Here is a 115,343-nt window from a genome sequence, read left to right on the forward strand (position 1 = left end):
CGACACCGACGCCAAGTTGAAGGAGGCGACAACGAGTTACCAGCGTTACGTCAACTCCCAGGCGGACAGCTTCCTCACCAGGACCATCGAGTTCACCGACGCGGTGAAGGCCGGGAAGATCGACGACGCCAAGGCACTGTTCCCGATCGCCCGCACGTACTGGGAGCGCATCGAGCCCGTCGCCGGCAGTTTCGGGGACCTGGACCCGAAGATCGACGGTCGAGAGGACGTGATCGCCGAGGGCGTGGAGTTCACCGGCTTCCACCGGCTGGAGAAGGACCTCTGGGTCTCCGGTGCCCAGGCTGACACGTCCCAGATGGCGGACCGGCTGCGCGCCGACGTGGAGGAGGTCGTGAAGCTCGCCAAGGGCGTGGAGCTCAAGCCACTCGACCTGGCCAACGGCGCCAAGGGCCTGCTCGACGAGGTCGCCACCGGCAAGATCACCGGCGAAGAGGACCGCTACTCGCACACGGACCTGTGGGACTTCCGCGGCAACGTCGACGGCTCCAAGGCCGCGATCGCCTCTCTTCGACCGGTGATCCAGGACAAGGACGCCGCGATGCTGTCCACACTGGACGACAAGTTCGCGGCGCTGGACAAGCTGTTGGAGTCACACCGAAAGGGTGACGGCTTCAAGCTGTACACGGAATTGAGCAAGGACGAGGTCAAGGCGCTCTCGGACGCCCTCGACGCACTCGGAGAGCCGGTCAGCAAGGTCGCGGAGATCGTCACGTCCTGAACGACACAGGCAGTTCGGGCACACTGAGCCCATGCGCCAACGAATCGTGACGCTGGCGGTGACGGCGGCAGTGCTGGCGATCGTGCTGTTCGGACTTCCACTCGCGGTCGGCGTGGCGAAGTACAACCTGAGCGACGAACGCGCCGAACTCGAACGGATCGCGGTGCGGGCCGCGCTGACGGTCACAGACGATCCGTCTGGGTCCACGCCTCCCGCGCCCGCCGACGCCACCATCGCGGTCTACTCGCCCGCCGGGGCGGTGCTCACCGGCACCGGCCCGGCGGGCGACGACGTGGTCGCCGAGGCGGTGCGGACCCGTGATGTCGTCGGCTCGACGTCCAGTGAGATCGTGGTCGCCGTGCCGATCGTCCGGTCCGGTCAGGTCACAGCCGTGGTCCGGGCGTCGACCACGCTGACCGAGGTCGTGGGGCTGACCCTGCTGGTGTGGCTCGCGATGGCGGCGGGCGCGACGGCGGCGGTGCTGATCACCTGGCGCGTCGCCCGGCGGATGGCCGCCCGGTTGACCAGACCCGTGGAGAACCTCGCCGACCTCGCCCGCGACCTCGGCGAGGGCGACTTCACCGTGCAGGCCGCACCGTGTGGCATCAAGGAGATCGACGGTGTCGCGGACGCACTGACCGCCACAGCACGCCGCCTCGGCGACACCCTCGAACGCGAGCGTGCGTTCACCGCACGTGCCTCGCACCAGCTTCGGACACCGTTGGCCGGGCTCCGCCTTCAACTGGAGGCGGCACTGGAGGCCCCGGCCGATCCACGCCCCGCCCTGGAGATCGGTGTGCAGGCGGCGGACCGGCTGGAGCGCACGATCGACGATCTGCTCACCCTGACCCGCGACTCACCGCGTCCCGCGCGGGCCACCGTCGAACTCGCCGCCGTGCTGGCGGACGCTCCGGATGGATGGCGCGCCCAGTTCGAGGTGAGAGGAAGGGTCCTGCGCGTCGACATCCGTGACGCACCACCCCTCGCCGCCTCCGAGGCGGCGGTCAGACAGATCCTGAACGTGCTGGTGGACAACGCGCTCGTGCACGGGCGAGGAACCGTCGCGGTCATCGCGAGAGAAGCAGCGGGCGCGTTCGCGGTCGATGTCGCCGACGAGGGCAGCACAGGCGAAGCCGACCTGTTCGCTCCCCGCCCGCGCGCGGCGACCGGGCACGGCATCGGCCTCGGCCTGGCACGCAGTCTGGCCGAGGCGGAGGGAGGGCGCCTCACGTTGACGGACCGCTCGCCCACCCGGTTCACGTTGCTGTTGCCGACGTCCACGACTGACTGATCCTTTCGCCTCACCGCCATACCCGCGCGGTATCGGCTCCGCCTGAACGGTATTGGACCGTTCAGGCCGGACCGAGTTTCGTGGGTGGGGACGAAAGGAGCCCTTTGTGGTTCGCGTACCCGAGAAGACGGCAGTGCGCCGGTGGCCTTTGGCGTTGTATCGAGTCACCTCTGCGGTTCTCGCGACTCTGGCGGTGGCTCAGCCGGTCCTGGCGGGCCAGTTGCTGGCCGGGGTGTACCCCTCCCTCCTTCTCCACAGCACCAACGCCAACGTCATCGCCGGCGCGGCGTTCGCCGTGCTCGTCTCGGCCGTGATCTTCCGGGTGGTGGGTGGCGGCCCGGGGTGGCCGATCACCGCCAGTGCCGTCGAGTTCGGCGTCATCACCCTTCAGGTCACCGCCGGTCACCTGCGCTGGATGGTTCTGCACGTTCCCCTGGGAGTCGCCTTCGTGGCGTTGAGCGTCGTGCTCGCGACCGTCGCGTGGCGCACGGCATGAACGGGATCAGCCGGCGCACGTTGCTCGGTGCGGGAATCACAGGACTGTTCGGTGTCGGTGTCGGGACCCCGTTGCTGCTGAAGGGAACCGGCACCGAGTCCACCGGCAGTCTCCTGCGCAGCGAGCGGCCCCCGCCCGTGCCGTTCGCCCGCCGGTTGACGATCCCCGAAGTCCTCAAGCCGTTCAGGTCTGATGTGGACGGTGATCACTACCGGATCGTCCACACCGCCGCGTCCGCGTCCATCCTGCCCGGCGTGAAGACCAGGATCTGGGGATACAACGGCATCTTCCCCGGGCCGACCATCGAGAGCCGTCGGGGGCGCCCGGTGATCGTCACACACGTGAACCAGCTGCCGGTGCCGACGGTCGTCCATCTGCACGGTGGCCACACCCCCGCCTCGAGCGACGGCTATCCCGTCGACTTCATCAACCCTCTCGGCATGGTGTCCCATGAAGGTCACCACGGGAGCGGTTCGATGATCGGGGATGTCACCCAAGGCTCCCGCGAGTACGTCTTCCCGCTTGATCAGCGAGCCGCCGCCCTCTGGTACCACGACCACCGGATGGACTTCACCGGGCCGAGCGTGTGGCGCGGTCTTGCCGGGTTCCACCTCCATCGCGATGATGAAGAGGACGCGCTGCGATTGCCATCCGGAGCACGCGAGCTGCCGCTGATGATCACTGATCGAAGTTTTGCCGCGGACGGCTCGTTCCTCTATCCGAGCATCGATCCGAGCCTGTTGAGCATCCCCGGCGTGACGGGCGACTACGTCGCCGGTGTTCTCGGCGACACGATGCTGGTCAATGGATCGCCGTGGCCTATAGCGGAAGTCGAGGCCGTTCAGTACCGGCTGCGGTTCCTGAACGCCTGCAACGCACGTCGGCTGTCGCTGCGGCTGGATCCCGCGCCAGCAGCCGGCTTCGCGCAGATCGGCACCGATGGAGGACTGCTGGAGTCACCGATCCACCATGATCACCTGGAACTGGCTCCAGCGCAACGAATGGACGTGATCGTCGACTTCTCCGCGTACTCGCCGGGTACCAAGGTGACCATCTTGAACGACTTCGACAGCGGGCCGATGTCACAGGTGATGCAGTTCGTCGTCGGACAGTCCACACGGGACGACTTCACCCTGCCTGCCAGGCTTTCGAGCATCGAGCGACTCACAGCGGCACAGGCCGTCACCACCAGGTCGTTCGCGTTCAGGGCCGGTGACGTGCACGGCGGGAACGGGTGGCTGATCGGCGAACGCGCCTTCTCGTCCGACCACATCGCCGCCGATCCCCTGCTCGGAACGGTCGAGGTGTGGCGGCTGCGCGCCGACTTCCACCACCCCGTGCACCTGCACCTGAATCCGTTCCAGGTGCTGTCGCGAGGTTCAGAAGCGCCAGGCCCGTTCGACGCGGGCTGGAAGGACACCGTCGACATCCGGCCGGCTGAGGAGGTGGCCATCGCCATCCGGTTCGACGGGTATCGCGGCAAGTACGTCTTCCACTGCCACAACCTCGAACACGAGGACATGGCGATGATGGCCAACTTCGAGGTCCGGTGACGCGCGGGATCAGTCGCTCGTCGCCGTCATCACGTCGACGAACCCGTGGACCAGCGGGTTGCGGTCACGCCGACGCCACGCGACGACGAGAGAGCTGGGCGGGACACCGTCGACGGGAACGACCGCGATGCCGGGCGCGCGGCTGATCGTCAACGGCGCGAGGCCGATCGCGTTAGTCCACAGCACAGCTTGGACGCACTCGCGGACGGTCCTCACGACGGTGCCGTCCACGGGCTCGTGGCCGCCGGTCCAGAAGCTCCTCCAGAGCTGGTCCGCGGTGTCCGGGAGGCAGAACCAGCGGCGGTCCACCAGGTCGTCCATCCGCACTCGCTCACGAACCGCGAGTGGATCGGTGTCCCGGACGACGACTCCGACGGGGTCCTTGCGGATCTCGGCGACGACGACGCCCGAAGCCGTGAACGGGCCGCGCGTGATCGCGACATCGGCTTCGCCGCGGTCGACACCCACGGCGGGGTCGGTGAGGTCGCCCTCGATGATGCGGATCTCGACTCCGGGGTACCGGGAGCGGAACGTGTCGATCAGAGTGCGTCCTGCCCGGTCCACGCTGTCGGCCAGGGTTCCGATGGTGATCGTGCGCGCATCGGCTGCCTGTGACAGGAGCGAAGGCAGAGATCCGACTCGGGCGAGCACCTCACGTGCTTCCGGCAGCAGCACGTGGCCGGCGGCCGTCAGCGTCATCCCACGAACGGAGCGCGTGAACAGCTCGGCGCCGAGTTCGGTCTCCAGCTGCTGGATCGCTCTGCTGAGCGGTGGCTGCGACATGTGCAATCGGGCCGCTGCCCGGCCCACGTTGAGTTCTTCGGCTACCGCGACGAAGTAGCCCAGAGAACGCAGATCCACCACCGCGCAACCATACCTTGTCGGTATTGCTCTGCCGGATCAGGTGTTGGCGCCCGGCCCGGCCGCCGGGGTGGAATCGAAGGGTGAGCAATGAGGATGAAGTGCTGAACGAGCGAAGAGAGCGCGGAATCGCGGTCTACGCCGAGACTTTCGGCGTTGGCGCGTCCGAGGTGCAAGGTCTATTCGCGGACCGGGTCGGGAGTCTGTTCGCCGAGGAGGCCGTTCTGGCCGCGGGAGGTCCGGCCTGGAACGACCCTTCGCTCGACGAGCGCAGTCGCAGCATCGTCATCCTCACCGCGCTGATCTGTGAGGGGGTCCGCGGGAACCGGCTCACCACACACCTGGAACGCGCCGTCCGCGCCGGGGTCGACCAGCCCGCGCTCGAAGTCCTCACCGTTCTGCTCGCGCTGTACGTGGGCCAGGCACGCACTGCCCTGGCAGCAGAGGAAATGCGCCTCTTCTTCACTGGAAGGCACGAAAACTCATGATCTTCGTCTCGGCCGCCGCGGTGATCGCGGTCATCATCGCCTCGCTCCTCGCGGTCAGGTCGTTCCGGCCCGCACCGCTGCCGGCTCCGGCGCCGTGGACCGGCCCGCTGCCAGAAGCATCCCCGCCTGCGGGGATGGCCATCTTCCAACTCCCGACCGGCACCTACGAGAACCGGGCCGCTCTGGCCTATCGCGGCGGATCGTTCGGCGACGTGCGCAAGTTCGCGGCGACCGCCGTCCTCGTTCATCATCCGTCCGGCGACCTGTTGATCGACGCCGGATTCGGCGCGAACGTGGAGGCCCACATCGCGACCATGCCGGCGTATCGCCGTTCACCGCACGAGCTCACCTCCACGGTGCACGACCAGTTGCGGATGAAGAACTACGACATGGCGAACCTGCGTGGTGTCGTGATCACCCACGCCCACTGGGACCACGTCAGCGGTCTGGCGGAGCTCGACACCCCGATCTGGATGAACGCGGCGGAGAGCCGCTACGTCGATCGCGCCAAGGACGCGGTGGTGTTCCGAGACGTGGCCCGTGACCATGAGATCCACCACTACACGTTCGACGGGCCGCCCTATCTCGGATTCCCGAGCAGCCACGACGTCCACGGAGACGGCTCGGTGGTCATCGTGGAGGCGGGCGGGCACACCGACGGTTCCGTCGTCGTCTTCGTCACCCTGCCCGACGAACATCGCTTCGCCTTCATCGGTGACCTGACCTGGCAGAAGGAAGGCGTGACCCTGCGAGCCGAGCGGCCGAAGATGCTGCAGTTGCTGGCGGACGTCCAGCCCGCCCAGGTGCGGGCGGGCCTTCTCAACGTCATCGCCGTGGCCGACCGGATCCACGTCGTACCCGCGCACGACGTCCGGGCCTACGACCCGATTCCGGAGTGGACGGCGGGCAGTCGCACCCTCAGCTGACGTCCGCTGGTCGCGGCGCGCGGCGGAACGGCGCGGCCAGGGTCGGCAGGACGTGCTCCCGGTTGCGGACCAGCGCCAGGATCGCCAGGACCAGGTAGATGCCGCACAGGACGTAACGGGCGGTCTGGCCGGGGAAGACGAACTGCACGGCGAACAGGCCGAGCAACGTCCAGGCCGCCCAGCGCGGGAAACGCAGCGCGAGCAACGCGGCGACACCGAGCAACGTCTGCGTGGCGGTGAGCAGGAACTCCTCGACCTGTCGCGCGTCGAGCACCAGCCCGCCCGCGCCACCACCTCCGGCGAGGTAGGCGATCGGAAGACTGCCCACCAGCAGCGTCCACTGGTTCACCTTGCTGGAGATGAGCGTGCCGATGGCATCGCCGGCGTTGCCGCGCACGGCGAAAAGGATCGCCACGATGAACTCCGGTGACTCCGACGCGAGCGGTGCGAGCCACTGCACCAGCAGGAACTCGTCAACACCCAGCTCCCGGCCCGTCGTGATGAGCGCCTGGGCGAATGGTTCGGCGCTGACCACGATCACCAAAGCCGCGAAGAGGAACAGCGCCACAACGAGTGTCCGCCTTGCCCTGCGGGGAAGCGCGCCGATGGTCGCGGCGGGCCCGACCAGGTGCGGTTCACCGACCTCGGCGCGTGACATCTTCCACAGGTAGAACACGAAGAAGCCGAGGAGGGCGAACCCGAGCAGCAGGGAGATCTGACCGGTGGCGGGAACGACGAACGCGACCAGCGAGGCTATCGCCAGGAACCCCAGCTCGACCCTGTATCCGGATTCGAGCACCAGCTCCCGCACCGTACGGCCGGTCCGTCGCCGGGCCAGCGCCAGCCCTACGAGCACGACCAACGACCAGCCCAGGCCCAGCAACAGGCGGTTCGAACCGGTCATGTTCGCCGCGGCGTAGGCGACATAGGTGGGATCAGACCCCGCCGTGTAGGCGAAGTAGAGATCAACCGCGTACTCCGGCAGCACGGCGATCACCGCGAGCACGGCGATCGCGAGTCCTCCCGAGATGTCGACCTGCGCGGCCTCCGCAGCCCAGGCGAGAACGAACGACGCGGCTACCACAGCGGCACCGAACATCAGCAACGCGACCAGGGCCTCCGGGTGCAGGCCCGCGGATCGTGCGATGAGTGCGGGCAAAGTGAGTGCCGCGCACAACGACAGTGGGCGGAGCAGTTTGGTGTACACGAGATCGGGTTCCTTCCGGACAAGCCCGGCCGGACCCCAGGGGAAGGCTCGGCCAGGCATGACTGCATGGCCGAAGGTCTCGTCCACCGATCGCGTGACCGGCCCCAGCGCCGGAGAACACGAGGTTCTCAGTGTGTCGACGTCTGGTGTTGTGGACTACTCCCCTTCGGAGTGCTCGAACCCTAACTAACATTTCGTTAGTTTCGCAAGTATGCAAGTGTGCTGATAGTGGGAGTCACGAGGATCGAATGGGAGGATGACGGCGCCATGACTTCCACGTCCGCGGTGAACCCGCCTCTGCCGCCAGAGCCGACCGCAGCACAGCTCCGGTCGGCCGCGGGCACGTTCTCGTTGCTGGCGAGCCCCGTCCGGTTGCACCTCGTGTGGCTGATCACCCACGGGTCCTACGACGTCGGCACGCTCGCCGAGCACGTCGGGATCGGCATCGCCACGGTTTCGCAGCACTTGGCGAAGCTCCGCCTCGCCGGAGTGATCACCGCTCAGCGCGATGGCCGGCGACAGCTGTACACAGTGGACGACCCACACGTGCTGGCGCTGGTGGACCAGATCTTCGAGCACATCGCCCCGGACGGCACACTCGCACCCGATCCGCCACGGACCTGAGTCAGCGCGCCTCCGACCGGATGAGCCGCGCCCGTCGCACACCAGCGACCACCCACGGCTCCATGAACACGCCGCACGCGCCGACCAACGCTCCCAACAGCAACCCTGCCAGCACGTCGTGCGGATAGTGCGCACCTACAAGAACCCTCGCCGCGGCCATCACGAAGGCGAACACGACCGCCACCGCGCCCCAGCGACGGTTCAGCAGGAACAGCGATACCGCGAAGGCCGCCGCGATTGTGGTGTGATTGCTGGGAAACGAGAAGTCGGTCGGCCCCTCGCAGGAAAGCAGTATCGGGGCATTGGCGATCGTGCGGCACGGCCTGGGCTCGGCGATGATGTTCTTCACCACGAGGCCGATCGTGGGCGCGACCGCCATGGACATCGGCACCCACAGAGCGCGTCCCACAAGCTCTGGCCGTCCGGTCCACGCCGACCAACCGAGCACCGCCAGCACAACGGCGCCCAAGAGAACCAGGCCGTACTCGTTGAAGAGGACCAGCGGACGTTGCAGCCACACCGCCTGCTGCACCCAGTCCCCCACCGCCACGAACCACTGCGCTTCTGTCACCTCACCGAAGCTATGCGGGACATGAACAACAACTCCCACTCGTTCGGTTAACGCGCAGTTTGCCTTCGTTTCCTGATGTTGTTGACGGGATAAGGTCGCGGACATGCAGAGGGTGCTGCTGGTCGAGGACGACAGGACCATCGGACAGGCACTGGAGTCGAGCCTCCGGTTGCACGGTTATGAGGTCGACTGGTCGTCCACGGGCGCGGCCGCACGTGCAGCGGAGCCCGTGGACCTCGTGCTGCTCGATCTCGGACTGCCCGATGTGGACGGTGTCGTCCTGTGCAGGGAGTTGCGCGCCCGGATGCCGCAAGCCGTGGTGGTGATCCTGACCGCGCGGGTTGACGAGATGGACATCGTGATGGGCCTCGAGGCGGGTGCCGACGACTACCTGACAAAGCCCGTGCGACTCGGAGAGCTGCACGCGCGCATCAAGGCGCACCTCAGGCGCGGCCCGGCGGCGCCCCCAGGTGAGCACGTGATCATCGTCGGCGGTTTGCGCATCGACACCTCCGCACGCCGTGTCACCGTGGACGGAACCGAGGTCTCGCTGCGCGCCAGGGAGTTCGATCTGCTCGCGCGCCTCGCCCAGGAACCAGGCACCGCGGTGAGCCGCGACGCGTTGATGACCGACGTGTGGGATGCGCACTGGTACGGCTCGACGAAGACGCTGGACGTGCACATCGCCGCGTTGCGCCGCAAGCTCGCCGAGCCGTCCGGCCGCGCCCCGGAGATCACCACGTTGCGCGGCCACGGCTACCGCCTGGAGATCACGCCCGCCGGGCTTTGAGCAGTTCCCGCAGCACCGGAATCGCCGACAGCACCACGATCACGCCGATGATCGGCAGCAGGTACGTGTCGATGTTCGGTATCCGGCTACCCAGCAGGTGACCCGCGACCGGCAGGCTCACCGCCCACAACAGGCCGCCCACGACCTGCCAAAGCGTGAAGACACCGACCGGCACCCGCAGCGCGCCCGCGAGGGGGTTGAGGACCGTGCGCACCAGCGGGATGAACCGCGCAAGCACCACCGCTTTGCCCACGCCGTACCGGGTCAGCGTCTCCTCCGCGCGTTGAGTCGCCCGTACGAGGCGCGGTCGATCAGGGCGGTTCAACAGACGTGGCCCGGCGGCGCGACCGAGGTAGTACCCGGTCTGCGCGCCAAGGATCGCTCCTGCGGCCGCCGCGATCACGACCAGGCCCAGTGACAGGTTCAGCGCCGTGGCGGAGAGCAGGCCCGCGGTGAAGAGCAAGGAGTCGCCGGGCAGGAAGAACCCGACCAGAAGACCTGTTTCGACGAACATCACCACGAACACGCCCACCGGGCCGAACGTGGCGAGAAGGCTGTGCGGATCGAGGATGTTCAGTGCGATGGCGTTCACGAACCCAGTGTGACGAGCCGAAGGTTAACGGACGGCAATCTACTTCTACAAGGCAGTAGATTGAACGATGTGCATGTTCTGATCGTCGACGACGAGGCTGCGGTGCGGGAAGCGCTGTCGCGCACCCTCAGATTCGAAGGCTACGAGGTCAGTGTCGCTGCCAACGGAGCGGAAGGGCTCGAAGCCATCCGCACCCGCAAGCCCGACGGCGTGATTCTGGACGTGATGATGCCCGTGCTCGGCGGCCTGGACGCATGCCGGGCGCTGCGAGCGAGCGGCGACACAACCCCAGTGCTCATGCTCACAGCGCGTGACAATGTCACAGACCGTGTCAACGGTCTGGACGCAGGGGCGGACGACTACCTCGCCAAGCCGTTCTCGCTGCTGGAGCTGCTCGCTCGAGTGCGGGCGCTGCTGCGGCGCGGCAGCGTTCAGAACGGCGTCGCCGGGGAAGAACTCCGGTTCGGTGACCTGGCGATGCGCCCCGACACGCGTGAAGTGCTTCGGGCAGGCCGTCCGCTCACGCTGACGAGGACGGAGTTCTGCATCCTGGAGACCTTTCTGCGCAACCCCAGGGTCGTGCTGACGCGGGCGGTGATGGCGGGCCACGTGTGGGGCTACGACTACGGCACCCCGTCCAACGGCGTGGACGTCTACGTCGGCTATCTGCGTCGCAAGCTCGAGGCCGAGGGGGAACCTCGCCTGCTCCACACCGTGCGCGGAGTCGGCTACGTGCTGCGGGAAGAGCCGCTGTGAACCGCCTGATGTCGTTGCGGGCCAGGTTCGGCATGCTCGCCGCCGGGGCCGCGGCCGTCGCCGTGATCATGGTCGCCGTCGCCTCCTGGCTCGTGGTGCGTGCCAAGCTCGATCGGCAGTTCGACGACCAGCTCCGCTCCTACACCCAGCTCGCCGCCACGGCTGGCAATCCCGCCGAGGCACTCGGCCTCATCCAACCCGCCGACCACGACGACGGTCCAGGCCACGGCGAGCTGATCGTGCAGTTCACCTCGGCCGGCGGCACGGTCGCCACGGCCGGCGCCAAGCACGGAGAGCACATCCCGGCCACACCCGCGGGCCAGGTGCGCAATGTCCACATCGGAGATGAGCAGTACCGGGTCTGGGCGGTCCCAGGTCGCGACGGCGTCGTCCAGGTCGCCCGGGACGCCGAAGGCATCGAGTCCACTTTGGCCGAACTCGGCCTGCTGCACGCGGCCGTCGGCTTCGTCGGAGTGCTTGCTGCCGCTGTGCTCGGCAGCAGCGTGGCGCGCACAGCACTCCGGCCGGTGGACGATCTCACCGCCGGCGCGGAGCGGGTCGCTCGCACCCAGGACCTGACGGCCAAGATCCCGCTCCGGGGACGCGGCGAGATCGCCCGTCTCGCGGAGGCGTTCAACGCGATGCTCACCGCGCTCGACGACTCCCGGACTTCTCAGCGCAGACTCGTCGAGGACGTCAGCCACGAGCTGCGCACACCGTTGACGAGCCTGCGCAACAACATCGAGTTGCTGGTGCACGCCGAAGCCCTCAACAGCGACCTCTCCCCCGCTGACCGCGCATCCCTGTTGCGTGATCTCGAAACCCAGATCGTCGAGCTGAGCACGCTCATCGGCGAACTGGTCGAACTGGGCAAAGGAGAAACCAGCCAGGAGCCCGCCACCAGGCTCGATCTCGCGGACGTCGCCGGCGCGGCGGTCGAACGCACCCGAGCACGCACACCGCACGTCAAGATCACGACCAAGCTCGCCTCCGTGTCGCTCATCGGCCGTCCTGCCGCTTTGGAACGCGCTGTCCTCAACCTGCTCGACAACGCGGCGAAATGGAGTCCACCGGAGAAGCCCGTTCACGTGACGCTGCGCGCCACGGGAGGCGTGGCACGGCTGTCGGTGACCGACCACGGGCCCGGCATTCCACCCGACGACCTGCCCCACGTGTTCGACCGCTTCTACCGAGCGGAAGCCGCGCGAGCGCTCCCCGGATCCGGACTGGGACTGGCGATAGTGGAACAGATCGTGTCCAGCCACGACGGCATCGTGCGCGCGGTCAACCGCGACGGCGGTGGCACACGACTCGAAGTGCTCTTGCCGATGCGCGCACAGACCCGGACAACGCTTCAGCACCAGGGAGAACGCTAGTGATCGACAACGCTCCGACCGGACAGCACAACGAGCCCGATCAGGGTGTTTCCCGGCGCAGGCTGCTCGGGTTCGCGGGCGCCGGTGTGGCGCTCGCGGGCGCGGGTGCCGCCGCCGGGGTGCTCGCGTCCCGCGAGTCGGCGGCCGTGGAGAACGTCGCGGCAGCCAAGGTGCCGTTCCGCGGCGAGATCCAGGCCGGCATCACCACTCCCGCGCAGGACCACATGCACTTCGTCGCGCTGGACGTGAAGACCAAGAGCCGTGACGAGCTGGTCGCGTTGCTCAAGGAGTGGACCGTTGCCGCGGAACGGATGACGGCCGGCCAGGAGGCGGCGGAGAACGGCGCGGTCGGCGGCAACGTCGAGGCGCCGCCCAAGGACACCGGTGAGGCGCTCGACCTGCCCGCGTCCGCGCTGACGATCACGATCGGCTTCGGGCCGTCGCTGTTCGACGACCGGTTCGGGCTCGCGTCGAAGCGCCCGGAACGGCTGATCGACCTGCCCCGGTTCCCGAAGGACGACCTCGACCCGGCGCGCAGCAACGGCGACATCTGCATCCAAGCCTGCGCGAACGACCCGCAGGTCGCCGTGCACGCCGTCCGCAACCTGGTGCGCATCGGGTTCGGCAAGGTCGCGGTCCGCTGGTCGCAGCTCGGCTTCGGCCGCACCTCCTCGACCACGCGCGACCAGGCGACGCCGCGCAACATGTTCGGGTTCAAGGACGGCACCCGCAACATCAAGGCCGAGGACACCGACCACCTGCGCGACCACGTGTGGGTCTCGGAGGAGGACGGCCCTGACTGGCTGGTCGGCGGCACGTACCTGGTCAGCCGCCGGATCCGCATGCACATCGAGATCTGGGACCGCACGTCGCTGGTCGAGCAGGAGCAGATCGTCGGCAGGAACAAGGGCGAGGGCGCGCCGCTCGGGCAGGCCAAGGAGTTCGACGAACCCGACCTGCACGTCAAGGGCGCGGGCGGGATCCCGTTGATCGGCGACATCGCGCACATCCGGCTCGCGTCACCGGAGTCGTTGAACGGCGCCAGGATCCTGCGCCGCGGCTACAACTTCACCGACGGCTCGGACGGTCTCGGCCACCTCGACGCGGGCCTGTTCTTCGTGGCGTTCAACCGGGACTCGCGCAGCCAGTTCGTGCCGATGCAGCAGGCGTTGTCCACAAAGGACGACATGATGGAGTACGTGGAGCACACCGGGTCCGGCCACTTCGCCGTACCGCCGGGCGTGCGCGAGGGCGGGTTCTGGGGAGACGGGCTCTTCCGCTAGTTCCCCAGGGCCAGCCCGGCCTATCTGTCCGAGCCAACGCTCCTGTGTCTTACTGCCGAGCTCAAGCGAGGGTGCGGTGGGACGGTTCAAGCTGCATGGCGGGCTCCCATAGTTCGACGAGCTCACGAGCCGAACGGTCGCATCCTCGAGTAGCAACTATTGATCGTGGCCCCGGCGTTGAGTCCGTGCACGGCACGCCCCGGAATCGCGGGCGTTTCACTCGTCTGGCAGAGTTCCGCCGATACACGACACGCGACAGCGCTGCACGAGACGACCGCACCCCACTCTACGGCGCCGCCGAACCAAGGTTCGCTGCCCGGCGAACTGCGGTCGATCTCAGACCCGGAAGGTTGCCCCAATGGCCGCACCCCTGGTTGCGCCGCGCAGCACAGCGCCATCGCACCAGCACAAGCACCTGATTGACGAAGGCCTCTGGAAGCGCCTTGTTGACCGAATGGTGCTGGAGAAGGTCCTGGAGCCGACGTACGCCGAACGGCTGCTCGACCAGGCACTTGGTTTTCTCCTCCTGTGCGCCCGGCAACCAGGCGACAGCTTCGCTCCGTCGGACGCCGTCGACATCGCCTGGCACACCTTCATAATCCACACTCGCGACTACGCGGCGTTCTGCGATCGCATCGCGGGCCGGTTCATTCATCATGACCCCGTCGACGAGAGCATGGGCTCTCACCACGGTCCCGAGGTCAACACCGCAGAAGCGATGCGCAGCCTCGGTATCCACGTCGATGATGAACTCTGGGCGAGTCAGGCCGACTGCGGCGGGAAGTCCTGCTACTCCTGCACTTCGAAATGACCCTCCTGCGTGAGCTGAGCTTTTTCGGCTGGCCAGCGCGGCTCGCGCAGGACTCATTCCAGAGGCTGCGCCTCCTGGTCGATCTCCTTGAAGAACGTCCAGCGAGGAATGCGGTAGGAGACCGAGTCCCCCACAGGCGTGGTCAGCGACAACTCAACCCAGTTCAGATCCACTACACGAGCCTCGTCAAACCACTGATCATGACGATCTGACGCGGCCAAGGATGCGCCATCACTGGCTGTCATCGGTCTTTCCCTCCATCATGAGGCTGACCAGACGCGCTACCAGTCGATTGCGCACGGCTAGCTTCCTCGATTACACGGAATTGGTGCAGGGCAAGGTGGAGCGCCTGCGAGAACGCTCCACCAAGCGCTACGTCGTACGTCGGGTGAAACGCACCCGTGTTCAGGGTGTCCACGCAGAGAAATCCGATGATCTCCCGCGACGATGAGCCCTCGAGGGCAGCAACCTCCGTACGCTCGATGGCCCACACTATGGTGGCCTTGTAGTCGAAGCTCTCGTCCTCAAAGGTTTTCGCATCCCAGTGCGAGTTGTGATACCCCTTGCTCAACTGCTTCGGAAGATCGTTGCAAAGAAAGTATGCTTTGGCCTCGGTGAATATTTGCTTGAAATCTGTGTTGTCGCCGATCCTGTCGACCTCATGCGGCGGGCGACTTGTGTCATCTCCGTCACGACACAGAGTTCGCACCCGGATGTCCAACTCGGAGTGCGCTGGCGTCAACGGAGCCTGGATGAGTTTGATCGATGCGCGACACTTGGCTCCCGTGATCAGCGTGAATGCCTCTGCGAAGTACCGAAGAGACTCCTGCAACCGAAGTCGAAACGCCTCTTGAGACGGATCGCCCTGGAAGAGATTCCACGACGCGCTGGCGACCGCCGTGAACGCCTTTCGCATCGGCATCGTCGCAGGCCCGTATCTCAGCTCCCGATGGTTGTTGTTCTCCATCCTGATCAACAGAACAACCAGAAAAGTCGTTAACGCACACACATATAGAGCCAGGATGACCGCAGGCGCCGAAATACTTCCCGTCACTATCGTCATGATGATAGTGAAGATCGGCGTCACGATGCCGAAGATGGCGCTCAATCGAACCAAGGCGAACCACATCTTCGAGTCCTGGCCTACCAGCCAGTTGGGCATCTTCGCCACGGCTCGCCCCTCTCCGGAACCCGGCCGCCATCCTACGGACAGACTGCCTGCAGTCGAGCACTAGATCGGCGCGGCGCGCAGATCAGTTACCGCCAACGCAACTTCACAAGGAAGTACATCGGAAGCGGCAGTGATTCCAATCGATCTTGGAATGTGCTCATTTGACACGACTGCCACGCGACCTCGATGATCATGCCACGCGAAACTGATCTTCCAACGCGGGCGATCTATCGGCACACAACAGCAACGGTGCCAACAACACTACGCCGATATGCGCCGAAATTCGCAATCAAGATCAGGACTTCGGCAGGCCCGGGTCCTGATTCACGGCTTCAACCTCCCCGCTGCGACGAGTTCGACAACGACGAGAGCCGCAACAGCCTCGACCGCCAGGAGGGCAATCAGAACGAGTACCTGGGTGGCTCCAGCTTGAAGGGGCGTAGCGCCGCCCAGCAACACTCCGACAAACGCACCAGGCAAGGTCACCAGCCCCACAGTTCGAGTCTGATCCAGCGCTGGGAGCAACGCGTCGCCGGCGCTCGGGCGGCAGATCAGCAAGACCGCGTCTCGCTGGCCGAAACCCAAAGCCCGCGCCGCCTCGTACTCTCCATGTCGCGTCTTCAGCACTTCAAGCGCACGTCGTCCTGTCAACGACGTGGCAGTCATCGCCCCGCCGATCAAGATGCCCGCGATCGGAACCAGCGCGATCGGGGCAACGGGAATCAACCTGGAGCCCACCAGCATCGCCAACACGGGCACCACCCCCGCCCCGAGGGCGGCCGACGTCCACGCGCAGTCACGCAGTTCGCCCACACGCCGGGCCGACGTCGCGGCGGCCACGCCGAACATCACGACGATGAACAACGCCGTCAACCACATGGACTGCAGCACCGCCGCGATCAGCAACGACACAACCCCGAGTTGAGCGATCGCGCGCGCAGAGGCAGTGACGGCCGCATGCCACTGGCCGATGCGGCCCAGCCACATCACCACCGCAGCGACCACCACGAGGGCCAGCAGCACTGCGGCCAGAACCGGACCTGGCGCGATGATCCCGTTGTTCACCCCTCGCTCCTGTCCCATGCCGCCGGTGACACGGAGTTCTCACTGTGGTTCGCTGCGCTTTCCGGTAACGGAGGTAGCCCAGGCGGTGAGGCGCTGGACCCGGTCACGGGTTGAAGTACGTGACGAAGCCGGCACGCTCAAAACGCTGTGAGGCCAGGTCCTCACGGCGGATCGCCCAGAACATGTCCGCGCCGCCGCTGGCCGGATGGTCGACGGTGATCTCTGCGAGAAGCACCCAGTCGTCGGCATCTGCGGCTCTGCCTTGCTGGGTCTCGTTGTCGTCCAACGCAGCGTTGGCTGCGTAATCAGTGGGGAGTTCGCCGTTGCAGTCGGTGCCGTAGCCGCCGAGAAGGAATGTCCTGCCGCTGTCATCCCAGTCTGCGGCACAGATCTCGGCCAGAGCTTCGGTCTCGCCGAAGAACGGCAGTGACAGGCGGGGGACGATCTTGAGGTCACCTCGCTGGTAGTCCTCATGGACTTCGTCGAAATACGGCTCCGACAGGATGCTTTCGTCGAGTTGCCGCTCCTCGACCGCGACACCTTCCGGCACGTACAGCACCTCGCCCAACCCGTCTTCCTCGGGATAGCCGAAGAACAGGAGTTGTCCGTCCGATGGCAACGCGATGTCGAGCGACTCCGAGGGCACTGCCGCACAGTTGATTGTCGCGACCAGCGGAAACAGTCGTTCCCCGGCGTCGGCGGGCACCATGATCGGCCCGCCGAAACGGCCAACGACAACTCCGTCCTCCCGGTGCACGCCACACGGCCTGACGAGCGCCATCCCTCGCTCGACTTCAGCATCCGACAAGCCACGGCTACGTGCCTCGGCACGTAGCCGCTCGAGAAGAAACACCGTGCTCCAACCTCCTCGACAGCCTTGAAGCCGTTCAGGTCAAATCTGCGCCCGCAGATCGCCGCACGGGCAAGCCGGACCAGAAGCGGCGTACAAGCCATAAGCCGATCGTCAGGATCCACTGGACCATACCGATCACGAACTGGTCAGCGGCACGTCGCAATCAAGCCCGCGAGACCAGGGGCCCGCCCATGTTCTTGAAGCACTCCTGCGCCTTCAGCTCTGCCTGTCGGCGGTACGAACCTGCTTGACCAGCAACGCCTTGCTCTCGCCTAGGTGCCGACGACGATCGTCACGCGGAATCGCTCCAGATCTTCTCGTACGCGCCCTCCCCTCGGGTGCGTCATCATCAGGACGACCTCGTGCTCAGATGCCCAAAGTGTCTGCAGGATGCGATGTCCTTGGGTCTGGAACCCGAACATGACCCTCATGGGGTGTCCTCCTTCTGTGCGATGGGATACGACTGAGGACTCCGCAGTGGGCGGCACTCGCAATCGACGTGTAGGACAGTGGATCAACAATCATGTGAGTCGCCGCGCTGCCGGTGGAGGTGCGGCGGGTCTCGTCGGTCAGTTCACGATTCGGCGGGGATCGTCCAGCCTCGCCAGGGGCACGATCAGCGGCGTGCCCACCTCCGGGTCCGGGATGATCCGGCACGGCAGGCCGAACACGTCGTTGACGAGTTCCTCGGTGACGATCTCGGTCGGCACCCCCTGCGCCACCACCTCGCCGCGGCACATCACGACTAGGTTCGTCGCGTAACGGCAAGCCTGGTTGATGTCGTGCAGCACAAGGACGAGGGTCTGGTCACCCTTCCGGTGCAGGTCCGCGCAGAGGTCGAGCACCTCGATCTGGTGCGCGATGTCCAGGAACGTCGTCGGCTCGTCCAGGAGCACGATCGGGGTCTGCTGGGCGAGGACCATGGCCAGCCACACGCGTTGTCGCTGGCCGCCGGACAGTTCGTCGACGAAGCGGTCCGACAGTTCCTCGACGCCGGTTCGCTTCATGGCCGAGAGCACGGCCTGTTCGTCCTCTGTGGACCATTGGCGCAGCATGCGCTGGTGTGGGTAGCGGCCGCGGGCGATCAGGTCGGCGACGATGATGCTGCCGGGGGCGATGGAGGTCTGCGGGAGAAGGCCGACCTCGCGAGCCAGGTGCTTGGTCGAATAGGCCGAGACGGCCTTACCGTCCAGGTGAACGGCGCCTCGCGTGGGGTTGATGATCCTGGCCAGCGCCTTGAGCAGGGTCGACTTACCGCAGGCGTTGGGTCCGATGATGACGGTGAACGAGCCGTCGGGGATCGTGATGCCCAGGTCCCTGGCCACTACTCGCTCGTCGTAGGCCAATGTGAGGTTCTCGGCTCGGAGCCTGCCCGGTGTCACCATTCCCTGCGCCATTCCCTTCCCAGCAGCCACACGAGGTACAGACCGCCGATCGCTCCGGTGCTCAGTCCCACCGGCAGTTGCAGCGGAAACAGCAGGCGCTGGCCGGCGAGGTCGGCTCCGACCAGCAGAGCGGCGCCGGTGAGCGCCGACAGCAGTGGACCTGCCGCCCCGACGCGCACCAGACGGTGTGCGACCTGGGGTGCGGCGAGGGCGACGAAGGCGATCGGGCCCGCGGCGGCCGTGGCCACGGCCGTCAGGGCCACTCCCGCGATCACGAGGGTCAGCCTCGTGCTCTCCACGGGCACGCCGCGGGCGGTCGCGGCCTCGTCACCCATCTCCAGCAACGACATGGGTCTCCCGAGCATCACGACCAGCGGAAGCAACACGGTCAAAGAGGCCCAGACCGTGCCGACGTCCGTCCACTCGCGACCGTTGAGGCTGCCCACGAGCCAGTGCTGTGCGTTCTGCGCGTCCTTGAGCGATGCCCGGCTGAGCAGGTAGGCGTTGACCGCGGCGAGCATCGCGCTCACGCCGATGCCGACGAGGATCAGCCGGAACCCCTGCACCCCGCGCCGATACGCCAGCGCGTACACGACCAGCGCCGACACCACACCGCCGAGCACGGCGCCCAGAGGAACCCCGAGGGCACTGTCCTGGAACAGGAGCAACACCAGCAGCGCTCCGGTCGCCGAACCTGTCGTGAAGCCGATGACATCCGGACTGCCCAACGGGTTCTTGGACACGCTCTGGAAGATCGCCCCTGCGGCACCGAGGGCGGCGCCCACACCGATACCGGTCAGCAGGCGGGGCAGGCGGAAGGTGTTGACGACGAGCTGCAGTCCGCGCGGGCCTTCTCCACCGATTGCGCGCAGGACATCCGGTACGGATGCCTTCAGGTCGCCTGTGGTCAGCATGAACAGGCTTAGCACGACGACGACTGCGGTGAGCAGCAAGCCGACGACGACGGCACGCGGGCGGACACGCAACGAGATGGCACCCGAGCGGGAGCGCAGGATCGTGCTCACAGCTGCGTGATCCGGCGGCGCCTGGCCAGTGCGATGAATACCGGCGCCCCGACGAAGGCCATCACGATTCCGACCTCCAGCTCTCCCGGCGCGGCCGCCACGCGCCCGACGACGTCCGCACCCAGCACCAGGACAGGTCCGAGCAGCGCCGAGTAAGGCAGCACCCACCTGTTGTCCGGGCCGGTGATCAGTCGCGCGACATGCGGAACTGCCAGCCCGACGAACCCGATCGGCCCCGCGGCCGCGGTCGCCGCGCCGCACAGCAACGTCACGGCCACGGCACCGCCCAGCCTGATGCGCTCGATCCTCACGCCGAGAGCACGGCCCGTCTCGTCGCCCAGCGCCAATGCGTTGAGGCTGCGACCGAGCAGGAGCGCGACGACCGCGCCCAGGACCATCAGCGGGCCGGTCTGCCACAGCACGTCGAAACCGCGGCCCGCCAGCGAGCCGATGATCCAGAACCGGTAGCGGTCGAACGTCTGGCCGTCGATCAGCAGGACGATGCCGACGAACGCGCCCAGCACCGCGGTGACGGCGGCGCCCGCGAGCACCATGCGTTCAGGGGTCGAGCCACGACCTCTGGAGCCGAGCAGGTAGACGACGATCGCGACCGTCGCGGCGCCGGCCAGGGCGAACCACACGTAGCCGCCGGGGGCGGTGACACCGAGCAGCGAGATGGCGACGACAACGGCCGTGGCGGCCCCGATCTCCACGCCGAGCAGGCCCGGATCGGCAAGCGGATTGCGGGTGAGCGACTGCATCAACGCACCCGCGAGACCGAGCGCGGCCCCGATGACGAGGGCGAGGAGCGTCCGGGGCAGGCGGAGCTCGCGGACGATGTACGCCAGGTCGGTGCCGTCATCGTGGTGTACCAGCGCCAACGCTTCGAGGACGCCCACGTCCTTGGACCCGACGATCAACGAACACACGGCCAGCCCTACCAGCACCGCGAACCCGGCCACGATTCCCCACACCAGGCCAGCCGGAGCCTTGCGAAGCCGCGGCTCGGCGCGCGGCGGGGTGTCAACCGCCATCGATGAAACCTCCAGCGGCTTCGTGATCGCCTGACCGGCGAGTGAGGTTAGGGTAGGCATACTTCTACACGAGTGTCTATCTAAGCGAGGGAGGCAGGGTGGGTCGCCCTGACGACGGCGGCGTGCTGCGCAAGTCCGTGCTCGCCCATCGGGGCAGGATCGCCGCCACCGCCGCGTTGTTCATCGCGCATCAGTCCGGCGAGGCGTTGGTGCCGTTGCTGATCGGTGTGGTTCTAGACCGGGCGGTGACCACCGGTGATCCCGGTGCGTTGGCGATTTGGTTAGCGGTGCTGGCGGCAGATTTCACGATGCTGTCGGCGGCCTACAGATTCGGCACGCGCGTGGGGCTGCTAGCCGGGGTAAGGGCCGATCGCGCTTTGCGGTTGCAGCTCGCGGCAAGGGTGCTGGACAACAGGGGTGGAGCGGACAACGGGCTGCCGCCAGGCGCACTGGTGAGTATCGCGACTGCGGATGCGCGCCGGACTGCGATGGTGAACTTCATGCTGCCGCACGGAATCGCGGCGGTCGTCGGAGTCGCAGTGGCCAGTTCAGCGTTGTTGCTCATGTCCGTCCCGTTAGGACTCTTGATCCTGCTCGGCACTCCCCCGGTGATGCTTCTGATGAAAGCGTTGACCGGTCCGCTGGAACGCCGCGCGTCGGATCAGCAGGAACAGGTCGCGCGCGCCGCCGCCGTGGGCACGGACCTCGTGCGCGGAGTGCGAGTGGTCAAAGGCCTGGGCGTCGAGGGGGCCGGTGTGGCGCGGTACCGGTCGGTGAGCAGGGCTTCATTGGCAGCAACGCTTCACACGAGCCGAGCCGAGGCTGGTTACTCAGGCGCGGTGCTCGCTGTGAACGGCGTGTTCCTGGCGATTGTGGCGCTGGTCGGCGGTGGGCTCGCGGCAGCGGGTGACATCAGCGTCGGTGAGCTGGTGTCCGCAGTGGGCTTGGCTCACTTCATGGCGGGTCCGATGGGGACCTTCGGAGAAATCATCGGCGCCGTCGCGGGAGGCAGGGCGTCGTCGGCGCGGATCGCGCGAGTGCTGAAGACTCCCCCCGCCGTGGCTGAAGGAGAACGTTGTCTCAGCGAGGTCGTCGGCGAAATCGAGTTCAGCGCGGTCGGCGGCGGGAAGCTGACAAAGCTGAACCTTTCGGTCAGGGCGGGCGAACTGGTGGGCGTCGTGACCGGAGATCCTGCGGAGGCTGCGGACATGAGGCGATTCCTCGGCAGGGAGGCTGATCCGGACAGCGGGAAGGTCACGCTGGACGGAACCCCGTTGCGGGACCTGGATCTTGACGCACTGCGCACATCCGTCCTGGTGCCACCCCACGACGCTGACCTCTTCGAGGGCACCGTCGTGGAGAACATCCTCGCCGGCACCATCGGGGAAATCGATCGCGCTGGCCGTGCGGCACAGGTCGAGCAGATGGCGGCTGTGCTTCCGGAAGGACTGGACACAGCGGTGACAGAGCGTGGGCGTTCTCTGTCAGGCGGTCAACGGCAACGGGTCGCGCTCGCCCGAGCTCTGCACGCTGATCCTCCAGTGTTGGTCCTACATGATCCGACCACAGCGGTGGATCCCGCCACCGAGGCCGCCATTGCTGTCGGCATCCGAGACATGCGCGCCGGACGCACGACGATCGTTTTGTGCAGCAGTCCTGCCTTGCTCGCAGTCGCCGACCGCGTCTTACTCGTGGAGGACGGCGCTGTCGCGGCAACCGGAACCCATGCTGATCTACTGGGCGCTCACGAGCGCTACCGGGAGCTGATCCTGTCGTGACCGGTCTCCTGCCGATCGCTGCCGCGAGCCGCACTCGTGCCGCGTTGTTCCGGCTGATCTCAGCTCATCGGCGGCTGGCTCTCATTGCGGCCACGTGCCTGCTCGCCGCGGCCGCCGTGTCGATGCTGACGGCCAGGCTGCTCGGCAGGGTCGTCGATCTCGTTGTCGTCGGCCAAGCCATCACGACACCGGTCGTCCAACTGGTCGTCGTGGCGTTAGCACAAGGCGGCCTCGCGTACATCGGTCTGAGGCTGACCTCGCGACTCGGCGAGCAGATCTTGGCGTCGCTCCGTGAGGACTTCGTCGAGCACGCGCTGGCATTGCCGTTGGCTCGCATCGAACAAGGCGGATCCGGTGACCTCACGTCGCGGATCACCGACGACGTCGCGATGATCAGCACGGCGGTCCGCGAGGCGTTCCCCGAGTTCATCCAGTCGGCGCTGATCATCGCGTTGACGGTCGTCGGGCTCACCGCGCTGGACTGGCGGTTCGGCGCCGCCGCCCTGTTGGCCGTGCCGATCCAGGCTTGGACATCGCGCTGGTACCTGGGCCGGTCAGCCCCGCTCTACGCCGCGCGCCGCCGCGCGGCGGGCACGGAACAACAGCAGCTGCTGGACTCGCTGGGCGGGGCGGCCACCGTTCGTGCGTTCCAGCTCGCCGACGATCACGTCGAACGGGTCGGCGCGCGAGTCGATCGCAGCATCGGCATGACAGTCGCCGTCACCCGGTTGCAGACCAGGTTCTTCGGCAGACTGAACGTCGCGGAGTTCGTCGGGCTCTGCGCCGTGCTCGTCACAGGTTTTCTGCTGGTGCGCGGCGAGATCGCCTCGATCGGCGCGGCCAGCGCGGCGGCCCTGTACTTCGCAAACCTGTTCACGCCGATCAACGGGGTGCTGTTCCTGCTCGACACTCTGCAGTCGGCTACCGCAAGCCTCGCCCGACTCGTCGGCGTCGCGGACCTGCCGCTCGACACTCGCACCGATCGGCGAGAACGCCCTGCCGACGGTTCAGTGAAGGCGGTCGACCTGCGGTACGCCTACCTGCCCGGACACGACGTACTGCACGGGATCGACCTGGAAATTCCGGCGGGAGCGACGGTGGCGCTCGTGGGCGCCAGCGGCGGCGGCAAGACAACGCTCGCCAAGCTCCTGGCAGGGGTGCACACACCATCTTCTGGGACCGTGCACATCGGTGGTGTGCCGCTGGAGAACGTCGAAGCCGTCGCCTTGGTGACGCAGGAGGTTCATGTGTTCGCCGGCACGCTTGCCGAGGACATGCGGCTCGCCAGGCCAGAAGCGACTGACGACGAACTCATCGAGGCGCTCGATGCCGTGGGAGCAGCGGAGTGGGCGGAAGCGTTACCGCAAGGCATCGACACGGTCGTCGGCGACGGCGGACACGATCTGACCGTCGTACAGGTACAACAACTTGCGCTGGCGCGATTGTTGTTGCTCAACCCGCCGGTGGCCATCCTGGACGAGGCGACGGCAGAGGCGGGGAGCAGTGGCTCACGGGTACTCGAGAAGGCTGCTCAACGGGTGCTGCGAGGCCGGACCGCAATCGTCGTGGCCCATCGGCTCACTCAAGCCGCCACGGCTGACCTCATCGTGGTCATCGACCGTGGGCGAATCGTGGAGCAGGGTGCGCACGATGAGCTCGTCGAGACTGGAGGGCAGTACGCGAAGCTGTGGTCCGCATGGACCGCAGGCCGGGTATGACCCCAACTCACCTGCTTCACGGGACGAGGGGCACCCACCAGCCGACCTACACGCTCGGCAGCCGAGAAGCCGTTCCTTGCGAAGCCAGTGCGCGACATCTGGTCGGCCAGTTCGCGAATCTCGCGATTGAGCACAACACACACCGGCTCCGGCCCGCAGACGTCGTCAGAATCTCCGCCGTCGATCTCAGCCACTCGACACGGGCCTGAACGTAATGGCTCTCGGCTCACCATGCTGCAGATCACCACCAGTGATCACGGTCTCGATTACTCCCGCAGGTTGACGTCGTCAACCTGCGGGAGTAAGGTTGACAACGTCAACCCACGGAAGGCATGTCGATGACAACCATCCTGATCACTGGCGGCCACTCAGGCATTGGCTTGGCCGCGTCCCGGAAACTCGCCGCACAGAAGGTGGACCTCGTCCTGGCCGGACGCAGTCCTGACCGCATGCGCGAGGTTGCCGACGAGCTTCGCTCTTCCTATGGCACATCCGTCAGGACAGTGGCACTGGAGCTGTCATCGCTCGAGTCGGTTCGCGCAGCGGCGGCCACCATCGAGTCGATGCTGGCCTCAGGCGAACTCACCTCGCTCGACGCGATCGTCTGCAACGCAGGAGGCCGCTTCGACGGCGCGATCTCGTTCAGCCCGGAGGGCTACGAGACCACGTTCGCGACGAACTACCTGGGTCACTTCCTGCTCGTCGAGCAGCTGCTCCCGAAGCTGAGCAGGAACGGACGCGTCGTGTACACGGCGAGCGGCACCCACGATCCGGACTCGATGGACGGGAAGATGGTCGGAGCGGCGGTCGAACCCGATGCGTTCGCACTCGCCGAGGTCGGCAAGAACGGCGACGCCGCACTGTCTGCGGGGAAACGCTACTCAAGCTCGAAACTCTGCGCCGTCATGTACGTCTACGAGTTGGACCGCCGCCTTCGCAAGGCGGGAAGCGCGGTCTCCGCGATCGCGTTCGACCCGGGGTCCATCCCGGAAACAGGATTCCTGCGCGGGATGCCCGCTCCGATGCGGCGCCTGTCCACCACTTCGGCCATGAAGTGGGTCTCCCAGCGTCTCGGGGTCACAACCTCGGATGTGGCCTTCTCCGGCGCTTCCCTGGCGGCTCTGGCCACTGAGAACGGCTACGTCGACGCGTCCGGCACGTACTTCCAAGCACACGAGGGAACCTTGACGGCAGTGCGGTCCGCCAAGGTCTCCTACGACCTGCGACGCGCAGCCAAGCTGTGGGAGGACACCGAGGAACTCGTCGGCCTTCGGATTCGCGGCGAAGCGACCCAGCCGCGATGAACACCGCTGACCGGCTTGTCGCGGCTGCCGCAGAACTGCTCGACTCGGGCGGCGAGGTGGCTGTCACCCTCCGGGCGGTCGCGGCTGCCACTGGGGTGTCGCACAACGCTCCTTACAAGCACTTCCCCAGTCGCGACGACCTGCTCGCCGCAGTCGCGGCTGCGGACTTCGACGCCATGGCGGCGGAGTGGGTACGGATCAGGACCTCGCCGTCCACGCCGGCGGAACGCCTGGCAAACGCGCTCGATGTGCTGGTCAAGTTCGGTCGCGAACATCCAGCACGCTACGGCCTGCTCTTCAACAGCCCCGAGTTGGCTGGTCGTGAGGGGCCATTGCGGTTCGCCGCCGAGGAGGCGCTCGACCAGTTCGCCGCCATCATCGAGGACCAGCAGAACACGGGAGATCTCCCAGCCGCGCCGGCTGATCATCTGGCCGTTCTTCTCGCCGCCACGGCGCACGGACTCATCAACGCCGATGCCGGCGGCAGACTGCGCCGCCGCACCAATTGGGCAGGCGTCGGCGACGGTTTGCAAACCTTGATCAAACTGCTGTCGAACCACTGACGCTGCACGTTCTGCTGGCTGGGCCGTGTGTGACAACGCGTTCAGGAAGGACGAGAAGTGCTCGAAACCCATGTGCCGACGTTGTCGATGGCAGAGCGCAACCGTCGTTGGGACCTGGCTCGAAGCTTCATGGCCCGCGAAGGGGTCGAAGCGCTGCTCGTCTTCGGCGAACACGAAGACGCCGGTCCAGCTGCTGTTGCCTACGACACCTGGTTCACCAACGACCGACCTGGCGCGACGGTGATCTTCCCTCGCGGCGGCGAACCGATCGCACTGCTGCCAGGCCCCATGTTCATCATGGATCACGTGGAGTCGACCCGCCGTGGCGAAGCCATGTGGATCTCTCCCCAAAACCTCCGCGGCGCGCGAACTTCCAGGACGATCATCGAAACGATCAACGCGCTCGGGCTCGCTGAAGCGGCCATCGGTGTCGTCGGACTGGGACCGCACATGCCCTGGAGTCCCGAAGGGATCATCCCCTACGGGATCTGGAGCAGCGTGTTGTCCAGTTTCCCCTCAGCCGGCTTTCGGCCTGTCGACCTGTCGTTCGGCCAGCTCGTCATGCGGTTGAGTCCTGAGGAGATCGCGCTGGTCCGGCACGCGGCCACGATCGGCGACAACATGGTGAGGGCGATGGTGGAGACCGCGGCGCCCGGAGTCGCAGAGAATCACGTGTACGCGGCGGGCATGGCGGCAGGGTACGGCCATGGATCGCTGCCCCCGGCCATGCACATGTGGTCGGGGCACGACATGGTCGCGGCCGGAATTCCCTCTTGGGCGTACCGCGCACAGGCACCGCGCGTTCTCTGCGACGGTGATGTCATCTACGCGGAGGTGTTCGCCACTCACGGTGGGCGCCAAGCACAGAACCAGGTCACGATCACCGTCGGAGACGTCCATCCGGACGTCTACCGCGCCGCACAGGTGGCTCGCGCCTCGTACGAGGCGGGCCTCGAAGTACTGCGCCCAGGCCGAACCTTCGGCGAGCTCGTAGACGCAATGCACCAGCCCATCGACGCTGCGAACGGGTGGCCGTTCCTGATCGCGGTGCACTCGCTGAACCCCGGCCTGTCCGTCGGCAAGGGCCGCGGGCTCTTCAGCCACGGTCCCGCCACCGAGGGATACCCACTGGTGTCCGACCACCCCACCTTCATGGCCGATATGGAACTGGTGCCGGGAATGAGCTTCGCTTTCGAACCCAACTACGCGTTCGGACGCCACTTGGTCCACCTAGGTGGAACCGTCATCGTCGGTGAGGACCAGCCGATCGAACTCAATCCCTACACCGCTCAACTGCTTCCTGCAGCAGGTGACCGCGTGGCGATCAGCCGGTCAGGCTCGTAGATCAGCCTGCGATCAGGTCACAGAGCCTCGCGCCACAATTCAACCGACCAGCAGCGCTGGGCCGGGGCACACGTGCCCCGGCCCAGCTGTCATCAGATCTCGTTCGACGCCTCGCCCATCGCCACCGCGATCTTGCGTGGGCCGGTGAACGGCTCGCGGCCGTGCGCGACCGACATGTTGTCGACCAGCAGCAGGTCGTCGCGCTTGTAGTCGAACCGGGTCGACGCGGCACGGAAGCACGCCCGCAGGTGACCCACCACGTCATCGGGGATGACGCTGCCGTCGCCGTAGTACGTGTTGTTCGGCAGGCTCTCCCGGCCGTAGACATCGAGGAGGCTCTCGCGGACGTCCTCGGCGAGGCTGCTCTCGTGGAACAGCACGATGTGGTTGAACCACACCGGCAGCCCCGTGAACGGGTGCTTGTGCACCGCGTCGCGGACCGCCCTGGTGCGCAGGCCGTTGTCGGGAAGCCACTCCGCGGTCAGGCCGCCGTCGCGGCACTGGCGTTCGACCTCCTCGCGGCTCTCCGTGCCGAAGACGGTCCACCAGCGCAGGCCGATGTCCTCGCCGTAGTTGCGCACGACGGACCACTGGCGGCGCTCGAACTCCTCGCGCACCGACGAGTCAATCGCCTCGTAGACCTCGCGGACGGACGCGAGCGGCGTGGCGCCCTGCGTAAGGGGCGGCTCCACGCAGTGGAAGTAGAGCGTCAGCGGCCACACGGCTTGGTAGGACATCTCGTTGTGCAGCGGGATCTCCTCCTGCTGCGGGTACGAGGTCGAGGTGTAGACCTTGTCCTTGATGACCTCGCGGGGCGACGACTGCTCGGTGTAGGTGAGCGGCTCGCCGGAGATCGCGCGCACCGCGTTGGCCAGGCCCTCCGCACCGCCGACCTCGAAGCCGCGCATCACCACGGCGCCCTGGTTGTGCAGCAGGTCGCGGATCGTGTCACGGTCGGCGCGCAGGCGTTCGACGACGAGGCCCTCGCCTTCAATGATCTTGGCCAGGGTCATCGGTGGTCCTTCCAGGTTGTCATGGGGTGGGTCACGCCTTGCCCGCTGCCTGCACGAGCTGCGGGATGATCTTGTCCAGGGCGTAGGGGATGCTCAGGGTCGACGGGAACGCGATCGACAGCGCGGTCTCGACATCGATCGGGATGTACGCGCCCTTCTTCACCGCCGGCAGGTTCTGGAACAGCCGGTCGCCCTCGACCTTCGCCTTCTCCTCCGCCGAACGGAACGAGAACAGCACGAGGTCGGCATCGAGCAGGTCGGTGTTCTCCTGCGCGACGGTCGCGCGCCCGGCCGGTCCGGCCTGCGGCAGGCTGGTGACCTTCTGCGACAGCGTGAGACCGAGCTGGGACAGGAATGCAGCCGATGCGTCGGTCGGCAGGATGATCGTTGCGATCGCGCCGTCGGAGTTGATCAGGCTGAACGTGAAGGTCTTGCCGCTGAGCAACTTCTCGTGCTGCTTCTTGGCGGCCTCGACCTTCGAGGTCACGTCCGCGACGATCTTCTTCGCCTCGTCGGCCCGGCCGAGCGCGCTGCCGATCCGGGTTGCGCGGGTCTGCCAGGTGTCTTCGGCGACGTCCTTCTCGTACGAGAGAGTGGGCGCGATGGCGCTCAGGTTCTTGTAGTCGTCGGCCAGGCTGTAGCTGTCCGTGGCGAGGATGAGGTCGGGGCCGAGCGAGGCGATCTTCTCGAACGGCAGGTTGTCCTCGTAGCTGAGCTGCTCGATCTTGGCGCCGCCGAGCTTCGCTTCGACCCACGGAGGGAGGCCGGAGTCGAAGTTCGTCGACGGCGTCGTGGCCACGGGGTTGACGCCGAGCGAGACCGCCTCGTCCAAGTCCCGCATGAAGCCGACCGAGATGACCTTGCCGGGCTTGGCGGGGATGACGGCCTCACCCTCGGCTCCGGGCACGGTGAGCGGGAAGCCATTGCCCGCCGGGGCCGATGCGGGCGACGTCCCGGACGAGCCGCTGCCGCAGGCGGACAGGGCAACGCCGAGCGCGCCCACGCCCGTCGCGGTCAGGAAGAGCCGCCGGGACAACCCTGTGGCGTTCCCGTTCTTCTGCACCATGTCGTGAAGTACCTCTCTTGCGATCTTGCTTGGCGGGTCAGGTGAGCGCGGCGGCCGTGATGGGGCCGACGTCGCGCAGTGCGGTGTCCGTCATGAGTTCCTCGTGTCGCCAGCCGACCTGCCGGATGACGACGCGGCCGTCGACGTACGGCGTCCAGTCGGGCGGCTCGTCTTCGGCAGCAGCGCGGACGTAGGTGACGTCACCGCGAAAGCGGCCGAGGGGTCCCGCGCGGTCCACCGCTGCAACGGCGCTCAGGCTCGCGGTGACATCGGCCGGAAGGTCGAACGGCAAGTCGTCGTCCTCCTCGCCGGGCGAAGTCCTGGGATAGCTGTCGAGCAGCACGAGCGCCTGGACCTCGCGCCCCGACTGCTCCAGCACGCCCGCGACGGCGTGGGCGATCACCCCGCCCATCGACCAACCGAGCAGGCACACCGGGCCGTCCGGAGCGATCGAGATGATCTCCTCGACGTAGCGACCGGCGACGGCCTCCAGATCCGGGCGCCCGGTGAAGCCTGTCGCCTGCAACGCGTACACCGGCCGGTCGGGCAGGTGCGGGAGAAGGCCTGCGTACGACCAGCCGAGCCCGGATGCCGGGTGCACGCAGAACAGCGGTGTCGCGTTCCCGTTGCGCCGCAGCGGGAGAAGTCGATCCAATGAGCGGTCAGGAGAAGCGAGCCGCTGCGCGATGGCCGTCGGTGTCTGTGCTTCGAGCACAGCCCGCACGCCGACGGACGCGCCGAGTTCGGATCTGATGCGGGAGGCCAGCCGTGCGGCCAGCAGTGAGTGTCCGCCCAGTGCGAGGAACGAGTCGTCCGGTCCGACCTCTGGCACTCCGAGTACATCCGCCATGAGCTCGCAGATGGCCTTCTCAGTGGCTGTCGCGGGTGAACGCGACGACGTTGCCGCGAAGTCCGGAGCAGGTAGGGACCGGCGGTCCAGCTTGCCGTTGGGCAAGATCGGAAACTCGTCCAGCACCACGACGGCGGCCGGCACCATGTGGTCGGGCAGCAGTTCGGTCAGCACGCTTCGCAGATCGCCGAGCGGTTCGTGCGCCACCACGTATGCGACCAGGCGTCCTGCCCGCGTGACCACTGCGGCGCGCTCGACGCCGGGAAGTCCACGGAGAACGGTCTCGACCTCTCCCGGTTCCACCCGGTGGCCGCGGATCTTCACCTGGTCGTCCGCACGCCCGAGGAAGTCGATCGTGCCGAGCGCGTTGAGCCGTACGAGGTCTCCGGTCCGGTACAACCTCCCGCCGGAGCCGAACGGGTCGGCGACGAACCGCGCCGCGGTCTCGCCGGGGCGCCCGAGATACCCGCGGGCCACCCCCTTTCCACCCAGGTACAGCTCCCCCGGGACACCCAGCGGCACCGGATTGAGGCTCGCATCGAGCACGTACGAGGTCGTGTTGCTCACCGGTAGGCCGATGTGCGGCGAGGTGCCCGGTTCGATGCGGGTCCACAACGCGTCCACCGTGCACTCGGTGGGGCCGTAGAAGTTCAGACCTACGCCCGCGAGGTTCTGCCACAGACCGGGTGAGACCGCTTCCGCTCCGGCGGCCACCACCGACGGGGCGTGCTCTCCTCGCAGCAGGCCTTCGTCCACGAGCAGTTCCAGCAGCGACGGCGGGCACTCCAGCACATCGATCCGATGGCTCCGGACGTAGTCGACGATCTCCGCCGGCTCGCCCATCAGCTCGTCTCGCAGGACGTGCATCTCATTGCCGGCGAACATCCAGGTCAGCGGGTCGAGTGACGCGTCGAAGGCGAACGACGTCGAGTTGAGCACCCTCACGGTCCGGCCGACGGGCTCGATGACGGAACGCCGGTGCGCCATGGCGAGGTTCGCCAGTCCTCCGTATGTGGCCACAACGCCCTTCGGGCGGCCGGAGGAGCCCGAGGTGAACAGCACGTAGGCCGCGGACTCCGGCCCCGCCGGACCGCACGGGGTTCCGGTGCCGGTCCACGAGGATGGATCGGGCGTCACTGTCGGCAGGTCGAGATCTGTCTGAAGGCCGATGACGGCGGCCGGTGCGGCGTCGGCGAGCACCGAGGCGATCCGGTGAGCCGGGTAGGCGGGATCGATCGGTACGACCACTCCCCCTGCCTTCCACACCGCCAGCATCGCGACCACGACATCCACGGAGCGAGGGAGCGCTACGGCGACCGGTACCTCAGGCCCGGCTCCCAGTGAGACCAGGTGCGCGGCGAGCTGGTCCGACCGGATGCCGAGCTCCCCGAACGTGAGCCGGACGTCACCGCACACCACGGCAGTCGCCTCGGCCGGACACGCCGCGACCAGCTCCGTCGCGAGCACGTCGGGGAACACGACCTCGTGGTCGTTCCACGCGATCTGCGCAGCCGGTGAGGTCGGGCCGATGCGCCCGACAGGCGTTCTGGGATCGGCCCGAAGCACCTCCGCCAGCAGATCGGCGATCTCCGTCGCGCGCTGCCGCGTCAGGAGGTCGGCCCGATAGGTCAGGGAAAGACCTTCCCCCGGTACCGCGGTCAAGGTCACGGCGTAGTGCGTGGCATCCACCGTGTCCACACCGGACACCTTCAGCGCCAAGGCATCGCGGACTCGGTCGATCTCGTCGTCGTTCACGGGATACGACTCGACGACCACGAGGGTGTCGAACAGTGCACCGACACCGGCGAGCGCCTGGACGTCGGCCAGCCCGAGGTGATGATGGTCGAGGGTCGTGGCCCATGCTTCGTGCTGGCGGTGCAGCAACGACTCGAACGTCTCAGAGGGCAGCAGGCGCACGCGCACCGGGATGGTGTTGATGAGGAGGCCCAGCATCTCCTCCGCCCCCGGCAGTTCGGCCGGCCGTCCTGACACGGTGGCACCGAGCACGACGTCGTTGCCGCCGGTGAGCCGCGCCAGCGTGATACCCCATGCCGCGTGCACCAGCGTGCTGAACGTGACGCCGAGCCGCCGGACCAGATCCGGCAGACCAGTGGCGTCACAAGGCACTGGGATCTGCTCGGCCCGTGGCGTCGTCGTCCCGGTGTGCGGTGCCAGCAGCGTCGGCTCGCTGACCCCGTCGAGCACGCCTCGCCACACGTCGAGAGAGGCGGCACGGTCTCGACGGCCCAGCCACGCGAGGAAATCCCGGAACGGACGCACCGCTGGCAGGGGCTGACCCGCGTAGAGGGCGAACAGGTCGCGCAGAAGCAGCGGTGAGGACCAACCATCGAGCAGGATGTGGTGCTTCGAGATCACCAGCCGGTGCTGCTCCGGGCCGGTTTTGATCAGCAGGAACCTGATGAGCGGTGGCTCGTCCATCGCGAACGGCTCCGCGCGGTCGGCGATCAGTGCGGCTTCGACCTCGGCCTCGGTCAACTCCGCTTCGGTCCACGGCACCCGTACCCGCCGCAGCACGACCTGCACGGCTTGGTCCTCGTCCAGGACGAACGCGGCACGGAGGTTGGCGTGCCGCCCAACCAGCGCTTCAGCGGCAGCACGCAGACGAGCGGAGTCGAGAGGTCCGGTGAGGTCGAGGACCGTCTGGACGGTGTAGACGTCCGCGCCGTCGAGCGTCGCGTGGAAGAGAAGGCCTTCCTGCAACGGTGCCAGAGGCAGCACCTCCTCGATGTTGCTCACAGCGCACCCCACTTGGACTCGAACGCGTCGATCTTGGACTGGTCGATCGACACCAGCGGCATGTCGGACGGCGTGTGCCCACCACCGGAGTCGTTCGCCAGCGCGGCCAACGCCTCCAGCCAGAGCGACGCAAGCTCGTCGATGTCGTCGAACACCCCTTCCGGGTAGGACCACGTGGCACGCAGGACCGGACCGTCCGCCGTGTCCTCGGTCAGGGCCGTGATCTCCAGCGCCGCCGCGACCGGCGCGTCCGGGTCGGAAACGCCTGCGAGATCAGCGAACTCCGCCGACTGCGTCCACGGCCCGGACTCGCCAGCGGAGCCGTATCGACCCAGGTAGTTGAAGAGGATCTCCGGTGCCGGACCGTCGAGCCGCACGTCCGGGTTCAGGTGGCGAAGCAGCCCGTAGCCGATGCCACGATCCGGAAGTGCACGCAACGACTCCTTGACCAGCTTCACCGCGTCGCCCGCCACATCCACAGTGGACAGATCGAGCAGCACCGGGTAGCGCGTGGTGAACCAGCCGACCGTCCGGGACAGGTCCGCGCCGGGCACGACGTGTTCCTCGCGACCGTGTCCCTCCAGGTCCACCGCCACGACGGACTTGCTGCGCCACGCCTTCACCGCGAGACCGAGCGCAGTCAGCAGAACGTCTTCCACTCCGGCGAAGTACGCCTCCGGCACTGACGTCAGAATGGCGTCGGACACGTCGGTCGGAGCCGCGACTCGAACCGAACGCACCGTGCGGGTGGTGTCCCGAGCCGGATCAACCGGCCGTGAAGCCAGCGGATCGACTTCGAACTGCCACAACGGAAGCTCATCACCTCGTCGTCGAGCAGCGGTCACCAAGCCGTGCGCCCAGTGACGGAACGGCGTCGAAGACTGTTCCAGCCGTCCGGTCCGGTACGCCTGGGCGAGATCGGGGACGAGGATCCGCCAGGAGACCCCGTCCACCACGAAGTGATGAACGACGATCAGGACCTGGTGGTCGAAGCAGACGACCTGGAGCACGACGCCGTTCTCCGGGTCGAGCCGTTCCGCCGCGGCGTCGAGTTCGGTGCGGACGTCACCGGTCGCGCGACGCACCAGGCCGGCGACCTCGGACGCCAGCGGAATCGTCATCCCGGAGGCCGTCACCTTGGCGCGCAACACGTCGTGCGTGCGCACCAGCACCTCGACCGCCTGCGTGAGCCGTTCGAAGTCGACGTCAGGCACGTCGAGCACGGCCGTCTGGGCGAATCGAGGCCGCAGCCCGTCGCGTTCAAGGACAGCACGCATCACCGGGGTGAAAGGCATATCTCCGTGTGCGGGCAGCTGCGTCGGTGCTTCCTCGACCACACGCGAGGACGTCAGGAGCGCCAACGCGGCAGGCGTTCGGTGCTCGAAGACGTCACGCGGCGACACCTGGAGCCCTGCCGCGCGGGCCTTGGACACGAGCTGGATGGACACGATGCTGTCCCCACCCAGTGCGAAGAACGAGTCGTCCGGCTCCGCGTCCCGGCCGAGCACCTCGGCGAACACCGCACAGAACGCCGCTTCGGCCGCGCTCGCCGGAGCCCGGGAAGGCGCCCCGGAAGCGAGGTCGGGCGCCGGCAACGAGCGACGTTCGACCTTGCCCGAGGGCATCAGGGGGAACGCGTCGAGGTAGGTGAACGTCGCCGGCACCATGTGGTCCGGCAACCGGGTCCCGAGCCATCCGGCGAGGTCTCCCGCCGGTTGGCCGACGTGGGTGACCACGTACCCAGCGAGGAGAGTCGCGCCGCCGGGAGCCCTCACGGTGGTGACCACCGCTTGGCGCACTGCGTCGTGCTCACCGAGAGCCGCCTCGATCTCCTGCAGCTCGACGCGCATGCCGCGGATCTTGACCTGGTGGTCGACGCGTCCGAGGAACTCGAGCGTGCCGTCCGGAGCCCACCGGGCGAGGTCGCCGGTGCGGTAGAGACGCTGGCCGGGAGTCCACGGGTCGGCGACGAACCGGGCCGCGGTCTGGCCGGGGTCACCGACGTAGCCGCGGCCGAGCGGCAGCCCACCGGTGTACAGCTCGCCCTGCACGCCGACGGGTACCGGGTTCAGGGCGGCGTCGAGCACGTGGATGCGGGTGTTCGGGTTGGGCCGGCCGATGCTGATGCCGTGCCGGTCTTCGCCGTCGCGGTAGAACTGGTGGCTGACGCCGATCGTCGCCTCGGCTGGGCCGTAGCCGTGGTACATGACCGCGTCGAGCTTGTCGCGGAAGCGGTCGAACAGCTCCGGGGTCAGCGCCTCACCGCCGCACCAGACGTGCTTGAGCGACTTGCGGACCTCGTCGATGCCCGGCAGTTGCAGCAGCATGTCGAGCATCGACGCCACGAGGTAGGTGAAGCTCACCCGGTGCCGCGTGATCAGGCCGAGCAGGTACTCGACGTCGCGCTCACCACCCGGTTCGGCGATGACCAGCGTGGCACCGGTGACGAGCGGCAGGAAGATCTCGTTGATCGAGATGTCGAATCCGAGCGGCGCCTTGAACAAGGCGGCGTCGCCCGGTCCGTACACGAGCATCTCCTGCTGCCACAACAACCTCGCGGCGATCGCCTGGTGGCAGATCATCGCGCCCTTGGGCGTGCCGGTGGAACCGGAGGTGTAGATGACGTACGCGAGCCCGTCGGAGTGCAACGCCGGTGTCGCTGCGGGCACACCCGGATCGGGCTGCTCACCGACCAGCACGGGAACGCCCAGTTCGGGCAGCCCTTCGCCGGTCGCGCTGAGCACGAGCCGCAGCTGTGCCGTGTCGTGGATGTCGGCGATGCGCTTGGCGGGCCACGCGGGTTCGAGCGGGACGAACGACGCACCGACTTGCTGGATACCGATCAACGCGGCGACCAGGTCCGCCGAGCGGTCGAGGTGCACGCCGACGACGTCCTCAGCACCGATGCCGCGAGCGGTGAGCACGCGGGCGATGTGGCCTGCCTTCTGCTCCAGCTCGGCGTAGGTCAGGCGGAGGTCGCCGTCCACCAACGCCAGCGCGTCCGGCGTGCGGGCGGCTTGTTCTGCGAACAGGCCGGGCACGGTGGCCTCGCGCACCGGGGTCGCGGTGTCGTTCCAGCCTTCGATCAGCTGGTACCGCTCGGCCGCGCTGAGCACGTCGATGGCGGACAGCCTGGTGTCGGGCGCGGACGCGAACGTCCGCAGAATCGTCACCAACCGTCGAGCCAGCACCTGCACGGACTTCTGGTCGAACAGGTCCGCGTCGTACTCCACCGAGCCGTCGAACGCACCGTCCGGCAGCGGGGTGAAGTTGACCGCGAGGTCGAACTTCGCCCCGGTCTCCTGGCTGCCGCTGACCGGAGTGGCGACAACGCCGGGCAGTCCAGCGTTACCGGTGTCGGCGGGCCGGAAGTCCACCATCGTCTGGAACAGCGGGTGCCTTCCAGCCACGCGCTCCGGGTTGACGGCCTCGACAACGCGGTCGAACGGTGCCTCCGCGTGTGCGTATGCCCCCAATGCTGTCTCCCTCACGCGTGTCAGCAACTCGCGCACGGTCGGGTTGCCGTCGAGGTTGTTGCGCAGCACCACGGTGTTCACGAAGAACCCGACCAGGTCGTGCAACGCCTCGTCGTCACGACCGGCGACCAGAGCGCCGAGCGGGATGTCCGTGCCCGCGCCGAGCTTGTGCAGCAACGTCGCGACCGCGGCTTGGACGAGCATGAAGTCCGTGACGCCGTGGAACATGCCCACGGCCCGCAAGCCCGTGACGACCTCGGCGGGCACGGAGAACCTGATCGCTCCTCCGCGTTCACCGGTGCTGGCCGAACGCGGCCGGTCGGTCGGAACTGAGAGCGCTTCGGGCATGCCGGCGAGCTCGCTCGCCCACCACCGCAGCCGCTGCGCCAGCAGGCTGTCCGCATCGGCGGCATCGCCGAGCTGATCGCGCTGCCAGAGCGTGAAGTCCGCGTACTGCACGGACAACGGCTTCCAGCTCGGCGCCTGCCCCTCCAGTCTCGCCGCGTACGCCTCGGCCAGGTCGCCCAGCAGCGGGCCGGTCGACCACTCGTCACCCGCGATGTGATGCACGACCAGTGCGAACACGTGGTCGTCAGGTCCCTCGGAGTACAGCGCCGCACGAATCGGCAGCTCTGTGTCGAGCGCGAACGGCCGGCCGGCGAACTCGGCGGGATCGCCTACCCCCACCTCCAACGGCACGGCCACGTCTTCCAGTACCTGCTGGTACGGCGTACCCGCGATGTCCGGGTAGATCGTGCGCAGAGCTTCGTGGCGTGTCACGACGTCCTGCAGTGCCGCTTGCAACGCCTCCACCGACAGCGGGCCGCGCAGCCGTGCGACGTAGGGGACGTTGTAGGTACCGGTGGGCCCGTCGAGCCTGTGCAAGAACCACAACCGCAGCTGCGCGGGCGAGAGCGGAATCCGCTCAGGCCGTTCCTGCCGGGTCAGGGCCGTCCGGACGACGACGTCGTCGTCCGCGTCGAGCTGTGCTGCCAGACCCTCGACCGTAGGGGCGTCGAACACCGACCGGATCGATATGTCTCCACCGGTTTCGGCGCGCAGCCGGGAGAGCAGCCGGGCCGCGAGCAGCGAGTGCCCGCCCAGTGCGAAGAACGAGTCCTCCACACCGACCCTGCCGACCCCGAGGACCTCGCTGAACAGGTCCGCCACGAGCCGTTCGGTCGCGGTGCGGGGTGCGGTGCCCGCGCCGGTGAACTCCGGCGCGGGCAGCGCTCGCCGGTCGAGCTTGCCGTTGGGAGTCCGGGGAAAGACGTCGAGCGGGAGGATCACAGCCGGCACGAGGTAGTCCGGTAGCGACTTCGCGAGTTGGTCGCGCAGGTGTGCCGGGTCCACGTCTCCTGTCACGTAGCCGACGAGGCGGGTGAGGCCGTTGTCCGTGCGCGCCGCGACCACGGCCTGGGTGACACCGGGGAACGCGGCCAGTGCCGCTTCAACCTCGCCGGGCTCGACTCGATAGCCCCGGATCTTGACCTGGTCGTCGACACGCCCGAGGAACTCCACCGTGCCGTCGGCGCGCCTGCGCACGAGGTCACCGGTCCGGTAGAGCCTGCCGCCGGTGTCGAACGGATCGGCGACGAACCGTGCCGCAGTCTCCCCGGGACGGTCCGCATATCCGCGCGCGAGTCCGGCACCGGACACGTACAGCTCCCCTGGCACGCCCACGGGAACCGGGGCCAACGCCTCGTCCAGCACGTACGCCCTGGTGTTGGCGACGGGACGACCGATGTGCGGCGTACCCGGTTCGATGCGGGTCCACAGCGCGTCGACGGTCGCCTCGGTCGGGCCGTAGAAGTTGAACGCGGTGACCTCGGCCAGCCGAGACCACAACGTGCCGCCCACGGCCTCGGCGCCTGTGGCGATCACCGCCGGCGGGCTGTCCATCAGTCCTTCGGCGACCATGAGCTCCAGCAACGACGGCGGCACGTCCACGAAGCCGATCTCGTGCTCGCGGATGTGGCCGACGATGGCCGCGGGGTCGCCCATGAGGTCGTCCGGGAGCACGTACATGGTGTTCCCGGCGAGCATCCACACGAGCGGGTCGATCGTGCCGTCGAACGCGAACGACAGCAGGTTGAGCACTCGAACCGGGCCCGCCGGGTCGATGACGGCACGGCGGTGCGCGAGCGCGAGGTTCACGACGCCCTCGTGCGTCGCGATGACGCCCTTCGGCCGTCCTGTCGAACCGGACGTGAAAACGATGTAGGCGGCTGACCCCGGCAACGACCCGGTCGGCTCCGTCCCCGCGACCTCGTGCTCCACGGTGGACAGCACCAGCGCGGGCGCAGCCTCGGCCAGCACCGTCGCGACCCGTTCCTCTGGATGGCGCGGGTCAACGAGCACCGCGACACCCCCTGCCTTCCAGACGGCCAGCAACGCCACTACGACGTCGACCGACCGGGGAAGCACGATCCCGACCCGGACCTCCGGCCCGACGCCCTGCGCGGCGAGGTGCCTGGCCAACGCGTCCGTACGGGCGTCGAGTTCGGCGAACGTCAACGACTCGTCGCCGCAGACCACCGCGACCGTGTCCGGCACGCGGGCCACCTGCTCGGCGAACAGGTCCACCAAGGTCAAACCGGACAGCGGCTCGGCCGGCTGGTTCCACCGCTCCAGCAGCTGCTGGCGTTCGCCGGGCTCCAGAACGTCCACTGCGGACAGCGGAAGGTCACGGGCCAGCGCCGCGAAGACCCGGCCGAGCCGGGCGAGCAACAACTCGGCCGTGACCTGGTCGAAGAGATCGGCGTCGTACTCCAACGAGGCCAGCAGGCCCCCGTCGGAGTCCGCGGTGAACGTGAAGCCGAGGTCGAACTTCGCGGCAGCGGCCGGATCGGCCTCGACGACCTCGGCGGTGACCCCGGCCAGCCCGGTGACGTCCGAGGCAGGGTTCCAGAAGTCGACGAGCGTCTGGAACAACGGGTGCCCCGCCGAACGGTCCGGGTTCACCGTCTCGACGACGCTGTCGAACGGCACGTCGGCATGGGCGTACGCGTCCAGCGCGACGGCCCGGACGCGACGCAGCAGCTCGCGCGGCGCCGGGTTGCCCGTCAGGTCGAGCCGCAGCACGACGGTGTTGACGAAGAACCCGACCAGTCGCTCCAACGCCGGATCCGAACGGCCTGAGACGAGCGCGCCGAGCGGGATGTCCGTGCCCGCGCCGAGCTTGTGCAGCAACGTGGCGACGGCGGCGTGAGCGAGCATGAGCTCACTCGCCCCGGTGTCGGCCAGCAACGCGCGCAGCGCCGTCACGGTCTCGGCCGGGATCTTCGCCCGAACCCGGCCGCCGGTACCCGAGGACTTAGCGGGGCGGGACCGGTCGGTGGGCAGGGCGATCGCGACCGGAACGTCGGCCAGCACCTCCGACCAGCGGGCGAGCTGGCGGGCCAGCAGATTGGAGCCGAGCAGGTCCTGGTGCCACAGCGTGTAGTCGGCGTACTGAACGGGCAACGGTTCCCAGCTCGGAGCCTTGCCGTCGCGCCGGGCAGCGTAGGCCTCGGAGAGGTCGCCCAGCAGCGGCCCGGTCGACCAGTCGTCACCCGCGATGTGGTGCAGCACAAGGGAAAGAATGTGCTCGTCCTCGGCCACTCGGAGCAGCGTGACCCGGATCGGGATCTCGGTCTCCAGGTCGAACGGCTGGGCCGCCGCGCGGTCCAGGTCGGACCGCGCGGTCGTCTCGGTGAACGGCGTGCCCACCCGAGCGAGCACCCGCTGCTCGGGCGTTCCGTCGACCTCCAGGAAGACCGTGCGGAGACTCTCGTGCCTGGCCACCAGGTCGCCGACCGCGGCCCGCAACGCGGAGACGTCCAACGGTCCGGACAGGCGAGCGGCGAACGGCAGGTGGTAGGTCGCGGACGGGCCGGCGAACCGGTGCAGGAACCACAACCGGCGCTGTGCCGCCGACAACGGCACGCGCACAGGTCGCGGTCCTGCGGCCAGCACCGGTGCCACGTCCTGCGTCCGCGCGTCGAAGTACGCGGCGAGTGAGGCGACGTCCGGGTGGTCGAACACGACCCGGATCGACGGCGTCCCACCGAACTCGGCTCGGATGCGCGAGATCAGCCTGGTGGCGAGCAGCGAGTGGCCACCCAGGGCGAAGAACGAGTCCTCGGCCCCGACCGACGGCAGGTCCAGCACCTCGGCGAACAAGGCGCACAAACGATGTTCGGTCGGCGTGGCCGCAGGGCGCGACACTCCCGTGAAGTCGGGTGCTGGCAGTGCCCGCCGGTCGAGCTTGCCGTTGGGCAGGCTCGGGAACGCCTCCAGCACGACGAACGCGGCGGGCACGAGGTGGTCGGGCAGCAGCCGACTGACATCCGCGCGGAGTCGCTCGGCGGAAGCCGACCCTGTCACGTAGGCCACGAGCTGACCGCTGCGGACCACGACCGCGACCTGGGCCACCCCGTCCAGTCCGCTGAGGACCGACTCCACCTCACCCGGCTCGACCCGGTGACCGCGGACCTTGACCTGGTCGTCCGCGCGGCCGAGGAAGTCGATGGTGCCGGAAGCGTTGAGCCGCACGAGGTCTCCGGTGCGGTAGAGCCTGCCGCCGGAGCCGAACGGGTCGGCGACGAACCGCGCCGCGGTCTCGCCGGGCATGCCGACGTAACCGCGCGCCACTCCCCTGCCGCCGAGGTACAGCTCGCCCGGCACACCCGGCGGCACCTGATTCAGCGCGCAGTCCAGCACGTGGGCGGTGGTGTTCTCGACCGGGCGGCCGATGTGCGGTGTCCCGGGCTCGATCCGCGTCCACAGCGCGTCGACCGTCGCTTCGGTCGGGCCGTAGAAGTTGAGAGCGTTCACCTCGGCCAGCGAGGTCCACAGCGCCGGTCCCACAGCTTCGGCACCCGTGGCGATCACTGCGGGCGGGTCGTCCAGCAGTCCGTCCGCGACCAGCAGTTCGAGCAGCGACGGCGGCACGTCGACGAAGTCGATGCGGTGCTCGCGGACGTAGGCGACGATGGCCTCCGAGTCGCCCATCAGCCGGTCCGGGAGCACGTGCATCTCGTGCCCTGCCAGCATCCACACCAACGGGTCCACCGACCCGTCGAAGGCGAACGACAGCGAGTTCAGCACGCGCAGCGTCCGGCCCAGCGGGTCCATCACGGCCTTGCGGTGCGCGGTCGCGAGGTTGACGACGCCGCTGTGCGTCGCCACGACACCCTTCGGCCGACCGGACGATCCGGAGGTGAAAACGATGTACGCAGCTGATTCCGGACCTGCCGGGCCGCGAGGATCACCAGTCCCGTGCCACGAGGCCGGAGCCGGCAGCACTGTCGGAACGCCGAGGTCCTCGCGAGTCGTGATCGCCACGGCCGGCGTGGCTTCAGTGAAGACGGCCGCGATGCGTTCGGCCGGGTACTTGGGGTCGACGGGAACCGTGACACCGCCCGCCTTCCACACCGCCACCATCGCGACGACCACGTCGACCGAGCGCGGCAAGACCACCGCGACCGGCACCTCGGGACCGACCCCCAGCGATACCAGGTGGCCAGCGAGCTTGTCCGACAACGAGTCCAGCTCGCCGAAACTCACCGCAATGCCTTCGCTGACCAGCGCGATCAGCTCGCGGTCGTGCTCGCGCAGCAGGTCCGTGATCAGCAGGCTCGACGGCCAGGCGACGGGCGCGTTCCAGCCGGACACCAGCTCACGTTCTGCCTGAGCCAGCAGGTCAAGCGATGCGACTGCGGCATCAGGCCGTTCCGCCAACGCGCTCAGGACGGTGAAGACCTTGTCGAGCGCGGTCCGCACGGTGGCCCGGTCGAACAGGTCGGTGCGGTATTCGAGCTTGATGCGCAGAACGTCCTCGTCGGGCATCAGCATGAGCGTCATCGGGTAGTGCGTGTAGCCGCGCGACCAGCCGACCTCTGCGGTGAGCCCACCGCTGCCAGCCGGGTCGAGCAGGTTTGCCTGATCCAGCGGGAACGTCTCGAACACCATCAGGGTGTCGAAGAGCCGTCCCGCGTCGACCTCGGTCAGCCGCTGCAGTTCGGTCAAGCCGAGGTGCTGGTGCTCCAGCACCTCGGTCCGGGCCGTCTGAAGCCGGGTGACGACGGTGCGGGCGGACTCGCCCGGCGACCAGTGCACGCGCACCGGCACGGTGTTGATGAACAGGCCGACCATGGACTCCACGCCGGTCAGCTCCGGCGGGCGCCCGGACACCGTGATGCCGAAGACGACGTCGGTGCGGCCCGTCAGGTGACCGAGCACCAGGCCCCAGGCCGTGCTGAGCAACGTGTTGAGGGTGACCCCGCAGTCGCGGGCCGTGGCGTGCAGCTTCGCGGCCAGCTCGGCCGAGACGACGTCCACGACCTCCTCCGGCAGAACCGCGCTTTCCGCGTTGCCGGAGCCCGCCAGCAGGGTCGCCTCGTCCACGCCGTCGAGCACGTTCGCCCACGCGGCCAACGACTCGTTCCGGTCGCGCCGGGCCAGCCAGGCGACGAAGTCGCGGTAGGGCCGGGGACGCTCGGGGGTCGTCGTGGCCTGGTAGAGGGTGAACAGGTCGCGGACGACGAGCGGCGTCGACCACCCGTCCAGGATCAGGTGGTGGTTCGTCACGACCAGCCGGTGATCGTCCGCCCCTAGCCGCGCCAACGTGAGCCGCAGCAGCGGAGGCGCGGCGAGGTCGAACCCGGCGCGGCGGTCGGCCTCGAGGAACTCCTCCAGCGCGGCACGATCCGCGACGGCGAGCGTCGTGATCACCGGCTGGGCCTCGGTCAGCACGATCTGGACGGGCTCGCCGCCGTCGTCGGTGAACGCGGTGCGCAACACCGGGTGCAGCGCCACCAGGTCCGCAGCCGCGCGGCGGAGCCGTTCGACGTCCAGCGGTCCCCGCAGGTCAACGACGAGCTGGACCGAGTAGAAGTCGACGGCGCCCTCGTCGTAGCGGGCGTGGAACAGCAGGCCGTCCTGCAGCGGCGACAGCGGCAGCACGTCGTGCAGTTCGGGGTAGCGGTGTTCCCAGCGTTCGATCTCGTCCTGGGTGACGTGGACCAGTGGCAGGTCCGTCGGGGTCCGGCCACCCTGCTCGACCGCACCGGCGATGTCGGTCAGTGCTTCGACCCACTGCCGTCCCAGTTCCGCCACGTCGTCGTCGGTGAACAACGCTTCGGGGAACCGCAGACCGATTGCCAGCTCGGCTTCCGGCGTGATGCCGACGTTGGCCATCAACGCGGCCGCGGCGGGCAGGTCGGGATCCGATGCCGGTGCGACGCCGCCGAACGAGATCTCGCCGAAGGCGTCCTGGGTGCGCGGCCCGATGTGACCGAGGTAGTTGACGAGGATCTGAGGCTCGGGAACGTCGGAGAGTTCGCCGTCGCGGAAGCGGAGCAGGCCGTAGCCGATGCCGCGATCGGGGATGCGGCGCAGGTGTTCCTTGACCCGCTTCACCACGGTGGCGGCCGGGCCAGAGGCATCCAGGCGCACGGGGTACTGGGTGTTGAACCAGCCGACCGTACGCGAGAGGTCGGCGCTGGGGACGAGGTGTTCCTCCCTGCCGTGCGCCTCGATCGCGACCACGGTCGAGGTGATCCCCCGCCACCGTGAGACCGCGAGACCGAGTGCTGCCAGGAGGATCTCATCCGGGCCTGCGTGGAACGCGGTGGTGATGGTGGCAAGGTCCGGAAGCGGGGCGGTGAGTGCGACTTCGCGGACCGTCGCCCTGGTGTCCTGTGCGTGGTCGATCCGGCGGATTCCCAGCACGGGGTCCTCGCCGGTGAGGATCTCCTGCCACAGGGAGAGCTCCGCTGTTCGGTCGATCTCGGCCAGGCTCTGGGTCCACGAGCGGAACGAGGTCCGCACCGCCGGTAGCGGCTCGCCGGCCAGGGCGGCCGCGAGATCTTCGGCCAGGACACGGCAGGACAGCCCGTCGGTCGCGAAGTGCTGGCAGGTGAGTAGAACGCCGTCGTCGAACAGCGTGGCTTGGACGAACACCCCAGCCGCACGGTCGAGCCGTGCGACCGCGGCCGCGTGCTCGTCCTTGAGCGGCAGGGTCGCGAGGGTCAGCACGTCCTCGGCGCGGACGGTCCCGATAGGACGGATCTCCAGCTCGGTGCCGGGCATCCGCAGGCGCAGGGTGTCGTGGTGATCGAGCAGTGTCTGGAGCGCTTCGGTCACGGCGGGCAGCTCGGCGTTCGTCGGGACGAAGACCGCTTGGGAGAAGCGTTCGAACGAGCCGCCACGCTCCAGGAACGCCTTCATGATCGGAGTCAGGCCGACGTCGCCGACAGAGTCAGCGGTGTCAGCTGCCAGCTCCTCGGCGGGCCTCGCCAGCGCCGCGAGTTCGGCCACGGTGCGCAGGTCGAAGACCTGGCGTGGTGAAAGATCGAGGCCGGCCGCGCGGGCACGGCCGACGAGCTGAATCGCGACGATGCTGTCGCCGCCGAGTTCGAAGAAGGATTCGTCGACACCGACGTCGTCACGCCGCAGCACCTGTCCGAACAGGTCGGCCAGCAGTCGTTCGGTCTCGTCTTGTGGAGCACGTCCTGCAGCGCGGGTGACGACGGGTGCGGGCAGCGCTCGCCGGTCGAGCTTTCCGTTGGCGGTCAACGGAAGTGCGTCCAGTGCGGTGATCACGGCCGGGATCATGTGTGCAGGCAGGTGAGAGGCTGCGTGGGCACGAGCGTCGTCCGGGTCGGCACCGACGACGTAGGCCGCGAGATACGGAGCCGGACCGTCGGTGCGCACGGTGACAGCCGCACCGGTGACCCCGGGAGCGCCGGCCAGTACAGACTCGATCTCACCGAGTTCGATCCTGAAGCCGCGGATCTTCACCTGGTCGTCGGCACGCCCCAGGTACTCCAGTTCACCGCTCGACGTGCGCCGGGCCAGGTCGCCGGAACGGTAGAGCCGCTCCCCAGGCGCGCCGAACGGGTCGGCGACGAAGCGGGTCGCGGTCAGACTCGGACGGCCGTGGTAGCCCCGCGCGAGCTGTGAGCCACCTACGTAAAGCTCACCGGGAACGCCTTCCGGCACCGGCCGCAGCGCGGTGTCCAGCAGATGCACCGAGAAGCCGGGCAGCCCATCGCCGATGACGCTGGCCGAGCCGCTGAACGCGGCATCGTCCAGAAGCCGGTGCGTGACGTGCACCGTGGTCTCGGTGATGCCGTACATGTTGACCAGCTCGGGTCCGCCCGGACGGCGCCAGGACGCCAGTCGCGCGGGGTCCAGGGCCTCGCCGCCGAACACGACCGTGCGCAGGGCGAGCTGGCGACCGGTGTCGGCGGCGATCAGTTGGTAGAACGCCGAGGGCGTCTGGTTGAGGACCGTGACCTTGTGGGTTTCCAGCAGGTTCAGGAAGTCCTCAGGCGAACGGGTGACGTCATGCGGGACGACGACGAGCGTGCCGCCATGCAGCAGCGGACCCCACATCTCCCACACGGAGAAGTCGAACGCGAACGAGTGGAACATCGTCCACACGTCGTCGGCTCCGAAGTCGAACCGTTCCTGGGCCGCGGCGAACAAGGCGACCACGGCGCGGTGCGGAACCACCGCCCCCTTCGGGGTTCCGGTCGAGCCGGAGGTGTAGATGACGTAGGCCGTGTCATCAAGACGTGCGCGACGACGTGGTCCGGAGCCGGTGTGCCCGTGCGGGCTCACGCGTAGCACGTCGGACACGAAGGCGTCGTTCGCGACCACCGCGACGGGCTTGGCGTCGTCGAGCACGAACCGCAGACGCTCGGCCGGGTAGTCCGGGTCGAGCGGAAGGTAGCCGGCGCCGGTCTTGAGCACCGCCAGCGTGGCGACGGCAAGCTCGGCCGACCTCGGCAACACGATCGCCACTAGGTCGCCGGGGCCCGCGTCGATCGCGCCGGCCAAGGCGGAGGCCCGCGCGTCCAGCTCGGCATAGGTCAGCGACTCGTCGCCCGACACCACCGCGACGGCTTCAGGCGTCCGCGCGGCCTGTTCCTCCAACAGGTCGAGCAGCGTCGAGGTCGGAAGCTCAAGCGGTGCGGCGCGGCCCATCAGCGCGCCACGTTCATCGGCGGACAGCGGGTCGATTGAGGCGAGCACGGCGTGCGGGTCCGCGACTACGGCGGACATCACCCGCTGCAGCCGAGCCAGCAGCTGCCGGGCCGAGGTCTCGTCGAGCACGTCCGGCCGGTACTTGAGCGTCACTTCCAGGCCACCTGCGGACGGCATCACCATCAGCGTCAGCGGGTAGTGCGTGGAGATGGGGCGAGCCGGTCGCGGCGCCCGCAGTCCGCACGCGGCGAGCGCAGCGTCGATCGCTCCCGAGTCGAACGGGAACGACTCGAACACCACCAGGCTGTCGAACAGCTCACCGCTGCCGGACCACGCGCTCGCGGCCTTCTGCGTGTCGACCAGGCCGACGTGCTGGTGGTCCAGCAGGTCCGCCTGCTCGTCCTGCAACCGGCGCGCCAGGTCGGCGATCGTGGCACCGGGGTTCAGCCGCACCCGCACCGGAATGGTGTTGATGAACAGGCCCACCATGTTCTCGACGCCGGACAGGTCGGCGGGCCGTCCGGACACGGTCGCGCCGAACACCACGTCGTCGCGCCCGGTGAGACGCGCGGCGAGCACCGCCCAGGCCAGCTGCACGACGGTGTTCACCGTGACGCCGAGCGCGCGGGCCGTGGCGGTGAGGGTGTCCGCGGACACCTCCTCAACGATCTCCGCGGGCAACAGCGCCGGCTTTCCGTGCGCTTCGGGCACCAGCAACGTCGATTCCTCGACTCCGTCGAGCGCCTTGCCCCACGCGTCCAGCGAGGCTTGTCGATCGCGACCGGCGAGCCACGACAGGTGGTCGCGGAACGGGCGGGCGACCGGCAACCCAGCGCTCGCGCCATCGGCGGCGTACAGCGCGAACAGGTCGCGCATCAGCAGCGGTGTCGACCAGCCGTCCATCACGAGGTGGTGGTTGGTCAGGACCAGCAGGTGGTGTTCCGGGCCGAGTCGCAACGCCATGGCCCGCAACAGCGGCGGCGTTCCCAGGTCGAAGCGCGTCTGCCGGTCCGTCTCGATCAGCGCGCGGGCGCGCTCGTCGTCCACGTCGTACTCGGTCCACGGCACGTCGACTTCGCGCAGCACGACCTGCACCGGGTCACCGACATCGCGGACGAACGCGCTGCGCAACGCCGTGTGCCGCTGGACGAGCGCGCCGACGGCACGGCGCATCCGGGCGGCGTCGAAAGGTCCATCGAGGTCCACCACAAGCTGGGCGAGGTAGACGTCGGTGCCGTCCTCGTCGAGGGTGGAGTGGAACAGGAGGCCCTGCTGCAACGGCGACAGCGGCAGGATGTCCTCGATCGCGCTCATGCACGCTTCCATTTCGCTTCGAGGGCGTCGAGCTGGTTCTGGTTCAGGGAGACCAGCGACACGTCGGACGGAGTGCGGCCACCGGCGTCCCCGCCGGAGGCGTGCCGAGCCAGGCCCTGCAACGCCTTGTGCCACAACGAGGACAGCGCGACGACCTCGGCCTCGTCGAACGCGCCGTCGGCGTACATCCAGTGCGAGACCAGCGCTGGACCTTCGGCCGTGTGCTCGGTGACGGCGTTGATCACGAGACCGGCGATCAGCGGCATGTCCGAGTCGTAGGCCGCGGACAGTCCACCGGCGGGCACGGTCCAGCCCGCCTCCCCCGCCGCGTCGAACCGACCGAGGTAGTTGAACCCGATGCGCGGCGCCGGGGCGCCCGCGAGGTCCACGTCGCCCTGCAGGTGTCGCAGCATTCCGAACCCGATGCCGTGGTCCGGCCACGACCGAAGATGCTCCTTGACCCGTTTGACGAGCGCCCCTGCCGCAGCACCGCCGTCGAGAGCCTCGGCGAGGTCGACGCCGGTGGTGTCGAGCCGGACGGGGTGCTGGCTGGTGAACCAGCCGATGGTCCTGGACAGGTCGGCGCCGGGGACGGCGGCTTCCTGGCGTCCGTGACCTTCCAGGAGGACGCTGAAGGACCGGGCATCGGCGTTCCACGTGCCTCCGGCGACAGCGAGCGCCGCGAGCAGCACGTCGTCGACTCCGGCGAAGAACAGCGCAGGCACCGTGGTCAACACGGCGTTGGTGGTCTCCGCGTCCAGTCGAACCGTCACGGTGCGGAGGTCGGACCAGGTCTGGTCCTTCAACGCTTTGTCCTGCAACGGGTCCGGACCGTCCAGCACCGCGCGCCAGGCTGGCAGTTCACTCGTCCTGTCCGCCACGCGAAGGCCCGTCGCCCAAGTCCGGAACGGCGTCGCCACCGGAGGAAGCGCGTTGCCGTTGTAGGCAGCGGCCAGGTCCTCCACGAACACGCGCCACGACACACCGTCCATGACGAGGTGGTGCACGACGACGAGCAATCGGGGCGTGCCGGGGAACCACACAGCCTGCACGACAACGCCTTCGGCCGGGGCCAGCCGTCCGGCCGCCGCGTCCAGCTCGGCGTCTACATCGGACTCCGCACGACGCAGCACCGCAGCCGCGCGAACCGAGCCGACCTGCTGGAACTCCAGCGACGGAAGTCCCTCACCTCGGGTCAGCCGAGCACGGAGAGCATCGTGACGGTCCAACACGGCCTGCAGTGCCGCGGTCAGCTTGGTTTCGTCAAGCTGACCGGGTCCTTCGAACACCAGGGACATTCGGTGTCCGTCGCCGAGCGGCCCCCGTTCGGCGAACGACCGCATGATCGGTGTGAGTTCGACCGGTCCGGTGCCGTCCGCCGCAACGGTCGTCGCCTCCTTGAGCACTGCGACCTTCGCGAGCGCTGCCGGGGTCCGGTGGGCGAACACGTCGCGGGGCTTGATCTTCAGCCCGGCTTTGCCCGCTCGGCCCACCAGCCGGATGGCCACGATGCTGTCGCCGCCGAGTTCGAAGAACGACTCGTCCACGCCGACCGACTCACGGCCGAGTGCCTGCGCGAACAACTCGGCCAGCCGTGGCGCCAGGTCGTCCTCGGCCGGCTTGCTCAGGCCGGGCAACGCGGCGAGGGCGGCAGGTGTGCGGTGCGCGAACACGTCGCGAGGTTTGATCTTCAGCCCGGCCTTGCCCGCACGGCCCACCAGCCGGATGGCCACGATGCTGTCGCCGCCGAGTTCGAAGAACGACTCGTCCACGCCGACCGACTCACGGCCGAGGACGTCGGCGAACAACGCGGCGATCCGCGTCTCGAGTTCATCGGCGGGACGGGTGCCGACAGCCGCGCCGAACGACGGCGCCGGGAGCGCGCGACGGTCGAGCTTGCCGGACGGTGACAACGGGATCTCCGCGATCTGCATGAACGCGGCGGGCACCATGTGGTCAGGAAGCGTCGCGGCGACGTGGGTGCGCAGCGCGTCGGCGTCGAACCAGTCGGCGACGACGTAGGCGGCCAGGTAGGTGCCGCCGGGGCCGTCGATTCGGGCGATCACGACCGCTCGGGAGACGGCCGGGTGCGTGCGCAGCACGGCCTCGATCTCACCGGGCTCGACCCGGAAGCCGCGGATCTTCACCTGGTCGTCGACCCGGCCGCGGAACTCCAACGCCGCGCCGGGCAACCAGCGCATCCGGTCGCCGGTGCGGTAGAGGCGGCCTTCACCGAATGGGTTGGCGACGAACCGTGACGCCGTCAGCCCAGGCCGATTCAGGTAGCCGCGCGCGGCCTGCTCGCCACCGATGTACAGCTCACCTTCGACACCGACCGGAACGAGCCTGAGCCGCTCGTCGAGCACGTGGCAGGTGAGGTTGGCGACCGGGGACCCTACCGGCACGGGACCGGCGGCCACCGCGCCGTCCACTGTGGACACCGGGTGCAACAGCGAACCGACAGTGGTCTCGGTCGGGCCGTACTCGTTGATCACGTCGATGCCGTCAGGCACCCGCCAGTCGTCGAGCATCTCGCCGCGCAGTGCCTCGCCGGCGATGAGCAGCGTGCGCGGCCCGTCGTTCGCGAAGCGCACTGACGGCAGCAACGGCAGGTGACTCGGCGTGATCTTGAGGAACGTCGCTTCGCCCACCGCGTCGGCGATCGCGTCCGGGGAGTCCTCGCACAGCTCGATCGAGCCGCCGCAGATGAGCGGGCCGAACAGCGGAGTGACGGTGAAGTCGAAGGAGATGGACGAGTGCACGAGCGCATGACCGGCCAGGCCCGGGAACCGGTCCAGCGACCAAGCGAGGTGGTTGCGGAGTGCGTCGTGCGAGATCATCACCCCCTTGGGCACACCGGTCGAGCCCGAGGTGTAGATGACGTAGGCGGGGTGTCCGGGCACCAGGTCGACCTCGGGATCACCCGGTTCCACCTCGGCGAGCCTGGCGGCGGTGTCCGGGGCGTCCAGCAGGATCGTCGGCAGGCCAGGCGTAATCGGCAGGCACGTGTTCGACGTGGTCAGCAGCACGCCGGGCCGTGAGTCGGTCAGCATGAACCGCACCCGGTCGGCCGGGTACTCGGGGTCGACCGGCACGTACGCGGCACCGGCCTTCACGACCGCGAGGACGGCGACCAGCATCTCGACCGACCGCGGAATCGCGATGGCGACGAGGGTTTCCGGCGTGACTCCGTCGGCGACGAGCAGCCGGGCGAGTGCGGTGGCACGACGGTCGAGTTCGCAGTAGCTCAGCTCCTGACCGGTGGCGAGGACCGCACGGGCGTCAGGCGTCGCCGCAACCTGCTTGGCGAACAGCTCCGGCAGCAGTGGCGCGGCGACCTCGGCGTCGGTGGAGTTCCAGGAGGTGAGCTCGGCGCGTTCGCCCTCGGTCAGGATGGGCAGGTCGGCCACGAGGGTGTCCGGAACTGCCAGCGCCACGTCGAGGATCAGGTCGAGGTGGCCGAGCAACCGTGAGATGAGCTCGACCGCGTGCGGTCCGTTGGGGTGGTTGGCCTCGACGGTCAGGTCCTCGCCATCGGTCTCGACGGCGAGGGTGAGGGAGAACCGGGCATCGGATCCGGGCACGTGCCGGCGGACCGCCGTGAACCCGGCGTTGCGGAACGGGCCCAGCACGGGAGTGCGCAGCGACAAGACGACGTCGAAGAGGCCGGCGTCGCCACGGGTGCGGCCGGGTTCGACCGCACGCGCGATGTCGTCGAGGTCGACGTCCTGATGTGCGTACGCCGCGAGGCACACGCTCTTGGCACGGGCCAGCAGGGTGGCGAACGTGTCTTCGTGCTCGACCCGCACGCGCAGCGGGATGGTGTTGCCGAGATAGCCGACGACCTCGTCGCCACCGGGCAGGTCGCGGTTGACCACCGGAGCGCCGATGACCAGGTCCCGGCTGCCGGTGTAGCGGTGCAGCAGTGCGGTGACGGCGGCCAGCAGCACCATGAACGTCGAGGCGCCGTCGGACTTGGCGAGGTCGCGGACGCGGCCCGCGATGCCGGGCCGGAAGTGGCGATGCTGGTCCACTCCGGACGTCGTGTCGCGGGACACGGGCAGTTGCAGCGGTTCCGGTGGAGCACCGAGTGCCTCACGCCAGAATTCCGCGCCGCCTTCGCGGCTCTCCAGCGACAGTTGGGCGAACTGAGGTGCGGGCGGGAGCACTGCGCCGGTGTAGGCGGACATGAGCTCGCCGTAGAAGATCGCCGAGGTGGCATCGTCCCAAGCGATGTGGTGTGCGACGACGAGAAGGGTCGCCGTGGTCTTGCCGGTGACGATCAGGCCGACGCGGACAGGCGAGTCGGCTGCGAGGTCGAAAGGCCGACTGCCCAGCTCCCGGCAGATGCGGTCGGTCTCGGTTTCGCGTTCGCCGACCGGCAGCACCCTCAGGTCGCGCACGTCGACCACCGGTGGCAAGTCCGGATGCGCGACCGGGCGGACCTCGCCGTCGTCAGCCATCGCATAGGTCGTGCGCAGGACGTCGTGTCGCTTGACCACGGCCCTGACCGCCGACCCCATCGCGACGACGTCGAGCTGGCCGCCGAGGTCGACGGCAATGCGCACGTTGTAGCCTGCCGAGGCCGGGTCGAGCTGTTGCAGCGACCACATCCGCCGTTGTGCCGGAGTCAGCGCGGCACCGCGCGTCGCCGACGCGGGCGCTTCACCGAGCTCCCGCTCGGCCAGCTTGCGCCGCACCAGATCCCGTCGCAGTGTGTCGAGGTCCGCTCGCCCGTCCTGGGTGGCCACGCTCGTGCCTTTCCTTTGCAGCGACCGGTTTCCGCGCACGGCGGAGCCAGCCTGTGGTCGTGAGGGGGTGTGGCTGAGTCAGCCGGACAAGCGCTCGACCAGCGTGCGTTTGCTGATCTTCCCGACTGCGGTCAGCGGGAACTCGTCGAGCACCACGAGGCGGTCAGGAAGCTTGTAGCGGGCGACGCCGAGCGCCGTCAGGTGTGCCTTGAGCGCCTTGAGCTTCGGCTGCGTCTCCTCGGCGGCGACGATCACGGCGCACACCTGTTCGCCGAGCAACTCGTCGGGCAACCCGATCACCGCAGCCTGCGCGACGGCCGGGTGGGCGAGCAGCAGGTCTTCGAGCTCGGTCGCCGGCACCTTCTCACCGCCGCGGTTGACCACGTCTTTGATACGGCCCTCCACGACGAGGTGCCCGGTGGGGAGCGCGCGGACCAGGTCACCGGTGCGGAAGAAGCCGTCCGGGGTGAAGACGGTGGCGTTGTACTGCTCAGCACGGAAGTAGCCGCGTGGCGTGTACGGGCCGCGGGTGAGCAACTCGCCGATCTCGCCCGGCGCGACGTCGTGGCCGTCCTCGTTGACGACGCGGACTTCGTCGTCAGGGCTCAGCGGGCGTCCCTGCGAGATCTCCAGGATCTCCGCCGAGTCGTCGTCGCGGGTGTAGTTCAGCAGCCCTTCGGCCATGCCGAACACCTGCTGCGCCTGGCAGCCGAGCACCTTTGGGATCTCCCTGGCCAGATCGGCGTCCATTTTGGACCCGCCGACCTGCACCATCCGCAGACTCGACCAGTCGGACTTCGCCCAGGCCGCGGCATCGACCCACATGCGTGCCATCGGCGGCACCAGCGCGGTCACCGTGATCCGCTCGCGTTCGACCAGCGGCAGAGCGACGTCCGGGCTCGGCGCGGGGGCCATCACCGCCGTACCGCCGACGCCCAGGATCCCCAGGAGGCCGGGGCAGGCCAACGGGAAGTTGTGCGCGACCGGCAGGCTGACGAGGTACCGGTCGGCCGACGACAGGCCGCAGACCTCCGCGCTGGCCCTGGCGTTGTAGGCGTAGTCGTCGTGGGTGCGGGTGATCAGCTTCGGCCTGCCCGTGGTGCCACCGGAGATCAGCAGCACCGCCACGTCGGACGCGTCCGGTGCGGGCAGGTCGATCGGTTCGGCCACGATCGAGTCGAAGGCGACGAACGGTCCGGGATCGCCTACTACCAGGACGTGCTGTGCGACTGAGGGAATCTCCGCCGCCAGGTCCCGGTGGTCGAATCCCTGGTGCGTGTCCGGGATGACGTAGCCGATCGCGCCCGCCAGCTCGGCGAGGTGTGCGATCTCCGTGCGCCGATGCGCGGGCAGCGCCATCACGGGCACCGCGCCGATCCTCGCCAGCGCGAACACCAGCACGACGAACTCGGCGACGTTCGGGAGCTGCACGATCAGCCGGTCACCCCGACTGATCCCGCGTGCGACCAGCCCTGCCGCAAGGACGTGGGCCTGGTGGTCCAGCTCGCGGTACGTGATCCGCTTGTCCCCGTCGACCACGGCGATCGCGTCGCCGGAGCGGGCGGCCCACTCGGTGAGCAGGCCGCCGAACGTGACGCCGCGCCAGTACCCCGCGGCCCGGTAGCGGTCGGCGGCCTCGTCAGGCCAGCCGACCGCACCTTCGAGCTGGCTCATGCGCTCTCCCCCGCCTGAGCCAGCACGTCCGCATCGCTCATGGACTCGATCTCCCACACCAGTTCGGCGACCGCCTCCAGGCGCCCCGGTGTCTGCTGGGTGCGAATCAGCTCAGCCGCGAACCCCGCGACGGTCGGAGCCGCGAACAGCGACCGCACCGACACCGCTCGCGTGTCGAGCAGTTCCCGCAGCCTCGACACGATCGACGTGGCCACCACGGAGTCGCCGCCGACGGCGAACAACTCCTCGTCCCGGCCGATCCGCTCCAGCCGGAGAACCTCCCGCCAGGCAAGGTCGACGACCTTCTCCAGCGGGGTCTCCGGCCCGGAGAGGTCGTCTCGGGACACCTCTCCGACCAGCGTGCGGACGGTCTTGCGGTCGACCTTCCCGTTAGCACTCAACGGAATCGCGTCGAGCACGCCGATCCTGTCCGGCACCATGTGCGCCGGCAGGACCGTCCGCAGCCGTTCGGCGACAGCCGTCGTGTCGGCCTCGTCGACCGGCACAACGCCCGCGACCAGGGTGGGACGAGTTCCGCCCGCCACCACGGCGACCGCCTCGCGCACAGCAGGATCGGTCAGTAGCGCGGCTTCCACTTCACCGAGTTCGACTCGGTAGCCCCGGATCTTCACCTGGTCGTCGCGACGTCCGAGGAACTCGATCGTGCCGTCGTCGTGGTAGCGCGCGACGTCACCCGTGCGGTACCAGCGCACTCCGTCGTGACCGACGAACCTGTCGGCGGTGCGTTCCGGGTCTCCCCGGTAGCCGTGCGCCACACCGTCGCCACCGATCCACAGCTCGCCAGGTACCCAGTCCGGACAGTCCCGGCCGACCGCGTCGACGACCCGGCAACGAACGCCCCGCAGGGGCGTGCCGTAGGGAACCGCGTGCCAGTGCTCGGGAACGGGGCCTGTCACCTCGCACACGGTCGAGTGGATCGCGGTCTCAGTGGTGCCGCCGAGGGCCACGAACCGGCATCCCGGCACGGCTTCCTCGAGCCGTTCAGGCAGATCCACACCGACCCAGTCACCGCCGAGCAGCACCAGCCGCAACGACTGCCCGAGCGGCTCGCCGGAGCTGAGCAGCATGTCCAGCAGCGCCGGTACGCAGTTGAGGACGGTGACACCGTGCTCGGCGACCAGCCCGGCCCAGGCGGCGGCGTCGCGCCGGTCCTGGGTCACGGTGACCACCGCACCGCCCACGGACAGCGGCGCGAACATGTCGAACACCGAGAGGTCGAAGTCCAACGCGGACAACGCGAGCGTGCGGTCGGCCGCGCCGAGTCCGAACCTGTCGATCAGGTCGTCGATCGTCGCCATCGCCGCTCGATGCGGCACCTCGACGCCCTTGGGCTCCCCGGTCGAACCCGATGTGAAGAGCACGTACGCCAGCTGCTCTTCATCGGACGAGACCGGTGTCACCAGCGGCTCGGTTCCACACGTCTCGGCGAGCTGCAGACCCCGTCCGCCGATCAGCACCCGGAAGCCCGCCAGCGTCGCAATGCGCTGAGCCCGTGCCTCCGGCTGCTCCACGCCGACCGGCACGTAGACGCCACCAGCAGCCAGCACACCAAGCACGGCGACGACCTGTTCCGGCCCCTTCGGCAACGTCACACCGACGGTGTCGCCAGGCCGAACGCCTCGGTCCACAAGCGTGGCGGCGACGCGCAGCGCACGATCGGCGAGTTCGCCGTAGGTGATCGTTTCGGCGCCGAGCAGCGCGGGCACGTCAGGGGTGCGAGCGGCCGTGGCGAAGAAAACTTCGTGCAGCAACCGTCCGCTGCGCGGACCGTCGGTCGCGTTGACCAGGGCGCGCCGTTCCCGTTGCGCGGCAGGCAAAAGGTCTGGGACCGGATTGGTCCAGGCGTCTGGGTCCGTGGCCAGTTCGTGCACGAGTCGTGCGAACGCGGCGAACATCGCGTCGACCACACCGTCGGCGAACTCCTCGTCACGGGAGTCCCAGTTGACCAGCAGGCCGCCGTCGAGCTCGGTCACCTGCGCGTCCAGCAGCACCTGCGGGCCTTGGGAGATGATCCACACCGCGTCGCCGAAGCTCCGCCGCACCCCCTGGTCGAACAGCTCACCCAGGCTCAGCGCGCTCGTGAACACGACCGGCGCCAGCACTTGCTCCCCGCGAAGACGTGTGAGGTCCCGCAGCACCTCGACACCCGTGTGGTCGGCGTGCGCGGCATCGGCGTGCATCCGCGACTGGGCTTGCCTCGCGCTCTCGGCGAACGTCGCCGGCCGCGCCAGGTCGACCTCCAGCAGCACGGAACTCGTGAAGTCGCCGACGATGTCGGCCACGTCCGGGTGCACCGGCTCGCGGTCGAACAGCGGCACGTTGATCAGGAAGCGCGGCTCGGCGCTCCACTGACCGATGGTCTCGGCGAAAGCGGTGGCGACTGCCATCGCGGGCGTGATGCCGTGCGCACGAGCACGTTCCGCCAGCGCACTGCGCTGTTCGGGAGTCAAAGTCGTCGCACGACGCGCGACCCGCGGGCTCGTTGACGCCGGAAGACGCAGCGCCGCGGGCAGATCGGGTGCACCCGGCAGATCTGGCAGCCGCTCGCGCCACCACTCAGCGGCCTCGCGGCCCGCTTCCTGCCGTGCGGCGGGACGGGCCGCGCGGTACTGGCGGTAGCTGTAGCCGGGCTCCGGCAGGGCGCCGGTCTGGCGGGCGTAGAGGTCGGCCAGGTCGGCGAGCATGATCCGGTAGCTGACGGCGTCGGCGGCGACCATGTCGACGTCGAGGTGCAGCCTCGTGCGGCCGTCGGGAAGCAGCGTCAGCTCGGTCGCGAAGACCTCGCCCTGCTCGATGTCGAGCATCCGGTGCGAGTTCGTGTCCCGGATCTGCTCGAGGCGCTCGGTTCGTTCGGCCTCGGACATCTCGCGCAGGTCGTGGACGACGAGACCGCGCCACCCTGACGTGGTGGCGATGCGTTGCCGGCCGTTGTCGGTGATGACGACGCGCAGCATCTCGTGCCGCACGATCAGCCTGCGGATCGCCGAGCGCAGGCGTTCGGGGTCGACGTCGACGCCGTCGAACTCGGAGTAGAGGTGGGCGGCGACGCCGCCGAGGCGATGGCCTGTGGTCCGGCCGACCCAATAGGCGTGCTGCAGGACCGCAAGGCTGAAGGTGTCGTCCGCGGGATCCTCGTCGGCGGGCGGCATCGCGAACGGCGACTCGGCCGAACGGCGTTCCGCGAGCAGCTTGGACCAGCCGTCGAGCGTCGGGTTGCCGGCGAGTTCGGCGAAGTTGACGTCGATGCCCGCCTGGCGCCAGGTGTTGACCAGTTTCATCAACGCGATGGACTCGAGGCCGAGCTCGAAGAGGTTGGTGTGGTTGTCGATCGCCGAGGGTTCTTCCTCGGTCAGGTCGGCGGCGACGTGACGCAGGCCCGTCAGGGTCAGGTCAGGTCCGTCCAGTGTGGACAATTCTGCCTCCGGTGCGGCGGCGGGGACGAGGAACCGCGAAGCACTGCGCAACTTCTCGCGTGTCTCCTCCAGTTCGCGGTCGGGTGTGGACATGCCGACGATTCCGGCCCCGGCGCGCAGCCACGTCTTGCCGTCCTGACTGAAGATCGTGCGGAGCACGAGCGCGGCGTCCAGGCCACCGTCGGCGTCGATGGCCAGCACAGCGCCGCTGTACAGGCCCCGCGGCTCTTCGTGGCGGGCGATCAGTTCGAACGCTTCAGGCTTGGGAATTCCGGACGCCGTGATGGCCGGGAACAGCGCGGCGAACGCGTCCCACGCTCCCTTGCCCTCGCTGAGCCGGCCGCTGACGCGCGAGGCCAGGTGCTGAACGCTGCCGCGTTCCTTGATCGTCATGAACTCGTCGACGGCGATCGACCCCTCGGCGCACAGCGGCAGCAGCTCGTCCTGCGCCAGACGCACCGAGATCGCGTGCTCGAAGACTTCCTTGGGATCGCTGAGCAGCTCCAGCCGTCCGGCCAGGTCGCGGGCGGCGTCGCCGTGCAGCCCACGCGTGCCTGCCAGAGGCTGGGTCGACACACGGCCGCCCGCGTCGACCTCGACCACCGTTTCGGGGCTGAACCCGGTGGCGCGCAGGCCACCCAGGTCGAGCAGGAACGACCGGGCCGGGGTGTTGCCACGCCGCCCGGCGACGTAGCTGGCCACCAGGTCGATGTCGGGCACCTGCACAACCCTGGAGAGGATCACCTTCTGCAGCTTCTCGGCGCGGATGTCCGCCACGGCCGCCGCGACGATCTCACGGTAGTGCGGGTCGTCGGCCTCGATCGGGTCGACGCCGGTGCGGGGTGCACCCCAGGTCCGGGCGGGAGCGTCCAGCGTTGCCCGCAGGCATTCCAGACTGCGTTCATCGGGGGCGACGAGCTCGGTTCCGTTCGCGGCGAACAGGACCTCTTCTGCCGGAACGAGGACGTGCAGCAATGTCCCGTCGCCGGCCTCGCCGGCGACGCCGTGCAGGAGGTGTGCCAGCTCGAAGCCCGCCCAGCCGTAGGCGCGCTGCCACGACACCGGCAGTTCCGCCAGCAGCGTGGACATCTGGTTCAACGGGTCACCGGTCAGCGCCACCGTCCGCACCAGGCCGCCGTGGGTCACGGTGATCTCGTGCCGCGTCATCCGCAGTTCGGCGACCGCGCCGGAGGCGAACGTCCAGGCTCCGTTGCGTTCGTAGACCACGAACGGTCCGTCCGCCTTCGCCGCGAGGGTCGCCGCGGCTGTGAGCGGATCCGCCACCTGGCCCTGATAGGCGCGACGCAGGGACGTCCGTGTCATGCCTGAACGCCGGAAGTCGCGTTCATCGCGGCCACGAGGCTGGCCGGACGCATGTCGGTCCAGTTGGTCTCGACGTAGTCCACGCAGGCTTTGCGGCTCTCGTTGGCGAGCACGACCGTCCACCCTTGCGGCACCTCGGCGAACACGGGCCACAGCGAGTGCTGCCCCTCGTCGTTGACCAGGACGTGGAACTCGCCGTGCGACTCGTCGAACGGGTTGCCGGACATCTGCGAGAACCTCCATTGGCACGCCTGTGGGCATGCGGGATCGACCGGCCACCAAGGGGTGACCGGCTCAGGACGTGGGAACGCAGCGGCCAACACAGCCGCCAGTTAGGTAAGGCTCAACTTGCTTCTACTAGACTGTAGAAGGTGAGCCTAACCTGTCAAGAGGGAGAGTTTGTGGCGCACGCCTCGATCATGCGAAGTGCCGCAGGCGCAAGGAGAACCACTACCTGACGGTGGCGAGGACCAGCAGTTCGTAGAGGTCGTAGACGCATTCACCGGTCCAGAAGACGGTGCCGGCCGCGATCAGCATCGGCACCAAACCAGGCCAGCGGCGACGTGCACCGGGCGCCATGAGTGCGGTGACCCTCAGGGGAACGACTCCAGGAGCGTCGCCCAGCGCGGCGAGGGCGTACTGGGCCCGCCGACCACTGCCCAGGTGCGATGCCGCCAAGGCCGCGACGGCGATGGCCTTCGCGACGTCCCTCCGATCGCCACCGAGTTCGTCCGCCGCCGCTTCGTCCGCCGCACGCTCGGCCACGTAGGCCATCTTCCGGGCTACCGGCCACAGAACGGGGTGCGCGATCGCGGCAAGCCGGGACACCCACAGCAGCCAGGCATGATCGCCATCCAGATGTGCGCGTTCATGAGCGATGACGGCCGCGGTCTGCCGTTCGTCGAGCACGTCGAGAATTCCGGTCGTGACGACGATCCTGCCGGAACGCCCCGATTCGCCGGGCAGCGCGAAGGCGTCCACCCGTTCGTCATCGACGGTCACCACGTCACCGTGCGGCTCGAGCCAGTCCACTTCGGATCGGATGGCGCGCAACGCCGAGCGCCGCCGCACCCAGGCGGCCGCCACACCGGCGACGATCACGAAAGACCAGGCGAACGACAACCAAGACACCCACGGGACGTGAGCCGTGTCGGCCACCACGATCTCGTGCGACCACCCGCCGACGCGGGCGATCGCGGGTACCTCCGCCAGCGCCTTCACTCCGAACGCGACGACGTTGACGGTGCCCGCCGCCGCGGCCACACCCGCGGCGCCGACGAACACCCGCAGCGCGACGTCGGGACGCAGCCGATCCGCCAGCAGCCACGTGCCAACCAGCACGAGAGCTGGCGTGACCAGCACAGACCACGCGAAATGGTCGAACATGCGCATCCCTCCCCGCTCGGCGCACAGTGTCACACGGGCCACCTCGCCTGCCAGAGCCTCGCCCGTCTGTACCATTCGTCGCGTGACCGACGACAGGCCGGAACCAGCAGGCCAGCAGCCCGCTCGCCGCCTGCCCGGCACACTCGCGGCCCAGGTCCTGCAAGCACTCGTGGACGCTGGATCGCCTCTGACACCAGGCGAGGTCCGCGACCTCCTCGATACCACCGGCGCGCTCTCGTACAGCACCGTCGTGACGACGCTCACGCGGCTGCACGAGAAGGAAGTCGTCACCCGCGAACGCGACGGCCGCGCGTTCCGGTACTCGGCCGTCGCAGACCCGCCCGCACTCACCGCGTGGCGGATGGGCCGCTTGCTGGAAAGCGAAGAGGACCACGGGCCGGTACTGGCTCGTTTCGTCGACTCACTGAGCGCCAAGGACGAACAACTCCTGCGGCAGCTGCTGGGCGAGCTCGACAAGTAGGCACGCGCACCTCCTTGACATCACGGCACCAGTTACTTCTACAGTCTTGTAGTAGTTACTGGCCGCACGAGTCGGCCGTCCTCGACCTGAAGGACCGGGCCGCATGTCACCAAAGCGGTCTCGCTGCGACGACGCCGTCGAGTGGATGAGACACCAGATAGAGAACGATCAATGGCCGCTGAACTCCCAGATTCCCACCCAGGCACAACTCGTGCGGGAGAGCGGCTTCACCCTCCCAGTGGTCCGACAGGCCATCAGCGTGCTGATCAACAACGGACTGCTCGAGTCCGCACGAGGCCGCGGCACCTACGTTCGCGAACTCTCCGCACTGAGCACAGTCCTTCTCGACCACCTGTCGACACAACCTCCACAGTGGACGCTCTCACTCCGACGCGCGATAGAAGTCGAAGCAGCGGGCCTGGCCGCGTCCAATCGCACCGACGAGCAACTCGAAGCGCTACGCGCGTCTCTCACGACGCCCGCGCAAAGCTGCTGGACATCAACGTTCGACGCCGCCACGGGCCGGACCTTGGTGAACCCCGACTCGTTCCACGCGGCGGTGTTCGCGGCGTCCGGCAATCCCTTGATCGCCGACATCCACCGGTCGGCGATCACCTCATTGCGCCGCGCCGGCATGACCCCCGCCCCTGGCCAGAGGCGTGACATCGTGCACCTGGAGATCTTCAAGGCCATCGAGCGCGGTGATGCGACAGCCGCCCAACAGGCCGCCGGCCGCCACGCAGGCAGGGATCTCCCTCGCACCTGATCCGGCGAAACGGACAGAAAGTGTGACCAGAACGAGTCTGGACATTAGCTAAGGCTAAGCTACCTTCTACAGCGACGTAGATGACCGTTTTGTCTGTTCGTGTCGTGAGGAGCTCGTCATGCGACGTGTCTTGCGTGGTCCGTACACCGCCCTGATGACAGCCCTTCTGGCTGCTTCCGTGGCGGCCTGCGGTGATTCTGGTGATGTGCCCGCAGGCGCCTCGGGTACCGCGGCGCCGTCCGACAAGAAGATCACCGTCTACAGCGGACGCAGCGAGAACCTGGTGAAGCCGCTGCTCGAGACGTTCTCCCAGCAGACCGGGATCACCGTCGAGACCAGATACGCGGGCACCTCGGCCATGGCGACCCAACTCCTCGAAGAGGGAGACAAGTCCCCTGCCGACGTGTTCTTCGCCCAGGACGCCGGCGCGCTCGGCGCCGTCGCCAAGGCGGGGTTGTTCGCCCCGCAGCCCTCCGAGGTGACCGGCAAGGTCCCGGACGCCTATCGAGCCAAGAGCGGCGAGTGGGTCGGCGTGACCGCGCGAGCCCGCGTGCTCGTCCACAACCCCGAGACCACACCGCAAGCGGACCTGCCGAAGTCGGTCTTCGAGCTCACCGACGCGAAGTGGAAGGGCAAGGTCGGAGTCGCTCCGACCAACGCCTCCTTCCAGGCGTTCGTCACGGCGGTGACCGTGCAACACGGAGCAGCCAGAGCGCAGGAGTTCCTGAAGGGCCTGGCCGCGAACGACCCCCAGATCCGCGATGGCAACGCGAAGATCATGGAAGAGGTCGAGTCCGGCAAGATCGCCGTCGGCCTCATCAACCACTACTACCTCGGCGAACTGGCCAAGGAGCAGGGCAAGTCCCCCGAGGCGCTCAAGTCGCGCCTGCACTTCTTCCCCGGCGGTGACAGCGGCGCGTTGGTCAACATCGCGGGCGTGGGCGTGCTCAAGCGCGCAGCCCAGGACGCCGACGTGCGGACGTTCGTCGACTACCTCCTCGGCGCGGAAGGCCAGAAGTACTTCGTCGAGAAGACCTTCGAGTATCCCGTCGTCGCCGGCGTTCCCGCACCATCGTTCGTTCCCGCGCTCGACAGCCTGAACGTGCCGAAGGTCGACCTCAACGACATCGACGACCTGGCCGCGACGGTCAAGCTGATCAAGGACTCGGGCCTCGTTCCTTGATCCCAGCGCACCGCTCGCCGTTGGCGTGGAGCGCGATCGCCGCAGTCGCGGTCGCGCTCATCCCGCTCGCCTATCTCGTAATCCGCACCGCCGAGGCAGGATGGGACCGCATCGCCTCGGAACTGTTCACCCCCAGAGTCGCTGAACTCGCACTGCGCAGCCTCGCACTCGCCGGCGTTGTGACGGCGGCTTGTCTGATCCTGGGCACCGCGACCGCCGTTGCGGTGGTGCGCACCGATCTCCCGTTCCGGCGGATGTTCGCCGTACTGGCCGCATTGCCCTTGGCGGTCCCGTCCTACGTCGCCGCGTTCGCCTGGACGTCGACCGTGGACGGCTTCGAGGGCTTTGGCGCCGCGGCCCTGGTGCTGACGCTCGGCTCCTACCCGTACGTCTTCCTGCCAGTCGCCGCCGCGCTCCGCACAGCGGACACCGCGCAGGAGGAAGTCGCCCGCTCCCTGGGACTTTCTCCGTGGCGGACGTTCTTCACGGTCACGGTGAGGCAGATCAGGCCGTCGATCGCGGGCGGCGCCCTGCTCGTGGCCCTCTACGTCCTGTCCGACTTCGGCGCGGTGGCCGTGCTGCGCGCCGACACGTTCACCCGCGCCATCTTCGTGGCGTTCGACCTCGGCTTCGATCGCACCGGCGCTTTGGTCCTCTCGTGCGTCCTGCTGGTGCTGACGTTGCTCATCCTCACCGCAGAAACGACCACCCGACGTCGAGGCGCTCGTTATTCCGCGCTCGGTGGAGCGCGCCGCCTGCCGGACAAGCTGTCCTTGGGCGCTTGGAACCTGCCGACGGCACTGGCCTTGCTCGCGGTCGCCGCGTTGGCGTTGGGCGTAGTGGCGGCGAGCCTCGGCATGCGCATGGCGTCGGGTGTGTCCAAGCCCGGCGCGTGGACTGAGATCGCGGCCGCCGCAACTTCTTCCTTGATGCTTTCGTCGGCCGGCGTGGCACTCACGGTGCTTCTGGCTCTGCCACTGGGACTTTTCGCGGCACGGTCGACGAGCTTCGCAGCGATCGCGCTCGAACGCCTGGGCTACCTCACGCACGCGTTGCCAGGCCTGGTCGTCGGGCTATCCGTCGTGTTCCTGGGCATCAACGTCGTACAGCCGCTATACCAGACGTCCTGGCTGTTGGCGCTCGCCTATGCCGCCCTGTACCTGCCTTTGGCGATGGCTTCGGTCGCAGGGGCCGCAGCGCACGCGCCGCCCGTGCTGGAGGAAGTCGCTCGCTCGCTGGGGCGAAGCCCGGTTCGTGTTCTCCTGACCGTCACCCTCCCGCTGATCCTGCCCGGCATCGGAGCGGGAACCGCTTTGGTGTTCCTCAACGCGATGAAAGAACTACCGGCCACACTGCTACTGCGACCGACCGGCGTGGACACACTCGCCACCGAACTGTGGACCCATACCGCCGTCGCCGCCTACGCCGCCGCCACGCCCTACGCGGCGCTTCTAGTCGTGCTGTCCGCCGTCCCGGCCTACGCGCTCGTCGCCCGTACCGGAATCCTGGCAAGGGAACCTCGCTCATGACCGCGCTGCGCCTGGTCGGCCTCACCAAGTCCTACGGCCACATAGCCGCGTTGCGGAACGTCGATCTCGACATTCCAGCCGGAACGCTGACGGCGATCCTCGGCCCGTCCGGTTGCGGGAAAACCACGCTCCTGCGGTGCGTCGCCGGTCTCGAACGACCGGACCGCGGCGAGGTCCACGTGGCTGGCGACGCGGTGACCCGCGTTCCCGCGCACCGCCGGCGAATCGCGATCGTCCCGCAGGAAGGCGGCCTGTTCCCGCACCTGACCGTCGCTGCCAACGTCGCGTTCGGGCTGGATCGCGCAACCCGTTCCGGCGATCGAGTCGACGAGGTCCTCGCGTTGGTGGGCCTCGCGGACCACGGGGCCCGCTGGCCACATCAACTCTCCGGCGGGCAACAACAGCGGGTCGCGGTCGCCAGGGCGCTCGCCCCGCGCCCACCGCTGATCTTGCTCGACGAGCCCTTCAGCGCGCTCGACGCAACCCTTCGCGCGGACCTGCGCCGTGACGTCCGGGAGGCACTGCTCGCTGACGGGGCGACCGCACTCCTCGTCACCCACGACCAGGACGAGGCGTTGTCCATGGCTGATCTGGTGGCGGTGATGCGCGACGGCTCCGTGGTGCAAGCCGGCCCACCAGCGGACATCTACCAGTCCCCGCTGACACCATGGGTAGCGCGTTTCGTCGGAGACGCCGTCTCGCTGTCCGCAGAGCGCACGCCCGAGGGCTTCACCACGCCGCTCGGGAAGGTCGCGGTCGCCGACCCGCCGGCCGGCGACCGCTTCACCGTCCTGGTCCGCCCGGAACAAATCCGCTTCTCCCCCAACGGTCACGGAATCACGGCGACGATCCTCAATATCGAATACCACGGCCACGACTTGCTGGTCTCGCTCCAGCTTCCTGACACGTCGACTGTTGTCGCCAGGGTCCCGGGCACTACCGCAGCAGAGCGCGGCGGGACGGTTCGACTGGTGGTCGATGGTGCCGCGCTCCTCCACACGACCTAACAGCTACCTGGCAACCGAGAGCGCGACGGGTTCCTCTTCGACCGCAGGTTCGGCTCGTTCCGGCGTCGCGGAACGCTCTGCGGAGGCCGGATCGGCGAGGACGGCCCTGGCACGGTCGAGATCGAGGTTGTGGTCCCACTTGGCGATCACCAGCGTCGCGACCGCGTTGCCGTAGAAGTTCACCAGGGCACGGCATTCCGACATGAACTTGTCGATGCCGAAGATCAGCATGATGCCGGCGGCGGGCACGGTTCCGATCGTGGACAGGGTGGCGGTGAGGGCGATGAAGCCGCCGCCCGCCACACCCGCGGCGCCCTTGGAGGTCAGCAGCATGACGGCGAGCAGGCCCAGCTGCTGCGGAATGGTCAGCTCGGTGTTGGTGGCCTGGGCGATGTAGAGCGCGGCCAGCGAGAGGTAGATCGCCGCGCCGTCGAGGTTGAAGCTGTAGCCGGTGGGCACGACCAGGCCGACGGTGGTGCGGTCGGCGCCCATGTACGTCATCTTGCGCATGAGGCCCGGCAGCGCCGGTTCCGCGGTGGAGGTGCCTAGGACGAGGAAGAACTCCTCCTTGAGGTAGCGGAAGAGCTGGAAGATGTTGAGGCGGACGTACAGGGCGAGCAGACCGCCGAGTGCCACGACCACGAACAGGATCGAGGTCGCGTAGAACAACGCGATGAGCGAGCCGAGACTGGTCAAAGTGGACAGTCCGAACGCGCCCACCGCGTAGGCCATCGCCCCGAACGCGCCGAGCGGGGCGGCTTTCATCACGAAGCTCAGCACCTTGAACACGACGTCGGTCAGGCGTTTGACGCTGGCGGCGATGGGGTCGCCGATGGGGCCTACGGCCTTGATCGCGATGCCGAAGATCACGGCCAGGAAGATGATCTGCAGGATGTCGCCCTCGACGAACGCGCTGAAGAAGCTCTTCGGGATCAGGTGGGTGAAGAACTCCCACCAGTGCTGCGTCTCCCCCGTCTTGATGTACTGCTCGGCGTTGCCGGTGGGGTGGATCTTCGCGGGGTCCGCGTCGACCCCGTCGCCCAGGCGGAAGACGTTGATCGCGACCAGGCCGGCGTACGAGAGCGGATGTGATGACCGGAGTGGCTAGGGTTGGCGCATGTCTGAAGTGCCTCCACCTGCGCGCGTCCGGTGGGCGTTGATCGCGGCATGCTTCGCATCGGGCGGAGTGCTCGTCAGCATGGCGTGGTGGGTAGAAGCGATGTGGGCTTGGGGTGGAGTTACACCATCGGTGCTCGTCAACGTCGGCACAGCACTCGGACTCACCGGTGTGCTGTTCCTCATCGAGCGGGCGTTCACGACGACGGTGGCTAAGGCCAACACGAGCGCCATCACCAAGGCCACGACGAAGATCGAAGATGCGTTGCGCGAGCGCACTGACAGCCTGGCATCACGGGTGGACGAACTGGCGACACTGTTGAGACAGCAACAGCAACACCGAGACATCAAGCTGGGCGCGGTGCTGGCCCGGCTCGACAGCGAACCCAGCTTTGCCGCTGTCAGCGAGGCGCTGACCGAGGCCAACAAGCTCGGCGTCATCCACATGGCCGGAATCGGCATCACCCCTGAGCTCGACGAACTGAACTCCTTGCTGGTGTTTCGCTGGGGCCTCTCGTCCGGCGCACACTCAACCCCCCGCCTGGTCGTCGAGTGCCAGGTCGGGGATGACCGCATCTCAGTCGAGTGGAGTCAGGACGAGTCGGCCGCAGAGATGTTCGAACGCCTGCTGACCAAAGTCTTGCGGTCGAATGGGACGCTCCAGATCGACCAGCAGCACGTCTTCCGTCACTTGGCCGCAGCAGTCCGGCTGGCGATCGACACCCGCGGCGGCGCCGGATCGCCGAAGTTGCGCGGCGCTCTGATGGCCTACCTCGGTGATGACTGGGTGCTAACCACGGGCGGTCTGGTCAACACCTCGCACGAGTACGTGTTGCCCCACAACAACTTCCCCGACGACTCCACGAGAGACACGAAGAGAGTTCAAGGTTTGGCGTGGCCACCCCCTCCACCTCAGTGGGTCACCCTCAAAAGATGGATTGCGTTGGTCAAGCATGGCGAACGAGTGTTTCCTCGCGGACTGTCGAATCGCGTTGCCGAAACGGGCTCTGGCTGGGAGCCGTGGATTGGCGGGTAAAGCGAGATCACAGCGCTACGTAGAGCGGAGTTGCCAGCGTGACGGTGTGTCCGTCGTCCGAATCAAATCCGGTCGGCACTCCGCCGCGGGAGTAAAGGACGTGTGCGAGGAACCGCACGCGCTGCTCTGGACACCTTGCAAGAGCGGTGATGTAGGCGACATCCCGCAACGCCGCTCCAACGGGATCTCGCCAGTCTTCGACGTTCCCCATCGAAAGTTCGTCGCGCCCCCATGATGGCACAACAATCTCACGATGCTCGTGCAGCGCTTTCACGATCGCGGGCAGACTCGAATACGACCAATAGCCGGTTCCACGCTGAAACCCCACAATGTGGTCACTGGAGCCGGCCAAGCCGACCACGCTGTCACCTCTTTTGCCCAGGAACCACACCATCATCCCACTGTTGCTCATGGTGTCCAGGGGACCCCATTGCATGGACAGCTCACCCTCGAACCAATCCGTGCCAGGGTGCTCGACGGTCCCGAGCGGCGCAGAGCGCAGAACGTGCTCCACAACCGCAAGTTTCGCGTAATCACCTTGTGTAGCCGAAACACCGGTCGCAACACGTGCAGAGGCGACGGTGTCCGGATCCAACTGCTCGAAGTGCATGTTGACCTTGGACCAGGAAATGTAGACGTAGTGACGGCTGTTTCGTGACACGTGATCCCCTCCCGCTCACCGCTTACATCGGATCGGGGACGCTACTTGTGACAACCGGTCGCCTCGAGATCTTCTCCTGGGTGATCTGGTCAAGCAGCGACTTCGGCATCCCCATGTCCTCTCGTTCCCAGGTACATGGTTGACATCGGCTGCTGACCCGACCGCTACTTGCTGTGCCGGGCGAGCCTCTCATTTCCGGCAACCACCATGGAGTCGACCAGCGTCTGCCACTCAGCCAGTCGACCAAGCTCCTCCGCCGGGCGGCGTATCTCCTCAAGCCACTCGTTCGACAGGATCGACTGCTTGACCGCGACGACGCCGCCCTGGATACACAGGTCCGACACCCAGGGCACGCCGCGGCGGACCTGCACGGTCGCCGGGAGCCTGCGCAGAGTGCCGATAAGCGCGTCGACCCCCTTGCGTTTGCCGCGAGCGGCGGGCAGCCATCCATCGATCAACTCGACGAGGTCTTCAGCCACAACCCAGTCGATCGGCAGGCCGACGATTTCGTTGTACAAGCCTCGCGCCCACGTCAACGGTTCCGGCAAAAGCGCAGCGGCAGCCCAATCACCCCAGTGACGATCCTCGTAGGGACTTGATACATCACCGAGATAGCCGATGGCGTGCCGCAGTAGCGAAGGCCAGATGCCCCGAGCAGCTCCAGCAAGCCGCTCGTTCTCGGCGCCCGCTGCAGCAAGGCCGTGCAGGAAGTTCGCCATCAAGCCTGCGTCCGCTCGCAGGACGTCGAGGTGTTGGAGGAGTGGGGAGGTGTCACCGCTCTTCGCGAAGCCCGTCAGCAGGGCTCGTGCGGCGACCAGCGTGTGTGTCCCCCGGTCGTCTGCTGACCACTCCAATGCCTCTTGATCGACCATGGCGCGACGTTGAACATCGAGAAACACGGCCAGCAGTGTGCCGGTATCGCTGCTGCAGCAGTGATCGGCGGCCGCGGCGGCCCCGAGCCCGCGGATAGCGGGATCGAGTGCGTCGATGTCGACCAGTTCCGTGTCCAGCTCCTGCAGCCGTCGAGCAAGGTCACCTTCGATCGTCACCTCTGGACGTACTTGGTCGTACTCACCCCACGGCGCGAGCTCCGCAGCACGGGCAGTCTCGATCAACCAGTTCAAGGCAATGCGGTGATTGCAAGGCTCCCTGTGGCACGGCGATGCCCAGACGACATCGCATCCGCGTGCCAGGTACAGCCGCGTTTCCGGCGATCCCCTGCCTGCCATCGCAAGGCCCGCCATGTCGACGTCCTCGTTTGTGGCGCCCACATTCTCCACGAGGGGGGTCATCGTTGGTGTGATGAACGCGGGTAGGGCTTCGGCCACTGCCCGGTCTGCACCATGGTCGAAGTACTGCGCGTCGTGGCGCTGGTCCTCGGCATCCCGGAACGACAAGGCTGTTTCGAGCACAAACTCTGTTGCAAACCGTCCCTCGTCTCCCAGCGCTTCCATGTCGCCAGCCGCGGCTCGTTGGACAGCCTCGCGGACAACTTGTGCCACCCCGTTCAACGGTCTGATCCAAGGCGATTCGCCATCACTCTCGATCAATGACCGGCCGACCTTCAGGTCCGCGGCGATCTCAGCGGGCGACGGTGGCACGTAGTCGACATCGAACTTGGCCGCACCCCAGTACCGGTTCTGGAGTCGCAGGACCGTTTGCACAACAGCCTGTTCAGCTCGCCGAGCATCGCGCAGGGCTTCGAGTTCGGGGGGTAGCACGACTTCGAGGTACTGCTGCTGGCCGTGGTTCACGAGTTGGTAGCGAGAGTGGTCCAAGCCAGTGGCCCAGCTCCTCGTGTCTTCTGGGCTGATCCCGAGCCGATCGCCGTTCTGTACGAGCTTGTCGGCGACCTCCTTCAACGCTTCGGCACGAGGTTGTCCGCCGCGAAGTGCGAGCTGTGCCGCAACATGGTGCGGTGTCCACGCCCTCCGATCCAGATTCGCAAGGCCCTCGGTGGATGCGCGAAGCCCGGAGTGTTCATGCGTTACACGGGCGAACTCCAGCTCCCACACGACCGGATCCGCGAAGAAGACGTCTAGCTCGTCGTCGACGTTCTCAAGGTGGCGCACTAGCAAACCGAACAGCATCCCAGGGGTCGCGAGGTTGTCGCAGCCCTCCAGAAGCACCTCGACAATGCGCCTGAGTGGAACACCGTGGGCCAGCAAGTCGTCGGCAAAGCGTTCCATTGCTTGAAGCGCACTCATCGCCGGGTACGGGCCCACGGTCGTTCCGCGATACCAACACCAAACGTGCGTGTCGCCTGCATACAGGCGCGCGGTGCCGTCGAGATTCATAACGGCACCTCTCGCATCCTCCGCGTTGCCCGCTCCACCATCCAGATCACCGAGGAAACCGAGCGAGTGGCGCCGCGACCCTCGCTGGACTCTGGCATGTGCCCCGCGATTCAGGATGTTGTTCAGCACGCGCGCCGAGGTTGTAAACAGCGCGGTCTGGAACAGCGCCCAGAACCCACCGAACCAGTGCTGGGCGAACGGCGGCCATGCACTGTGCCAACGACCTTGATGCCTGCGCACGCCCTCATCGCGGTATCCATGGCGTCCGTTGTCGATGTAGTAGGCCTCCATCAACTCCGCCAGGAGTTCTGGGCTCCTCTGCGTCAGAGCACGAGAGCTCCACGGCGAGTCCGCGGCCGGAGCCAAGGAGGCCGGGGCATCGTCGGCAACGGCTCTCAGACAGACCTCAACGGCGTCATCGATATCCGGTCCGAGCAGTGCCAAAGTCTCGACGAACTTCGCGTTGGTGAGGTGCTGGTCCAGCTTCCGCAAGTGTCGATGCTGCCCAGGTATTCCCTTGGAGCCAGCGCCGCCGCTCGTGTCGCGCGGCGGAAACGCCTCCCAGCAGGCGAGGAGTCGCTCCCTCAACCTGATCCGCAGCTCGTTCCCCGCCGGAGTGGCGGCCATCACCAAGGCGAGCATCCAGTCCGTGAGCAACTCGAACGACGCATTCGACACCTTCCATGGCTCAGCGTCGGCGAGAAGGATCCGCACAACCGGAGCAGACACCACGGGATCGATCAGTGCCTTGACCTTGTGCCTCTGCTGAACCACCCGAACGACGTCACCGAGGACCAGCCCTGCGGAGTGATCGTCAAGCGCAACCTCAAGACAGTCGTAGGCGAACGGCATCTCCAGTACCGCCTCGACGGGGACGTCAGCCCACCTCGAACCATGCGCCGCCGAGAATGGCACGAACTGCGAAAGCAACTGGACGAAACAGTCCGCAGGTCTCACGTCCGGTGCCTTCAGCAAGCCCTTGCACGCGAGCGTGCCGGCTGACAACGCCCACCTCGGCACACCGGCCGCCTCCAGCAGTTCCGTCGGCCTTCGGCTGCGGACCAAGAGAATAGCCGTCGCGTACCTCCGGACTTCATCGTGCGCAAACTCCGGAAATTCCTGGTAGGGGCTCGCAGGGGCGAGCAGGTGGTCCCGGCGCAGTGCGTCGACCGCGGCTGCGTCGATACCGCCGACGGGCCGCCAGTTCGCGGGCAGTCGCATCACAGAGGCAGCCACGGCGAGCAGCGTCTGCTGACGCGCCTCAGCTGAGCCGACGCCTGGGCGCCCGTCTCCGCACACCACCTTCGACCACACCAGCTGCAGGCAGTCCCACTCTCCCAGCGAGCTTTCCGGTACGGCCCCGGTTCGTGCCAAGAGGTCCAGCACGACGGGCCGCCGGAACAGCGAGTTCGCCGGTAGATCGCGCAAGACCGCTCTCAGCAGCGGGAGGCCGTCCGAGACGACGGAGATCTCCTCGTCAGTCAGCGGCTCCATCGTGAACGATCTCGCGGGCTTTCCGAGGATCGATTGAAGTTGTTCGCTCACGAAGCCGGACGCCGAGTCCGCCGTGACGGCGGCGACACCCACACCCGCGTTGGCCGCTGCCCGCACGAGGTCGTTGAAAAGAGCGGCGGAGTGCTCCAGTACCGCGTCGGCGGCGTCGATCACCAATACCCGGCGCAGTGCGGAAAGCTCGGCGAGCACCTCTTCCATCGGTTTGCCGAACGCGGTGCTGAGCTCCAGGCTCGTCTGCGGCAGGCGACGAAGGTTCACCACCAGCGCCTCGAACCCCGTCGGTTCGGCCTGCTCAAGCGCGGCGATGGCCGACAGCATCAATGCGCTCTTGCCAACGCCAGACTCGCCGACGATCACCAGCGCAGCCTCGGAGGTGCCCACTATTGAAAGTTCTAGGGCAAGCCGCCGGCGGCGCTCTGCGAACGGGATCGTCACCGCCTCACCGGACGACTCCTCGCCGATGGTCGTTCGGACGCTGGCCACGGCCAGCTTGCGGTGCTCGTCAACCACCGCCCACACGCGCCGGTTCCGCGTCGAGGTAGCGTCCAGCAACTGGTGAAGGTCTCGACGCAGGAGGCCGAGATCCACAACGGCGCCGGTCATGTCGTACCGGGTCGCCTCCACCTCGATCCTGTTCCGGATCGCGACCCCGTCGGTGTCCGCCGAGGCAACTCCGTCCAGCGAAGTCGCCACCCTCGTCCGGTCTGCCTGGTCCGGACTCTGCACGGCGAATCCGAGAAGATGCAAACGCCTGAGAAGGCCCCAAGCTAGCCCGAGCGTCTCCGAGGACTCGGTTCCCGTCCCAGCAGACTTCGCGATCATCTTCTTCAACTGGGTCAGCCGATCCCGTACCTTCGCCGACCAACGTTGATCGACGTTCATCGCCGCCTGGAACGCCCCAGAGTCAGCGTGAGCTCGCGCGACATCGCACAAAGTCGCCAGCTGCCCCCACTGGTTGTTCCAACCAGCAACCGCGACCACCACTTGCAAGGTGTCTTCAGCGAACTTCGCGACCTCGGCGAGCAGCGACCCGACCAGCTTCACCGTGTCCTTGTGGCTCTCCACGAAGTTCGGCGTTGCTCGACAAGCCACGGCGAGCCTGACCTCGGCCGACTCGTCCCCACATTCAACGAGCAGGTCGTCGACCGGATGGGCCGGGCCGGTCTGGAACGACACCTTGCGCACCGGAAGCTCGGACGCCTCCGGGCGCCGGGCTCCGACCAGCATGTCGGCCAGGTAGACCGTCGCGACCCGATGCGCGAACGAAACCCCTCCACCACCGGTCGCGTATGTGCTAGACCCACGATCGCCCTCGGCGGGAACGTCTGGTGCGGCAGGCTCGTTCATGTGCTCCTCTGACGCCATCGCGACGATCGGTGGCAGATCAACAGACTTTATGCGCTGTCCTGCGGATCTTCACCTGAGGTGCAGGACGATGCAGGCCAGGATGATCTCGGCTCGGCGGTAAGCGGCTCGTTTGGCGAACCTGCTGGCCAGGCCGCGGAATTGCACTTTCGACTTCGGACAGGGCAGCACGGCATCATCGTCAACAGCGACACCGGCGCGATCGCGTTCAGCCTCGTTGACGCACCGCCTCGGCCTACGCCTCCGGTGCCGCCAAGATCATCGCCATCAACGGCGTCGGTCTTCCGGCCACGCGCCGACGAACGCCAAGAAAGGCTGCTAGCGGACGATTCACCGACCATTCACGGACGGACGTTCTTCTCTCCGATCCTGAGTGCCTGAATCAGCCGGTTCAGGGTGAAACGGGCGATCCCGACCTGTACGGCCGCGGCAAGCTTGTGCTCCTGCGCGATTTCGTTCCCAGCGAATGCACAGCGGCCGTCGTCAGAACGGCTTCCAGCTCGTGGACGTTACCCGAAACGCCATTCTGACCAGAGCGCGGGCGGTACCTGCGAGCAGCTGCGGCGTGGCGCCTGCAGCCTGGGACGAAACGGTGATATGTACGGTCGAGCGTATCGGCCAGACAGGCCGAATCTAGTAGATCCCTAGGTTGGATGGTTGTCATGGGCGAGCGTGGAGCAATCAGCAGATACGCGTACTGGTCGGACCGACGCGTCCGCGACATAGCCTCAGCCAACGACGTCCTGCTCGAGCGGCGCGCGAGCTGGAAGGCAAAGACAGCCGCGATTCCGTTCATCGGCTCGTTCGAGTTCGCACAGGAAGCGCGAACGCTAACTCGAGCTGAGGTGGCCCGCAGAATCGAGGCGGCGATCGGAGACCTCGCGGTCGAAGACTTCGTGACGCCGCCCCCGGCTGCGTTCGCCAAAGGTCTAGGCACCGTCGAAGTTGCGCAACTAGCCGGCGTGGGTGGCGGTAGGCAGGGTGTCGTCATGCACACGACCACTTGTACCAGCGCTGGCGAGCGGGTCGACCTATGCCTGTTCGGCAGTCTGGAGAACACGGCTGACTACATCGGCGGCGCCGATCAGCCTCCATCCGGTTGGTCCTCGTCAGCGGCTCCAGCCATCGCGAGGTTCATCGAAAGCCGTGGCACCGTCAACAACTCTCAATGGGATGATCCGCAGTCTCTCGCCGTCGAAGCCCTGAAGATCGCCGTCGAGCAAGGAATCACTGGTAGGTGGGCCGAACACGCGGACAAGCCGTGGACGCGTGGGTTCACTCTCGGGCAGGCACGTGAGTCGGAGTGGTTCGCGGAGATCTACAGCGACGTAGTGCTTGATCAGGAACGATGGAGCTTCCGTGCGGATGATGGCATCAGCCCGGAGGTCTCACGCATTCTCGTAGGCGCTCCTCTGTGGCTCCGCACCCCCGGCGTTCAAGCTGCCACCCGTTACCGCGACGTCCGCCGGGCGTTGAACGGGAGATAAGTCACCCGGACGTTGCCGCCCGACGGACGCTCGCTGAAATGTCCTTTGCCAGCTCCTCCAACATCTCAGCGACGCGCTCGGACGGATGCTCGATGTCACACAATACGGCCGCGACGATATTTCTCACCCGAGTACCCGGATCACGAATGCTACACAGCAGTGCTTCATAGAGAATTTCATTGTCACGCGCGTCACTGAAAAGCTTAGCAACACACGATGCTGCACCCTCACGAACCACGACCTGAGCGTCGTGAACAAGTACTACCAGAACCCCAGTCGCCATCGCGGATGGAAGACCTAGGGTCAGCAATGGCACCCAAGCACGGTTTTCCGGCGCACTTGACAGTGCACGACTAAGCAGGGATGCCGACGTTCGCTCGTCGACCCCACCCCGCACGGCCAGCGCTGCGGCCATACCCAGGCGGTCCGGTCGTCGCTCGATCCGATCAACCTCAAGTATCGGGTGGTCGATCATCTCCTGTGCGATTACCGCAAGGCGAGCACGAACAACATCAGGAAGCGTATCTGCATGGCGCACAAGCCGACTACATGCCCCGTTTTTATCAGCAGGTGACACACCAGGTTCTTCCAGCAGCGTAAAAATCGAGTCCCAGCGAGCCAGGGTGGGAAACTTGATATTCAAGGTCGCCAGGATCCGGGCATAGTTGTAGAAATGCATTATCCGGCGACCTTGCTTTGCGTCAGCTGCGATTTTCTTGACCTGAGCGTCTACCTGGTCGATGGCCAACGCCGCAACATCGGCAGGAAGTCGTCCATAGGGGGCGAACGCCGCCAGCGCACGATCTGATCCTTGGCGGATCCCCTGGAGGAGCTCTTCCGTGGCAGCAGGATGCTGATGGTCGGCTGCGATACCGAGGGCTATAGATCGGATCCGCTCATGGTGATGCGCTGTCGCCGTAAACAGCATCTCGATCAACGGGGCGTCCCAGGAGCCCTCGGGCACTGCGGCCAACAAGCGTGCCCAAGGTCGAGCTTCGATGTCGTCAACCACGTAGGGCTGCTGCAGGAAGAAGTCGACTATGGCGCGACCTTCACTCACGGAAGCCGCACCTGCGACTCCTGCGAGCACATCGACGAGTTCGGACGTCACGCTCGACGACGCCTGGGCGCGCGTGACGAAGTCGGCGGGGTCCGACAACGTTGCGAGCAGCCAGGAGATAGCGGCGCTAGCGGTCTCAGTGTCAAGTACGTCTCCGCCTTGCCGCAGCAGTGCGAGGTTCGTTCTGCCGGTCGTGCGTGTCCAGTTCGAGAAGTCGATCTCTGCCATGCACCTGGACACCGCGATTGCTGGACCGTCGGTGACGATGCGTTCCACGGCAAGCCCTAGGGCCTTGGCGTCTCCACTGGTCCGGAGATCGTTCAGCAGCGCCTGGACGTCGTCTGGCGGGCTCGTCCGATCGATCAGGAGCAGCGCCTGTTTGGCGTTCAAGCTGGTGAGCGCTCGCCACTTGTCGTGGTCTCCGACAAGGCTTGCGAGCAAGGCAGCGGTGTAGAGCCTGTTGTTCGCCTCGTCCTCGACGGAGAACCTGATCACCCTGTCCTGAATCCAGGTCGTGAACTCGCGCTCGATCACCGCCGTCGCGCCGGCGGACTCGCGCTGGGAACGCCACCACGCCGCCATGTTGTCCAGGCTCGCGAGAACCTGGCCCAGTTCGCCGACGTCCCACTCTTCGCTGCTGAACATCACCGCGGCACCCGCGCCGGCGATCGCGGTGGCGGTGAGGTCGTGCGCATGGTGGCGTCCCGCGACCAGCGCACGCGCGGCGTCAGCGCTCGCGTCCTTGAGCCTGCCGACTTCCAGACACGCTCTAGCCCGCTGAACGCACAACCACGCGTAGTCAACCGGACCGCAGTCGTCGGCTGCGAGCACGGCGCCTATCAGCTCGATCGCTTCGTCGGCCCTTGAGAGCTCGATCAGACTCGCGGCGGCGACAGCCGTTGCCGTAGCACGCTCTTCTGGCGTCGAACCAGTGTCTGCGACGGCTAGAAGCTGTTCCACGCTTCCTGTGGTCAACCGCTCGTTGAACGCGCCTATGAATCGCCACATCCAGTCTCCGGATGCAGATGCCTCCTCACGCGTGAGGAACCCGGGAACGATCTTGGCGAGGCGATCGACATCGCGAAGGCGTGCCTCCACGAGCAACGCCAGGACCTGTTCGACCGAGACGGACTCGGCGAGCCCTGCATTGCGATGGGGAGCGACGAGGCGGGGTACGAGCACCGCATGCCGCAGCAGGTCACGCGGCGGTATTCGCGTCAGGTCGGACCAGACACTTCCTTCCCATTCAGCCGCGGGACGGACTGTCGCGGCCACGTTGGTCAGCTCGGCGCGGTGCTCGCGATCGAGGAGATTGCTCCGCGGCACAAGGATCTTCGCGCCTTTCCCAGTCGACTCAACCGAGCCGCGAGTGACGTGAGCCCAGTAGGAGCTGCCGGTCCTATCGTCGTGCAGGACCACCAAATGAGGAACCACGTGCTCAAGCCAGTCGTCGACGTGTGCGCGGGCCGAGTCGACGAACCACCAACCGTCAACTTCCCCCGCTTCGTCTCTGTGTTCTGTCTGGAAGTAGCTGGGGCCCGTCTTGACCTGTACAACCAGCATCAGGTTCAGGTCGAACCGCCTGTTGTCCCGCACCAGCGCGAACAGATCCCGTCCGAGATCGTGCTCCCTGGGGACCATGACGACTCCCCAGCCGAGATTCTCGAACTCCAGCTTGACCGCTGACTCCCCGCGCGTACCGAGCTGAACCGACTCTGGTTGGCGTCCCACACGGCCAGTGAAACACCGGAGATGGTTTGGCCGCGGAAGACACGCGGTGCCTACTAGGTGGACATCTGCAGCCCGCCGAACTGTCCCCAGCAGCGAGTGACGAGGGCAACTGTCGCCACCTGGACAGCGTCTACTTCATCAAGTCGCTGTTCGTTGTGTCGACGCCGGGCAGGCTCGCGCGCTTGCTGGCGCGGAAGTCCTTGTGAGCGGTCAGGTTCGCAACCTCGACCTCTGGAGCTGACTGGATCGCAGAAGACGACTGCCAGGCACTCCTGGACACCGGGTTCACCCCGGAGAACCCTTACAGCACCCGTCGTTTAAGTAGTCGATACCCGCCCAGACGGCCTGCGTCGTTGTCGTGGTCGCGGCAACGCCCACTCACCGTCTTTGACTGACGTCCAGTCACACCAAAGCACGGGCGCAGCTCCTCGCAACGATCACGCTTCTGGCATCGTGTCAGGTGGTTGCGGGCCGAACTCAGCCTTCAGTACGGGTGGATCGACTCGCATCCCCAAGGCGCTTTCAGCCCGGTCGATCGCATCGTCGAAGGGGTTGTCGGCGAGCAGGCGGTTGATGGTCTTCATGGTCTGGACCAGACACGCGGCCGTGGCGATAAGCCCGGCGAAGCTCTCCCGGACCGGCGCCGAGTTCAGTCGGAGCTCGTCGTCGAAGTACGCGGTCGCACCCGCGACAGACGGGTGGACAGTGCCCGAGAGCAGGCAGAACACCACGTAGGCGGATTGAGCGTCGTAAGCGGCGCACAGGGCGGCAAAGTTCTTCACCATCGGCAGCAGGCGATGAGAACCGCCGGCCGCCCGCGGTTCGGAGTCACCGTCGTCTCCCGGGAACGACCAGCCTGCGCGCTTTGCGTGTCCCAGCATCCTGTCGCGCTCGTTCTCGCCGTGCTCGGTAATCGCATCGAGCGCTTCGTCTCCGACATCAACCACCCACTGGAGCGTCAAGGCGTGCTGAACGATCGACCGGACGATCGGTTCCGCTTCACGGTCCAACCCGTTGTCGTGCAGCAGCACAACAGCTTTGCTGCTGCGCACGATGCCAACCCACCAGCCGTACATCGCTTTGAACACATGGCTTGTTTCCACCTGGACTGCGATCTCCTCCGCCTCGACCATTGCGTCGAACGCATCGGTGAGGTGCAGGATTGCGCTTCTGGCCTTCGCGCCACCCTCTTGGTCGTCGCTGGCCGTCGTCGGTGGTTGAGCAGGATGACTGCTGGTCACTATGCACTCCCTCGGCGACACCAACTGAATTTAGTCTACACTGAAGCCTTTGGATCTATAGGGCTGAGGTTCACAGGTCTTGATGCCCTACCTCGCGACCCGTTGCGCAGTTCGTGCCCAGCGGCGCCGCGACCACAAGGTGAAGCAGGCCCCTTGGCCGACGACGTCGGGCCATGACGCCGCCTAGCAGTCGATGGCTACACCGCCACCGCCGTGCTGTCGTCGCTCATCGGCACCTGTCGGCGTACCGCGTTGTTGCTCAGTTGTGTACAGGTGAAGGACATGCCCAGCATCGTCATTCCAACAATCACCCTTCGGGCGACGCCCTGTGAGCAAATGCCGCCAGTGTCTCCTCATGGCTCCCCTCTATGTCAAGAGGCGGGAACTTGACGGCTCGGCTGTCGAGGCAGCGCGGATCTTGGCGTCGGTGACGAGTCGCTTGTAGACAGTGTCGGAGAGGCGTCGTTTGAGGCAGCGGATGGCTTCGCGTGGCGACTTGCCGTCGGCGAGCTTGCGGCGGTAGTAGGCCCGGCCCGGAGTGTCGTTGCGGAGCTGGACTATCGCCATGATGTGCAGAACCCGGTTGATGCGCCGGTTGCCCGCACGGGACAGTCGATGGCGTTGGTGCTCACCGCTGGAGGCGTCGATGGGTGCGGTGCCGTTCCAGCTGGCGAACCGTCCGCGGTCCGGGAAGCGACCTATGTCGCCGACATCACCCAGGATCCTGGCCGCGCTGGACGGACCGATCCCGTAGAGAGTGCGCAGACCGGTCCCGGTCGCGTCCAGGAGCTCGGTCAGCTGTGTGTCGGCCGCGGTCATCTTGCGATCGATCGTCGCCAGTTCCGTGATCAACTCCGCGGCGAGCCGCCGGCGGGTCCGGCCCACGACATCGCGTGGGCGCACCGCGGCGAGTAGAGCACGTGCCTGGGTGGCGGACAGGAACTTCTTGGCACCGCCGGGAATCAGCTCGGTGAGCAGCTTGTGCAGCCGGTTGACGGTGTCGGTGCGGGCCCGGCCGAGTTCGTCGCGGCGGTCGACCAGCAGCCGTAGAGCCACGGTGTGATCGTCAGGACTCACGCGGTGCAGTCCGGTGGTGCGCAGCGCGACCACGGCTACCGAGCGAGCGTCGGCGGCGTCGGTCTTGCGACCATGACCGGTGTCGAACACCCTCGCCCTGGCCGCGAGCTTGGCCGGGACGTCGAGAACCGGTTCACCGTCGGCGACCAGGCGTTGCGCGAGGTGCTTGCCCACGCCGTTGCAACCTTCGACCGCCCACAGCCGGTCGGGTCGGCGCCGGCCCTGCTCGAGCATCCGCCGGTAGCCGTCGTTGTCGGTACCGAAACGTCCTTGGCCGAGGCTGCGTTCCCGACCGTCGACGATCTCGATCGTGACAGACCGCTTGTGCGGATCGACACCGATGATCACTGGGCTCATGTCGTCTCCTCGCCAGCCGGGAACGGAAGGCGAGGAGGGCAACGCTACTTCGAGCTGAGCAAACCCCTCTCCCCGCCGCGGTCCACGACGGGACGCACACCATGAGTGAGCCACACCCTGGATCACTGGTGGACAGCCGATGAGAGAGCGTCCCGTCGAACACCTCGACCGAGCCTGGCCGGGCATCGATCGTGCCACCAGTCAACAAGTAGCCGATGAGCGGACGTTGTGGTGCTGGCGGAGTTGCGGTGTGGACCGACTGTCACGGGTCGGCCATCTTCGCCACACAGGGGTTGGAATTCGAGGCAGCGCCCAAGGCGGGAAGCCGCGGCCGGTGTTCGTGTTGGACGACGAATCGGAACAACCGGAGCCGTAGTTCCAGGCTCCGCAGTTCAGGGACCGACAGGGGTGTTTCGGCGGCGGCTGCTACTCGACAGCAGCCTCACAGTGAAGATCGTGGAATCGGTGTGCCACACATCACCGTGGCCGCAGTTCGGAATCAGGTGAAGGGCGCCGAGGTTCCGGATGACATGACGACGATTGGCATCATCGGCAGTGGCAACATCGGAAGCACCGTCGCGCGGCTGGCGGTGGCCGCCGGACACGACGTGGTGTTGAGCAACTCGCGTGGCCCGCACACCCTTCAGGACCTCGTGTCCGAGCTGGGGCCGAAGGCGCACGCCGCGACTCCCGCAGAAGCCGCCGCGGCCGGCGACGTCGTGGTGGTGACGGTGCCGCTGCGGGCGTACCGGGACGTTCCGGTCGAGCCGCTGGCCGGCAAGGTGGTCATCGACACCAACAACTACTACCCGGACCGCGACGGCGTCTTCGACGAGCTGGAGAACGGCTCCAGCACCACCGGTGAGCTGCTGCAGAAGCACCTGCCACAAGCGCAGGTCGTGAAAGGCTTCAACAACATCTGGGCCGGACACCTGGGTGACCTGGCGCGTCCAGCGAGGAGCGCGAACCGGTCGGCGCTCCCCATCGCCGGTGACAACGAGGCCGCCAAACAGGCGGTCACCGAGCTCTTCGACAGCCTCGGCTACGACACCGTGGACGCCGGACCGCTCGCCGAGAACTGGCGCACCCAACGGGACACCCCGGTATACGTGACTCCCTACGGCGTTTACGGGGAACTCCCCGGCACCCAGGCGAGCACGCAGGTCGTCCGTGAGGCGCTCGCCGCGGCGAAGTAGGGGTCTGCGGGTCGCTGCGGGATATCGATCCGGCGACGACTCGCTTCTTCCCATCGGACACTCACCGCCTCCTCCAGGTGATCGAGGTGCGGGAATCTTGGTGATTCCCGCACCTCGAGAGGATGACGATCAGCCGAGCCTCAAATAAGGACATGGAAAACTTCGCTTCAAGCCCATGACCGTCTGAGAAGCGGCTCAAGTGCTCGTCCTACTCTGGCCGTTCGCCCCGATCACAACTTTGACAGTCGACCTCCGCAAGTTCGTTGCGCCCGGCGCACAACCGGCAAGACCAGTGGGTCGCCGCCGGCCCAACATCGGCTTCTTCCGAAGGCATCCGTGCTGCAACCCGAACGGACAAGTCGTTGTCCAGCCATAGTTCCGCGCGCAACGCGAGCGCTTCCTCGGTCGGATCGATCATGATCCCGATACAAGTGGCAACGCCAACGCGCACTGCAGGGTCGGCGCCAGCTATCGATTCGCGTGCTGCGGCTACAGGGGCGTCAGCGGCACAGGTGGCCAGAAGGGCGGCCTTGAACCTGCGTTGCGGCGAGAACCTCGGCAGCACCTCAAGCAGTCGCTCCTGTGTGGACTTGGGGTGAAACTGCCACAGCAGACCAAAAGCACTGCTCGAAATCAGGTCGGAAACACTGCCGACCGCCTGTGCGAGAGTAGCCGTGTCCTGATCGGACAAGCCGTCCACGACTACCGGCGCGGTATCAGGCGGTTGCGTAACGGACAGAAGGCGGATGACTCCCGACAGTCCGTCCTGTTCGCGGTTGTCAAGGGCGACCCTTGCCTGCGCCGCGATCCGATGGGGATCAAGACCGGCCGCTCGTGTCACCACCCGCGCCCACTCGTCGCGCAGCAGAAGGTCATCCTCGTTCACGTCGGCGAGTGCTTGCACGTTCGTCTTGCGCAGCTCGATCACGCCGCACAACCAACCGAGATCAGGCAGTCTCCACCGCTCCGCCACCGACATTCCGGCGTCGTTATCGGAAAGACGGGCGAAACTGGCCAAGAACGCGAGCCGATCTACGGCCTTGCTGGTGCCCTCGATGGTCGCCAGGGACGCGACCAGGTCCTGCACCAGCGTCGAGGGGAACCGGTGACCGCGCTCGGCCAGCACGCTGGAGGCGAGGAGGTGGCTGCCTGGCGTTCCAAAGCGTGCGGTGTCATGTATCCGGCGAGCTGTCTCGGCATCCAGCTCTGCCAGATGCCGAGCGGCAGACAGCGCGACCTCCACACGGCCTTCTCTGAGCCTCTCACCGGTCTCCAGCGCGTACTTGCGCCGGGACAGTTTTCGGATCGATACCTCGTGCTCAGGCAACGGGAGGGCAAGCACCGCCCTCACCGAGGTCTCGTCGCTCGGGTCGACGAACCGGCCATCGCCTTCGGCGTTCGCCAACACCTCACACGCGACAGCAATCATCCGCTCTTCAGGCCCGAGGTCCAGAGCAGCGATCAGGTCCGACCGCCGCTGACGGAGCGCTACGGGCAATCGAATAGCCGCCAATTCCAGCACGGCTGCCCAACCGCCCTTGTGCACAGCGGAGATGAGCATCTCGAACAGCACCGACGCCTCGTTGCCGCCCAGTTCGAGACCTTCGCCTAGACCATTCACCGCCACAGCGCGGCGTTCATCCGCAAAAGGCGCGTCAGCAGTCCGCAGCAGCTCGGCGATCACCCGCTCGTCGAGCTGAATCGCGAGCGACAAGGCGGAGTGCCCGTCGCGTTCGGACAAGCACCGCGTGACCCACTCCGCCAGGTCTGCCCCAGACAGATGCCGCGCTCGCATCGCCGCACCGATCTCGCTGAAGACCCGGCTGCGCGCGGTCAACGTCCCGTGATCATCACTAATGAACACACCTACATCACTGTCCCAGAAGGTGAGGATCCGCCGGGTGGCCTCCTCTGCGGGCCCCGGCTTCATCCCCCACCGCTCGCCCAGCATGCGTGCCACGTGTCGAGCCGCGTCGTCGACCGATGCCTCGGGCGACACGGAGAGCAGATGGCCCAGTACGGCGTACCCGTCGAGCAACTGGTCCGAGGTCGGAGCCGACGCTGTCCTGCGCTGCTCCCAGCGATCGACGCTGTGCCGGACAGCGTCCGCGAGCAAACGCGTGCGGTTCCGTGGCGACGACGTCTCGACCGAGTCGGCCACGATCAGTCCGAGCAAGGTGGCGAGCAGCGGCACTGCGGCGAGATCGCGGTGTTCTGCCCGCATCTCATCGTTCCGCCGACGCCGCGCCTCGATCCAGGAGGGCCGCCTATCCGCGTCGCCGACGCGCCAGGTCGCACAGTGCTCAAGAAGCTTGTGCATGACCGAGTCTAGGTTCTGCGGCGGCACCAGCCGGGCGACCGGGAGGGACAACCGTCGCGCAGCCGCGACGCCGCTCGACCTCGTCGACAGCACCACGCCGGTGTCCTCAGGAACAACCTCAGCGAGGAGTCGCCGCACTCCTTCAGCCACCAACGCCGAGCGCTCGAGGCATTCGTCGAGACCGTCCAGCAGCAGAACGGCCTCGCCACCCAGACAGGCTTCTCGCACCGCGGCCACCAGCACAGGCCGGTCGCCCACGGACGCGTTCTCAGCAGCGATCTCGCAAAGCAGGTCAAGCGTCACAGCGCTCGACGACTCACACCGCCTCGCAACCGAACGCAGGGCAACGAGTACAGGCAAAACCGCGCGTTCGTCCGCGGCCCACCGTGCCGCGAGCTGCCTCAGCGCGAGGCTCTTCCCCATCCCCGGCAGACCAACCAACAGCATCCGCGGCCATCGTCGCGCCAGAAGGAGAAACTCGTCGGACCCCGCCTCATCGTCCTCACTGACCGCGGCCCTCAACCCGTTCGCGAGGTCGGGCACCACGAGGGACGGGAGATCATCGGCGAGCAGGGACAGATCGACCACCCCCTCCTGCTCTCGTAGGCGGCCGCGGTACGCCCCGAGTGCCAGCTGCCGAGCCCGTGCCGCCGCACCAGCGACGCCGCTTCCATCCGAATAGACCTCGACGCCCGCGTCGACCAGAACTCCCACCCAGACGTCGAGGTCAGACGCCGACGCCTCCCCAGCGGTCGTGTGCAGAGACTGACTCAGTGCCTGCACGGCTCGCACACCCTCGCCTACGGGAACCAGCGCGGCGTCCAGCATCGCCGCCACGATGTCGAACTGGTTCGCACCAGGCTTCCTCGCGTCGACCTCGATCACACAAGCGGCGCCGAGAACCTGACGCCTGACAGAATCAGGCTCGCCTCCGATCAGGTCCACCAGCGCCTTCATGGCAGCCTGCTCGTCCGAGGAATAGCCGGCTGCGTGCGAGCGGTACTTCTCTAACGCGGTACCTAGATTCCTCACCGGTCCCCGAGGTTCCGCGACGGCCAACACCAGTCGGTCGCCACCCGCGAGAGCCGGTGCTTGAGCGACCCATTGCTCGACGGTGCTCCTCAGATGCACATCCATACCGCAGGTGCGTTTCGCGGACAGGTAGACGCGCGTGCCGTCTGACATCAGACAGTTGATGTCGTCGGTCGGCTGGTCGGTTTCGAACTCGAGCCTTGCCGGCCACGCCGAACTCGAGGTACCCGGCACCGCCCTGCTCAGCAGTCCGTGCACGACCAAGTACGCAGCCACACCCCTTCGATGCACGCTTCCGGCCTCGTTCGCCAGCCCCGCAGCACTCGCCCGTCTCACGCCGCTCCCCACCTCGCGCAGGACCACCAGAGTAGGCGTTTCCTGCCCATTGCCCCGTTGCCCGCTCTGCGGGTCCAGGCCTCTGTCACGCCTCGGCGGAGTGCATCGACCTCCTTGACGTCCCAGTCTTGCTGGAGCAATCGTGTCGTTGAGTTGAAATATGGTCAGCGTCTGGATGCGGCGGGGAAGAAGGATCCGATCAAGTAGAAAGGGCAAGTCTCCGCTGTTCTGGTGGCCGCCTGGCCGGAGTTCTGGCACCCCATAGGGGCCTCGTCCTCCCGCGCGCGGGTCTAACGACAGCACCGGCAGACGCACGAATCCACGACGGACCGGTCAAGGAACGCCATCAAGCCCTTCTGCGGGTTTCGGCTTGTCAGCCTGCAGCGAAGGTCCGGCTTCATCGATAGTTGACTCGGCGGGCGGATCGGCTGCGGTAGATGACGTAAGTTCCTGCCGCGATGCTCCGGTGAGGATCTCAAGCACGCGGCAAGCCCGATCCCCGGCTTCCTTGTCACTGGCACTCAGCGCCGCGCGAGTGGCATCGCGTTCGTTGTCTGCGCGACGGCGTTCAGGCGCCGACTGCACCCACTGCTGAAGCGATTGCAGGAGGCTGAGCCAGATGGACTTGCTCAGCCATAGGGCCGCGCACCCAAGGGCGGACTTGACGTATCCAGAACTGAAGACGATCGACCAGAAGTCCTGCAAGTCGGCTCCAACCGAAAAGGCGGGAGCCAGCCACCGCGACTCAGGCGGCGCAGTCGAGCAACTCTCCGCGAATGACTGGGAGGGGAGTCACTCGGGAGAGATCGGGACCACGAGGCGTGCAACCAGACGAAACAACAAGATCACCGGGCGATCGCAGCTCGGTCGAGGCATCTCTTGACCGGCCATTGCGCCTGGACAGCTGGTTCTTCGACTGCCTGGACGGATCGCATTTGCGACCCAAGGTGATCATCCTGAGCGGGACGCGCAACAACACTTCAAGGGGTGTGATCGCCGCAAACCGCAGTGGCTTCGTCGGCTCCTCGCGCCGAGCGACGCCCAACAGCACCCGCCTGCGTCCGCACACGCTCATAACGGTGGAGCTCTGCTCACTGAACAAGCGAAGCGGGGGTGAACTCATCGAGGACGCGGGTTGAACGCCACGGCGAACCGCCTTGGCGACACGAACCCACGCCTGGACCTCAAGCGGATCGGTGACATCACACGCCGCCAAGACCTCGACGAGGAGTTCGTGGGCAACGTTGGCAACCTCACGACGCCCCATACCGGACGCTGCCGCCGACTCGTTGATCAGCGCTGCATAGGACGCCATCGAACCGTGGTCACCGATAACCACGTCGGCGGTTGTGAAGGCGCTTAGCCAGTCTTGGTCACCGCGTGAGTCAACCACGCGAAGCGGCGTCGACCGGCTGAATGAGCCCGTGAGCAGGGACGCAGGCGAATCGGAGGCCGGTGTGTTAAACACCAGCCGCAGATCGTCGCTCATCGCCACATGACCAGTATGCCAGCTGTCGACCTCGACCACGGTCTGTGCAGTAGTAGCTGGCAAGTTCACCGATCAACCTGCACAGCTTCACCACCGTCTCGCAGCACCTCGCAAACTCCGCCTCGCCGCTCTCGCGCCAGCAGCCTCAGACGTCGAGCAGTCACCGATCCTGCTCTTCTTCCTCCCAAACCTGCAGGATGTCTCCTCGTAGAACACCGCGGCCGGTGATCCTGAACCTGTGTCCAGTCAACACAAACAGTCGACCCGGACGTCCGGTGGCCGAGATTGAACAGCTCACCGTGGATACGCCAGCAACCCCAGCCGGCGTTCTCCCGCGCCAAACGCTCGTTCAACGCCACTACGGCCACGTCGACCCGCGGGCGACCACGCCGATTCGGGTAGGTCCACTTCTTGGCGACCAAGCGCCGATGCCACCGCAACACCGAGCCCGGCGACACCAACCGGTGCTCCCGGAGCCAGCGAGGTAGTCGCCGCACCAACGCGGCCAGCACAGCGCGGTCAGCCCAATCCAACCGCGGACGACCACGAGTACGGCGCAACACCGCGACCCCATGCCGCAACACCAACAAACTCCACGTCCTTCGCCGCCGACGACCGGCCGAGCAGGATCAGCCAGCCACCCAATTGGGCAAAGACGAGGTACAGCAGTCGCAGCGCCACACCCACGATCATGCCGAACGAACAGGGCAGACCACCGCAGCTCAACGCATGTGTACAGAGTTCTGGCACCCCACAGGCGCTGCCATCGCGGCGAAGGTAGAGGCACAGGGCGTAGAAGGCCTCCCGAGTACGACTCCGTGCTGGGCTGATCGGCGTACCACGGACAGGTGTTACCGGGCCCGGCCAAACGCGGAAGACCTGCTGCACCAGTTCTACTGGACGAAGCCGCACCGACGGGCGGAGTCCGGCCTCCCGTTCAGCGCAACAACACACCTCCCCTCGAACCTCAGGATCGAAGGCCGGCGAGCAGCTCGTCCGCCATCAGGTCGTGCCGCTCATTCACCGACAGCCACCTGGTGCTGCTCGTCCTGGGCGACTTCTCCACCACAAGGATGTTCTCGAAGTTGACCGCCACGTCACGCATGTGGCTGATCACCGCCACCAACCGACCATCGCCCGCGTTGCGTTGGAGCTCGTCCAACGCACCCTCCAGCGCGTTCGAGTCGAGCGTGCCGAACCCCTCGTCGAGGAACAGGGCTTCGACGCGTCCCGCGCCCCGAGAGGTGATCTCGACCTACGCCAGCGCGAGGCTGGCGAGGAACCTCTCGCCTCCGGACAACGTCTTCACGTCCCGCGCCTGTGCGGTGCTCGTGTCGATGATCCGGAAGTCCTCGGCGAAGCCGAACTGGTCGTCCGTCATCCGCCCGAGGATCGTGTTCGCCACCAGGAGCACCCGGCGTTGACGCCTGCGCACCACGCTGTTGACGAACTTGCCGTCCGAGAGCTGCGCAGCCAGCTCGCGGAGCGCGTCGACCACCGGGCGCGCGGCGTCGAGCCGCTCATCCAGCTCGCGACACCGCGGCAACGCCCGCTCTGCGGGCCGGTCATCCCGCTTAGCCAGCGCGAGCGCGACGTCATTGGCGCGGATCGACGTCGGGAGTGCTTCGCCGTCGGCCACGGCCGCCTCGATGTAGGCGGCGGCGATGCCCTTCTCGGCTTCGACGATCTGGCCATCAAGCGCGTCCGCCTGATCAGCACATGCCCGCAGTGCCGACTGCGCTGCCGAAACGACGTCACCAGCCCAATGCACGTCATCGCTGAGGGCCGGGTTTCGCGGACGGGCCGGAACCTCACCCTGCAGCACCAATGCGATCGCCGCCGAGGCCCGTTCGGCAAGTACGTGCAGCTGCTGGACCAGGAACTGGCGTGGAGCCTCCACTTCGTCGCGATGCCTCTGTTCCAACGTGTTCAGCTCGCGCCGCTGCGCCTCGACGTGCGCGACCGCGTTCTTGATCGCGGCGACGGACAATTCTGCGCCTCGGTGGAAGCCCACGGGAAGATCACGGAAAGTCGCCTCGGCGACGCGTAGCCGGCCGGTCAGGGTATCGCTCTGGGCCGCTGTGGCCTTCTCCCTGCGTTCGAGCTCCTCTTCAGCGGTCTCGATGCGGTGGATCAGCTTGTCGTAAGCGCGTCGGGCCTGCTCAGCCTCCGCCTTCGCGGTGGCCGCGGCCTCGGTGAGCTCGGCGGCCGTCGTCTCCAGAGCCAGGAGCAGCACGTCGTCGGGGCAGCGAGGTCCACCTCTCCGAGCCGCTCCCGCAGCTCCCCAGAGCGATGTCCCGCTGACGAGCCAAGTCCTTGGTCTTCCCGGTCTCGGCGCTCGGTTCCCCGTCCGCCCGGCTCTTCGACTGGTCTGCCGCGCGCACGGCCTTCTCCGCCGCGGCAAGAGTCTTCTTCGCGTCGGCCACGGTCTTCTCCGCATCCGCAAGGACGGAAGTCTCGCAAGGTACGAACGACTCGGGCAACGTCCTCGTGCACACCGGGCACGGATCCCCCGGCGCGCTGGCCGCTGACGCATGCGCGGCCGAGTTGGCCCGCTGAACCGCCGCCAAGCCTTCCTGCGCCGCGTCCACGGACTCCTGAGCCGTCTCTGCATCTCCCCTGGCCTCGGCGAGGACGACGCCGAGTTCCTCCAGCTTGTCCTTCAGCGTCCCAAGGCGCCGCTCGGCGTCACCGACCGCGGCGGAACGATCACGGGCGACACGAAGCGCGGTCCGGCTGTGTTTGACCTTCTCCTGGGCTGCTTCGGCATCGGCCTTAGCGGCACACTCCTTCTTCCAGTGCTCTAGCCAGCCCGCCCTTCGCCTTTGCCTCGATCGCGGCGGTGTTGCGCGCTTCGCCGAGGGCGAAGCGTTCCGCGTCGAGTGCGGCCTGGTTCTGCTGCCAATCAGCCCGCCTGCTGGCGAGCCCGTCCAGGAGCGTGAGCGCGGACGATGTCACGGTGACGCCAACACCTTCACGATCCGCGTCCCTCAGCTTCTCCGCGAGCGCCTCCGCCTCGTATCCCATCGCCTCGGCTCGCACGGCGCCGGACCGACCAGTCAGCCACTCGTCGAGGGCGACCAGTTCGCTGAAATCTGCGACCAGACCCTCGCCGCTCTTCTCCCGCAGCCGCATCGCGGTGTGAGTGCCGAAAATTACGTCCGCACAGGTCAAGCGGCATGCCGATACTCGTGAAGGACTCCACCGAGACGGTCCCGTCGGAGTACCGCAAGGCGTTCGATCCGGTCAGGTCCAAGGGGCCCTGACTTGGCTCAAATTTGTGCGCGCCGCGGTCGTGGATGCGGGTGAGGGCATCGCGGAGGTCGTCGGGTAGTGGGTCGACGGCGGTGAGGGTGTGCTCGCCGGCCTGGATGTTGATGGTGCGGTAGCGGCGGGTGGTGCGCACGAACTTCTTGATCGACCAGCCGGTGCCTGCTCGATGCACCTGCTGACGGCCAGGGCGGCGAACACGACCGTCAGGTGCGCGTCGATCGACTCGCGCTTGTGGTGGTAGATCGGCCACGCACGTAGGTCGGGTTTAGACATTCGGAACGGCTTCTCGATGTGGAACAGTCGGTGGTAGGCGTCGATCACGAGCCGATGTGCTCGATGTCCCGCGACCCGCGACGCGAGGAGTGCACGATCTGCACCGCCCTGCCCCCGACGCCGTCTTCACCGTGCGCACATACGCCACGAGAGACAGCCCAGAACCGGCCGCTCAGTGCGCAGATTTTCGCCGTTCGCACGACGAAACCGCAGCTCAACAGCCAGCACTCAACCCAAGATCAGCGATCTTGAGCCAAAGTCACTAAGGTGACGGAATGGTCATGCGGGTGGCGGTTCCCGTGCTGCCGTGCCGAGATGTGCAGGCAGCGCGGTCGTACTTCACGGACACGCTCGGATTCGACACCATATTCACCTGGGAGACCCCGCCTAGCTACGCGGCCGTGATCCGCGACACCGCCGAGTTCCACCTGTATGCCGAAAGCAGCGTCGGCCCGGCCAGGGTGACGGTTGTCGTCGACGACGTCGATTCCTGCCACGACGAGCTGCGCGCCCGCGGCGCCGACATCGTCGAGCCGCTGGCTGACCGGCCCTACGGGATGCGCGACTTCAACGTACGGACACCCGATGGGCACTTGTTGATCTTTAGTCAGCCGCTTACCGAGTACGGGTGACCATCAGCGGACCAGCCGGAAGAATGACCGGACCTCGTCGACGAACAACGCCGGCTGCTCGAACGCCGCGAAGTGGCCGCCCTTGCCGGGCTCGTTCCAGTACCGGATGTTCGGGAACCGGCGCTCCGCTCACCGCCGAGACGGGCGCTGCAGCTCTTTGGGGAAGACCGGACAGCCGGTGGGTACGGTCACCGGCGCGCCTGCCGACCCGGAGATCCATTCGTTGACCTGCCGGAGGCTTTCCCAGTACAGCCGGGCGTATGAGGCACCGGTGCCGGGCAGCCGGTAGAGCATCAGGTTGTCGAGCAGCTCATCCCGGGTAATAACCCGATGCAGGTCGCCACCGGAGTCGGTCCACGACCAGAACTTCTCGACGATCCAGGCGCAGAGGGCGGTCGGCGAGTCGACCAGCCCGTAGCGACCGTCTGCGGCCGGGTCGACTGCTGCGCCGAGTATCCGGAGCCCCATTCGTCCGCCTCTCGCAGTGTCGCGGGCGCCGCCCACTCGGCACCGGTGAGGTCGTCCAACGTGGCCGGATCGGGCGGTGCGAGCGGCGGCATGAGATGGATGCCGGCGCCCGATCGGGTTGCCGTTGACCGATGCTCGTGGCGATGCTGGTGCCCCAGTCGCTGCCCTGGGCGCCGAACCTGTGCCGCTCGGAAGTGGTCACTGCAGCTCAAGCTGCATATCCGCGCTCGTTGATCACCCCACCGAGGATCCACGTGCGGACGGGTCGACGGCAGAGCTAACACTCAGCGCAGAACCACGGCACCGATCGAGTGAACAGACACCACGACCCTCTCAGCATCCCCAATCCGATGTGACGCGCCGTGCGATTCAGTGCTGTGGCCGCCTGCAGACCACCACCTGTTAGGGGTCCTGATTCAGCTGGTGACGTTCTCTACGCTCGTCTGCAAGGTGACTCTCCAACTAGGGGGTGGGTCCATGGCACGTGCGGGACAGGGCTCATCGAGCGGACGTCCGACCGCGGCGCAACTCGCTCGGGAGGCACAGCGCAGGCGTGCCGAAGTCGAACGCCAACGCGTCGCAAAGGAGAAGGAACAAAAGCGCCTGCAGGCTGAACGAGGCACCCAGAAAGCGGAGCGCAAGACGGCGAAGCTGGAGCGCAGGGTCGAAGAACTAGGCCAAGTCCTCACCAACGGACTAGCCAGGTCGGCGGTACTGGACTGGAACGCGTATCGCATGACGGCCGATGTTCCGCCCCTCGATCTCGGTGAGCTCGCGACACCCGTTCGAGAACCACAGTGGCACCACTACGCGCCGCGTGAGCCTGGGTTGCTGTCCCAGGTCTTCGGCGGTCAAGGCCGACATCAACGGCGGCTCAGCGCGGCCACGCTCCGCTTCGAAGAGGACACCGCCCTCCGCCGCGATCAAGAAGCCGAACGACAGCGGCACGTAGTCGAAGCCAGGAAACAACACGCAAACAAGGTCCACCAGGCGGAGCGTGAGGCACGAGACCACAACAATCGGTTGGACGCGGTCAGGCGCGGAGTCCAGGCGCGTCAACAGACCGCGGTCGAGCAACACCTGTCCAGAGTCCTCGCCTCCGTACCGTTGCCGCGAGACTTCCCGCGCCACTTCGATCTGACGTACAACCCTCACTCAGAACAGGTCGTCGTCCGACTCGAACTGCCACCCCGCCACGTCGTTCCGAGCACGGCGTCCTACCGGTACCTGCCCACCAAGGACGAGGAACGCCCGACGCCCCGCAAGCCCCAGGAAGTCGGTGCGATCTACCGCAGTCTCGTCAGCCAGGTCGCGTTGCTGTGCCTGAGGGATCTGTTCAGCGCGGACCCAGCATTGTCGAGCATCGGATTCAACGGTCACGTCCACGCAGTCAATCCGGCGACCGGCGAGCAGGAGTTCCCGTGCCTCGTGAGCCTCGACGTCGTGCGCGACAGTTTCCCGAAGGACGACAACCTTCGCCGCATCACGCCTGAAGCATGCATCCGCCACCTGAACGCCATCGTCTCCAATCACCCTTACGAACTTGAGCCGATCGAACCTATCCTCGACTTCGACCTGAGCAAGTACTCCTTCGTCGAAGGACTGGATGCAGTCTCCACATTGGACTCCCGTCCAGACCTGATGGAGATGTCGCCGAGCAACTTCGAACACCTGGTGCGTCAGATCTTCGAAGCGCGCGGCGCGGAAGGCTGGACAACCGAACAGAGCAAGGACGATGGCGTCGACGCGGTCATCGCCCGCCGAACCCCGCTCTTCGGAGGGCTGAGCATCGTGCAGGCCAAGCGGTACAGCCGGGTCGTCGGGGTGAACCACATCCGTGAGCTGGCGGGTGCCATGGAAGAGAAGAAAGCCGGCTGGGGTGTGCTGGTGACGACCTCCTGGTTCGCGTCTGGATGCCGTAAGAAGGCCCTGGAGCACGGCCGCATGGAGCTGATCGATGGGCCCGAACTGGTCCACCTGATCAAGCAACACCTGGGGAAGGATGTGCTGATCAACATCCCGAACCGTCCGAATCCGCAGGCGAAGCACGGGCGCTCCGCCAAACCGTGACTATTGAGCGGCGTCGGCGCGGCTCGACTCGGCACGCGGGCAGTGGACAGTGCTGCGCCCAGTACCCCGACCAACCAGGGCACGAACTCCGCCGGACAGCCGCCTAGCCACACGATCAGGGCGCTACCCGCCCCGGCGCGATTGCGGCGCTCCAGCCGCTACGTCCGCGACCTCACCCGCATCGAGATCTACCGGTTCGGCGCGCATCCCCGTCGACCACAGCAACTTGTCCCCAATGGACACCAACGGCGCCCGCGGCCTCAATCGAATCAGACTTTACGCGAGGCGCTTCAGTCCACGGGGACTAGCTCTCCGGGGATCTCCACCACGACGTTGGTGGCCTTGATGGAGGCGACCATGACGATGCAACACTCCTTGACGCGCGGCATGAAGCAGCAAAGTCAGCGCCTGTACATCCAATGTGGAATATCAAACATTCGGGGTCACAGGCCATTTCGATGTTGACGGCCCGCTAGTCACCTTCGACCGTTCAGCGGCCCCAAACGACCTGTTATCGCGTTCGCTTCACTCCGGCAACCGCCGGTGGCACGAGACTCGAACGGTGCCGAAGAACTACAGCATCTCCGACGCCGTCAAACTGCTCGGAAAACGCGAGAACGCCCTGGTCGACGCGTTGGACAAGCTGACGGGAACGGCTTTGCTCGGCGGCGTCGCCTGGGGTGTCGCCGATCTGCTCGGCTGGTTCGACGCCAAGATCGAGTTCGTCCGGCTCTGCCACCAACTGCTGGTGAAAGCCGGGGAGAAGCGATCGGGCCTGAGTCGATACAGCGCCTCAGAACGCCTCCATGCCGCACACACCGTGATCGTCATCGTGGCGCTGTTCGACGCGCTCAAAGAGGTCGATCTGCCCTTCAAGCTCAAGAAGGTCCGCCTCGACAAGGACGGCCAACGCGCGTTAGTCGGTCTCACCGGCATCTTTGACGGCAACAGCGTGCTGCCATGCCCCAGCCGACCCTACGAGCTCAACCTCAAAGCTCTCAAAGACCAGTACGAGCAAGCGTCTCGCGAGTTCCTCGAACTCCTGCACGACGATGCGATCTGGACCAGGTTGTCCTCTGAGCAACAGAAAGAGACGGATGCAGTTCTGTCCCGGTTGCACGGTCGCGCCCTGCGTCGTTACGAAGAGTTGATCCGCCAGCTCACCGTGCAGTACCCGGAGCTGGCGTTCTGGTTGCAGTCAGAGCACAACGCCCACGTCACCGCAGGCTTGCAACGTCTCGAAGAGACGCTCAAGGCAACGCAAGTCGGCGCGAAACCGGACGAGCGCAGACGCGAACTGTCCAACCACTACCGGTCGGCCCTCAACCAGCCGATTATCAACATCGACCAGGTGCCCGCCGGCCTCGAGATCCCGCTGACCTGCGATGCGTACGTCGATCCCGAGTACCAGGTCTGTCCGATGACCGAAGGTGCCCGCCCTGCACTACTGGCGTCATGGTTCGACATCCCAGCGCGATCCGACCTCCACCACTACCTCGCCGGTTACCTGACCTCACCGAAAGCCGTTACTCACCCGCTGGTGGTGCTCGGCGATCCCGGCTCGGGCAAATCCCTGCTGACGAAAGTTCTCGCCGCCCGGCTGCCTGCCAGTGACTACTTCGCCGTGCGGATCGAGTTGCGGACGGCCGCGGCGGAGGCGGATCTCCACCGGCAGATCGACTACGGCTTGAGTAGGGCGCTGCAGGAGAACGTCACGTTCGCCGAGATGTCCCGCATGGCGGGCGACGCGCTGCCGGTCGTACTGCTGGACGGGTTCGACGAGCTGCTCCAGGCAACGGGCGTGCGCCAAACCGACTTCCTGCATCGAGTACAGGCGTTCCAGCGAGAACGCGCGGATCTAGGCAAGCCCGTAGCGGTAGTGGTCACGAGCCGGATTAGCGTGTCCGGCGGCATGCAAATCCCGATGAATTCCGATGTGCTGCGACTAGTCCCGTTCACCGACGCGAACATCAAGGCGTGGCTAGACGTGTGGAACGCCCCCAACGCGGACTACTTCGCCGAACACGGCTTGGCGCCGCTGCCGCACGAGGTGGTGCTCGACCACCGCGGCCTGGCCGCGCAGCCGCTACTGCTTTTGATGCTGGCGTTGTATGACGCGGTCGACAACGCCCTGCAACGCCACCACGACAGTCTCGGCCGAGTAGTGCTGTACGAGAAGTTGCTGAGCCGATTCGCCCGCCGGGAGGTGGACAAGGACACTCGTCAGGGCACGGCCGACCAGGACATCAGCGTCGAGTACGAGTTAGCTCGGTTGTCCGTCGTGGCCTTTGCCATGTTCCAGCGGGGCGTGCAGTGGGTCTCGGACACCGCGATCAACGAGGACATGGCGGCGTTACTCAGTTCTGGTGTCGCCCCATCCACTCACGGCATCCGCACCCCGTTGAGCGACGGCGACAAGGTGGTTGGCCGTTTCTTCTTCGTACAGTGCGCGCGGGCCACCCGTGACGAGACCAGGCTGCACACTTACGAGTTTCTCCATGCGACGTTCGGCGAGTTCCTAGTAGCGCGCTTCACTTGGTACGTCCTCAACGACCTGCATAAGCGCGAGTCATCGGGCCCCCGCATCATCGATGGCCTTCCCGACGACAACCTGCTGTGCGCGCTTCTGTCGTTCGCGCCGCTGACGGCGAGCACGCCAGTCATCGACTTCCTATCGGAGCTGGCATGTGGCTCCACCAACCGCCAGCAACTGAAATCGCTGGTGAAGCGCCTCTTGGCGTTGTCTCAAGTCCAACGCGCTCGGTCGCTCGACACCTACCAGCCGGTAAATCGGGCCGCGCCGGCCAGGTATGCGATCTACAGCCTCAACCTGGTCTTGCTGCACGTCGTGCTCACGCGGGTGTGTGAGTCCAGTGACATCGGCATCGAGGACTGGTCGAAGCTGACGATGTTCTGGAAGGGCCAGCTGTCGAGCGCGGAGTGGCGCACCCTGATCGAATCCCTCTACGTGCGCTGGGAAAACCCTCCCCACGTCACGCTCGCGATCGGCACCCAACTAACCGAAACAGCCGCGGCAGATCGATTGGCCAAGCGCGTCTCATTGCGCGAAGCCGCGGTGGACGCACGCTTCACCGGTGACGCGGCGGCGAACGAGTTCAAGTACGCCTTCGAAGCGTTGCCTGAGAGCCGGTACGACGTGGAGTACGCGACGGCGCTGATCCAGCTCACGTCGTCCCCTATGCCCCCGGCAGAACGCGCCGAACACTACCTGCGCTGGTGTGATCGCTACCCCGATCTCGTGCTGCAGTGCCTGCACCGCGACGTCAACGTACGTCCGGAGACGTTGCGGCGGCTGGCCAAATCCGAACTCGGCGTGAGCAGCCAGTTCATCATCCAGCTCTGCGAACGCATTGGAAGAGGCGGACCGGACGAGGCTCTGCTCGACGTGTTCGACGACCTGCAGATCTCCCATATCAACGGCGGCTTCGCCCCTCAGTCACGCGCCGGATTCGAAGCACCACTGCTGGACGCGTGGCTGCGCTTGTACGAGGCTGGCTACCGGCACCCGGATCATCGCCATCTGGATCTGCGAACAGTCCTGACCTCTGTCGACTACAACCGAGTCGCCGAGTTCCGGCCCGACCTTCTGTTCCGCGCCGGTACGGTCGCTCACGAGATCGGACTGTTTCGACCGGTCGACGATCGCTGACAGCACGCGTTCTGTACGCCTGCACCTCCGAAAAATTACGTCCGCACAGGTCAAGCGGCATGCCGATACTCGTGGAGGACTCCGCCGAGACGGTCTCGTCGGAGTACCGCGAGGCGTTCGATCTGGTCAGGGCCAAGGGGTTGTGGTCGGTTTCGCAAGGGTGCCGCAGCGGCGAGGAATCGGTGGGTGCGGTGCTGGTTGCGAGTTGGGAGCGGCCTGGCTGGTCGCCGCCGGCACGTCCAGGCCGCCGAGGACGTGCCGGAACCCAACGACGAGCACGGCGATCAGACCGACGATGCGGAGCCCCAGGATCGCCCTCGGCTCGCCGCACGCTGTGCGTGCCGAAAACTACATCTGCGCAGGTTAAGCGGCATGGCGATACTCGTGGATGACCCCGCCGAGACGGTCCTGCCGCTCCGCGTTGAGGTGTTCGATCTGGCCGGGTTGAAGATGCTGGGTCGATCTCGCAGGGGTGCTGCGGCGGCGAGTGACCGGTGGGTTCGGCGCTCGTTGTAGTGCCGCTCGTACTCACGCAGCGCGTGCCGCAGGTGGATGTGGTTCCAGATCAGCGTGCGGTCCAGCAGTTCGGCGCGAAGCGTCTTCACCCAGCGTTCGACGATGGATTTCATGCGGAGCATCCGGACACCTCGAAGCGGACCATCACGGCCGCGATCATGCCCGATGACGACCGCTACCCACTGACGCCTACTGACCTGCACGGACGTATTTCTCGGCACGCACAACGCCGGAGGTTCTCGACGAGCGCCCGGACGGCGTTCTCGGGGTCAGCAGGCAACGCCTTCCTCAGGCCGGCAACGGTCCCGGCAACCTGGCCTGGCACATGTTGCAGACGAGCGGGCGAGAGTCGCCGTCGACGACGTTCCGGCTGATGGTCATCCAGTCCGACGGATAGACCGGAACGTTTCGGCGAACATCCCGGACGTGGAATTCCAGTACATCGGCTCCCAGCTGACGATCGCGTCTGAACTGACCGCGTGGCGCCATCCCGTGGCGGGCTCGGTGCGGTAGGCAGACGGGCACGCGTGTGGAAGCCCGGTCTGGGGAACGACTCACGTGATGCAGGGCGTTACCGCCGATGCAGATGAGGAGAGCCGAGGATGGGCTGGTGGTCGTCCGCGATGCGGACTCGCTCGACACAGTGGACGTACCTGTACATACCGCGCGGCACGGAATCCGCGGAGGTCGAACCTGAGACGTCCTACCTGAGCGTCTTCCTGCGCACCGCGTACGTCGTGGACGTGCGGCGCGGTCTTCGCCGGTACTACGGGGCGGTCAACAGCTCGATCGCGCTGCCGGCCCGATCCGGGACGACCGCTCAGTTCATCTCCAGCCACTCACCGAGCGCCCTGCAGGACGTGACGCCGGGCTCGGAAGATCGCTTCCTCCAGGTGAATCGCCGCCTGGCAGGGCCGGTTCCGTTCGTCGGTGGCGATGTCGAGGCCGAAGTCGGCTTGTTCTCGGTGGCGTCGAGCGAGCTCGCCGGCCCATACCTGAAGTTACTGGAGAGCTTGTCGAAGGTGCCTGCGCTGGCGTTCGTCGGGGCGGCGCTTCCGTTCCTGGAACCGGCCAAGCAGGGCATCCAGCTCCTTGCCGGAGACGCGGAAGGCACGGCGCTGGAGATCGGTTTCGCGGCGCTGTGGAGACCGTTGCGCACCGGGTGGGTCGTGGCCGCCAGGGTGCCGCAGGACGGGCGGCGTTTTCGCGTCGACCCGGCTGACGGCCGTCTGCTCGATGCGGCGGGACAGCCGGTCGAGGGATACCCGTACCTCGTGCTCGAGGTGAACGCGGCGCACACGCGCGACGACTGGTTCCTCATTCCCGAGATAGCCGCTTCGTACGAGGAACTGCGACGTGAAGCCCGGCGTGGCCGTCCCGCGGACGTGGAGGAGGCGCTCGTCGCGTTCCGGCGCGCCGCCCTCACGAGCGACGACCTGTTGTTCGACGACGCGATCAAACTCGCTGACGACGTGCGGAAGAAGTTCACCGAGGCTGGTCTGGCCGGGCCTGAGGTCCGGTCGTCGGCGCGGCGTGAGGCACTCCCGGATCTCGGCACCTTCTCTCCGTTCGAGGCTTGAGAGGAGGCCGTCTTGCCCGAGTCCTCGTTCAACTACCTCTACTCGCAGGCGTTGAGCCTGTCGTACGCCGGACGCGAGGACGAGGCGCTGGCAGCATTCCGGGCTCTCGCGGATCGGTATCCCGACAACTTCGGACCGTGGCAGAACCTGGCGCTCCTGCTCGACCGCCGGGGCGCCGAGGAGGCGTATCCGGCGTTCGCGCAGTTCGTCCGCACAGCCCCGGATCACGAGGACCCGTTCGTCAGGTTCGCGGTGCGGCGGCTGCAGGAGGCCGGACATCCCGTACCGGACGTGAAAACGACTGTGCGGACGCCGTTTCCGACGGAGCATCTGATCGTCACCTCCGACGACAAACGCGTCATGCTCACCGTGGAGAACGACACCGGCCGGCCGGCGAACGACGTCCTCGAAGCGCTACGCCGCTTCCTCGACCACGAGGACTGGCTCAGTGCGTACCTGTCCTTCGAAGAACATCCTGAGCTGAGCAGCAGGATGGTCAAGACTCTGTTGGAGTACAAGGCGAACCAAACGGGCTCCATGGACGGATACCGGGCCCAGGTGAATCTCACGATGCTGCAACGAGCGAGCGAGATCGGAGCACTCGCCGCGTTCGCCGAAGGCGACCAGTCACCGGTGGACGAGTTCCGGCAACTGGTCCGCGCCAAGCGGACCATCGAGCCGGTGCTGAGGCTGGCGAACGGGCTCGGCATCGAGGAGATCCCCTCCTTCCTCGATGAGCACGCCTGGTTGTCGCGGGACGACGCCACCTACGTTCTACTCGCCCGAGAGGCCGAAAGTGCGACGGACGAGCACCGGCAGGAACTGGCCGTCTTTCGCACCTTGCTGGAACGGCACGCCGCCGGCACACCGGTGCTGGAGGGTCCGGATCTGGACTACGGCCCGGCCACGGCGTTGGTGGACGATCTCGTCACCCAGTCACAGGTGAGGCCTGACGAACAACTGGCGGCCGTCGCGCGCGCCGGCGAGGAGATCCTTGCCGCGCCCGACGATGTTCCGCTCACGGCCGCCGGACGGTTCGCGGTGGCTATGGTGACCGTCGAATCCCTGATGAGGTACGGGAAGGCGATGAGATCCGTCGCCGCGCTCAACCGAGCCGCGCTGGTGCTGGCCGACGCGTCAACTCCTGTCTCACCGACAGGAAACCAGGACGACTGGCGGCCCGCGGTGATCGCGGGGAACCTCGCCATCGCGACCTACGAGGAAACCGGCGAGATGGAGGTTCTCGACAGAGCCGCCGCATCGATCGCCGAGGCGCTGCTTCGCGTCCGGCGCTTTCGCTCTGGCGAGGCACCGCTGATGCGGGTCCTCGCCAACATCCACCAACTACAGGCCAAGGTCACGAGGTCGGTCGAGCACCTCCGGGAAAGCGTGAGGTTGTTCGAGGAGGCGGCACGCACCACCGACCGGACGACCGAGGCGTGGCTGGTCAACCAGGCGGGGCAGATCAGTGCTCTGCTCGCATTGGCGGAGCAGGGCGAAGGTGACGGGTTGACCAGTGCCGAGAAACATGTGCAGGATCTGCTGTACAGGTTCGGTTCGGCGCCCGGTACCGGGGCCCGCCTGTGGGACCTCGGCGGGCAGGTGAGCAGCGGCAGCTACGACTGGTCCGCCGCTCCGAAGGATCTCGACGTGACGATTCACCGCTATCGCACCGCAGGGGAACGTCCCGACCTCGGCGTGAGCCAGGTTCCGCACACGGCCAACAACCTGTGCCGTGCGCTGATCCGCCGGTACCGTCGCACCTCCGACGCCGGTGACCTCCAGGAGGCGCTGCTCGCGGGAGAGACGGCGGTCCGCACCCTGTCGCCGGCCTCACCGGCAGCGGTCCTCGCCCGGCGCAACCTGGTCCAGGCGCTGATGGCGGCGCACGCACTTCAGCCGGACGAGACCGGCCAGGTCGAGCGAGCCGTCGCGCTGGTCCGCGACAACCTCAGGTTCCTGTCCGCCGGCCCTGACCAGACGCTCGACCTGCTGAACCTGGCGGAGCTGCTGATGACGGGCGACGGCGAACGCTGGCGAGAGGGCGCCGCGGCCTTTGCCACGGCCCTGGCCGAATTCGACCCCGCCGACGACCCGCTGATCGCGATCGATCTCGGCGAGAAGCTCGGCGACCGGTTGGCGGGACATGGCGACTGGCTCCGCGCGACCGAGGCTTACCTGGTCGCTGAAGCCGGGATCTCGGTGCTCGTCGAACGGACCGCCGCCGGTAGGTGGCGGGAGGCGATGGGCAGTCGCCCGCACGACATCGTGCAGAAAGCCGCGTACAGCTTCGGCAGGAGCGGAGCGGCTGAAGAGGCCGTGGTTCTCCTGGAACGTCATCACGCGCGGAACCTGCGACGCGCGCTTCAGCTGGAGAGCGCCGAGTTGTCAGCGGTCGCCGCCGCTGGCAGACCGGATCTGGCGGAAGCCTTCCGCGCCAGGGCCTCGGAACTGGTGGCCATGGGGTCGCAGATCGACGCCGGCAGCCACACGTTCTCCGGTCAGCGCGTGCAACGGCTTCAAGCACAGCTCCGCGAAGTCACCAAGCTGATCCAGTCAGTGCCGGGGTTCGCCCGGTTCGGCATGGAACCGGACATCTCCGACATCTACGCCGCCGCAACGGATGGCCCGGTCGTCTACTGGAGCGCCGCGGGGGACGGTGGGATGGCCTTCGTCGTGAACGGCATACTCCGGCGGACCACCTGCGTCGAGCTGCCCTTCACCGAGGAAGCGTTGCGAGAACACACCTTCCGGTATCGGACGGCGCTCGCCGAGTACCAGGCGTCGAACATCATCGCCGACTGGTCGGCCACGATCGACACGGTGGGACGGTGGCTCTGGACGGCGTTCGCCGGCCCTCTCGGGCGGGCACTGCCGGCGGGTGGCCCGGTGACCGTGGTGGTCGCCGGAAGACTGGCGTTGCTGCCGATCACCGCGGCGGTGGACCCCGAGACCGGACAAGCGGCGATCGAACTGTTCGACTGGCGGTTCGTGCCGAGTTCGACAGCGCTCGCGGCGACGTCGAGCGCGGCATCCCGGTCCCACAACTCCGACGCGCTCGCGATCATCGACCCGCAGCCGGTGGATGCCGTCCCCCTGCGCTGGGCACGCGCCGAGGGTGCCGCCGTCGCGGCCCGAGCCGGCCGAGTCACCGCCCTCGAAGGCGCGGAGGCCACCCTGCCGGCAGTCGTGTGGGCGATCTCCCAGCAGTCGGTTCTGCACTTCGCCTGTCACGGCATGGCAGCGCCGCAAGAACCGCTGAACAGCTATCTCCTGCTCGCGGACGACGAGCAACTCACGATCGACAACCTGGTGACGAACACCCGCCTCTCCTCGGTGCGGCTGGTGGTGCTGTCGGCCTGCGACACCGCGGTGGCCGGCGAGGTCGTACCGCAGGAGGTCGTCGCGATGCCCAGCGCGCTCATCCAACTCGGCGCGGCCGGCGTGGTGGCCGCGCAATGGCCCGTCGCCGACACCACGGCCGCCGTCCTCGCCCTGCGCTTCTACGAACTGTGGGACGGCGAGACCGAACCGGCCGACGCCTTCGCCGCAACCCAGCGCTGGCTTCGAACCGCACCACGAAGCGCGGTCTCCGCCCTGTTGCGCCGACGCGCACCCGATCTCGACGACCTGCCCGGCCTGATCGCCGAGCTCCCGCTCAGCCGGATCCCGTTCAGCTCGCCGGTGGACTGGGCCGCCTTCTCCTACTCAGGCTCCTGACTGCGGTCCGAGCGGTTCGAGCCGCGCCGGCACGTGCTTGTGCCACGGTGTGCCGGCCCACTCGTCCCGGTCTTCGGCGGCGGTGAGCTCGTTCGGCGCGACACCCGTGCGCTCCTGCACCGTGAGCCCCAGGCCGTTGGGCAGCGAGATGTGACCAGGGCGCATGGTGTCCGTGGTGTCCACGGACACCTCCGCGCCGCCGCGCCGGGTGGTCAGCCTGACCCAGTCGCCGGTCGTGACGCCCAGCCGCGTCGCGTCGGTGAGGCTGATGCGCAGCCGGCCGTCCGGGTCGCGGCGGCGCCAGCTGGGGTCGCGCATGATCGTGTTGGCGGTGAACGCTCGTCGTTCTCCCGCGGACAGCACGAACGGCCAGTCCCGGTCCTGTTGAGGCAAAGGCCCGTCGCCCAAGGCTTTCACCGCGGCAAGCAGTTCCGGCACGTCCAGATTGATTCGGCCGGGCAGGCGCTGCCAGGACGCGTCGTAGTCGTCGTGGATGATGTGCACGCCGTGCTTGCCGTTGACGATCGCCTCGAAGAGCCGCTCCCCCGCCGCGAGACCGGAGCCGTAGCCCTGTGGGTGCCGAAAATTACGTCCACGCAGGTCAAGGAGCATGAAGATACTTGTGGTGCCGCACCAGCGAGTGATCGTCATGTGGCGCACTCGTTGTAGTGTCGCTCGTACTCGCGTAGCGCTTGCCGCAGATGGGCCTGACTCCGAGATCAGCGGGCGATCCAACACGTCGCCGCGAAATTTCCTGACCCAGTTGATAGAATTCGGCGGCGTAAGATTGAATTGCATCGACTGGCCCTCTATGCTGGATTCGAGCTATCCAATAGCGCATGAACACACGGACTGCGCAAGCTTGCTACGTATGGGAACTCAAGTCCCCTTTGAACCGCGGATCTGCAGCACGGATGCTCTAACTGGTCAGACGAGGACAGACCGTGGACCACGAAGCCCTCACCCATCGAGCCTCCACGAAACCCGCTGGTAGGGCGGGGGTGTAGTGGCCAACTCCGGCCTCGGACACTGGTTTATCCCTACCAACAGGGCGGACGCTCCTATCGAGCGTCCGCCCTGTTGCGTTGTAGACGATCTCCACGTTCAGCCGCTCGTAGTGCCGTTCCAGCTCCTCCGGGTCGCCGAGCCGCGTCACCTTCTTCACGTCTATCACCCTGTTGCCGCCCACTGATCTCCGCAGGATGGCCCAACGGCTTCTCGGATACTCTTTGCGCGGCGCCGACTTATGTGAGGAAGCCGCGGAAATCATCACAGCACTCGTCGTCGAGCAGCCGAGCGATCTGCATAGGTAGCCCGGAGGCGCTCTAGCGACACCGGCGTTGTGCGCCAGGACGAGCGACTTCATCGCTTCGGTCCATTGCCGTCGTGTCTTGAACAAGCCGTCTGTCCCCGAGCATCTTCTTTCTCGGAGTTAAGGGGTGCTACCGACGCCCTCTTCATCGACGAGAGCGTCCCGCACGAAGGGGCGTGCCCATGACGTTGTCAGTCCAGTTCTCATCTCCGGAGTCGCCTGCACCTGCGACCACACCCACAGGCAGTGCGCAGACTGCCAACGACGGGGCCCGCCCACCGGCGGGCGCGCCCATGGACGAAACGGTTCAGGTCCTGTTCACGCCCGGCCAGGCTGCGAGGCTATTGCAAGTGCGTGAGTCCTGGTTGCGCCGCCGTGCCGCCCGACGCGCAATCCCGTGCTCCTTCCTCGGTAAGCATCTGCGCTTCTCTCAAAACGACATCGAGCAAATTGCCGCAGCGGCCGCGCAGTACATGAAGTCGACTTATCCCGACATCTACACCTCGCGCACCCCAAACCGCAGGCATTCTGGTCGCCGCGAACACACTTAGATTGCCCTTTTCCTTGAAACGAGCGTCCATGTAGACACACCAGATATCCCCACATCCGACACCGTAACAAGGAGAACCGATGGCCTGGGCAGAAAAACATGGCTGCGGCTGGCGTGTCCGCTACCGGCTTGACGACGGAACTGTTTACTCAGAGAACGGGTACCCGACGAAGGCAGCCGCAGAGCAGCGGGCGCTGGATGTGGAGTCCGACCAGCGGCGGAAGCGATTCGCCGATCCGCGGTTGGCCAAGACCACGATCGACGAGTGGATCCGGCAGTGGTCGGATGCTCAAAACGTGAAGTTGAAGACATGGGAGACCTATGACTCTCAGCTGCGCAATCACATTCTGCCGTTCTGGTCCGGCACAGCACTTGGCGACATCCAGCGGATCAGAGTGAAGGGGTGGGTGAACAAGACCCTGCGGGCGAAGCTAGCCGACACCAGCGCGCGGCTCGTTGTCGTGCTCTTCTCCCAAATCATTGGTGAAGCTGTCGACGAAGGTCTGATCGGATCGAATCCATGTCGCAAGCTGCGAATCACCTATGCGGACTCCCAGGAGCGACCTCACGCCACCACGGACGAGGTCGACGCCTTGGCGGGCAGGATGCATCCCGACGACGGGCTGTTGACGATCACAGCCGCTTACACCGGCTTGCGCTGGGGCGAGTTGGCCGGGCTACAGTGGACCAGAACCTATCTGGACGCCAATCCCCGCATTGTAGTGGACCCGGTGTTCGGTGCGCTGCATGACGTATCTGGACAAGCGCTCTTCCTTGGCTCACCGAAGACGCCAGCCAGTGCCCGCGAGGTTCACCTGCCACCATTTCTCGTGAACGAACTGCTAGCACATCGCGAGCGCAATCCGGAGTCAAGGTTCGTTTTCGCCTCGGCGCGTGGCGCTTTCCGTCGGCGGGGAAACTTCCGCGCGCGCGTTTGGTTGCCCGCGCTCGCGGGCGACGAGGCGCTCGGGTGGGCACCGATCAAGGAGGGAATGCACTTCCATGACCTGCGTCATACGCATGAGACCTGGCTCATCGAGGAGGGCGTGCCGCACGTGCTTCGGCTTGAGCGCCTGGGGCACAAGCGCAAAGAAGTTCACGACCGGTACTCGCACGTCACGGATGCCATGATCAGCAGGATGCTGGAGCAGTTGCAGCACCGCTGGGAAGAGGACGGCGGATGGTCTTGGACCATCGAAGGTCTGGACGAAGTCCGGTGAACACCTTTGGAACCGCGAATGTGTTCATGACCCCTGCTCCCGATTTGCTCCCAATCAACGTGAATATGCCCCTGACCTAGCCGACCGGCAGGCCATGTGAACAGGCAAAACACGGTATGAACGGCATCACGCTCACCCTGATGAACACACAGGGTTCAACAAGGTGATCACCGCGGTGATCCTCGTCAACGCGGTCACGCTGGGTGCGGAGACGTCCCCCGAGCTGATGGCGTCGTTCGGTGACGCCCTGCACGTGGTCGACCGGCTGGTGCTGGCCCTGTTCGTGGTCGAGCTCGCGCTGCGGTTCGGCGCCTACGGCCGCGCCTTCTTCCGCGATCCGTGGAACTGGTTCGACACCGTGGTCGTGGCGATCACCCTGCTGCCGACCGCTTCCGGGGCGTTCTCGGTGCTGCGCGCCCTGCGGGTGCTCCGGGTCCTGCGGCTCGTGTCCGTGGTGCCGAGCATGCGGCGGGTCGTGGCAGCGTTGCTGACCGCGTTGCCAGGCATGGCGTCCATCACCGCGTTGCTGTCGCTGGTGCTGTACGTGTCGGCGGTGATCGCCACGAAGCTGTTCAGCACCGTCGCGCCGGAGTACTTCGGGGATCTCGGCGACTCGCTGTTCACGCTGTTCCAGGTCATGACCGGCGAGGCGTGGTCGGAGGTCGCGCGGCAGGTCATGGAGGAGAAGCCGTTCGCCTGGGTGTTCTTCGTCGGCTATCTCGTCGTCACGACGTTCACGGTGCTCAACCTGTTCATCGCGGTGGCGGTGAGCGCAATGCAGACCCAGATGACCGAGGAGCACGCGGAGCACGACCGCGAGGAGATGGCGGCGACGATGGAGATCCTCGCGGAGGTCCGGAAAATTCGCGCTGACGTGGAAGAACTACGCGGCAGAGCGTCCGTCTGAGCTGAGGTCACCCGGCCAGGGCGAGCGGTCCTGCTCAGGGCGACGGGACCTACTCAGGGTGCCGGTTCCGCACGTGCTTGCACCCGCAACAGGTGGTTTACGAATTCAGATCCTTTCCTCGTCTCGGGCTGGGTACCAAACCTTCAGCCCTTCCAGACGAGGAGGAACGAAATGCTTGAGAAAACAGGCAAAATACGAAAACTTTTCCTGCCCCTGACGGTTCTGCTGGCCACCGTCGTCACGCCCGCGGCCCAGGCGGAGGTCGCCCCGGTGGGACGCACGCAGTCGTTCTGGCTGCACCTCAACAGCACGCCGGTGTCCGACGAGACGATCGCCGTTGAAGCCAAACGCCGTGCTCACGTCGTGCTCAACGCCTGGGAGGGTGACCTCCTGCGCAAGCTCAAGGCCGCGAACCCGGCGGTCAAGGTCTACGTCTACAAGGACCTGTCCTCCACCCGGTCGTACGCCTGCAAGAACGGCAAGGACGACGCCCACCTGCCCACCGGACTGGGCTACTGCGAGGTGCGGGCGAACAACCCCGGCTGGTTCCTGAAGGGGAAGAACGGGCAGGAGCTGGAGTACGCCGGGTACGACGGCCACAAGCAGATGGACGTCGGTAATGCCGATTACCGCAAAGCGTGGGTGAACAGCGTCGTCGAAACCTCGAAGGCCACCGGATTCGACGGGGTTTTCCTCGACAACGCCCTCTACACGTGCGACGCGTACCACCCCGGCGAGTGCCCGCCGAAGTACCCGGACAACGGCGCGTTCCAGGAGGCCTACAAGGGCATGCTGGCCGCGGTGAAGAGCGGGTTCAAGGCCGCTGGGCTGCTCTCGGTCGGCAACCTGACCAACGCCCGGATGCACGCCGGCGGATGGGAGGCCTACAGCGCCTACCTCGACGGCGGGTTCGACGAGTGGTGGCTGGCGTTCTCCAGCGCCCGGCTGCTCGAGGACTACCAGGAGGGCTGGAGCCGGCAGGTCGCCGAGATCGCCTCCAACGAGACGCAGGGCAAGATGACCTGGGTGCAGCCGCACTTCGACGTGGGTGACACGCGGGCGTTCCGGTACGCGCTGGCCAGCCTGTTCATGACGACCACCGGCAAGGCCGCGATCGCCGAGGTCGCGAAGACCGACGGCTACGCGGACCCGACGGCCTGGCACCCCGAGTACGACTGGTACCTCGGGCACCCCGCCGGCGCCTACCGCGCGGTCGCGGACAAGGTCTACCGCAGGGACTTCACGTGCGGCGTGGCGCTCGTCAACGCCAACCCGACCGGGACTGCCCCGGTCAAGGTCGACGTCCAGCGCACGTACACCGACCACGACGGCAAGGCCGTCAACTCGGTCAGCCTGCCCGGCACCTCCGGCGTGCTGCTGCGCGCGAACTGCTGAGGCGTCACGCGGACGCGATCACCGCGAGCAGCATGCGCAGTTCGGCCTCGGCCCCGTGTCCCCCGTCGGTCTCGACGAACACGGACCTGGCCAGAGCGGTCCCGATCAGCACCAGTGCGAGCACGTCGAGCTGCGCGCTGTCGGTTCGCCTGGCCAGCTCCCCCCGCACAACGGCTTGTGCGACAAGCGACCCGAGCTCCTCGCGGACGGCGAGGTAGACGTCGTCGCGCAGGATCTGCCGCAACGCCGGGTCGTGCGCGGCCTGCCCCATCAGCGAGAGCAACGCGGGCCCCGTGGCCGCTTCGAGGATCCGCCGCTTGCGCGTGAGGAGCTCGCGAACGTCACCCTCCAGCGAGCCGGTGCTGATGCCGCGCAGTTCGGCGTGGGTGATGTGCCGCGCCACGGCTCCGGCCAGCGCCTGCTTGGACGGCCAGCGCCGGTAGAGCGACGCGGTGGACGCGCCCGCTCGTTTCGCGACGGCCGTCGTGGTGAACGACGCCCAGCCCGACTCGTTCAGGACCTCGATCGCCGCGGTGATCAGCGCTTCGTCCACTCGCGGGTCCTTGGGGCGCCCGGCCTCCGCCTTCTCAGTCATCACCGGCCACTCTACCCGGCACAAGAAACGAAAAGAACCTGTTTCGTATTGGTGTACGGTGACGGCATGACCATCCCTGCCGTCGTGTCCGATGTGCGCAAGGTCTTCGACTCCGGCGCCACCCGGTCCCCCGCCGCCCGTGCCGCCAGCCTGCGGGCGTTGCGCGCGATGATCACCGAGAACGAGGCCGCGATCGAGGCCGCCCTGTGGAGCGACCTGCACAAGGGCTCGGGCGAGGCGCAGCTGACCGAGATCAGCGTCGTGCTGGCGGAGATCAGCCACGCGCTGCGCCACCTGCGGAGGTGGTCACGGCCCCGGCGCGGCCCGGTCCCCCTGGCGTTGTGGCCCGCGCGGGCCAGGCTCGTGCCCGAGCCGCTCGGCGTGGTGCTGGTGATCGCGCCGTGGAACTACCCGCTGCAGCTCCTGCTCGACCCGCTGGCCGGGGTGCTGGCCGCCGGGAACACCGCGGTCCTCAAGCCGAGCGAGCTCGCACCGGAGACGTCGGCCCTGGTCGCGAGGCTCGTGCCCGACTACTTCCCCGACGGCACCGTGCGCGTCGTCGAGGGCGGTGTCCCGGAGACCACCGAACTGCTGGCCGAGCGGTTCGACCACATCGTGTTCACGGGCAGCGGCACGGTCGGCCGGGTCGTCATGCGGGCGGCGGCCGAGCACCTCACGCCGGTGACGCTGGAGCTGGGCGGCAAGTCGCCCGCCTGGGTCGACGACGACGCCCACCTCGACCAGGCCGCGCGCCGCCTGGTGTGGGCGAAGTTCACCAACGCGGGCCAGACCTGCGTCGCCCCCGACTACGTGATGACCACCCCGGACCGGGTGCCCGCGCTCGTCGAGGCGCTGCGCGGGGCGATCTCCGACCTGTGGGGCGACGACCCGCGGACGAGCCGCGACTACGGCCGCATCGTGAACGAACGGCAGTTCGACCGGCTCGTCGCGCTGCTGGACGGCACGAACGTCGTGGTCGGTGGCGAGCACGACCGCGCGGAGCGGTACATCGCGCCCACCGTCGTCGTGAGCGACGGGCGCTCGGTCGGACCGGACGCGACTCATCCGGTGCTGCGGGACGAGATCTTCGGCCCCGTCCTGCCGATCATCGCCGTCGACTCGGCGGAGCAGGCGGTCGACGTCGTCACCAGCTGGGACAAGCCCCTCGCGCTGTACGTCTTCACCTCGTCAGCCCGCACGCGCCGCCTGTTCGAGCAGCGGACGTCGTCCGGCGCGGTGGTGCACGACGCGGGCCTGATCCACGTCGCGGCGGCCGGGCTGCCGTTCGGCGGTGTCGGGGCCAGCGGGATGGGCGCGTACCACGGCTCCTACTCGTGGCGGACCTTCTCGCACCTCAAGCCCGTGCTGCGCAAGCCACTCGCGCTCGACACGCTCCGGCTGGCCCAGCCGCCGTTCACCGGCTTCGGAGCACGTCTCGCCCAGCGGTTGACGCGCCGCGGCTGAGCGCTCCCGCCAGCTCGCGGGTCCTGGTCTGGGTGGCGGCGTCGAGGTCGTGGTGGGCGGTCAGCACGACCTCGGTGGCCCCTGCCTCGACGTACGCGCGCACGCCGTCCGCCACGGTGTCCTCGTCGCCGATCAGCGCGAGGTCCACGGGGTTCTCGGTGCCGTTGAGGGCGAGAACACGCCGGTAGGACTCGAACTGGGTGTAGAACGCCAGGCCGTCGGCCATCGTGCGGCGCGCCTGCTCGCTCGTGGTGACGGCCGCCGGCACCAGGGCGACGATGCGCGGCGCGGGCCGTCCGGCCTCGGCGGCCGCGGCGGTGATGGCGGGGATGATGTGCTCGCCCAGCGCGCGGGGACCAGCGAGGTACGGGACGGTGCCGTCCGCGAGGTGCCCGGCGATCCGCAACGCCTTCGGTGCCATCGCGGCGACGAGGACCGGGGTCCTGGTCGCTCCCGGCACGTGGGTGGGCAGCATCGAGCGGGCGGTGATCAGCTCGCCCTCGTGCTCGACGGGTTCGCCGCGCAGCAACGGTCCCAGCGCGGTGAGGAACTCGCGCAGCCGCGCCACCGGTCGTTCCCACGGCAGGCCGAACGCCCGCTCGACGATCGGAGGCGCGCCCAGGGCGACGGCGAGGTGGAACCGGCCTCCAGTGGCCGCCTGCGCGGTCTGGGCCTGGCTCGCCACCAGGATCGGGTGCCGGGCGAACACCGGCACCGCCGACACGCCCACCTCGATGCCGGGAACCCGTGAGCCGACGAGACCGGCCAGGCCGATGGCGTCGTAGTCCAGCCGCTGCCCCGTCCACACCACGTCCACGCCGAACGCGGCTGCCTCGCGGGCCTCCTCGACGGCGGCCTCGACCAGGTTGGGGCCGCCGGTGCCCGCCAGGGTGACGCCGTACCGGACCGGATGCGAAGTGATCGACATGCGTCCATGTCACCCGCCGCGCGTCCCGGTCGTAGCGGTGATGCCCGTCAACCGGCCTTGTGATGCTTGCGAGGCATCAGGCGGGCAAGGCGCTTCGCGGTGCCGGGGCAGTGCGCCCTCGTCACGTCGAGGAACGCGCCGAGCGCGGGCGAGACGTCGGCGCCGCGGAACGACATGGTGAGGTCGGGCAGGCGCACCGGCGGGTCCACCTCGACCATGACGGTCTCCGCCCTGCCGAGCCGGCGCACGCTCGTCGGCACCAGCCCCACGCCGATCCCGCACGCGGCCAGCCCGATCACCGTGTGCACATCACGGGCGTGCGTGATCCCGCTCGCTGCCTCGACCAACGGCGCCAGCACGCGGGTGGCGGCGGGTTCGTCGGCGGCGGGCGCGACGATCAGCGGCTGGCCGCGCAGCTGCTCGGGTGAGATCGCGGGCTGCCCGGCGAACGGATGACCGCGATGGCACACGACGACGAGGTGGTCACCGGCCACGGGCACCGAGGTCAGCCGCTCCGCGCCCTCCCCCGCCGGCGCGCCGCGGCTGATCGCCAGGTCGACGTCCCCCGCGAGCAGTGCCGCACCGCACTGGGCCGTCGACAGCTCGCGGCACTCCAGCACCACGCCGGGGTGCGCCGACCCGAACCGCGCCAGCAGCGACGGCAGCAGCTCGACCAGCGCCTCGCCGACGAAGCCCAGCCGCAGCGACCCGGCCTGCCCCCGCGCCGCCCGCTGGGCCTCCGTCGCCCCGGCCTCCACCTGCTCCAGCACCCGCCGCGCGTGCACGACGTAGACCGCGCCCGCGGCCGTCGGCACCACGCCGCGGCCCGTCCGTTCGAACAGCGCCGTGCCCAGCTCGCGTTCGACCGCCCCCACCTGCCGCGACAGGGACGGCTGGGTCATGCCGAGCGCCTGGGCCGCACGCCGGAAGTGGCGGTGCTCGGCCACCGCCACCACGTACCGCAGTTGCCTGAGTTCCACGCGCCCAGCCAACCACCTCGATGCCCTGCGGGCATCACGTCAGAGCGCGGAGAAGTGGCCCGCGTCGCCGACGATCGTCGTGCTGGCCACGCCGTCCACGCTCACCGGCACGTCACCGGCGATCGTGATCCGGTTCAGGCGGCGCCGCTGGTCGTCGTAGTCGGCGACGCCGTAGTGCTGCGTCGCCCGGTTGTCCCAGATCGCCACGTCTCCCTCGGACCACTGCCACCGCACGGTGTTCTCCAGCCGCGTCACGCGGTTCTGCAGCAGTTCGAAGATCGCCTTCGACTCGGCGGGGCTCACCCCCACGATCCGCTTCACGAAGTGACCGAGCAGCAACGCGCGTTCGCCGGTCTCGGGGTGAACCCGCACCAAGGGGTGCTCGGTCTCGTAGCGGTCGGAGACGAACTCCTCGCGGTACGCCTTCTCCTTCACGTCCACTCCCCCGATGCGCTGGGAGTCGACGGCGCCCGCGTAGTCGTAGAGGTTGGTGTGCACGGCCCAAAGCCTGTCCACCAGCGCCTTCAACGGCTCAGGCAGCTCGTCATAGGCCCGTGCGGTGTTGGCCCACACCGTGTTGCCGCCGTAGGGCGGGAGCTCGATCGCGCGCAGGATGCTGATGGCGGGCACCCGGTCGACGAAGGTGACGTCGGTGTGCCAGCTGTTCGCCTTGCCGTGCTGGGAGTCGATCGCGAGGACGTTGGCGTGCTGCCGCCCCTTCACCGTGGGGTGGGCGAGGGTCGGTTCGCCGAGCAGGCGGGCGAACGCGAGCTGACCGGCGTCGTCGAGGTGGTCCTGGCCGGAGAGGAACACCACCTTGTGCGCCAGCAGCGCCGTCCGGATCTCGGTCACGACCTCTTCGGGCAGATCGCCGCCGAGCCGGACGCCGTCGATCCGCGCACCGATGCCCGCACCCAGCCTGTGGACGGTGACGGAGAGCTGTGCGGTCATCGCGAACTTCCTTTCGTGGTGGACGTTTCCGCCCTCCACCGTGCTGAAGCCGCCGCGCCGGGACTACATTCCACACCCGGAAATTAAGTCTTCCCAACGGGTGGACGGAGGTCGCGCAGCCGCGCGTGCTGGTGCATGTCGTGCCAGCCGTCCGCGTGCCGCGCCGAGCCCCGCAGCGTGCCCTCGACGGCGAACCCGAGCCTGGTCGCGACCCGGCACGACGCCGTGTTCGCCGTCGAGTGCTCCAGCGACACCCGGTGCAGGCCGAGCACGTCGAACGTCCAGTCCGTCAGTGTCCGCGCGGCGCAGGCTGCGATGCCCGCGCCGCGGAAGTCGGGCAGTACCCAGTACGACAGGGCCGCCGAGCCCTCGAACAGCGAGACGTGGCGCAGCCCGGTCTGGCCGATCGGCTCGTCGTCGCGGGTGATCGCCCAGCTGGCGTCCGTCTCGTCGCGCCAGCGCCGCGTCCAGCCCGCGATCCACTCCAGGGCCTCGGCGCGCGTGTCCATGCGACGCACGTGCCACCGTTGGATCTCGGGGCACTCGAAGGCTTTCACGACGGTCTCGGCGTCGGTGTCGCGCCACGGCCGCAGAGTGATGCGGTCGCCGGCGCTCAGGTGCGGCTGGGCGAGGACGTTGAGGGAACCGGCGGGCAGGCAGGGCTCGACGAGGAGGGGCACGTGCCGATCATCGCCCGTCCGCGCGCCGTTCGCGGAACGCGATCATGTTCATCCGGTTGCCGCACCGCACGCCGCAGAACCGCTTGAGGCCGTTGCGGGACAGGTCGAGCAGCAGTCCCTCGCAGTCGTCGGCCGCGCACACCCGCAGCCGGCCCATCTCGTTCATGCGGATCACGTCGATGAGCGCGAGCGCCGCCTCGACCCGCATGCGCTCGGCGAGCGGCGAGGTGGGTTCGGTGGCGTGCATGTGCCAGTCGAGGTCGTCGTGCCTCACCAGGTGCGGCAACGCCTTGGCGTCGCGCAGCATCTTGTTGACGGCCTCCACCGCGTCGTCGCGGGCGAACGACCACACGCTCCTGAGCAGCGCGCGAGTGCGATGGACGTCCCGCAGTTCCGCTTCGTCGCCGTCGATGCGGCCCGTGTAGTGGAACCGGCCGAGCAGGGCGTGGAGCTGGTCGACCGTGGCCAGTTCGTCGTCGCCGCCGCGGGACGCCGACGGGTCGGTGTTGCACAGCGCCACGACGAACTCGAGCGACTCCTCAGTGTCAGGGGCAAAACGCAAATTGACTCCTTACCGAGACCGGCCTAGCGTCAGGGGTGTCGGCCAGGTTAGGCCATGACATCGTTCGGGACCGGGAGGCGCGCGAGCATGGGGATTTCGAAGTCGGCCGGACTGATCGCCGCGGCGATCTCGTTCATCTCGTTCGGCACCTCCGGCGCGTTCGTGAAACCGCTGCTGGAGGCCGGCTGGTCGCCCGCCGCCGCGGTGACGGCCCGCGCGCTCACCGCAGGGCTGGTGCTGCTCCCGCTGGTGGTCGTGGTGATGCGCGGGCGGTGGGGGTTGCTGAGAGAGGCCCGGTGGCCGGTGCTGGGCATGGGGGTGGTCGGCGTCGCGGTCACGCAGGTGCTCTACTTCGCCGCCATCCAGCGGATCCCGGTGGCGACGGCGCTGCTGATCGAGTTCCTCGCCCCGCTCATCCTGGTCGGCTTCACCTGGGCGGTCAGCCGCCGCACACCCGCACCGGTCGTGCTGATCGGCTCGGTGCTCGCGGTGGGCGGGCTCGTGCTGGTGATCGGGCCCGGCGCCATCCAGGCCGTCGACCTGATCGGTCTCGCGGCGGCGTTCGGCGCGGCCATCGGCTGCTCGGTGTACTTCGTGATCGCCGCGCGTCCCAACAACGGCCTGCCGCCGGTCGCGCTCGCGGGCGCGGGACTGCTGCTCGCCGTGCCCGTGCTGGCCCTGGTGGGACT

General features: G+C 67.3%; 79 protein-coding genes and 1 pseudogene (2 of these 80 only partly in view). 36 read left to right on the forward strand and 44 right to left on the reverse strand.

Going from position 1 to position 115,343, the window contains the following annotated elements; all coding sequences use genetic code 11:
* The 4 genes from efeO to ACFWN2_RS06405 form a co-directional block, all read left to right on the forward strand.
* A protein-coding gene (efeO, locus tag ACFWN2_RS06390) for an iron uptake system protein EfeO (protein ID WP_382425234.1) crosses the window boundary here: on the forward strand, window positions 1-739 show its 3' portion. Its footprint begins 383 nt before the window's first position; only the last 739 of its 1,122 coding nucleotides appear in the window; the start codon falls outside the window, past its left edge; the stop codon is at window positions 737-739.
* Between the two features lie 31 nt (window positions 740-770).
* Complete coding sequence (locus tag ACFWN2_RS06395) at window positions 771-2,030, forward strand: histidine kinase dimerization/phospho-acceptor domain-containing protein (protein WP_382425236.1); 1,260 nt, start codon at window positions 771-773, stop codon at window positions 2,028-2,030.
* Window positions 2,031-2,223: 193 nt separating this feature from the next.
* Complete coding sequence (locus ACFWN2_RS06400; RefSeq protein ID WP_382425237.1) at window positions 2,224-2,526, forward strand: hypothetical protein; 303 nt, start codon at window positions 2,224-2,226, stop codon at window positions 2,524-2,526.
* A complete protein-coding gene (locus tag ACFWN2_RS06405) occupies window positions 2,523-4,079 on the forward strand; it encodes a multicopper oxidase family protein (protein ID WP_382425238.1) in 1,557 nt (518 codons plus the stop codon). Before ACFWN2_RS06400 ends, ACFWN2_RS06405 begins: the two co-directional genes overlap by 4 nt.
* Window positions 4,080-4,088: 9 nt before the next feature.
* Here the strand turns inward: ACFWN2_RS06405 and ACFWN2_RS06410 are convergent, their stop codons facing one another.
* Window positions 4,089-4,943: a LysR family transcriptional regulator gene (locus ACFWN2_RS06410; RefSeq protein WP_382425239.1), complete on the reverse strand. Its 855-nt coding sequence runs from the start codon at window positions 4,941-4,943 to the stop codon at window positions 4,089-4,091.
* A gap of 80 nt (window positions 4,944-5,023) precedes the next feature.
* On the opposite strand from ACFWN2_RS06410, the gene ACFWN2_RS06415 reads away from it, so the two are divergent.
* Together ACFWN2_RS06415 and ACFWN2_RS06420 are read left to right on the forward strand one after the other, a co-directional pair.
* Window positions 5,024-5,428, forward strand: a complete 405-nt coding sequence (locus ACFWN2_RS06415; RefSeq protein WP_382425240.1) for a carboxymuconolactone decarboxylase family protein — start codon at window positions 5,024-5,026, stop codon at window positions 5,426-5,428.
* Window positions 5,425-6,354, forward strand: a complete 930-nt coding sequence (locus tag ACFWN2_RS06420) for an MBL fold metallo-hydrolase (RefSeq protein WP_382425241.1) — start codon at window positions 5,425-5,427, stop codon at window positions 6,352-6,354. The genes ACFWN2_RS06415 and ACFWN2_RS06420 overlap by 4 nt, the downstream gene beginning before the upstream one ends.
* Here the strand turns inward: ACFWN2_RS06420 and ACFWN2_RS06425 are convergent.
* Complete coding sequence (locus tag ACFWN2_RS06425; protein WP_382425242.1) at window positions 6,347-7,561, reverse strand: sodium:proton exchanger; 1,215 nt, start codon at window positions 7,559-7,561, stop codon at window positions 6,347-6,349. The two genes, ACFWN2_RS06420 and ACFWN2_RS06425, sit on opposite strands and share 8 nt — an antisense overlap.
* A gap of 267 nt (window positions 7,562-7,828) precedes the next feature.
* Here ACFWN2_RS06425 and ACFWN2_RS06430 point away from each other — a divergent pair, with 267 nt between their 5' ends.
* Window positions 7,829-8,185, forward strand: a complete 357-nt coding sequence (locus tag ACFWN2_RS06430; protein WP_382425244.1) for an ArsR/SmtB family transcription factor — start codon at window positions 7,829-7,831, stop codon at window positions 8,183-8,185.
* Window position 8,186: 1 nt separating this feature from the next.
* Here ACFWN2_RS06430 and ACFWN2_RS06435 read toward each other — a convergent pair whose 3' ends face one another.
* A complete protein-coding gene (locus ACFWN2_RS06435; RefSeq protein ID WP_382425246.1) occupies window positions 8,187-8,756 on the reverse strand; it encodes a phosphatase PAP2 family protein in 570 nt (189 codons plus the stop codon).
* Window positions 8,757-8,859: 103 nt separating this feature from the next.
* Here ACFWN2_RS06435 and ACFWN2_RS06440 point away from each other — a divergent pair, with 103 nt between their 5' ends.
* Entirely contained in the window at window positions 8,860-9,546 is a 687-nt protein-coding gene (locus ACFWN2_RS06440; protein WP_382425248.1) for a response regulator transcription factor, read from the forward strand.
* On the opposite strand, the gene ACFWN2_RS06445 is transcribed toward ACFWN2_RS06440, so the two are convergent.
* Window positions 9,527-10,138, reverse strand: a complete 612-nt coding sequence (locus tag ACFWN2_RS06445) for a DedA family protein (RefSeq protein WP_382425249.1) — start codon at window positions 10,136-10,138, stop codon at window positions 9,527-9,529. The two genes, ACFWN2_RS06440 and ACFWN2_RS06445, sit on opposite strands and share 20 nt — an antisense overlap.
* Before the next feature lie 69 nt (window positions 10,139-10,207).
* On the opposite strand from ACFWN2_RS06445, the gene ACFWN2_RS06450 reads away from it, so the two are divergent.
* The 4 genes from ACFWN2_RS06450 to ACFWN2_RS06465 all read left to right on the forward strand — a co-directional run bounded on the left by ACFWN2_RS06450 (window position 10,208) and on the right by ACFWN2_RS06465 (window position 14,364).
* A complete protein-coding gene (locus ACFWN2_RS06450) occupies window positions 10,208-10,894 on the forward strand; it encodes a response regulator transcription factor (protein ID WP_382425251.1) in 687 nt (228 codons plus the stop codon).
* Complete coding sequence (locus ACFWN2_RS06455) at window positions 10,891-12,270, forward strand: ATP-binding protein (RefSeq protein WP_382425253.1); 1,380 nt, start codon at window positions 10,891-10,893, stop codon at window positions 12,268-12,270. Before ACFWN2_RS06450 ends, ACFWN2_RS06455 begins: the two co-directional genes overlap by 4 nt.
* Window positions 12,270-13,553: an iron uptake transporter deferrochelatase/peroxidase subunit gene (gene efeB / locus ACFWN2_RS06460; protein ID WP_382425254.1), complete on the forward strand. Its 1,284-nt coding sequence runs from the start codon at window positions 12,270-12,272 to the stop codon at window positions 13,551-13,553. The genes ACFWN2_RS06455 and efeB overlap by 1 nt, the downstream gene beginning before the upstream one ends.
* Before the next feature lie 358 nt (window positions 13,554-13,911).
* Window positions 13,912-14,364 carry a glycine-rich domain-containing protein gene (locus ACFWN2_RS06465; protein ID WP_382425255.1) on the forward strand — a complete coding sequence of 151 codons (453 nt, stop codon included), beginning with the start codon at window positions 13,912-13,914 and terminating at the stop codon, window positions 14,362-14,364.
* Between the two features lie 53 nt (window positions 14,365-14,417).
* On the opposite strand, the gene ACFWN2_RS06470 is transcribed toward ACFWN2_RS06465, so the two are convergent.
* From ACFWN2_RS06470 to ACFWN2_RS06500, 7 genes are all read right to left on the reverse strand, one after another.
* Complete coding sequence (locus tag ACFWN2_RS06470; protein WP_382425256.1) at window positions 14,418-14,609, reverse strand: hypothetical protein; 192 nt, start codon at window positions 14,607-14,609, stop codon at window positions 14,418-14,420.
* Window positions 14,606-15,535, reverse strand: a complete 930-nt coding sequence (locus ACFWN2_RS06475) for a hypothetical protein (RefSeq protein WP_382425257.1) — start codon at window positions 15,533-15,535, stop codon at window positions 14,606-14,608. The genes ACFWN2_RS06470 and ACFWN2_RS06475 overlap by 4 nt, the downstream gene beginning before the upstream one ends.
* Window positions 15,536-15,859: 324 nt before the next feature.
* Complete coding sequence (locus ACFWN2_RS06480) at window positions 15,860-16,600, reverse strand: ABC transporter permease (RefSeq protein WP_382425258.1); 741 nt, start codon at window positions 16,598-16,600, stop codon at window positions 15,860-15,862.
* Window positions 16,601-16,703: 103 nt separating this feature from the next.
* Window positions 16,704-17,453 carry a DUF1963 domain-containing protein gene (locus tag ACFWN2_RS06485; RefSeq protein ID WP_382425260.1) on the reverse strand — a complete coding sequence of 250 codons (750 nt, stop codon included), beginning with the start codon at window positions 17,451-17,453 and terminating at the stop codon, window positions 16,704-16,706.
* Between the two features lie 569 nt (window positions 17,454-18,022).
* Window positions 18,023-18,850, reverse strand: coding sequence for an ABC transporter ATP-binding protein (locus tag ACFWN2_RS06490; protein ID WP_382425262.1), 828 nt, complete (start codon window positions 18,848-18,850; stop codon window positions 18,023-18,025).
* Complete coding sequence (locus ACFWN2_RS06495) at window positions 18,832-19,863, reverse strand: FecCD family ABC transporter permease (RefSeq protein ID WP_382425263.1); 1,032 nt, start codon at window positions 19,861-19,863, stop codon at window positions 18,832-18,834. The genes ACFWN2_RS06490 and ACFWN2_RS06495 overlap by 19 nt, the downstream gene beginning before the upstream one ends.
* Complete coding sequence (locus ACFWN2_RS06500) at window positions 19,860-20,897, reverse strand: FecCD family ABC transporter permease (RefSeq protein WP_382425264.1); 1,038 nt, start codon at window positions 20,895-20,897, stop codon at window positions 19,860-19,862. Before ACFWN2_RS06500 ends, ACFWN2_RS06495 begins: the two co-directional genes overlap by 4 nt.
* A 98-nt stretch (window positions 20,898-20,995) precedes the next feature.
* Here ACFWN2_RS06500 and ACFWN2_RS06505 point away from each other — a divergent pair, with 98 nt between their 5' ends.
* The 5 genes from ACFWN2_RS06505 to ACFWN2_RS06525 all read left to right on the forward strand — a co-directional run bounded on the left by ACFWN2_RS06505 (window position 20,996) and on the right by ACFWN2_RS06525 (window position 27,604).
* Complete coding sequence (locus ACFWN2_RS06505; RefSeq protein ID WP_382425265.1) at window positions 20,996-22,675, forward strand: ABC transporter ATP-binding protein; 1,680 nt, start codon at window positions 20,996-20,998, stop codon at window positions 22,673-22,675.
* Window positions 22,676-22,719: 44 nt separating this feature from the next.
* Window positions 22,720-24,393: an ABC transporter ATP-binding protein gene (locus tag ACFWN2_RS06510; RefSeq protein WP_382425266.1), complete on the forward strand. Its 1,674-nt coding sequence runs from the start codon at window positions 22,720-22,722 to the stop codon at window positions 24,391-24,393.
* A 338-nt stretch (window positions 24,394-24,731) separates the two neighbouring features.
* The gene (locus ACFWN2_RS06515) at window positions 24,732-25,697 is read left to right on the forward strand and encodes an SDR family NAD(P)-dependent oxidoreductase (RefSeq protein ID WP_382425268.1); all 966 of its coding nucleotides are present in this window, start codon (window positions 24,732-24,734) and stop codon (window positions 25,695-25,697) included.
* Complete coding sequence (locus ACFWN2_RS06520) at window positions 25,694-26,260, forward strand: TetR/AcrR family transcriptional regulator (protein ID WP_382425269.1); 567 nt, start codon at window positions 25,694-25,696, stop codon at window positions 26,258-26,260. Before ACFWN2_RS06515 ends, ACFWN2_RS06520 begins: the two co-directional genes overlap by 4 nt.
* A gap of 57 nt (window positions 26,261-26,317) precedes the next feature.
* The gene (locus tag ACFWN2_RS06525) at window positions 26,318-27,604 is read left to right on the forward strand and encodes a M24 family metallopeptidase (protein ID WP_382425270.1); all 1,287 of its coding nucleotides are present in this window, start codon (window positions 26,318-26,320) and stop codon (window positions 27,602-27,604) included.
* A gap of 92 nt (window positions 27,605-27,696) precedes the next feature.
* Here the strand turns inward: ACFWN2_RS06525 and ACFWN2_RS06530 are convergent, their stop codons facing one another.
* From ACFWN2_RS06530 to ACFWN2_RS06570, 9 genes are all read right to left on the reverse strand, one after another.
* Entirely contained in the window at window positions 27,697-28,617 is a 921-nt protein-coding gene (locus ACFWN2_RS06530) for a TauD/TfdA family dioxygenase (protein WP_382425271.1), read from the reverse strand.
* Window positions 28,618-28,648: 31 nt separating this feature from the next.
* The gene (locus tag ACFWN2_RS06535; protein ID WP_382425273.1) at window positions 28,649-29,683 is read right to left on the reverse strand and encodes an ABC transporter substrate-binding protein; all 1,035 of its coding nucleotides are present in this window, start codon (window positions 29,681-29,683) and stop codon (window positions 28,649-28,651) included.
* A 37-nt stretch (window positions 29,684-29,720) separates the two neighbouring features.
* The gene (locus ACFWN2_RS06540) at window positions 29,721-33,290 is read right to left on the reverse strand and encodes an amino acid adenylation domain-containing protein (protein ID WP_382425274.1); all 3,570 of its coding nucleotides are present in this window, start codon (window positions 33,288-33,290) and stop codon (window positions 29,721-29,723) included.
* On the reverse strand, window positions 33,287-48,058 hold the full coding sequence (locus tag ACFWN2_RS06545) for an amino acid adenylation domain-containing protein (RefSeq protein WP_382425276.1): 14,772 nt from the start codon (window positions 48,056-48,058) through the stop codon (window positions 33,287-33,289). The genes ACFWN2_RS06540 and ACFWN2_RS06545 overlap by 4 nt, the downstream gene beginning before the upstream one ends.
* A complete protein-coding gene (locus ACFWN2_RS06550; RefSeq protein ID WP_382425278.1) occupies window positions 48,055-52,809 on the reverse strand; it encodes an amino acid adenylation domain-containing protein in 4,755 nt (1,584 codons plus the stop codon). Before ACFWN2_RS06550 ends, ACFWN2_RS06545 begins: the two co-directional genes overlap by 4 nt.
* A 78-nt stretch (window positions 52,810-52,887) precedes the next feature.
* Window positions 52,888-54,483, reverse strand: coding sequence for a (2,3-dihydroxybenzoyl)adenylate synthase (locus ACFWN2_RS06555; protein ID WP_382425280.1), 1,596 nt, complete (start codon window positions 54,481-54,483; stop codon window positions 52,888-52,890).
* Window positions 54,480-59,240: a salicylate synthase gene (locus ACFWN2_RS06560; RefSeq protein ID WP_382425281.1), complete on the reverse strand. Its 4,761-nt coding sequence runs from the start codon at window positions 59,238-59,240 to the stop codon at window positions 54,480-54,482. The genes ACFWN2_RS06555 and ACFWN2_RS06560 overlap by 4 nt, the downstream gene beginning before the upstream one ends.
* Entirely contained in the window at window positions 59,237-59,467 is a 231-nt protein-coding gene (locus tag ACFWN2_RS06565) for an MbtH family protein (protein ID WP_382425283.1), read from the reverse strand. The genes ACFWN2_RS06560 and ACFWN2_RS06565 overlap by 4 nt, the downstream gene beginning before the upstream one ends.
* A gap of 223 nt (window positions 59,468-59,690) precedes the next feature.
* Complete coding sequence (locus ACFWN2_RS06570; RefSeq protein ID WP_382425285.1) at window positions 59,691-60,626, reverse strand: M48 family metalloprotease; 936 nt, start codon at window positions 60,624-60,626, stop codon at window positions 59,691-59,693.
* A gap of 82 nt (window positions 60,627-60,708) precedes the next feature.
* Here ACFWN2_RS06570 and ACFWN2_RS06575 point away from each other — a divergent pair, with 82 nt between their 5' ends.
* The 5 genes from ACFWN2_RS06575 (at window position 60,709) to ACFWN2_RS06595 (ending at window position 65,592) form a co-directional block, all read left to right on the forward strand.
* Complete coding sequence (locus ACFWN2_RS06575; RefSeq protein ID WP_382425287.1) at window positions 60,709-61,107, forward strand: BlaI/MecI/CopY family transcriptional regulator; 399 nt, start codon at window positions 60,709-60,711, stop codon at window positions 61,105-61,107.
* Window positions 61,108-61,210: 103 nt separating this feature from the next.
* The gene (locus tag ACFWN2_RS06580; RefSeq protein ID WP_382425288.1) at window positions 61,211-61,873 is read left to right on the forward strand and encodes a FadR/GntR family transcriptional regulator; all 663 of its coding nucleotides are present in this window, start codon (window positions 61,211-61,213) and stop codon (window positions 61,871-61,873) included.
* Window positions 61,874-61,991: 118 nt separating this feature from the next.
* Window positions 61,992-63,056, forward strand: a complete 1,065-nt coding sequence (locus tag ACFWN2_RS06585) for an iron ABC transporter substrate-binding protein (RefSeq protein ID WP_382425290.1) — start codon at window positions 61,992-61,994, stop codon at window positions 63,054-63,056.
* A 20-nt stretch (window positions 63,057-63,076) separates the two neighbouring features.
* Window positions 63,077-64,585, forward strand: a complete 1,509-nt coding sequence (locus ACFWN2_RS06590) for an ABC transporter permease (RefSeq protein WP_382425291.1) — start codon at window positions 63,077-63,079, stop codon at window positions 64,583-64,585.
* Window positions 64,582-65,592 (forward strand): ABC transporter ATP-binding protein, encoded by a 1,011-nt coding sequence (locus ACFWN2_RS06595; RefSeq protein ID WP_382425293.1) that lies wholly within the window; start codon window positions 64,582-64,584, stop codon window positions 65,590-65,592. Before ACFWN2_RS06590 ends, ACFWN2_RS06595 begins: the two co-directional genes overlap by 4 nt.
* 3 nt (window positions 65,593-65,595) lie before the next feature.
* Here the strand turns inward: ACFWN2_RS06595 and ACFWN2_RS06600 are convergent, their stop codons facing one another.
* Entirely contained in the window at window positions 65,596-66,660 is a 1,065-nt protein-coding gene (locus ACFWN2_RS06600) for a cation:dicarboxylate symporter family transporter (protein ID WP_382425603.1), read from the reverse strand.
* Between the two features lie 181 nt (window positions 66,661-66,841).
* Between ACFWN2_RS06600 and ACFWN2_RS06605 the strand changes: the two genes are divergently transcribed.
* Entirely contained in the window at window positions 66,842-67,744 is a 903-nt protein-coding gene (locus ACFWN2_RS06605; protein WP_382425294.1) for a hypothetical protein, read from the forward strand.
* 7 nt (window positions 67,745-67,751) lie between these two features.
* Here ACFWN2_RS06605 and ACFWN2_RS06610 read toward each other — a convergent pair whose 3' ends face one another.
* Both ACFWN2_RS06610 and ACFWN2_RS06615 read right to left on the reverse strand, forming a co-directional pair.
* Window positions 67,752-68,405: a DUF7019 family protein gene (locus tag ACFWN2_RS06610; RefSeq protein ID WP_382425295.1), complete on the reverse strand. Its 654-nt coding sequence runs from the start codon at window positions 68,403-68,405 to the stop codon at window positions 67,752-67,754.
* A 164-nt stretch (window positions 68,406-68,569) separates the two neighbouring features.
* Window positions 68,570-73,564, reverse strand: a complete 4,995-nt coding sequence (locus ACFWN2_RS06615) for a hypothetical protein (protein ID WP_382425297.1) — start codon at window positions 73,562-73,564, stop codon at window positions 68,570-68,572.
* A 680-nt stretch (window positions 73,565-74,244) separates the two neighbouring features.
* On the opposite strand from ACFWN2_RS06615, the gene ACFWN2_RS06620 reads away from it, so the two are divergent.
* Window positions 74,245-75,069 carry a hypothetical protein gene (locus tag ACFWN2_RS06620; protein ID WP_382425299.1) on the forward strand — a complete coding sequence of 275 codons (825 nt, stop codon included), beginning with the start codon at window positions 74,245-74,247 and terminating at the stop codon, window positions 75,067-75,069.
* 1 nt (window position 75,070) lies between these two features.
* Here the strand turns inward: ACFWN2_RS06620 and ACFWN2_RS06625 are convergent, their stop codons facing one another.
* The 3 genes from ACFWN2_RS06625 to ACFWN2_RS06635 form a co-directional block, all read right to left on the reverse strand.
* A complete protein-coding gene (locus tag ACFWN2_RS06625) occupies window positions 75,071-77,860 on the reverse strand; it encodes a DUF4365 domain-containing protein (protein ID WP_382425300.1) in 2,790 nt (929 codons plus the stop codon).
* A gap of 437 nt (window positions 77,861-78,297) precedes the next feature.
* Window positions 78,298-79,101: a DUF5677 domain-containing protein gene (locus tag ACFWN2_RS06630; RefSeq protein ID WP_382425302.1), complete on the reverse strand. Its 804-nt coding sequence runs from the start codon at window positions 79,099-79,101 to the stop codon at window positions 78,298-78,300.
* A 366-nt stretch (window positions 79,102-79,467) separates the two neighbouring features.
* Complete coding sequence (locus tag ACFWN2_RS06635; RefSeq protein WP_382425303.1) at window positions 79,468-80,535, reverse strand: IS110 family transposase; 1,068 nt, start codon at window positions 80,533-80,535, stop codon at window positions 79,468-79,470.
* A 530-nt stretch (window positions 80,536-81,065) separates the two neighbouring features.
* Here ACFWN2_RS06635 and ACFWN2_RS06640 point away from each other — a divergent pair.
* Complete coding sequence (locus ACFWN2_RS06640) at window positions 81,066-81,731, forward strand: NADPH-dependent F420 reductase (protein WP_382425305.1); 666 nt, start codon at window positions 81,066-81,068, stop codon at window positions 81,729-81,731.
* A 208-nt stretch (window positions 81,732-81,939) separates the two neighbouring features.
* Here the strand turns inward: ACFWN2_RS06640 and ACFWN2_RS06645 are convergent, their stop codons facing one another.
* The 8 genes and pseudogenes from ACFWN2_RS06645 to ACFWN2_RS06680 all read right to left on the reverse strand — a co-directional run.
* Entirely contained in the window at window positions 81,940-85,341 is a 3,402-nt protein-coding gene (locus ACFWN2_RS06645; protein WP_382425306.1) for an NACHT domain-containing protein, read from the reverse strand.
* A gap of 411 nt (window positions 85,342-85,752) precedes the next feature.
* Window positions 85,753-86,124 carry a hypothetical protein gene (locus ACFWN2_RS06650; RefSeq protein WP_382425308.1) on the reverse strand — a complete coding sequence of 124 codons (372 nt, stop codon included), beginning with the start codon at window positions 86,122-86,124 and terminating at the stop codon, window positions 85,753-85,755.
* 40 nt (window positions 86,125-86,164) lie between these two features.
* Window positions 86,165-86,947 carry a hypothetical protein gene (locus tag ACFWN2_RS06655; protein ID WP_382425309.1) on the reverse strand — a complete coding sequence of 261 codons (783 nt, stop codon included), beginning with the start codon at window positions 86,945-86,947 and terminating at the stop codon, window positions 86,165-86,167.
* A 480-nt stretch (window positions 86,948-87,427) separates the two neighbouring features.
* Window positions 87,428-87,589, reverse strand: a complete 162-nt coding sequence (locus ACFWN2_RS06660; RefSeq protein ID WP_382425311.1) for a hypothetical protein — start codon at window positions 87,587-87,589, stop codon at window positions 87,428-87,430.
* A 286-nt stretch (window positions 87,590-87,875) separates the two neighbouring features.
* Window positions 87,876-88,070 carry a hypothetical protein gene (locus ACFWN2_RS06665; RefSeq protein ID WP_382425313.1) on the reverse strand — a complete coding sequence of 65 codons (195 nt, stop codon included), beginning with the start codon at window positions 88,068-88,070 and terminating at the stop codon, window positions 87,876-87,878.
* A gap of 93 nt (window positions 88,071-88,163) precedes the next feature.
* Window positions 88,164-89,144: a hypothetical protein gene (locus tag ACFWN2_RS06670; RefSeq protein WP_382425314.1), complete on the reverse strand. Its 981-nt coding sequence runs from the start codon at window positions 89,142-89,144 to the stop codon at window positions 88,164-88,166.
* Window positions 89,145-89,683: 539 nt separating this feature from the next.
* A complete protein-coding gene (locus ACFWN2_RS06675) occupies window positions 89,684-90,043 on the reverse strand; it encodes a hypothetical protein (RefSeq protein WP_382425611.1) in 360 nt (119 codons plus the stop codon).
* Window positions 90,044-90,188: 145 nt separating this feature from the next.
* Window positions 90,189-90,502, reverse strand: a pseudogene (locus ACFWN2_RS06680) (IS1634 family transposase); the annotation flags it as partial.
* A gap of 227 nt (window positions 90,503-90,729) precedes the next feature.
* Between ACFWN2_RS06680 and ACFWN2_RS06685 the strand changes: the two are divergent.
* Window positions 90,730-91,086, forward strand: coding sequence for a VOC family protein (locus ACFWN2_RS06685; RefSeq protein ID WP_290057837.1), 357 nt, complete (start codon window positions 90,730-90,732; stop codon window positions 91,084-91,086).
* Between the two features lie 129 nt (window positions 91,087-91,215).
* Here ACFWN2_RS06685 and ACFWN2_RS06690 read toward each other — a convergent pair whose 3' ends face one another.
* Window positions 91,216-91,554, reverse strand: a complete 339-nt coding sequence (locus ACFWN2_RS06690) for a hypothetical protein (RefSeq protein WP_382425316.1) — start codon at window positions 91,552-91,554, stop codon at window positions 91,216-91,218.
* A 477-nt stretch (window positions 91,555-92,031) separates the two neighbouring features.
* Here ACFWN2_RS06690 and ACFWN2_RS06695 point away from each other — a divergent pair, with 477 nt between their 5' ends.
* Both ACFWN2_RS06695 and ACFWN2_RS06700 read left to right on the forward strand, forming a co-directional pair.
* On the forward strand, window positions 92,032-93,624 hold the full coding sequence (locus ACFWN2_RS06695; protein WP_382425318.1) for a restriction endonuclease: 1,593 nt from the start codon (window positions 92,032-92,034) through the stop codon (window positions 93,622-93,624).
* A gap of 562 nt (window positions 93,625-94,186) precedes the next feature.
* Window positions 94,187-97,294 carry an NACHT domain-containing protein gene (locus ACFWN2_RS06700; RefSeq protein WP_382425319.1) on the forward strand — a complete coding sequence of 1,036 codons (3,108 nt, stop codon included), beginning with the start codon at window positions 94,187-94,189 and terminating at the stop codon, window positions 97,292-97,294.
* 284 nt (window positions 97,295-97,578) lie between these two features.
* On the opposite strand, the gene ACFWN2_RS06705 is transcribed toward ACFWN2_RS06700, so the two are convergent.
* Window positions 97,579-97,923 carry an integrase core domain-containing protein gene (locus ACFWN2_RS06705; RefSeq protein ID WP_382425320.1) on the reverse strand — a complete coding sequence of 115 codons (345 nt, stop codon included), beginning with the start codon at window positions 97,921-97,923 and terminating at the stop codon, window positions 97,579-97,581.
* 489 nt (window positions 97,924-98,412) lie between these two features.
* Here ACFWN2_RS06705 and ACFWN2_RS06710 point away from each other — a divergent pair, with 489 nt between their 5' ends.
* Both ACFWN2_RS06710 and ACFWN2_RS06715 read left to right on the forward strand, forming a co-directional pair.
* Window positions 98,413-99,390 (forward strand): hypothetical protein, encoded by a 978-nt coding sequence (locus ACFWN2_RS06710; RefSeq protein WP_382425322.1) that lies wholly within the window; start codon window positions 98,413-98,415, stop codon window positions 99,388-99,390.
* Window positions 99,391-99,402: 12 nt separating this feature from the next.
* A complete protein-coding gene (locus ACFWN2_RS06715; RefSeq protein ID WP_382425324.1) occupies window positions 99,403-103,110 on the forward strand; it encodes a CHAT domain-containing protein in 3,708 nt (1,235 codons plus the stop codon).
* On the opposite strand, the gene ACFWN2_RS06720 is transcribed toward ACFWN2_RS06715, so the two are convergent.
* A complete protein-coding gene (locus ACFWN2_RS06720; RefSeq protein WP_382425326.1) occupies window positions 103,099-103,722 on the reverse strand; it encodes a molybdopterin dinucleotide binding domain-containing protein in 624 nt (207 codons plus the stop codon). The genes ACFWN2_RS06715 and ACFWN2_RS06720 overlap by 12 nt on opposite strands.
* 307 nt (window positions 103,723-104,029) lie before the next feature.
* Window positions 104,030-104,275, reverse strand: a complete 246-nt coding sequence (locus tag ACFWN2_RS06725; RefSeq protein WP_382425327.1) for a hypothetical protein — start codon at window positions 104,273-104,275, stop codon at window positions 104,030-104,032.
* A gap of 440 nt (window positions 104,276-104,715) precedes the next feature.
* Here ACFWN2_RS06725 and ACFWN2_RS06730 point away from each other — a divergent pair, with 440 nt between their 5' ends.
* The 4 genes from ACFWN2_RS06730 (at window position 104,716) to ACFWN2_RS06745 (ending at window position 108,494) form a co-directional block, all read left to right on the forward strand.
* Entirely contained in the window at window positions 104,716-104,973 is a 258-nt protein-coding gene (locus ACFWN2_RS06730; RefSeq protein ID WP_382425328.1) for a helix-turn-helix domain-containing protein, read from the forward strand.
* Window positions 104,974-105,052: 79 nt separating this feature from the next.
* The gene (locus ACFWN2_RS06735; protein ID WP_382425330.1) at window positions 105,053-106,192 is read left to right on the forward strand and encodes a tyrosine-type recombinase/integrase; all 1,140 of its coding nucleotides are present in this window, start codon (window positions 105,053-105,055) and stop codon (window positions 106,190-106,192) included.
* Between the two features lie 163 nt (window positions 106,193-106,355).
* The gene (locus ACFWN2_RS06740; RefSeq protein WP_382425331.1) at window positions 106,356-107,099 is read left to right on the forward strand and encodes an ion transporter; all 744 of its coding nucleotides are present in this window, start codon (window positions 106,356-106,358) and stop codon (window positions 107,097-107,099) included.
* Between the two features lie 171 nt (window positions 107,100-107,270).
* Window positions 107,271-108,494, forward strand: coding sequence for a putative glycoside hydrolase (locus ACFWN2_RS06745; protein WP_382425333.1), 1,224 nt, complete (start codon window positions 107,271-107,273; stop codon window positions 108,492-108,494).
* 4 nt (window positions 108,495-108,498) lie between these two features.
* Here the strand turns inward: ACFWN2_RS06745 and ACFWN2_RS06750 are convergent, their stop codons facing one another.
* Window positions 108,499-109,089 carry a TetR/AcrR family transcriptional regulator gene (locus ACFWN2_RS06750; RefSeq protein ID WP_382425335.1) on the reverse strand — a complete coding sequence of 197 codons (591 nt, stop codon included), beginning with the start codon at window positions 109,087-109,089 and terminating at the stop codon, window positions 108,499-108,501.
* Window positions 109,090-109,155: 66 nt separating this feature from the next.
* Here ACFWN2_RS06750 and ACFWN2_RS06755 point away from each other — a divergent pair, with 66 nt between their 5' ends.
* The gene (locus ACFWN2_RS06755; protein WP_382425336.1) at window positions 109,156-110,553 is read left to right on the forward strand and encodes an aldehyde dehydrogenase family protein; all 1,398 of its coding nucleotides are present in this window, start codon (window positions 109,156-109,158) and stop codon (window positions 110,551-110,553) included.
* On the opposite strand, the gene ACFWN2_RS06760 is transcribed toward ACFWN2_RS06755, so the two are convergent.
* The 5 genes from ACFWN2_RS06760 to ACFWN2_RS06780 all read right to left on the reverse strand — a co-directional run bounded on the left by ACFWN2_RS06760 (window position 110,504) and on the right by ACFWN2_RS06780 (window position 114,654).
* A complete protein-coding gene (locus ACFWN2_RS06760; protein ID WP_382425337.1) occupies window positions 110,504-111,481 on the reverse strand; it encodes a TIGR03564 family F420-dependent LLM class oxidoreductase in 978 nt (325 codons plus the stop codon). The two genes, ACFWN2_RS06755 and ACFWN2_RS06760, sit on opposite strands and share 50 nt — an antisense overlap.
* A gap of 47 nt (window positions 111,482-111,528) precedes the next feature.
* Complete coding sequence (locus tag ACFWN2_RS06765; protein ID WP_382425339.1) at window positions 111,529-112,461, reverse strand: LysR family transcriptional regulator; 933 nt, start codon at window positions 112,459-112,461, stop codon at window positions 111,529-111,531.
* Window positions 112,462-112,500: 39 nt separating this feature from the next.
* Window positions 112,501-113,412, reverse strand: coding sequence for a TauD/TfdA dioxygenase family protein (locus tag ACFWN2_RS06770; protein ID WP_382425341.1), 912 nt, complete (start codon window positions 113,410-113,412; stop codon window positions 112,501-112,503).
* A gap of 83 nt (window positions 113,413-113,495) precedes the next feature.
* Complete coding sequence (locus ACFWN2_RS06775) at window positions 113,496-114,092, reverse strand: GNAT family N-acetyltransferase (RefSeq protein WP_382425343.1); 597 nt, start codon at window positions 114,090-114,092, stop codon at window positions 113,496-113,498.
* A gap of 7 nt (window positions 114,093-114,099) precedes the next feature.
* Window positions 114,100-114,654, reverse strand: a complete 555-nt coding sequence (locus tag ACFWN2_RS06780) for a CGNR zinc finger domain-containing protein (RefSeq protein ID WP_382425344.1) — start codon at window positions 114,652-114,654, stop codon at window positions 114,100-114,102.
* An 87-nt stretch (window positions 114,655-114,741) separates the two neighbouring features.
* Here ACFWN2_RS06780 and ACFWN2_RS06785 point away from each other — a divergent pair, with 87 nt between their 5' ends.
* A protein-coding gene (locus ACFWN2_RS06785) for a DMT family transporter (RefSeq protein WP_382425345.1) crosses the window boundary here: on the forward strand, window positions 114,742-115,343 show its 5' portion. It continues 334 nt past the right edge of the window; 602 of the gene's 936 nt are visible here — the first part of the coding sequence; its start codon is at window positions 114,742-114,744; the stop codon falls past the right edge of the window.

Source organism: Lentzea sp. NPDC058436 (assembly GCF_042721515.1).
GTDB lineage: Bacteria > Actinomycetota > Actinomycetes > Mycobacteriales > Pseudonocardiaceae > Lentzea.

What these genes read in the sequence shown, in the direction of transcription:
- ACFWN2_RS06395 (WP_382425236.1), top strand. Translation starts at nt 771, where the DNA reads ATGCGCCAACGAATCGTGACGCTGGCGGTGACGGCGGCAGTGCTGGCG.
- ACFWN2_RS06405 (WP_382425238.1), top strand. Translation starts at nt 2,523, where the DNA reads ATGAACGGGATCAGCCGGCGCACGTTGCTCGGTGCGGGAATCACAGGA.
- ACFWN2_RS06420 (WP_382425241.1), top strand. Translation starts at nt 5,425, where the DNA reads ATGATCTTCGTCTCGGCCGCCGCGGTGATCGCGGTCATCATCGCCTCG.
- ACFWN2_RS06430 (WP_382425244.1), top strand. Translation starts at nt 7,829, where the DNA reads ATGACTTCCACGTCCGCGGTGAACCCGCCTCTGCCGCCAGAGCCGACC.
- ACFWN2_RS06440 (WP_382425248.1), top strand. Translation starts at nt 8,860, where the DNA reads ATGCAGAGGGTGCTGCTGGTCGAGGACGACAGGACCATCGGACAGGCA.
- ACFWN2_RS06465 (WP_382425255.1), top strand. Translation starts at nt 13,912, where the DNA reads ATGGCCGCACCCCTGGTTGCGCCGCGCAGCACAGCGCCATCGCACCAG.
- ACFWN2_RS06470 (WP_382425256.1), bottom strand. Translation starts at nt 14,609, where the DNA reads ATGACAGCCAGTGATGGCGCATCCTTGGCCGCGTCAGATCGTCATGAT.
- ACFWN2_RS06490 (WP_382425262.1), bottom strand. Translation starts at nt 18,850, where the DNA reads ATGGCGCAGGGAATGGTGACACCGGGCAGGCTCCGAGCCGAGAACCTC.
- ACFWN2_RS06500 (WP_382425264.1), bottom strand. Translation starts at nt 20,897, where the DNA reads ATGGCGGTTGACACCCCGCCGCGCGCCGAGCCGCGGCTTCGCAAGGCT.
- ACFWN2_RS06515 (WP_382425268.1), top strand. Translation starts at nt 24,732, where the DNA reads ATGACAACCATCCTGATCACTGGCGGCCACTCAGGCATTGGCTTGGCC.
- ACFWN2_RS06520 (WP_382425269.1), top strand. Translation starts at nt 25,694, where the DNA reads ATGAACACCGCTGACCGGCTTGTCGCGGCTGCCGCAGAACTGCTCGAC.
- ACFWN2_RS06530 (WP_382425271.1), bottom strand. Translation starts at nt 28,617, where the DNA reads ATGACCCTGGCCAAGATCATTGAAGGCGAGGGCCTCGTCGTCGAACGC.
- ACFWN2_RS06535 (WP_382425273.1), bottom strand. Translation starts at nt 29,683, where the DNA reads ATGGTGCAGAAGAACGGGAACGCCACAGGGTTGTCCCGGCGGCTCTTC.
- ACFWN2_RS06545 (WP_382425276.1), bottom strand. Translation starts at nt 48,058, where the DNA reads ATGAGCGCGATCGAGGACATCCTGCCGCTGTCGCCGTTGCAGCAGGGC.
- ACFWN2_RS06555 (WP_382425280.1), bottom strand. Translation starts at nt 54,483, where the DNA reads ATGAGCCAGCTCGAAGGTGCGGTCGGCTGGCCTGACGAGGCCGCCGAC.
- ACFWN2_RS06560 (WP_382425281.1), bottom strand. Translation starts at nt 59,240, where the DNA reads ATGACACGGACGTCCCTGCGTCGCGCCTATCAGGGCCAGGTGGCGGAT.
- ACFWN2_RS06565 (WP_382425283.1), bottom strand. Translation starts at nt 59,467, where the DNA reads ATGTCCGGCAACCCGTTCGACGAGTCGCACGGCGAGTTCCACGTCCTG.
- ACFWN2_RS06570 (WP_382425285.1), bottom strand. Translation starts at nt 60,626, where the DNA reads ATGTTCGACCATTTCGCGTGGTCTGTGCTGGTCACGCCAGCTCTCGTG.
- ACFWN2_RS06580 (WP_382425288.1), top strand. Translation starts at nt 61,211, where the DNA reads ATGTCACCAAAGCGGTCTCGCTGCGACGACGCCGTCGAGTGGATGAGA.
- ACFWN2_RS06585 (WP_382425290.1), top strand. Translation starts at nt 61,992, where the DNA reads ATGCGACGTGTCTTGCGTGGTCCGTACACCGCCCTGATGACAGCCCTT.
- ACFWN2_RS06595 (WP_382425293.1), top strand. Translation starts at nt 64,582, where the DNA reads ATGACCGCGCTGCGCCTGGTCGGCCTCACCAAGTCCTACGGCCACATA.
- ACFWN2_RS06615 (WP_382425297.1), bottom strand. Translation starts at nt 73,564, where the DNA reads ATGAACGAGCCTGCCGCACCAGACGTTCCCGCCGAGGGCGATCGTGGG.
- ACFWN2_RS06620 (WP_382425299.1), top strand. Translation starts at nt 74,245, where the DNA reads ATGGGCGAGCGTGGAGCAATCAGCAGATACGCGTACTGGTCGGACCGA.
- ACFWN2_RS06635 (WP_382425303.1), bottom strand. Translation starts at nt 80,535, where the DNA reads ATGAGCCCAGTGATCATCGGTGTCGATCCGCACAAGCGGTCTGTCACG.
- ACFWN2_RS06640 (WP_382425305.1), top strand. Translation starts at nt 81,066, where the DNA reads ATGACGACGATTGGCATCATCGGCAGTGGCAACATCGGAAGCACCGTC.
- ACFWN2_RS06675 (WP_382425611.1), bottom strand. Translation starts at nt 90,043, where the DNA reads ATGCGGCTGCGGGAGAAGAGCGGCGAGGGTCTGGTCGCAGATTTCAGC.
- ACFWN2_RS06685 (WP_290057837.1), top strand. Translation starts at nt 90,730, where the DNA reads ATGGTCATGCGGGTGGCGGTTCCCGTGCTGCCGTGCCGAGATGTGCAG.
- ACFWN2_RS06690 (WP_382425316.1), bottom strand. Translation starts at nt 91,554, where the DNA reads ATGGGGCTCCGGATACTCGGCGCAGCAGTCGACCCGGCCGCAGACGGT.
- ACFWN2_RS06695 (WP_382425318.1), top strand. Translation starts at nt 92,032, where the DNA reads ATGGCACGTGCGGGACAGGGCTCATCGAGCGGACGTCCGACCGCGGCG.
- ACFWN2_RS06705 (WP_382425320.1), bottom strand. Translation starts at nt 97,923, where the DNA reads ATGAAATCCATCGTCGAACGCTGGGTGAAGACGCTTCGCGCCGAACTG.
- ACFWN2_RS06710 (WP_382425322.1), top strand. Translation starts at nt 98,413, where the DNA reads ATGGGCTGGTGGTCGTCCGCGATGCGGACTCGCTCGACACAGTGGACG.
- ACFWN2_RS06720 (WP_382425326.1), bottom strand. Translation starts at nt 103,722, where the DNA reads ATGCTCCTTGACCTGCGTGGACGTAATTTTCGGCACCCACAGGGCTAC.
- ACFWN2_RS06730 (WP_382425328.1), top strand. Translation starts at nt 104,716, where the DNA reads ATGGACGAAACGGTTCAGGTCCTGTTCACGCCCGGCCAGGCTGCGAGG.
- ACFWN2_RS06735 (WP_382425330.1), top strand. Translation starts at nt 105,053, where the DNA reads ATGGCCTGGGCAGAAAAACATGGCTGCGGCTGGCGTGTCCGCTACCGG.
- ACFWN2_RS06745 (WP_382425333.1), top strand. Translation starts at nt 107,271, where the DNA reads ATGCTTGAGAAAACAGGCAAAATACGAAAACTTTTCCTGCCCCTGACG.
- ACFWN2_RS06750 (WP_382425335.1), bottom strand. Translation starts at nt 109,089, where the DNA reads ATGACTGAGAAGGCGGAGGCCGGGCGCCCCAAGGACCCGCGAGTGGAC.
- ACFWN2_RS06755 (WP_382425336.1), top strand. Translation starts at nt 109,156, where the DNA reads ATGACCATCCCTGCCGTCGTGTCCGATGTGCGCAAGGTCTTCGACTCC.
- ACFWN2_RS06760 (WP_382425337.1), bottom strand. Translation starts at nt 111,481, where the DNA reads ATGTCGATCACTTCGCATCCGGTCCGGTACGGCGTCACCCTGGCGGGC.
- ACFWN2_RS06770 (WP_382425341.1), bottom strand. Translation starts at nt 113,412, where the DNA reads ATGACCGCACAGCTCTCCGTCACCGTCCACAGGCTGGGTGCGGGCATC.